Source organism: Xanthomonas sp. WHRI 6106 (genome assembly GCF_040202405.1).
Classification (GTDB): Bacteria; Pseudomonadota; Gammaproteobacteria; order Xanthomonadales; family Xanthomonadaceae; genus Xanthomonas; species Xanthomonas cannabis.
This window is the reverse complement of record NZ_JBEGFC010000008.1, coordinates 119587-223431: the sequence shown is the minus strand read 5'-3', so window position 1 is coordinate 223431 and position 103845 is coordinate 119587. Positions and strand designations below refer to the sequence as shown.

Annotated in this window: 63 protein-coding genes, 4 tRNA genes and 3 pseudogenes; 33 read left to right on the top strand and 37 right to left on the bottom strand. The window is 64.5% G+C overall.

Features of this window, described 5'->3' with window-relative positions; all coding sequences use genetic code 11:
* Window positions 1-77 precede the first annotated feature (77 nt).
* The 3 genes and pseudogenes from ABQZ09_RS13585 to ABQZ09_RS13575 form a co-directional block, all read right to left on the bottom strand.
* Window positions 78-1295: pseudogene (locus tag ABQZ09_RS13585) on the bottom strand (hemagglutinin repeat-containing protein); the annotation flags it as partial.
* Window positions 1296-1524: 229 nt separating this feature from the next.
* On the bottom strand, window positions 1525-1761 hold the full coding sequence (locus ABQZ09_RS13580) for a hypothetical protein (protein ID WP_184387172.1): 237 nt from the start codon (window positions 1759-1761) through the stop codon (window positions 1525-1527).
* A gap of 34 nt (window positions 1762-1795) precedes the next feature.
* A pseudogene (locus ABQZ09_RS13575) lies at window positions 1796-6625 on the bottom strand (hemagglutinin repeat-containing protein); the annotation flags it as partial.
* A gap of 270 nt (window positions 6626-6895) precedes the next feature.
* Here ABQZ09_RS13575 and ABQZ09_RS13570 point away from each other — a divergent pair.
* The gene (locus tag ABQZ09_RS13570; protein ID WP_349777118.1) at window positions 6896-7246 is read left to right on the top strand and encodes a SymE family type I addiction module toxin; all 351 of its coding nucleotides are present in this window, start codon (window positions 6896-6898) and stop codon (window positions 7244-7246) included.
* A 348-nt stretch (window positions 7247-7594) separates the two neighbouring features.
* Here the strand turns inward: ABQZ09_RS13570 and ABQZ09_RS13565 are convergent, their stop codons facing one another.
* The 3 genes from ABQZ09_RS13565 to ABQZ09_RS13555 form a co-directional block, all read right to left on the bottom strand.
* Window positions 7595-8095 carry a hypothetical protein gene (locus tag ABQZ09_RS13565; RefSeq protein WP_184557364.1) on the bottom strand — a complete coding sequence of 167 codons (501 nt, stop codon included), beginning with the start codon at window positions 8093-8095 and terminating at the stop codon, window positions 7595-7597.
* Window positions 8096-8106: 11 nt separating this feature from the next.
* The gene (locus ABQZ09_RS13560; protein ID WP_349777123.1) at window positions 8107-23496 is read right to left on the bottom strand and encodes a two-partner secretion domain-containing protein; all 15390 of its coding nucleotides are present in this window, start codon (window positions 23494-23496) and stop codon (window positions 8107-8109) included.
* 70 nt (window positions 23497-23566) lie between these two features.
* Complete coding sequence (locus ABQZ09_RS13555) at window positions 23567-25267, bottom strand: ShlB/FhaC/HecB family hemolysin secretion/activation protein (RefSeq protein WP_349777117.1); 1701 nt, start codon at window positions 25265-25267, stop codon at window positions 23567-23569.
* Window positions 25268-26007: 740 nt separating this feature from the next.
* On the opposite strand from ABQZ09_RS13555, the gene pgaA reads away from it, so the two are divergent.
* Genes pgaA through pgaD form a run of 4 tightly spaced genes read left to right on the top strand, consistent with a single transcriptional unit; the run spans window position 26008 to window position 31546 of the window.
* Window positions 26008-27966, top strand: coding sequence for a poly-beta-1,6 N-acetyl-D-glucosamine export porin PgaA (gene pgaA, locus ABQZ09_RS13550; RefSeq protein WP_349777122.1), 1959 nt, complete (start codon window positions 26008-26010; stop codon window positions 27964-27966).
* Entirely contained in the window at window positions 27948-29846 is a 1899-nt protein-coding gene (gene pgaB / locus ABQZ09_RS13545; protein ID WP_349777116.1) for a poly-beta-1,6-N-acetyl-D-glucosamine N-deacetylase PgaB, read from the top strand. The genes pgaA and pgaB overlap by 19 nt, the downstream gene beginning before the upstream one ends.
* Window positions 29847-29849: 3 nt before the next feature.
* Window positions 29850-31103, top strand: a complete 1254-nt coding sequence (pgaC, locus tag ABQZ09_RS13540; RefSeq protein WP_349777115.1) for a poly-beta-1,6-N-acetyl-D-glucosamine synthase — start codon at window positions 29850-29852, stop codon at window positions 31101-31103.
* On the top strand, window positions 31100-31546 hold the full coding sequence (gene pgaD, locus ABQZ09_RS13535) for a poly-beta-1,6-N-acetyl-D-glucosamine biosynthesis protein PgaD (protein ID WP_184557353.1): 447 nt from the start codon (window positions 31100-31102) through the stop codon (window positions 31544-31546). The genes pgaC and pgaD overlap by 4 nt, the downstream gene beginning before the upstream one ends.
* A 210-nt stretch (window positions 31547-31756) precedes the next feature.
* Here the strand turns inward: pgaD and ABQZ09_RS13530 are convergent.
* Window positions 31757-32623, bottom strand: a pseudogene (locus tag ABQZ09_RS13530) (LysR family transcriptional regulator); the annotation flags it as partial.
* A 230-nt stretch (window positions 32624-32853) separates the two neighbouring features.
* Here ABQZ09_RS13530 and ABQZ09_RS13525 point away from each other — a divergent pair.
* The gene (locus ABQZ09_RS13525) at window positions 32854-33747 is read left to right on the top strand and encodes an oxidoreductase (protein WP_349777114.1); all 894 of its coding nucleotides are present in this window, start codon (window positions 32854-32856) and stop codon (window positions 33745-33747) included.
* Between the two features lie 16 nt (window positions 33748-33763).
* Here the strand turns inward: ABQZ09_RS13525 and ABQZ09_RS13520 are convergent.
* Window positions 33764-33840, bottom strand: a tRNA-Arg gene (locus tag ABQZ09_RS13520).
* A gap of 135 nt (window positions 33841-33975) precedes the next feature.
* Here ABQZ09_RS13520 and amaB point away from each other — a divergent pair.
* From amaB to ABQZ09_RS13485, 7 genes are all read left to right on the top strand, one after another.
* Window positions 33976-35508 (top strand): L-piperidine-6-carboxylate dehydrogenase, encoded by a 1533-nt coding sequence (amaB, locus tag ABQZ09_RS13515; RefSeq protein ID WP_349777113.1) that lies wholly within the window; start codon window positions 33976-33978, stop codon window positions 35506-35508.
* Window positions 35509-35837: 329 nt separating this feature from the next.
* Window positions 35838-36122 carry a DUF4190 domain-containing protein gene (locus ABQZ09_RS13510; RefSeq protein ID WP_039404416.1) on the top strand — a complete coding sequence of 95 codons (285 nt, stop codon included), beginning with the start codon at window positions 35838-35840 and terminating at the stop codon, window positions 36120-36122.
* A gap of 2 nt (window positions 36123-36124) precedes the next feature.
* Complete coding sequence (locus ABQZ09_RS13505; RefSeq protein ID WP_349777112.1) at window positions 36125-36892, top strand: class I SAM-dependent methyltransferase; 768 nt, start codon at window positions 36125-36127, stop codon at window positions 36890-36892.
* Window positions 36893-36897: 5 nt separating this feature from the next.
* A complete protein-coding gene (locus ABQZ09_RS13500) occupies window positions 36898-37953 on the top strand; it encodes a quinone-dependent dihydroorotate dehydrogenase (RefSeq protein WP_349777111.1) in 1056 nt (351 codons plus the stop codon).
* On the top strand, window positions 37950-39002 hold the full coding sequence (gene murB / locus ABQZ09_RS13495; protein ID WP_349777110.1) for a UDP-N-acetylmuramate dehydrogenase: 1053 nt from the start codon (window positions 37950-37952) through the stop codon (window positions 39000-39002). The genes ABQZ09_RS13500 and murB overlap by 4 nt, the downstream gene beginning before the upstream one ends.
* Window positions 38996-39907 (top strand): DMT family transporter, encoded by a 912-nt coding sequence (locus tag ABQZ09_RS13490; protein ID WP_349777109.1) that lies wholly within the window; start codon window positions 38996-38998, stop codon window positions 39905-39907. Before murB ends, ABQZ09_RS13490 begins: the two co-directional genes overlap by 7 nt.
* Before the next feature lie 175 nt (window positions 39908-40082).
* Entirely contained in the window at window positions 40083-41381 is a 1299-nt protein-coding gene (locus tag ABQZ09_RS13485) for an MFS transporter (RefSeq protein ID WP_349777108.1), read from the top strand.
* Here the strand turns inward: ABQZ09_RS13485 and ABQZ09_RS13480 are convergent.
* Together ABQZ09_RS13480 and ispG are read right to left on the bottom strand one after the other, a co-directional pair.
* Window positions 41378-42109 carry a phosphatase PAP2 family protein gene (locus tag ABQZ09_RS13480; protein WP_349777107.1) on the bottom strand — a complete coding sequence of 244 codons (732 nt, stop codon included), beginning with the start codon at window positions 42107-42109 and terminating at the stop codon, window positions 41378-41380. The genes ABQZ09_RS13485 and ABQZ09_RS13480 overlap by 4 nt on opposite strands.
* Window positions 42090-43355 carry a flavodoxin-dependent (E)-4-hydroxy-3-methylbut-2-enyl-diphosphate synthase gene (gene ispG / locus ABQZ09_RS13475; RefSeq protein ID WP_166745220.1) on the bottom strand — a complete coding sequence of 422 codons (1266 nt, stop codon included), beginning with the start codon at window positions 43353-43355 and terminating at the stop codon, window positions 42090-42092. Before ispG ends, ABQZ09_RS13480 begins: the two co-directional genes overlap by 20 nt.
* A gap of 120 nt (window positions 43356-43475) precedes the next feature.
* Here ispG and ABQZ09_RS13470 point away from each other — a divergent pair, with 120 nt between their 5' ends.
* A complete protein-coding gene (locus ABQZ09_RS13470; RefSeq protein ID WP_039415018.1) occupies window positions 43476-44702 on the top strand; it encodes an ATP-binding protein in 1227 nt (408 codons plus the stop codon).
* The gene (locus tag ABQZ09_RS13465) at window positions 44699-45277 is read left to right on the top strand and encodes a response regulator transcription factor (protein WP_039415020.1); all 579 of its coding nucleotides are present in this window, start codon (window positions 44699-44701) and stop codon (window positions 45275-45277) included. Before ABQZ09_RS13470 ends, ABQZ09_RS13465 begins: the two co-directional genes overlap by 4 nt.
* A gap of 44 nt (window positions 45278-45321) precedes the next feature.
* Here ABQZ09_RS13465 and ABQZ09_RS13460 read toward each other — a convergent pair whose 3' ends face one another.
* Window positions 45322-46314 (bottom strand): glycoside hydrolase family 5 protein, encoded by a 993-nt coding sequence (locus ABQZ09_RS13460; RefSeq protein ID WP_349777106.1) that lies wholly within the window; start codon window positions 46312-46314, stop codon window positions 45322-45324.
* Window positions 46315-46738: 424 nt separating this feature from the next.
* Between ABQZ09_RS13460 and ABQZ09_RS13455 the strand changes: the two genes are divergently transcribed.
* Window positions 46739-48592: a putative bifunctional diguanylate cyclase/phosphodiesterase gene (locus tag ABQZ09_RS13455; protein ID WP_349777105.1), complete on the top strand. Its 1854-nt coding sequence runs from the start codon at window positions 46739-46741 to the stop codon at window positions 48590-48592.
* Window positions 48593-48776: 184 nt separating this feature from the next.
* On the opposite strand, the gene ABQZ09_RS13450 is transcribed toward ABQZ09_RS13455, so the two are convergent.
* Both ABQZ09_RS13450 and ABQZ09_RS13445 read right to left on the bottom strand, forming a co-directional pair.
* Entirely contained in the window at window positions 48777-50339 is a 1563-nt protein-coding gene (locus ABQZ09_RS13450; RefSeq protein ID WP_039566338.1) for a sodium/sugar symporter, read from the bottom strand.
* Between the two features lie 258 nt (window positions 50340-50597).
* Entirely contained in the window at window positions 50598-53210 is a 2613-nt protein-coding gene (locus ABQZ09_RS13445; protein ID WP_349777104.1) for a glycoside hydrolase family 3 protein, read from the bottom strand.
* A gap of 434 nt (window positions 53211-53644) precedes the next feature.
* Here ABQZ09_RS13445 and ABQZ09_RS13440 point away from each other — a divergent pair, with 434 nt between their 5' ends.
* Window positions 53645-55600, top strand: a complete 1956-nt coding sequence (locus tag ABQZ09_RS13440) for a PhoX family protein (RefSeq protein ID WP_349777103.1) — start codon at window positions 53645-53647, stop codon at window positions 55598-55600.
* Between the two features lie 236 nt (window positions 55601-55836).
* On the opposite strand, the gene ABQZ09_RS13435 is transcribed toward ABQZ09_RS13440, so the two are convergent.
* The 8 genes from ABQZ09_RS13435 to pcnB form a co-directional block, all read right to left on the bottom strand.
* Entirely contained in the window at window positions 55837-56460 is a 624-nt protein-coding gene (locus ABQZ09_RS13435) for an ATPase (RefSeq protein ID WP_349777102.1), read from the bottom strand.
* 3 nt (window positions 56461-56463) lie between these two features.
* Entirely contained in the window at window positions 56464-56808 is a 345-nt protein-coding gene (locus ABQZ09_RS13430; protein ID WP_349777101.1) for a type II toxin-antitoxin system prevent-host-death family antitoxin, read from the bottom strand.
* Between the two features lie 157 nt (window positions 56809-56965).
* Window positions 56966-58480, bottom strand: a complete 1515-nt coding sequence (pgi, locus tag ABQZ09_RS13425) for a glucose-6-phosphate isomerase (protein WP_349777100.1) — start codon at window positions 58478-58480, stop codon at window positions 56966-56968.
* Window positions 58477-58857, bottom strand: coding sequence for an aspartate 1-decarboxylase (panD, locus tag ABQZ09_RS13420; RefSeq protein ID WP_003481969.1), 381 nt, complete (start codon window positions 58855-58857; stop codon window positions 58477-58479). Before panD ends, pgi begins: the two co-directional genes overlap by 4 nt.
* Before the next feature lie 176 nt (window positions 58858-59033).
* Entirely contained in the window at window positions 59034-59876 is an 843-nt protein-coding gene (gene panC / locus ABQZ09_RS13415) for a pantoate--beta-alanine ligase (RefSeq protein ID WP_039413134.1), read from the bottom strand.
* Window positions 59873-60688, bottom strand: a complete 816-nt coding sequence (gene panB, locus ABQZ09_RS13410; protein ID WP_047696111.1) for a 3-methyl-2-oxobutanoate hydroxymethyltransferase — start codon at window positions 60686-60688, stop codon at window positions 59873-59875. The genes panC and panB overlap by 4 nt, the downstream gene beginning before the upstream one ends.
* A 35-nt stretch (window positions 60689-60723) precedes the next feature.
* Window positions 60724-61209: a 2-amino-4-hydroxy-6-hydroxymethyldihydropteridine diphosphokinase gene (gene folK / locus ABQZ09_RS13405; RefSeq protein WP_228313856.1), complete on the bottom strand. Its 486-nt coding sequence runs from the start codon at window positions 61207-61209 to the stop codon at window positions 60724-60726.
* A gap of 3 nt (window positions 61210-61212) precedes the next feature.
* Window positions 61213-62580, bottom strand: coding sequence for a polynucleotide adenylyltransferase PcnB (gene pcnB, locus ABQZ09_RS13400; RefSeq protein WP_039413126.1), 1368 nt, complete (start codon window positions 62578-62580; stop codon window positions 61213-61215).
* 48 nt (window positions 62581-62628) lie between these two features.
* Here pcnB and ABQZ09_RS13395 point away from each other — a divergent pair.
* Window positions 62629-62703, top strand: a tRNA-Glu gene (locus ABQZ09_RS13395).
* Between the two features lie 501 nt (window positions 62704-63204).
* On the opposite strand, the gene folE2 is transcribed toward ABQZ09_RS13395, so the two are convergent.
* Entirely contained in the window at window positions 63205-64122 is a 918-nt protein-coding gene (folE2, locus tag ABQZ09_RS13390) for a GTP cyclohydrolase FolE2 (protein WP_228313854.1), read from the bottom strand.
* Window positions 64123-64159: 37 nt separating this feature from the next.
* A complete protein-coding gene (locus ABQZ09_RS13385) occupies window positions 64160-65317 on the bottom strand; it encodes an N-acetylmuramoyl-L-alanine amidase (protein ID WP_228313853.1) in 1158 nt (385 codons plus the stop codon).
* 824 nt (window positions 65318-66141) lie between these two features.
* Here ABQZ09_RS13385 and ABQZ09_RS13380 point away from each other — a divergent pair.
* Window positions 66142-66612 carry a hypothetical protein gene (locus tag ABQZ09_RS13380; protein ID WP_081422549.1) on the top strand — a complete coding sequence of 157 codons (471 nt, stop codon included), beginning with the start codon at window positions 66142-66144 and terminating at the stop codon, window positions 66610-66612.
* Here ABQZ09_RS13380 and ABQZ09_RS13375 read toward each other — a convergent pair.
* The 12 genes from ABQZ09_RS13375 to ABQZ09_RS13320 all read right to left on the bottom strand — a co-directional run bounded on the left by ABQZ09_RS13375 (window position 66551) and on the right by ABQZ09_RS13320 (window position 91806).
* Window positions 66551-68101 carry an MASE1 domain-containing protein gene (locus ABQZ09_RS13375; RefSeq protein ID WP_081422550.1) on the bottom strand — a complete coding sequence of 517 codons (1551 nt, stop codon included), beginning with the start codon at window positions 68099-68101 and terminating at the stop codon, window positions 66551-66553. The genes ABQZ09_RS13380 and ABQZ09_RS13375 overlap by 62 nt on opposite strands.
* 388 nt (window positions 68102-68489) lie before the next feature.
* Window positions 68490-69917 (bottom strand): sugar porter family MFS transporter, encoded by a 1428-nt coding sequence (locus tag ABQZ09_RS13370; RefSeq protein WP_039413115.1) that lies wholly within the window; start codon window positions 69915-69917, stop codon window positions 68490-68492.
* An 87-nt stretch (window positions 69918-70004) separates the two neighbouring features.
* Entirely contained in the window at window positions 70005-71342 is a 1338-nt protein-coding gene (xylA, locus tag ABQZ09_RS13365) for a xylose isomerase (protein WP_184370423.1), read from the bottom strand.
* Window positions 71343-71392: 50 nt separating this feature from the next.
* Window positions 71393-72886: a xylulokinase gene (xylB, locus tag ABQZ09_RS13360; RefSeq protein ID WP_349777099.1), complete on the bottom strand. Its 1494-nt coding sequence runs from the start codon at window positions 72884-72886 to the stop codon at window positions 71393-71395.
* Window positions 72883-75255 carry a glycoside hydrolase family 95 protein gene (locus ABQZ09_RS13355; protein WP_349777098.1) on the bottom strand — a complete coding sequence of 791 codons (2373 nt, stop codon included), beginning with the start codon at window positions 75253-75255 and terminating at the stop codon, window positions 72883-72885. The genes xylB and ABQZ09_RS13355 overlap by 4 nt, the downstream gene beginning before the upstream one ends.
* Window positions 75256-75346: 91 nt before the next feature.
* The gene (locus ABQZ09_RS13350) at window positions 75347-78250 is read right to left on the bottom strand and encodes a TIM-barrel domain-containing protein (protein WP_349777097.1); all 2904 of its coding nucleotides are present in this window, start codon (window positions 78248-78250) and stop codon (window positions 75347-75349) included.
* Window positions 78251-78440: 190 nt separating this feature from the next.
* The gene (galD, locus tag ABQZ09_RS13345) at window positions 78441-80183 is read right to left on the bottom strand and encodes a GH35 family beta-galactosidase GalD (protein ID WP_349777096.1); all 1743 of its coding nucleotides are present in this window, start codon (window positions 80181-80183) and stop codon (window positions 78441-78443) included.
* A gap of 11 nt (window positions 80184-80194) precedes the next feature.
* Complete coding sequence (locus ABQZ09_RS13340; protein ID WP_349777095.1) at window positions 80195-82111, bottom strand: sialate O-acetylesterase; 1917 nt, start codon at window positions 82109-82111, stop codon at window positions 80195-80197.
* A 106-nt stretch (window positions 82112-82217) separates the two neighbouring features.
* Window positions 82218-84476: a beta propeller repeat protein gene (locus ABQZ09_RS13335; protein ID WP_349777094.1), complete on the bottom strand. Its 2259-nt coding sequence runs from the start codon at window positions 84474-84476 to the stop codon at window positions 82218-82220.
* Window positions 84477-84587: 111 nt separating this feature from the next.
* A complete protein-coding gene (locus ABQZ09_RS13330; RefSeq protein ID WP_104580149.1) occupies window positions 84588-87311 on the bottom strand; it encodes a TonB-dependent receptor in 2724 nt (907 codons plus the stop codon).
* Between the two features lie 333 nt (window positions 87312-87644).
* Window positions 87645-90578, bottom strand: a complete 2934-nt coding sequence (locus tag ABQZ09_RS13325) for a TonB-dependent receptor (protein ID WP_349777093.1) — start codon at window positions 90576-90578, stop codon at window positions 87645-87647.
* Window positions 90579-90834: 256 nt separating this feature from the next.
* A complete protein-coding gene (locus ABQZ09_RS13320) occupies window positions 90835-91806 on the bottom strand; it encodes a LysR family transcriptional regulator (protein WP_169705816.1) in 972 nt (323 codons plus the stop codon).
* A 415-nt stretch (window positions 91807-92221) separates the two neighbouring features.
* On the opposite strand from ABQZ09_RS13320, the gene ABQZ09_RS13315 reads away from it, so the two are divergent.
* From ABQZ09_RS13315 to fdxA, 5 genes are all read left to right on the top strand, one after another.
* Window positions 92222-92854, top strand: a complete 633-nt coding sequence (locus ABQZ09_RS13315) for a 2-dehydro-3-deoxy-6-phosphogalactonate aldolase (protein ID WP_179455185.1) — start codon at window positions 92222-92224, stop codon at window positions 92852-92854.
* Window positions 92851-93999 carry a galactonate dehydratase gene (gene dgoD / locus ABQZ09_RS13310; RefSeq protein WP_039404273.1) on the top strand — a complete coding sequence of 383 codons (1149 nt, stop codon included), beginning with the start codon at window positions 92851-92853 and terminating at the stop codon, window positions 93997-93999. The genes ABQZ09_RS13315 and dgoD overlap by 4 nt, the downstream gene beginning before the upstream one ends.
* Window positions 93993-94904, top strand: a complete 912-nt coding sequence (locus ABQZ09_RS13305; RefSeq protein WP_349777092.1) for an SMP-30/gluconolactonase/LRE family protein — start codon at window positions 93993-93995, stop codon at window positions 94902-94904. The genes dgoD and ABQZ09_RS13305 overlap by 7 nt, the downstream gene beginning before the upstream one ends.
* Window positions 94901-95779, top strand: coding sequence for a 2-dehydro-3-deoxygalactonokinase (locus ABQZ09_RS13300; RefSeq protein ID WP_349777091.1), 879 nt, complete (start codon window positions 94901-94903; stop codon window positions 95777-95779). Before ABQZ09_RS13305 ends, ABQZ09_RS13300 begins: the two co-directional genes overlap by 4 nt.
* A 543-nt stretch (window positions 95780-96322) precedes the next feature.
* On the top strand, window positions 96323-96646 hold the full coding sequence (gene fdxA, locus ABQZ09_RS13295) for a ferredoxin FdxA (protein WP_349777090.1): 324 nt from the start codon (window positions 96323-96325) through the stop codon (window positions 96644-96646).
* A 111-nt stretch (window positions 96647-96757) separates the two neighbouring features.
* Here the strand turns inward: fdxA and ABQZ09_RS13290 are convergent, their stop codons facing one another.
* Together ABQZ09_RS13290 and dapA are read right to left on the bottom strand one after the other, a co-directional pair.
* Window positions 96758-97276: a hypothetical protein gene (locus ABQZ09_RS13290; RefSeq protein WP_039563823.1), complete on the bottom strand. Its 519-nt coding sequence runs from the start codon at window positions 97274-97276 to the stop codon at window positions 96758-96760.
* A 16-nt stretch (window positions 97277-97292) separates the two neighbouring features.
* Complete coding sequence (dapA, locus tag ABQZ09_RS13285) at window positions 97293-98201, bottom strand: 4-hydroxy-tetrahydrodipicolinate synthase (protein WP_039563824.1); 909 nt, start codon at window positions 98199-98201, stop codon at window positions 97293-97295.
* A gap of 92 nt (window positions 98202-98293) precedes the next feature.
* Between dapA and ABQZ09_RS13280 the strand changes: the two genes are divergently transcribed.
* From ABQZ09_RS13280 to ABQZ09_RS13240, 9 genes are all read left to right on the top strand, one after another.
* Entirely contained in the window at window positions 98294-98920 is a 627-nt protein-coding gene (locus ABQZ09_RS13280) for a glycine cleavage system transcriptional repressor (protein WP_081419256.1), read from the top strand.
* A gap of 12 nt (window positions 98921-98932) precedes the next feature.
* Window positions 98933-99283: a ribonuclease E inhibitor RraB gene (locus tag ABQZ09_RS13275; protein ID WP_039404257.1), complete on the top strand. Its 351-nt coding sequence runs from the start codon at window positions 98933-98935 to the stop codon at window positions 99281-99283.
* A 36-nt stretch (window positions 99284-99319) separates the two neighbouring features.
* Window positions 99320-99802 carry a peroxiredoxin gene (locus tag ABQZ09_RS13270; protein WP_184385383.1) on the top strand — a complete coding sequence of 161 codons (483 nt, stop codon included), beginning with the start codon at window positions 99320-99322 and terminating at the stop codon, window positions 99800-99802.
* A gap of 82 nt (window positions 99803-99884) precedes the next feature.
* Complete coding sequence (locus tag ABQZ09_RS13265; protein ID WP_104580138.1) at window positions 99885-101282, top strand: PhoH family protein; 1398 nt, start codon at window positions 99885-99887, stop codon at window positions 101280-101282.
* Complete coding sequence (locus tag ABQZ09_RS13260) at window positions 101282-101767, top strand: hypothetical protein (RefSeq protein ID WP_349777089.1); 486 nt, start codon at window positions 101282-101284, stop codon at window positions 101765-101767. Before ABQZ09_RS13265 ends, ABQZ09_RS13260 begins: the two co-directional genes overlap by 1 nt.
* Before the next feature lie 83 nt (window positions 101768-101850).
* Window positions 101851-102660: a bifunctional hydroxymethylpyrimidine kinase/phosphomethylpyrimidine kinase gene (gene thiD, locus ABQZ09_RS13255; protein WP_184557249.1), complete on the top strand. Its 810-nt coding sequence runs from the start codon at window positions 101851-101853 to the stop codon at window positions 102658-102660.
* Window positions 102657-103556, top strand: coding sequence for an alpha/beta hydrolase family protein (locus ABQZ09_RS13250; RefSeq protein WP_184557246.1), 900 nt, complete (start codon window positions 102657-102659; stop codon window positions 103554-103556). The genes thiD and ABQZ09_RS13250 overlap by 4 nt, the downstream gene beginning before the upstream one ends.
* Before the next feature lie 40 nt (window positions 103557-103596).
* A tRNA-Arg gene (locus ABQZ09_RS13245) sits at window positions 103597-103673 on the top strand.
* Window positions 103674-103768: 95 nt separating this feature from the next.
* A tRNA-Arg gene (locus tag ABQZ09_RS13240) sits at window positions 103769-103845 on the top strand.

Here is a 103845-nt window from a genome sequence, read left to right as displayed (position 1 = left end):
GCCCAACAGCTGGCCAACATCGATATCATCAACCCCGGACTCTAAACCTGGCCGCTACTCAGGGCGGGGGGACGTCGGCCCATGCCTGCATCGAGCTTGGCCGCGATCAGGTTGACGTCGTTGCCGGCACTGAGGATCAGGTTGCCGCCGGCAGTGAGCGCCTGCTGATCGATGGTCTGCGTGGTCGTGGTGGTGGTGACGCGCGTCTTGCCGTTGCGGGTCTTGTAGCTTTTGGTCTCGCTGTCGTTGAGCACGGACTCGACATTGAGGTTGTTGCCGGCTGCAGCGATCAGATTGCCGCCTGCCTTCACTTCGGCCTGGCGAATGGTCAGGTCGTTGCCGGCAGTCAATTGCAGGCTGTCGCCGGTGCTGATGTTGGTACGCGTGGCGACCTTGCCGTCCAGACCGGTGGTCGGGGTCAGCGAGAGATTATTGCCTGCCTGCAAGGCGGCGCTGCCGCCCGCGTTGATGCTGACGCCATGCAGTTGCAGGTCGTTGCCTGCGGACACGATCAGGTCTTTACCCGTGACGAGCGAGACAGCATCGCCGCCACGCAGCAGGCCGTAGTCGTTGCGCAAGGCGCTGGGTGTGAGGCTGAGGTTGTTGCCTGCAATCAACGCCGCACTGCCGCCCGCCTGCACGCGGGTGCCAGTCAGGGTCATATCGTTGCCGGCCATCATTTGCACGGTGTTGCTGGCGGTGATGCCGGACAGGATGCCCACGCCATTGACGGCCTTGGCCGCTTCGCTGACCAAGTTGTTGCCTGCCAGCAGTGCCACGTCGCGGCCCTGGATCTGCCCTTGGTTGAGTAGGTCGTTACGTGCTTCCAGCGCCACGCTACCGGTGCCGCTGATGCGGCCCTGGTTGAGCAGATTGCCGGCGGTGATGCTGACGTCGGCGCCGGCGATGACGCCCTGGTTGCTCATGGAATTGCTGGCGTTGAGCTCGACGTTGCCGCCGGCAATCAAGGCACCATTGCCACGCAGCTGCAGCGAGTTGGAGGCCAGGTAGACCACCGGCACCAGCGCCTTCTGGCCCTGGTAGTCCTGCTCCACCATCCACACGATGTCTTGCGTGAGTGCAGCGGCCTGGGCGGCGGTGAGGCCCACGCCCATGCTCAGCTGCAGCTGGCCTGCAGCAGCCACACCGGACTCGAGCAAGGCGCGGTACTGCGCCACGCCGTCGGCGTAGTTGCCCAAATAACGACGACCCGTGAGCTGGGTTATCTGGTCCAGCACCAGGCGCTGCTCATAGAAGCCATCGCCCAGGCGGGTCTGGGTCCACTCCGGGTCCACACCCAGCTTGTCCAGCAAGAAATCGCTGCTGATGAAGTTGTCGTAATTGACGAAGCGCGGGTCGGTCTCGATCAGGTAACGACGGCCTGGGCCGTTGCTGCGCCAGGCGTTGATGCCGCCCAGGCCGATTACTGCGCGGCCTGTACCCTTTAAGCTGATGCCTACTATCAGCGGAAGATTTAGAAAATTCTTATTCCAATTAATTTACCCTCCAGCAGTTCTTTAAAAATTATTTGTTATAAATCTCATAAATCCATTTCGCCAGGACTTCAGGAGAATTTGTCTCCTTTCTTAGACATTCATTACCACGATCCTTTGCAACAATGGCTAAAACTCCAGATTCATTAATCTCTATGTATGGGGCGCCAAATTCCTCAACATCAGTCCCTAAAGGAAGAAACTTGTAAGGCCTCCCCTGCGCCTCAGCATACCTGAAGAAAAAATGGGCTATTTCATCAATTTTCACTTAAATCACCATTAATTTATTCAATTTCCCTAATAAATCCATTTGACTTCAATTCATCGATACTCATGGGCAACTTGTGCTGGACGCCTCCACCAGGCTTCCCGAACCACGGAGATGCGTTACCCGATTCTACTTCAGGAATAGGCTTTAAAACCACATACTTCTTTCGCGGCGACTCCATGCTTGAGCTTGGCAATGCACGCTGATCAAACGGCACATCCGGCGGCGCAACAAAGTTTCCACGATCGGTAAAATTTCCATACTCGTCAAATCGCCCCCCAAACCTATCAAAAGTTTCCCCCGGCCCAAGTTCAATAACTTTTGGCACTGCGTCAAAACCATCAGCGAAACCATTATTCTCTTTTGTAGGCCAGTCCGGACTGCCGTCAGGTTTAACCCACCTAGGGTCCACTCTCAATTTCTCAGCAGTCGCTGCCTGTGCGGCTGTCGGGTTGGTTACAGCCCCACGCGCTCCAGCTGACGAATTATTTTGGGGCCGAAGTGAATTTATATAATCAATCACATCATCAGCCTTAAACGCGTCGCTCACGCCTGAGGCTGCCTTTGCACTGGCACCTGCCTTCCCCACATAGAGTTCTGGAGCAACGAGTGAGAATACGTCAACGCTGACCTTGCCACCAATTGCACCCGCCTTGGCTATGTCATAGATATCCCAAGAGCCGTGCGTGTTCGTGTAGGCAGCAAATGCAAGGTCCTCTGCATAGCCGCTGATACCGGTTTTTATTGCATTTAACGCGCCCTTTGCGTCGTTGAAGTTCTTCTCGGCAGTAGCTGCGTAACCATTCCCCCACAGGTAGGCTAGTTGATCAATCGTTTGTCCGACCTGGCCTGCAGGACTCATACCGTTGGCCAGCTCTGCCACACCGGCAACCATTTCCCAGACCCGGCCGGTAGCACCGACCGTACCTGCTCCCATGCCCAGCGCCGCGCGCAGCGCAGAATCAGCGGTTGCAACTGATAGCGGGATGCTACCGTTCCATGCTGCCGAAGCCAGCGCTTGGTTGCTGCAATCACCTGCCATCGCACACGCAAGCTTGTGGCCAAGATCTGCAGTCGTCACATGGGTGACGAAATCCTTGGTCAGCGTTCCATCCTTGTCGGAATTGAACAGGCCAGCCAATTCGGGGACGTGCCCCGCAAGCCAAGCGGTATATTCCCCAGCGTGATCGAGCTGATCTTGCATGGCTGCAGCGGCCAGCTGTTTTTGCTCCGCGCATCCGCCGCTGGCTGGATCGCTACACGCACCGCGCAGCGCCAGATTGCGTTCTTCCGACAGCGCCTTCAGTTGCTCGGCGCGCTCACACTGGGTGCCAGACTTGGAACAAGCGATCAGGGCCGTGGCATATTCTATCCGCTCTTGGTGGCCGAGATAATTGTTCGACACCTCATTCAAGGCTGCGGCACCGCCTGCAGCACCACCGGCCGCAGCGCCTAGCGCGCTCGCTGACAACCCTGTCAACGTGGCAGCCACCGCTTTATTGATTCCGGCTTTCTCCAACGCTTCTGCCAGGTACGGTGCCGCCACCGTGCCTGCGGCTGCGCCTAGCGCTCCGTCCGTGCCACCTGTCAGACCACCTACAACCGCATGTGACAGCACACGCAACGTGCCGCCATTGCCCCAATCCTTCATCAACTGATCAGCTTCGATCCGCTTGCTGTCATCACCAGTTGCCTCGGCTTCGGCATAGAGCTCGGCTGCTTTATCAACTTTTCCTTGTGCGTAATCGCCGACAAACTTGGTCGCTTGCTGCCCTGCCGTCGCGGTGATCTGCGCTTGCGCGGCAACCTGATCACGCAACGCCTGTCCATCCCATTGTTTAGTCAAGCTACCCGCATCGTCGCCACTGATCACATCGCGTTTCAGACCAGCCAAAGCATCAGCAGCGGTCTTGCCGGTCTTAGCGAGTTGCCCAGCCTCATCGGTGATGACCACGCTGCCACCACTGATCCCGCTGGTGGTGGTCGATGTCGCATCGCCACTCTTGCTTCCAATGCCAGCCGCTGTACCGGTGCTTCCAGTCTGGAAGTTCTGCCACGACCAGTTTTCGCCGTTGTTGACTGTCGGCTGGACTTGATCGGTTCCCCCCTGTTTTTTATTGTCGCCTGTGCCCTTGCTGTAGCCGCCCGAGAGGCTGAATCCCTTGGCATCGTAGCTGCTGGTATTTTCGATATCGCTATACGTGAGCGTGCCGGTCTGGAGGCGATTCACGCCTGCGTCCACGGCGGTTTGCGTACTAGCAATCACCGCTCCTTTCAGGTCGGTATTGCCGCCCACACGCATATTGAAACCACCATCGCCGGCCTGGATGCCACTCTGTTCGGTCACGCTGGCGAAGTCGCCACTGACTTTGTTGCTGCTATAACTTCCGCTGGCACTAAAACCTACGCCGAAGGTCACACTCGCAGCGACACTCTTGTCCTTGCTGTCGTACGTGCTGGTGTCCTGCAGGCTCTCGATGCTCAGATTGCCACCAACATCGGCGATCACCTTGTCCGCCGACAGCTGAGCCCCCTTCAGGGTGGTGTCGTTGCCACTGATGACCGTGGCCGTGTTGCCTGCAGCCAGATGACTATTGCTGTAGGTCACATCCTCGCCGTTAGCTTTGCCGCGCGATCCAGCTGCGCTGATCATCACGCCAAATGCGGCACCATCCGGACCGTAAGTGATACCGACACCCAGCGAAGCGCTGCTGCTCTTGCTGGTACTTTTTTGCTCGGCGGTGCTCTTGGCTGCTTCGATGAGTACGTCGTGGTCGGCCGCCAGCAGCAGATCATTGCCCGCCTTGATGTCACTCCCGCGAATCAACAAATTGCTCTGGTCGCCACCGCCGGTGGCAATCAGGTTGACGTCGCCACCGGCCTGTAGCTTGGAGCCTTGCGCGAGACTGGCCGTCTGCGTGCTCTTGCTCTCGCTCTTGCTGCCACCAATACTGATGGCAATGCTTAGATTGGCGCCCTGGGCTGCGCCGGCAGCGCTGCCGCTACTTAACGCGCTGCCGGCTTGGCCCAGCGCTTGTCCCGCGCCATGTGCACTGTAGGCCGCCGATCCGAGCGCAAGTGCTTCCATGCGACTGTCGCCTTTGACCTCCTTGCTGGCCTTGTAGCTGTCGTTCGCCGCCTGCGCCAGGCTGATCGCAGCCGAGCTCAAGGTCAGCGACAAACCGCCTTGGCTGAACTTGCTGCGCTGTTCCGCATCACTGTCGTTGTAGACCTCGGTGATCGCGATGTCCTTGCCGGTCGCGGTCAGGTCGCCCCGCAGCGCCATGACATCGCTGCCGGTGATCGCCAACTTGTTGCCGACCACCATGGTGACGTCGCCCTCCAGACTGCCAACCGTCGTTCCGGTATGCGTGATCTGGTCGATGTCGGCGCCAGTGGTGACCTTTTGCTTGCCAAGCGTCACCCCGATACCGCCACTTCCAAACAGACCAGACTTGGTGGTGACTTTTTCATGCTCTTCGCTATGCGTGTTCTGAGCAGTTTCCAAGGTCAGGTTATTGCCTGCTGCAAGCGTGACGTCGCCGGTGCCGACGATTTGGGTGCCCTTCGACAGCAGGTCGTTACCTGCAACAATCTGTACCGAATCGCCACTCAGTGACGTCCCGATAGCAAGCGTGTCGTGCCACTCATCATGCGTGGTGGTGGTCTTGCTCGAGAACGTGCCCTTCTTCTTCTTGGTCATGTCCTGCACGGCATCGTGCTGCTCGCTGGCGGCGAGCAGGCTGACGTCGTTGCCGGCGGCCAGGGTGATGCCGCCGTCCTTGGTGGCGGCCGATGCGGCGGTCAGGCTGATGTCGTTGCCGGCCTGCATGGCGAGGTTGCCGCCGGCGGTGAACTCGGTGCCGTGGACGGTTTCGTCGCGGGTGCTGGTGGTTTGCTTGAAGCGCTTGCGCGTTTCCAGGACATCACTGGTGTCCACCGAGGTCAGCGTGCTGGCGTTGATGTCGTTGCCGGCGCTGATCCCTAAGCCCTTGCCTGCATTGAGCTTGGCCGCGACCAGGTTGACGTCGTTGCCGGCGCTGAGGATCAGGTTGCCGCCGGCAGTGAGCGCCTGTTGGTCGATGGTTTGCGTAGTGGTCGTGGTAGTGACGCGCGTCTTGCCGTTGCGCGAGTTGTAACTGTTGGTCTCGCTGTCGTTGAGCACTGACTCGACATTGAGGTTGTTGCCGGCTGCAGCGATCAGATCGCCGCCTGCCTTCACTTCGGCCTGGCGAATGGTCAGGTCGTTGCCTGCAGTGAGCTGCAGGCTGTCGCCGGCGCTGATGTTGGTGCGGGTGGCGACCTTGCCGTCCAGGCCGGTGGTCGGAGTCAGCGAGAGATTGTTGCCTGCCTGCAAGGCGGCGCTGCCGCCCGCGTTGATGCTGACGCCATGCAGTTGCAGGTCGTTGCCTGCGGACACGATCAGGTCTTTACCCGTGACGAGCGAGACAGCATCGCCGCCACGCAGCAGGCCGTACTCGTTGCGCAAGGCGCTGGGTGTGAGGCTGAGGTTGTTGCCTGCAATCAACGCCGCACTTCCGCCGGCCTGCACGCGGGTGCCGGTCAACGTCATGTCGTTGCCGGCCATCAGTTGCAGAGTGTTGCTGGCGGTTATACCCGACAGGATGCCGACGCCATTGATGGCCTTGGCCGCTTCGCTGACCAAGTTGTTGCCTGCCAGCAGTGCCACGTCGCGGCCCTGGATCTGCCCTTGGTTGAGCAGGTCGTTACGTGCTTCCAGCGCCACGCTACCGGTGCCGCTGATGCGGCCCTGGTTGAGCAGGTTGCCGGCGGTGATGCTGACGTCGGCGCCGGCAATGACGCCTTGGTTGCTCATGGAATTGCTGGCGTTGAGCTCGACGTTACGAAGCCATTGACATGGCTCCTGCGCGGTAGCAATCTCTTGCTCCAAGGAGCGTAGAAACTCCTCTCATAGCGGTACCCACCTCCGTCAAACCGGTGGGTTTTTTGTGCCTGCACTTAGCAGGTGCAACCGATGCGATGCCTGCGTCGGGAGGGCGGCTAATACAACACCCTTCGGGGAAATACGCCCGCCGGCTATGAGCGGTTTCTAACCTCCCGACATCCCGTCGCTGATTGGCGACGGCGCCTGTTCGCAACGGAGGGCTTTGCCATGCGTCAACCGCCATCTCGCACCACCACGCGCAAACGCGTAAAGCGTCAACCACCCCGCGACGCGGTCTGGCGCATCAAAGATTCACCGCTTATCCCGATGCTCTCGCCCGAACAGATTGAAGCCGCTAATGCCGCAGACCTTGTCAAACAACAGCGCGCAGAGCGTCGCCCGCGCCCGCCCCAGCAATTGACCGTTGGTTATGGCTACTATCCCGCCAGCGATCGACGCGTCCTCACCCTACGCCTACGCGGTCGCTGGCTGGAAGAACTGGGGTTTGCCATCGGGAGCAAGCTGAATGTGCGAATGCGCAATGGCGAACTGGTCGTGAGTGTAGTTGATCTCGACTGACTTAGCAGTTTTTCTCTGTCAACTTGATTCGAAGGCTCGACAAGCACCACGTCGCGATTTAATTGGACCAATCGATCAAGCCTTGGTCAACAGATTAAGGAAAAAGCCAGCACTGCGCGCAAAAATAATTGAATAGCGACAAAAGCAGAAAACGTTACTTTGCCGCTATTTTCATGGGCCCAGCCATTCCGAATTATTATTTAAATAGTAGTCGACCAGTATTATGGATTTAAATAATCACATCACAACCAGCTTTGCCCTGGATTGGAATCGCCCAAAACACCCACCAAGACCGATAGACGCTGCTGTACAAACTAAAAATCACTCCCCATTAACAATGGCCTTCAATCAATCCGACATTTTACCGAGAAAAGCATAAGGCAACTCATCATCACAGCATTCCATCGACCTGAAGTAAAATATCCAATTCTCTGTCTCAATCATTTTATGAATGAAAGCACCATCGGTTGCAATTCGATATGCAGCGGTCTCCTGCACCACTTTGCATCCATTTTCTTGAGCGAAATTTATAATATCCGCATAAGTAGAGCCCTCGCCAAGCCCTATGCCAAGCTCCCCTACATTAAGAAAAGTCCCATCATCCAATTCGACCTGCCGATTAAAAGCCCTACGAGCAGCGCCTTCCCCCCCACAAATCCCGACCGAAGCCACGAGATCTCCAGAGCTAGTAATACCCAGATCAACTCCGGCGCGCTTCGATACAAAAAAATAAACGAAATCACTTGCCTTATACAACACACTCCCAATTCTACACTTAGCATTATACTTTACAAAATCCGAAAGTGGCGACCACTTCTTAGCAGAAACAAGCTGGCGGCAATCAAGCATAATATATATTCCTATCGAGGCCACTTAAATATTCTACCATCCACCCTCCCCTCATTGATCGCATCAAGCGCCAAATCCTTTGTCGGCCCTTCCGGAAGTTTTTCCACAGCAGCACGGACTTCAGGCATCCATGACTGGATCTGCGACAACTCCATGGATTTCGGGTAACGTCCCCCAGGCGAACGATATTTAGCATCCCAGACAACTACCGATCCAGTTGATCTGTCGAAAGTTATATAATCTGGCCCTGGAGCAGTTACTTTGCCAGGGGCCTGTATCCCAACATGCCCAAGTTCATCCACCGCAGACTGATAGCCGCGCAATTCACCAATTGATCCATTCAGATGTTTCAAGTTTGCACCCGAAAGAAGCTCAACGTCAATTGCATCGTTAATCTCTTCAATCTTATTGTTATTTATCAAGCCAGGAGATTCAATTATATCAAGCCCACCCCCTAGATCAGCATTGTCTGCAATTCGTGCAATTTCACTTGCGGTATCAACATCTTTCGCAACATCCTCAACCGTTGACGCAATCTCAGCGGCGACCTTTCCTGCACGAGTCGTCATCTTTGCAGCAGTGACTGCACTGATAGCTCCTGCCGTCGCAATCTCAGCCAATGCTTCAAATGCAAGCGCTCCAGTCGCGTATGCCTTTGCGTCTCGAAATGCCTGCAGATCTTTCTGCGTATAGTCGACCAAGACATTGGCAATCAGCTTTCCGCCTTCGCCCGCGAGTCCATTGGCGATCTTCTTGCTGGTCCCATCTGGATCATGAAGCATCGACCACTGCAGCATTTGCATGGATAACCATGTCTTGGGGTTCACTAGGTCGACCAAGCCGCCGGCTCCGTCCTTGAACCCTAGCAAAGCCTGCCTGGCTTCTTCAGTTGGGTTTTGCGTGTAAGCCCGCATCAACTCACTGAAGCTTGCGTCTTCTACGAGGCGGACATTAGCGGCATTGAAGTACAGATTCCTGCCGGTGCTGTCGGCGAACGCTTGAACTGCATACAGCTCTTGATTCTTGAAATCCTCGGTGGTGCTCTTGAATGCATTCATGGTGACGCCACGCTCGTCCACGTACGTTAGGTGGGCGCCATTAGCATTTGCTTCTGTCAACAGCCAGCTTTGTGCAACCTTGTAGCTTTGCACCTGCTCGGGTGTGTAAAGCGTCAGCAGACTCTGCCAATCCTGATCGTTTGCGTACAGCGCACCACGCATCAGCAGACGCTCTGCCTCCTGCTTACTACAGCCACATATGCTGGTGTACTCATCAGACTTGCTGCGAACGAAAGACAATTCGACAGGATGCAATTGGCGATTGAACTGCTCGCCTGCCAGCGCCGTAGCCGCGCCACTTCCACCGCCACTAATGGCTCCTACAACGGCACTAATGAATTGCTGCGCACCAGGTCCCAGGCCCGCAGTGGCTGGCCGTGCCGCCTCAGCAGCACCCGCGCCCAAGGCGCCTCCAAGAACGTCACCATTACCCAGCGCAGCAGACAGCGCGCCCACCAAGGTATGCAGCGTTACCTTTGCCGCACCGCCATCTAGCCATTGGCCAAGACTGCTTCTGGCAGCATCGGCCCGCTGAGTTGCCTCACTGATTGCCGCCTGGTCACCACTCTTTTCTGCTTGCGCTAGCGCGTCTTCTGCTTCCTGCCACTCCTTTCCCTTCGCGTTGGCAATCGCGTCGGCAATCGATCCAGCGGTACGAAAACCTACTTCGCTTGCGATTTGGCCCGCGATCAAGTCCTTCTGTACTTCCTCAACGTCGAACCTGTTTTTAAGCCCTTCCAGTTGGATACTTGTTGCGGTGCGATCCAAGCCAGCTAACGCAGAGGCATCACCATTGCGCACGATGACAGAGCCCGCAGCAATATCGCTGCGCGTTGTGCTACTGGTTGACTCAGATTGCGGAATGCCTAAACCAGGACGTCCGGTGCCCCCTCCCCACGTGGTCTCACTTGCTCCAGTACTACCTGGCTGCCCCCCGCTTTGATCGCCTATCGAGCCACCTGCGCTCGCTGAATAGTTAAAAGTATTGGCACTGTAGCCCGCTCGATTTTTTAGCTCCGTAACACCAAGACTCTCTGTCGAGAGCAGATTCTTTTCAGGGATTGCCGTACTTGCAAGAACAGCACCATCAAGTTGCGTGTGGTTACCCACATTGATGGAGTAGCCGCCGTTGCCGGCAGCAAGACCGGTTTGACCATTGACTGCGTTGTAATTGCTATCGATCTTGGTCTGACCGACGCTGGCGCTGCCATAGCTTGATCCATAGCAAATTGGGGGGATACAAAGGCTAAGGTTTAAGCCGCCGCTACGGTCATTCTGATCATAAGTTTGCTGATCTTGTGTACTGGTGAGCGTGAGGTTGCGGCCAACATCTGCAACCACGGCGTTACCGATAGCCTGAGCGCCTTTTAATGTCGCGTCGCGCCCACTATTGATCAGCAGTACGTTGCCTGCTTGAACCTCTGTCAATTGATTGGTTGCCGAAAGCCCCTGACTCTCGCCAAGTGCACGCGAGGCCGCGAGTTCAATGGTGAATCCATTCTGCGACCCACCTAGACCAAAGCCGACCCCGATACTGGCATTGTGAGCGTCGTACTTGCTGGATTGGTCGCTGCCACTAATAGCCGAAAGGAGATTGATATCACGGACAGCGTCTAGCGCCACCGCATTTCCCGCTCTGATTTGGGTACCCTTCGAAGTGATATCGCCGTTGGCAGCGTAGCCGTCGGCGTCTTTCGTACCGTCACCGTTCGCAAGTATCGTGACATTACGGCCAGCATTGACCGTACTGCCCTGCGCCTTAGTATCGAGGTAGCTGGACTCGCTCTTCTGAACGCCTCCGCCAACGCTGACGGTCACCTTTGCTGCGGCGCCGCTCTGTACAGCATCGTTTGCAGCATAGCCCGCCTGCGCCGCGTACAGCGCCGCCATCCGCTCATCGCCTTCATCCTGCGCCTTGCCTGCAGCCTCCGCCGCACGCGCAGCTTCGACGGCATATCCCGATAGTGCAGCGGTTACACCGTACTGGGTCACACGATGTGATTCAACCTGTTTTGCGGTATTCGTTGCAGCATCCAGAAGGACATTTCGACCGGAAAGCGTCACATCGTTGCCGGCGAAAATGTCGGCGCCCTTGGCCACTAGATCTTGCTTGGCAAGAACATTCACATCTCCCTTTAGGCTGCTCAATTGAGTGCGCAGACTGTTCTGATCGGTGCTACTTCCATCAACAACGTGGAGCTCTTTGCGGATACCAACGGTGCCGGAGTAACCATCGCCACCCAGGTCCCTGAACTGCATCTGTCGCTGGGTCTCTTGCCAGCTTTGAGTCGCCATGCCTGGCAGCAGCTCTATCCCGCCTTTCTGGGCGATCAAATTGACTGCAGCTTCTGCGGCAACATTTGCACCCTGTAGCGCAATATCACCTTCCCTGCTGATTAGCGTGATTTGTTGACCACTGATGCTGCTACCAGTCTGGCCAACAACTTGCCTATCTGCATCATTGGTTCCACGCCCCTCGCTGTAGGGCATGGTGGTGATGCCGCCACTGTTTGGACCACCGTTGACTTGACGGCTCGCCGCACCGATGTCCTGAATGGCGAAAACTGTGCTACTGCTCTTGGTCCTGCTTTCACTCGTTTGCGTTTGTGTGTCCGCGCTTGTCAGCAGCATTAGATCCCGCTGCGCATCAAGCATCACTTCGCCGCCAGCCAGAAGTTTGCTACCCGCCAGGACGATGTCGCCTTCTGTCGAGCGCACGCTGATGCCACCTGCTGCCGTGACCGAAGCTCCGCGCTGGGTGGTACGTTCAATGTCTACATTTGCGGATGCGCTTTTGCTACCAAAGCCCATCGCGATCTGCGGCATGCTTCCTGCGGAAGCAGCCACTTCATTGAGATAACTCTTGGTTTTTTCTCTTCCATTAGCATCGCTATCGTCAATCTGCTGCATATTGCGAACAGTGTCGATCGGAGTGCCAACCAACGCCATCGATAGGCCGCTACTGCTAGCCTTAGCTTGCGACTGAATGCGCTCAGTCTGCTCGACCGGCGTGATTTCCACGCTACGGCCCTGGATCGCAATATTGCCGCCGATTCCTTCGACGTCATCGGTGGAGCGACCGGCAAACAGATCGCTACCACGGATCGCAACATCGCCTCCTGCCACTACACTCACATTCCCTTCGACGCTACCAATCAAACTTCCTGTCGTGGCGGTTTTGCTGGACTGACTTGCATTCGACGCTTTCTGGCTACCGGCTGTGAAGGCAATGCCCCCCAAGCCGCTCGCACCACCTCCGCCAAAGAGACCGGACTTCTTGGTCTTGGATTCATGAGACTCGGCGTAGCTGTTCTCCGCAACATCGATGGCAATATTGTTACCAGCAGCAAGGGTCACATCGCCAGTGCCAGCAATCTGCGCACCTTGCGACAGCAAGTCGTTACCCGCTGCGATCTGCACCGTATCGCCACTGAGCGTGGTGGTGACCGCCACGTTGTCTTGCCACTTGTCATGCGTCGTCGTGGTCTTGCTGCTGAACGTGCCCTTCTTCTTCTTGGTCATGTCCTGCACGGCATCGTGCTGCTCGCTGGCGGCGAGCAGGTTGACGTCGTTGCCGGCGGCCAGGGTGATGCCTCCGTCCTTGGTGGCGGCCGATGCGGCGGTCAGAGTGATGTCGTTGCCCGCCTGCATGGCGAGGTTGCCGCCGGCGGTGAACTCGGTGCCGTGGACGGTTTCGTCGCTGGTGCTGGTGGTTTGCTTGAAGCGCTTGCGCGTCTCCAGGACATCACTGGTGTCCACCGTGGTCAGCGTGCTGGCGTTGATGTCGTTGCCGGCGCTGATGCCTAGGCCCTTGCCTGCATCGAGTTTTGCGGCGACCAAGTTGACGTCGTTGCCGGCGCTGAGGATCAGGTTGCCGCCGGCAGTGAGCGCCTGTTGGTCGATGCTCTGGGTGGTCGTGGTGGTGGTGACGCGGGTCTTGCCGTTGCGCGAGTTGTAGCTGTTTGTCTCGCTGTCGTTGAGCACGGACTCGACATTGAGGTTGTTGCCGGCTGCGGCAATCAGATCGCCGCCTGCCTTCACCTCGGCCTGGCGGATGGTCAGGTCGTTGCCTGCGGTGAGTTGCAGGCTGTCGCCGGTGCTGATGTTGGTGCGCGTGGCGACCTTGCCGTCCAGACCGGTGGTGGGAGTCAGCGAGAGGTTGTTACCTGCCTGCAGTGCAGCGCTGCCACCTGCTGCAATGGTCACGCCATGCAGTTGCAGGTCATTGCCCGCGGAGACGATCAGATCCTTGCCGGTGGTGATCGAGACAGCATCGCCACCACGCAGCAGGCCATTGTCGTCGCGCAAGGCACTAGGTGTGAGGCTCAGGTTATTGCCTGCAATCAGCGCCGCACTGCCGCCCGCCTGCACGCGGGTGCCGGTCAACGTCATGTCGTTGCCGGCCATCAGTTGCAGAGTGTTGCTGGCGGTTATACCCGACAGGATGCCGACGCCATTGATGGCCTTGGCCGCTTCGCTGACCAGATTGTTGCCTGCGACCAATGCGACATCTCGGCCCTGGATCTGGCCCTGATTGAGCAGGTCGTTACGTGCTTCCAGCGCCACGCTACCGGTGCCGCTGATGCCGCCCTGGTTGAGCAGGTTGCCGGCGGTGACGCTGACATCGGCACCAGCGATAACGCCCTGGTTGCTCATGGCGTTGGTGGCGTTGAGCTCGACGTTGCCGCCGACAATCAAGGCGCCATTGCCACGCAACTGCAGCGAGTTGGAGGCCAGGTAGACCACCGGCACCAGCACCTTCTGCCCCTGATAGTCCTGCTCCACCATCCACACGATGTCTTGCGTGAGCGCAGCCGCCTGCGCGGCGGTGAGGCCCACGCCCATGCTCAGCTGCAGCTGGCCTGCAGCAGCCACGCCAGACTCGAGCAAGGCGCGGTACTGCGCCACGCCGTCGGCGTAGTTGCCCAGGTAACGACGACCAGTGAGCTGGGTGATCTGGTCCAGCACCAGGCGCTGCTCATAGAAGCCATCGCCCAGGCGGGTCTGGGTCCACTCCGGATCTACGCCTAATTTGTCGAGCAGAAAGTCGCTGCTGATGAAGTTGTCGTAGTTGACGAAGCGCGGATCGGTCTCGATCAGGTAACGACGGCCCGGGCCATTGCTGCGCCAGGCGTTGATGCCGCCCAAGCCGGTGGCTGCGCGGCCCATCGCCGTGCGATCGGTTGCGGTGCCGTTGGACAGGCGATACAGCCCACCGATGGGCAGATCGATCTGCGTCAACGAGGTCTGCCCGCCACCAACGATGTTGGTCACGGGAATGGTGGCGGGATCGATGCTCGTGCGGGTTTCGTTTCCACCCACTGCGACACCGGTACCGGCGGCGGTGGTCTGCACATTCGTCTGATCGACGGTGCTACGCACCAGGCCGCTGTCGTTGGACATGACCGGTGCGACCGACATCTTGACGATGCCGCTCGATGTGGCCAGCGTGGCGTCCTGCGTGCTGGCGCCGACTTGTGTGCCTGTGCTGCCGCTAGTGCTGGTCGCGACACGGATGCTGCTCGCGCCGCTATTTGCCCGACCGGCGACCGTCTGTCCGCCGATGTTTTGAACGGTCTGCATGCCACGACCGCTTAGGCCGCTCTGGCTACCAACTGCAGCGAGGGATGCAGCGCTGACCGCCCGCCCATCTATGCCGACAGCGCCGTTGCTGATAGTGGCGCCATTGATGCTGACGCCTTGGCCGCCAGTCATGCTGGCGCCCAGTGCAACGTAGCTTGTATTACTAGTAGAAGAAGAAAGCGTTTTTGATTCGGTATCGTACGTGCAAATAGGGCGGCGATTCCCTTGATTTAGGGCGCAATCATCGATGACCGCGGTTACCGTGTACTCGTAATCCCTCTGAAGAACCTGCCGATTCAGAGCAAGCGCCTCATTCAGAATTGAATCTCCAACGACCAAGAGTCCGTCACTCAAACCACTGACACCGCGCTGATTCACCTGCAGCGCACCTGCTGCCGCAATCGTTGAGGCGTTATTGGTCACGCTGCCCGAAATTCCAATATTCCCGCCAGCGGCAATTCGCCCCTCGGAGCTCGCCGCTATCAGGCGCTCTTGCTGCTCGACCGAATAGGAACGATAGACCCCTGGATTTTTCCCGGTGTAGGGAGATCGAATAAAATAAGATTGCCTTGGGTAGACGATCCCACGGGACTCAATCAGTTCCTCAGGCATTGATGCATTAGCGGCAGCCTTTTCTTGATCGCTCAATGCACCAAGGGCTGCAGTCAGTACTCGGCGCCTGTTATTCAGCTGACTCGCCGCAATCAAAATACTCCCATCAGCTTCAATACTGCCCGACAGGTTATTCACCACCCCAGTCCGCGCCACCAGCGTGCCACCACCATCCTGCGCGCCACCAATGGCGATATTGCCCAGACTGAAAATGCGCGCATCGCGGTTGAGCAGCTGATCGCGCACGATCAGGCTCATGTTGCCGGTGGAACCGAGCAAGGCCGAACCATAGGCGGCGTTGTCGGTCGCGCCGCCGAAATCGGCGCCGTTGACCAGCGTGCCGGTATTTACCGAGACATTGCCGCCGACGATGCTGCCGGTGTTGTAAACGCTGTTGGCGACGAGCGACAACGCGCTGTTGCCGGAAATGCTGCCGGCGTTGTCGATGACGTTGCCGCCGTTGAGACGGGTGTCGCTGGACAGGATGTTGGCACCGGCGCGATTGGTGATGCTGCCGGCGGTGATATCCAGCGTGCGTGCGGCCTTGAGCGTGGACTCATTGACCAGATTGCCGCCCACGCGCAGGTTGAAGTTTCCGTTGCTGACCAGGTCCGCGCCAGCGCGATGCGTGTAGTCGCTGCGCAGGGTCAGGTCGAGCAGGTTCTGCGCCAGGATGCTGCCGCCATCGAAGCCCACGGTATCGATCACCACATCGCCAGCACCGCCCGTCGTGCTGCCGGCGCCGATCTGGCCGCCGGCATTGCTGAGGCTTTGCAGATTCAGGCGGACCGCCTGTTCGGCCTTGATAATGCCGTTGCGGTTATCCAGCGAGGCACCCGCACGCTGCAGCAGGAAGTTGGCACCGGCATAGACCCTGCCGCCCTGATTGTTCAGTGCATTGGTGCCAGCAATCAGGTCGCCGCCGGCAACCAGTTGGCCGCCGTTGTTGGCGATGCTGGCCGCATCGATCACCACGCTGCCACGGCCGCCCAGATTGCCGCCGGTATTGGTCAACGCACCACCAGTAGTGATACGGGTCAGGCCACCGCCATTGCTGACGATACTGCCTTGGGTGTTGTCGATCAGCCCGCCGGAGGCGGTCAGCGTGTTGCCGGCATCGAGCTGGCCGCCGCTGTTGAGCAGCGCGCCGGTGACGGCCACGTTGAGGTCGCGGCCCGCACTGAGCTTGCCGCCTTGATGATTGTCCAGTTGGCCGCGCGCGGTAATGCCGAGATCGCGCCCTGCCTGCAGGCTACCGGTACTGCTGATGTTTTCTGCAGTGATCACCGCGTCGGTGCTGGCACCGATGATGCCGCTGCCGTTGTCCAGGCCACGATTGAGCTCGACGCGCACGCTGCCGCCCGTGCCGCCGCTGGTCACTGCCTGCGCCGTGCCACCGCTGTTGCTGAGGCTGTCGGCACGCACTGTCAACGCGCCGCCGCTGGCCTGTAGCAGGCCGCTACGGTTGTCGACAGTCCCCCCGCTCTGCACGCTCAATCCGCGTGCGGCGACCGAGCCACCGATGTTATTGAGGCTGGCTGCGGTCAGCGTCGCATCGCCAGCAGCGGCAACCGTGCCGTTCTGATTGTTCAAGCCACCGCTGGCGCCGATGTTGAGCACGCCCTGGGTGACGATGCGCCCGCCGACATTTCCCAACGCGCCGCGGCTGGTCACCGCCGCGGTGCCGGTGCCGGCGTGCTCGATCCGCCCCTGCGCATTCTCCAGGCTGGCGGCCGTGACCGTGAGATCCTGACCGTTGCTGGCCAGGGTTCCGCCAGTGTTGTCGAACGCGCCGCCGATGCTGACGCGGGTCGCACCGCTGCCGCTCTGCACCATGCGGCCGCCCGCATTGTTCAAGCTGCCGCCATCGACACCGAGTTGCGTGGCCTGCAATTGGCCGCCGACACCATTGAGGCGGCCGTTATCGATGGTCCCCCCGGCCTGCACGGTCAAGGTACCGCCTGCAAGCAGATCGCCGCCGCGATGATCAAGGCTTCCGGCAGTGGTGAGGGCCACGTTGCCGGTTGCGCGCGTGCTCGCACCTGCCAACTGCACCCCAGCGCCCTGCGCAACCAGATTGCCACCTGCCAGCAGCCGGCCGGAGGCGCTCAGCTGGCGATCGGCGATCAGGCTCAAGGTGCTCCCGGCACCCAGATTGCCATCGCTGGCGATGCCCGCACCCACGGTGCCGGCGATGCTGATCTCGCCTGCGCGCAGGCTCAAGTTGCCTGCTGCCGTGGTCTGGCCCGCGTTTTCGATACGTGCACCCTGCAGGCCCACTGTGGCGCCGGTGACGACGCCTTGCTGACGCAGCACCGTCTCGCTTGCCAGCGTGATCTGTTGACCCGATAGCTGGCCTGCAACGGTGAGGTCGTTCTTCGCGCGCAGATCCAGGACGCTGCCCGCACTGAGTGTGCCGCTTTGCGCCAACGTCCCATCGGTCTGTGCGGAGAATGCGCCAGCGGCGGCAAGACTGCCGTCGAGCTGCAGGTTACCGCGGCTGATCAAGGCAACATCGCCACGCTCGCTCCCCAGCTGGCCGCTACTGCTCAGCTGGCCGGCTTCCACCCGCAGGCCGTTGCCGCCGATCAGATCGCCGCGGTTGTCCACCGCACCCGATGCAGTCAACCCCAGACGCTGCAGGCCGTAGGCCTGGCCGGTCTGGCGCAGCGCGCCGACGCCGAGCGTCAGTTGATTGCCTGCACGTAGTGCGCCGGCATTGTCGAGCAACCCTGCAATGGTCAGCGTGGTATCGCCTTGCGCGAGCAACACGCCGGTAGCTGTATTGCTTGCACTGGCAGCGGTGACGCTCAGGCTTTGGCCGGCGACCACCTGTGCTGCATTGGTCAGTGCGCCTGCCGCGCTCAGCAGCACCGCACGATCGGCCTGGGCCACTCCGGCAACTGCCAGGTTGCCGGTACTGCGCAGAGCGATATTGGTGGCCGCATCCAGTGCGCCGCGGCTGTCGATCGCCGCGCCGTCCAGGCTGATCGCGCCACCGCTCTGCAGCACGGCGCCCTGTCCGGTAGTGACGGTGGCGCCGCGCAGCGTTGCGTCGCCGCCGGTGGTGGCCTGTGCGTTGAATGCCAGCGTGCGCTGCGCCTGCAGATCGAGCTGCGCGGCCGACTGCAGCGTTCCCGCTGCGACGAGGTCGCGGCCGGCGTGCAACGTGACCGATTGCGCCTTGAGCGAACCGCCCTGCTGCAGATCGCCTGCTGCGGTTGCCTGCAGCGTGGTTGCCGCGGCCACCACACCTTGCAAGCCGATGTCGCCGCGGCTGGTCAGGGTGACGGTGGAAGTTTCGCTGCCAAGCTGGCCACTGCTTCGCAGACCACCCGAGTCGATCAGCAAGGCGTTCTTGGCGACCAGGCTGCCGCGGTTGTCGACAAGCCCGTTGACGGTTGCGTTCAACGCCTTGCCCGCCACTGCAGAACCGCTCTGATCGATGCTGGCGGCAGTGAGGCGAAGGTCGTCACCGCTCTGCACGCTCCCCGCATTCTGCAGTGCGCCAGTGACCAGTGTGACGCTGCCCGTGCCAGCCAGCGCACCCGTCGCCGCGTTGGTAATCGCGCCAGTCTGTACCGAAAGATCGCGGCCTGCAACGACCTGGCTGGCGTTACTCAACACGCCATCGGCGCTGAACACAACATCGCGATTGGCTTGCGCCACACCCGCCAGGGCAAGCCCGCCGGTGCTGCGCATGCGCAGGTCACTGCCCGCATCGAGCGTGCCGCGGCTATCGATGGCAGCACCGTCCAGGGTGATTAGCCCAGCGCTTTTCACGATGGCGGCGTTGCCGGTGGCGATGCTGGCGCCGCGCAACGCGGCATCGCTGCCCGCCTGCGCCTGGCCGTTCAACACCAGGGCACGCTGCGCTTGCAGATCCAGCGTGGATGTCGCCTGCAGGGTGCCGCCAGCGGTAAGGTCGCGACCAGCCTGCAGGCCGATGGTTTGCGCGCTAAGCGAACCGGATTGCACCAGGTCACCGCCCGCCGTGGCCTGCAGCGCGGTCGCTGCCGACACCACGCCTTGCAGATCGATGCCGTTCTGGCTGGTGAGCGTCAGTGCGCCATTCACCGATCCTAGCTGGCCAGTACTGGTGATGCTGCCAGCGGCGATGGTCAGATCCTGGCCCGAAACCAGCTGGCCGCGATTGTCGAAGGCGCCGGTCGATGCAATGGACACTGCGTCACCGCTGTACAGGCGACCGCGCTGCAAGAGCGAGCCTGCCGACAGCGCAAGCCCGCGTTCCCCATGTAGGCTGCCGGCGTTGTCCAGCACGCCGGCGACATCAACGCGCAAATCGCGCAGCGCGCCAAGCGTGGCATCGGCCATGTTTTCAGCGCTGGCGGCCTGCACGCTGAGGTCGCGGGCTGCCACCACTTGCGCGCCATTGCGCAACGCGCCGTTGGCGGTCAGCTTTATATCGCGCCCGGCCTGGGCAACGCCGGCCAGGGTCAGATCGCCCGCACTGCGCACGCTCAGATCGGTGGCGGCATCTAGCGCGCCACGGCTGTCGATCGCACCGCCATCCAGGGTGATGCCGGCCCCGCTCTTGAGGATGGAGGCGTTTCCAGTCGTCACGGCAGTACCGGCCAGCGCGGCAGGTCCCGCAGCCGAGGCCTGCCCATGCAATGCGAGTGCACGCTGTGCCTGAAGATCCAGCACGGAGGCCGACGTCAAGGTGCCATCGACAGTGAGATCGCGACCAGCCTGCACCGACACGGACTGCCCATTGAGCGAGCCGGCCTGCTGGAAATCGCTACCGGCAGCAGCACGCAATGCCGTTGCTGCCGAAACGACGCCATCGAGCTGCATGAGGCCCTGGCTGGTCAACGCAACACCGGCACGCTCGCTGCCCAGCTGACCGCTGCTGCGCAAGATGGCTGCGTCGACCTGCATCGCGTCCTTGGCGATCAACGTCCCGCGATTGTCCAGCGTGCCAGCGACGCCGACATGCATGCGCTTGCCGGCAGACACGCTGCCGCCCTGGTCCAGCGCCGCAGCAGTGAGCTGCACATCGCCACCCGCCTGTATGCGCCCGGCGATGCTGAGCTGGCCAGCTGTGGTCACGGCTACATCGCCCTCGCCCGCCAGCACGCCAGCGGACAGGTTGTCCAGGCGCTGCGCCTGCAGCGCCAGGTTGCGACCGGCAACGATGCGTGCGGCATTGCTGACCGTAGCGCCAGCGGCCAGGCCGACATCGCGGCCGCCCTGCACCACGCCGGCCAACTGCAGATCGCCATCGCTACGCATCTGCAGATCGCCGCCGGCGTCCAGCGTGCCGCGGCTGTCGATTGCCGCCGCTTGTACCGTGATGGCACCACCGCCCTGCAGCACTGCGTCCTGGCTCGTGCTCAAGGTACCGGCGCGCAAGGACGCGTCGCTCCCTGCACGGCCTTGTCCGGCAAACGCCAATGCACCCTGGGCCTGCACGTCCAGCGTGGACGCCGATTGCAGCGAGCCGGTGGCGCTGAGGTCACGCCCGGCCGTCAGGACGACCGCCTGTGCCGTCGTCGATCCGGCCTGCTGCAGGTCTCCACCAGCAGTGGCCTGCAACGTGGTTCCCGCAGCCGTCACCCCTTGCAAGGCCATGTCACCTTGGCTCGCCAGACGCACCTGGGCCGCCTGGCTGCCAAGCTGCCCAGTGCTGCGCAGGCTGCCCGCATCGATCTGCAAGGCGTTGGCGGCCACGACATTCCCGGTGTTGACGAGCGCCCCGGCAACCGACGCCGAGAGCGTATTGCCGGCACCGAGACGGCCGCTCTGGGTCACTGTGTCGGCAGTGATCTGCAGGGCGTTGCCCGCGTACAGGCTGCCCGCGTTGTCCAACGCGCCGGCGGTGGCAACACGCATATCGGCGTCGGACGAGAACACCGCACCCTGGGCATTGCGCAAGACGCCCGCGTCTACCTGCAGTCCGCCAGTGGCGACCACGTTGGCACGGTTGTCCAGCGAAGCGCCGGCCCGCAGCGCTGCGTTACCTACGCTCTGTACGGTGCCACCCAGCGACAGGTCGCCGTTGCTTGCAATGCGCAGATCGCTGCCCGCGTCGATCACTCCGTCGTGATCGATCGCCGCGCCACGCATCTGCAGCGCGCCGGCACTGCGCAATTGGCCGCGCTGGCGCAGTGCGCCGCCTGCCGCGAGATCCAAGGCGCCCGTCGACTGCATGATGGCATCGCTGGCCAGCCCCCCGCCGGAGGTCACGCTCAGCGCGCCACGCGTGGCCTGCAGGGTGCCGGACACACTGACATCGCCGCCGCTGCGCAGGCTTACGCTTGCGGCATTGAGGGTCCCTGACACCTGCGCATCGGCACCGGCGTCCACTACCAATGCCCCTGCTGCCACGGTATTGCCGGCCAGCCGCATGGCGCCGCGGCTGCGTAACGTGGCATCACCGCGTTGGCTGCCCAGGTCCCCGCGGCTCTCCAGCTGCGCCGCATCCACGGTCAGCGCATTGCCCGCGACCAGCGTGCCGCTGTTGAGCAGGCTGCCTGTCACGGTCGCCTGCACATCGCGCGCGGCGGACAGACTGCCGGCCGCGGTCACCGTGCTGGCCTGAAGACGCAGATCGCGTCCTGCATGGCCGCTACCGTTGGTATTCAACGCGCCGGCCCGCAGATCCAGGTCGCCGCCCGCAGAGACCGCGCCACGTTGCACGATGTCGATCACGCCAGCGTTCAGTGCAACCGTCTCCACAGCGATCAACTGCCCCTGCACCTCCAGGCGACCACCGGCCTGCACGTCCGCGCCCTGCCCGGCTTGTGCCAGCCCGCCCAGGCGCACGGCGTCGCTGCCGACAACGCGCAATGCGGTTGCCGCATCCAGCGTACCGAGTGCATCGACCGCGCCGGCATTCAACGCAATCGCGCCACCACTCTGCAGGATGCCCGACAGTCCGATCCGGTTGGCACGTGCGGTGACGCCCGCGCCGCCGTAAGCCACGCCGGCGCTGCGCAACACGCCGTCGGCGCCCAGCTCCAGCGTGCCGGTGGCATGCAGGCTGCCAGCGGCGGCCAGTTCAGAACCGAACAGACGGATTGCTCCTGCGCTGCTACGGCCAACATGATTCAGGGCACCGCTGGCCTGCGCATCCAGTGCGCCAGCGGCCACCAGGTCTCCCGCAAGATTCATGCGCCCAGCCCGCAGGGTCACATCGCCCTGCTGTGAGCCGAGCACACCGCGTTGATCCAGATCGCCGGACGCACGCACGTTCACGCCATCGCGCGCCACGCTGGTGCCGCTCAGGCTCACCTGGCCGGCACTATCGATCTGTAGATCGCCGCTCTGTGCTGCCAGGGTGCCGCGACTGACCACGCCAACGCCAGCGTCGGTGGCGATCAGGCGGATGCGGTCGGCATACATGCCGCCCAGCTGCGCCACGTCGATGCCGATCGACGGTGCTGCGCCATCGGTGCCAGGCAACACATCCAGCAGCATGCCGTCGACATTGATACGCCCGGCACCTGCGCTGCCCACCAGTTCCTTGGTCCAGATCGAGCCGTCGACACCGAGTTGCCGCGAGAGCAGATCCAGACGATCCACATTGAATGCGTCCAGGCCGTTGCTACCGATGCTGAGCGCGCCACCGGTGATGGTGAAACCATTCAAGCCGCCATCGCTTCCAAGGTTCGGCTTACCGGTGGTGAGCGTGACGCGCGAGGTATTGAGGAACCCGCAGCCATCGCAGGAAATGCCGTTAGGGTTGGCGATCACCAACTGCGCCTTGGCGCCGGCGATTTCGGTGTACCCCTGCAGCCGGCTGCTCGCCGATGTGACCTCGTTGAGGATCAGCGAAGCAGCACCGCTACGCTGCAGATTGTTGTTGCCGGCAACGTAACCGCCCAGCTCGGTCTTTGAGATCTGCGCGCTGTTGTTGAGGATCAGCCCGTTCGGGCCGACATTGAAATTGCTGTAGCGATTGTGCGAAATGCCGCGCGCATTGGGTGCGACGATGTCCACCACCGGCACGCCGTTGGCTGCCACCTGCTGGCCAGGCGTCTGCCCGCCGGGATTGGGAGTGGGTGCGACCTGCGCCCACGCCGGAAACGATGTCCAGGTCACGGTGACGCACAGCATCAGCGCCAGAGCGCGCTTGCTGTATTCGGCCATGTAACCACGCACGCTCATCGCTTCGCTGTCCATCATTTCTCTCTCGCCGCCTGTCGACGGCATCAATCAACTCGCGCACTGCCGGCTGGCAGCACGATCCATGTCAGAACTGGTAGATCACCCGCGCGCCGTAGGCCGGCTGCGCGCTTCCAAAGCCGTCGGGGCGATGGATCGCCCAGCCGGCAAATGCATCGATACTGGCGCCGAACCAGCCGCCACGCAGACCCAATGCCCCGCCCACCAGACTGCGACCGCGCAGCCCGCTGGCACTGGTGCCATCAATGCGGCCCGCATCCAGCCCCAGGTAAGGTGTGAGGCCGATCCGTTGCACCGGAAAACTCAGGGTATTGCGCCAGTACGCGCCTTTTTCGGCGCCCAGCGTCGCTTCACCATCGAATCCGCGCACGCTGTAACGGCCACCGATGGTGACGAACTCGGAGCCAAGCAACAGTTCGCCGGCGGTCTGCGCGCGCAGGCTGCTTTCCCATGCCATCGGCACCGGGCCCAGCTTGAACGGGAATGCGGTGCTGACATCCAGCGTGGTGACGCCATAACGAAACGTGGGGAAGCCGATCTGCGGGTCGTACCCGGTCCACTGGCTGTTGAACCACGGCGTGCCGCGCCGATGCGCGAGGCGGACGTCCAGCTGCATCGCGCCCAGGTAGCGCCGATGCGTGACATAGAACTCCGCGCTGCTGGTATCGCGCCGCTGGATGCCGATTTCCACGCCATCCAGATAGCTGCGCGCGCGCCGGCGGCCGATGGTGACCCCGACCGAGGTCTTGCTGGTGCCATCGCGGTGCAGCACGCGCTGGATATCCAGTTGCGCGTTACTCGATTCGCCGCTGGACTGGAAGGTCTGCAAGAAGCCATCGACGCGCTGGTGATAGCGATAGGACGATGCCGACAACGCCAGCGTCCACCATCCCCACGGCAGGCTGTAGCTCAGGCTGTTGCCACGCGTGCCGCGCTCTTCGTCGCGGGTGGCCAGATCGTGGCTGTAGCCGATGCTCAGCAGGTCGTTGAGACCCAGCGGATTGTCCAGCGACACATCCAGCCCGCCCTGCACGCGCCCGGTGGCGTCCACGCCCGAATCCTCGGCGTTGACCACACCGCGCCAGCGTCGCCCATGTTGCAAGGTGATCACCAGATCCGATTCGCCCGGTGCGTCGCCCGGGGCGATGTCGATCTTGGCGTCCTGTGATGGCAGGCGCTTGAACTGTTCTACCGCCTGTTCGATCGCGCGCAGGTCCAGCAGGTCACCGCTGCGCAACGGCAAGGCCGTTTTCCAGTGCGCGTCACTGGTGTCGGAGACGACGCGTACCGCACGCAAACGCCCGGGCATCAGCTCCAGGCGCAATTCGCCGCGCGACAGGTCCTGCTCGGGGATGCCGATACGGGTGGTGACAAGGCCGCGCGCGACCAGTTGGTCCAGTGCGCGGCGGCGAATGATGTCGACCCCGGCGCGGCCGATGCAACGTCCCTCATAACGGCGCAGCGATTTCCACAGCCACGCGAAGCGCGCAGCGTCATCGCCCGCACCCGACAAACGCACGCGGTTGATCGAAAAGCACAGTTCTTCCGCCGGCAGCAGCGTGCTGCGCGCATCGACAGGCTCGGCGTCGTCGCGCGGCCCGGCGAAGGGCGCCTGGCGCTCCTGCTCCTGCCGACGCTGGATCTCTTCGGCCTGGCGCAGCTGCTCCTGCCGGTCCAGGCTGGTCGGTGCCGATTGCTGTGCAGTCGCCTGGCCGGCGATCGCCCATAGGCAAGCCGCCAGCGCCAACGCCGCCGATCGCGTCCACATCTGTAATGCCCCTGTGCAACGGCCACGCCTCGACACGCCGTTGCTCGCACCACCGTCCTGGCCGCCAAAACGGCGGCACGACCCGTCGGACCAGTGAGTGCGGCGCAACTGTGATGCAGTGTTAAGAACAGGTCAACGCGCCGTGTAGGGGCCACCCTGTAAGGAAATCCCGACAAGTCTCGTTATGTGATGCAAGTCACTTAAAAAGTGCGGTTCAATGGCGCAACGCAGGTAGGCCGGCGCGTCAACGAAACACTTTCTTGAGGTTAACTTCCGTCAACGCGCCGTTATAAAGGGAATTCGAGAAATGCCTTTCAGCGCATAGGGCAAGAAAGCCGCTCTCAGTGCGCGGCTCCGACGCTGTATCCGCAGCGACGACGACACTCAACAGGACCTCCACCACATCATCGTCGCGGCATCCAAATTTCCTGACGCGCCGTAAGTGTGCTGACTTGCGCACTTAGTCCAAGCGAGCCCATGCGATGAACATCGCGTAAACACCGTGATGACATCCGCTTTACATGGGCATACGCAGTATCGCCGCTCTTCATAGCCTGGACTGCTTGTGAATCTCGCCCTTTCCCTGTTTGCACCGACACGTGCAGCGCGGTCGTCCTGACCGCACAGGCGCACTCACTCCCCTGCTTAGCCTCGCTCTGTTTGCCGCATGTGTGCCTCTGGCGCGCAGCGGAGAAGTGCGGCCTGCAGCCGTGACTGACGCCTCCACCGCCCTTACACCCATGCAGCAGGCCGAGCAACTGCGCGGTGAGCAGCGCTATGCGGACGCGTTGGCCATCTACGAACGCGTGCTGCGCAACGACCCGCGCGACCGGGGGGCGTACACGATGCGTGCGCTCACCCTCAGCGATCTGGGCAGCGCGCAGCTGGCTGCCGAAGCGGTATGGCGTCATCCGGACTGGTTTTCGCCGCAGGAGCGCGAGCGCCTCGACAATGATCGCGTGGCGCGCATGATTGGTTGGGCCAGTGCCGAGCCGGTCGATGCCGCGCACCGCTACGCGGAGACCGACCAGGCGCTGGCCAACGTGGCGCGTCTCCAACGCGATGCGCCGCCGCAGGTCGCCTGGGAAGCCACGCGCCTGCGCGTGGACAGCCTGGTCGCCCTCAACCAGCGTCAGCGCCATCGCGATGTGGTTGCGAACTACCAGGCGCTGCGCGCAGATGGCGTCGATGTCCCGAGCTACGCGCTGCCTACCGTGGGCGACTCGCTGATGGGCTTGCGCCGCCCCGCCGAGGCAGAAGGCGTACTGCGCGAAGCACTTAAGCACACGCCCGACGACGTTGGCACGCAGGTATTGCTGGGATATGCATTGCTGGAGCAGGAACGCTTCGATCAGGCGATGCCGCTGTTCGAGCGATTGGCGGCCAGCCAGGCGCCGTGGCCACGGCGTGCCGGTGCGTCCAGCGGCTATGAAAACTGGGACCGCTTCAGCGCCGACGTTGCGCTGGCGACCGCGCGCTCGGCAGCCAACGACAATCGCGGCGCGGAGCAGCTGCTGCGCGATCGCGTGGCCATCGGGCCGGACAACGCTGAACTGCAGGCCGCGCTGGCATCCATCGAATCACGCCGCGGCCATACCACGCAGGCGCTGCAACGCAATCAGATGGCGTTGACGCTGGACCCGCATCAAAAGCAGGCACGCGGTGGCGTGGTCGAAAACCAGCGCGACCTCGATCGCCTGGACCTGGCCGATGCCCAGTTCACCGCCTTGCGCGCCGAGTATCCCGACGATGTCGGCCTGCAGCGGCTGGGGGCATCGCTGGAACGTCAGCGCGGGTGGCAGGTTCATCTGAGCCATGCCTGGGGACGCAGCGACACCGACAACAGCGCCACGGCAATCTCGCCGCTCGGCAACCATTTCGGCAGTTCGCTGCTGGAAGCCGAATCGCCCCTGCTCGGCGAGCGCTGGCGAGTGGGCCTGCGCGCGCGCGACGACTGGGCCGACTTTCAGGACACCCGTGTGCGCTACCGCAGTTTCTGGCTCGGCACGCATTACCGCTACGACCGCCTGGACCTCAACGCGTACGGCGGCCGGGCGCTGGACGATTTCGATCGTGATGGCACCGCCTGGGCGCTGGACGCGGGTTGGCGCTTTTCCGATGCGTGGTACGGCAGCGTGGCCTGGCGCACACGCGATCCGGACGCCTCGTTGCAGGCCCGTCGCCTGGGCATCACCGGCGACAGCATCGGCGCCACGTTGCGCTGGACGCCCAGCGATGAAACACGCTGGGAGCTGCAGGCGCGCCAGCTGCGCTACAGCGACGGCAACCGGCGCGATCAGCTCGACCTTTCGGGCAGTCAACGCCTGTGGGCCAGCCCGCATGTGCTGGTCGATGGGCTGTTTGCCGCCTCGGCCGGGCGTGCGCACGACGACCGCGTGGTCGACTACTTCAACCCGCGTCACAGCACGGGCGTGGCCGCAGGGGTGCGCGTCGAACAGATCGGCTGGCGCCGCTACGACGCCGCCTTCCGGCAACGCCTGGACGTGACCGCCGGCCCGACCTACCAGTCCGGCTTCGGCAGCCAATGGGTTCCTGCCGTGGCGTACCGGCATCTGTGGTCGCTGGGCGATGGCAGCGCACTGACCTATGGCGTGAGCTGGTCGCGCCCGGTCTACGACGGCCGGCGCGAACACCAACTTGGATTGGACCTGGATTTCCGATGGGGAGGTACGCCTTGATCCGCCTGCCGCTATTGCTGCTCGCGTTGCTGCTGATGACGTTTACGTCGTCGGCACACGCGGGTCTGCTGGTGCTCAGCTACCACGATATTCGCGACGACGTCGCGGCCAAGGGCGACCCGGATCGTTACGCGGTGTCCACCAGCAACTTTGCCGCGCATCTGGACTGGCTGCGCTCGCACGCTTACCACCCGGTGAGCGTGCAACAGGTGCTGGACGCACGTGCCGGCCGGCGCGCATTGCCGTCGCGGCCGGTGTTGCTCACCTTCGACGATGGCTTGCGCAGCGTCTACACCCGCGTGTTTCCCTTGTTGCAGGCCTACGGCTACCCCGCGCTCGTTGCGCCGGTGACCAGCTGGGTCGAGCTGCCTGCAGGCAAGGTCGTGCCCTACGGCCCGCGCGATTTCACCGGCGACGATTTTGTGACCTGGGCGCAACTGCGCGAAATGCAGGACAGCGGCCTGGTCGAAATCGGCTCGCACAGCGATGACCTGCACAAGGGCATCGCCGGCAACCCGTTCGGCAATCAGACGCCTGCTGCGGTGACGCGCGAGTGGCATGCAGACGGCGGCTATGAAAACGAAGCCGACTATCGCCTGCGTATCGAGACCGACCTGCGCCATAGCCGCGATGCCATCGTGGCGCATCTGGGCAAGCCGCCGCGGGCGTTGGTGTGGCCGTATGCCGCCTACAACCGTGCCAGCAACGCCATTGCCGCGCAGTTGGGCATGACGCTCAGTTTCGACCTGGAAGGCCGCTTGCACGAAGCCGATATCGGCCAGCAGGGGCGCGACCGCGTGGATGGCCAGTCGCTGGCCAGCCTCGGGCGCTTGTTGCTGTTCAACAACCCCGATGTGCGCGACCTGGCCGGCGAGTTGCGCCGCGACCTGTCGCGCGATGGCCTGCGCGCCATGCAGATCGATCTGGACTACGTCTACGACCCGGATCCCGCACAGCTGGCGCGCAACCTCGACATCCTGGTCCAGCGCGTCAAGGACATCGGGCCGAGTCATGTGTTCCTGCAGGCCTTCGCCGACCCGGATGGCGATGGCGCCGCCGATGCGCTGTATTTCCCCAACCGGCATCTGCCGATGCGCGCGGACCTGTTCGGGCGCGTCGCCTGGCAGCTGCGCACCCGCGCCGGTGTTCGTGTGTTCGCCTGGTTGCCGGTGCTTGGCTTTCACCTGCCCGATGCGCAGCAACAGGCCGCATTGCAGGTCCGCGGCAACGACCCCAAGGACGTGCCGCGGCTGGACCCGAGCAACCCGCGCACGCGTGCACTGGTGGCCGACATCTACGAAGACCTCGCCGCCAATGCCTACTTCGAAGGTCTGCTGTTCCACGACGATGCCTACCTGCGCGATGACGAGCTGCCGGCCTATGGCGGCGGCGATCCGGCACGACGCACCCAGGCGCTGATCGGCTTCACCCAGCAGCTGAAGACGGCCGCAGAACGTTGGCGCCCGAAGCTGGTGACAGTGCGCAACCTGTTTGCGCAGCCGGTGCTGGAGCCGCACAGCGAGGCCTGGTTTGCGCAGCGCCTGGATGCCTTTGCAGCCGCCTACGACTACACCGCGCTCATGGCGATGCCATACATGGAAAATGCCGACGACCCGCAGCAGTGGCTGAGCGAGCTGGCCAGGCGCGTCGGGCAACAGCCACGCGGCTTCGACAAGACCATGTTCGAACTGCAGACCGTCGATTGGCGCAGCGGCAAACCGTTGCCCGAGGGCGTGCTGCTGGCGCAGACCAAACTGCTGCTGGCGGCCGGCGTGCGTCACCTGGCCTATTACCCGGACGATTTCATTGGCGGCCATCCGTCTCTGCCCGAAGCGCGCGAAGCCATGTCGGCCCGCCAATTCCCCTATCTCGAGCGATGACCGATGACGACCAGCCTCTTACTGGCCGCCCTGTTCAACTTTGCGTTTTTCTACCCGATCATCATGGCGTTCTTCTGGATGATCGGCGGGATCTACTACTACCTGCGCCGCGAACGCGGCACATCGGGCCCGTCCAAGCCGCCGCCGATGGCCAGCGAGCCGTTCGTGTCGCTGCTGATGCCTTGCTACAACGAGGCCAAGCACGTGGCAGAGACCATCGCGGCGATGAGCGCGCAGCAGTATGCGGACTTCGAGATCATCGCGATCAACGACGGCAGCACCGATCGCACCGCCGAAGTGCTCGACGACCTCACTCACCAGTTTCCGCGCCTGCGGGTGGTGCACCTGGAACAGAACCACGGCAAGGCCAACGCACTGCGCGTGGGCACGCTGGCAGCGCGCTCGGACTATCTGGTGTGCGTGGATGCCGATGCGATCCTGGACCCGAATGCCACGCGCTGGATGGTGGGCCACCTGGTGTCCGGCCCACGCGTAGGCGGGGTCACCGGCAACCCGCGCGTGCGTAACCGCACCACCTTGATGGGCCGCATGCAGGTGGGCGAGTTCTCCGCGATCGTTGGGCTGATCAAGCGCGCGCAACGCGTGTACGGCCGCCTGTTCACCGTCTCCGGCGTGATCTGCGCGTTTCGTCGCTCGGCCCTGCACCACGTTGGCTTCTGGTCCGACAACATGGTCACCGAAGATATCGACATCTCCTGGCGCCTGCAGCTGGACGGCTGGGATATCCGCTACGAACCCAACGCACTGTGCTGGATCCTGATGCCAGAAACCTTCCGCGGCCTGTGGATGCAGCGCCTGCGCTGGGCACGCGGCGGCGTCGAAGTGCTGCTCAGCCATGGCCGTCGCGCGCTGGCCTGGCGCAGCCGTCGCATGTGGGCGGTCCTGCTGGAGTACGCGCTGAGCCTGATCTGGGCCTACGTGATGCTCTTCATCATCGTGTTGTGGGTCTTGGGCAAATTCATCGCGATGCCGCCTGCGCTGTATGTCGACACCATCCTGCCGCGCTGGCATGGCCTGGTGCTGGCGGTGGTCTGCCTGCTGCAGTTCGGCACCAGCCTGATGATCGAACGCCGTTACGAAAAGGGACTGGCGCGCCAGTTCTTCTGGGTGATCTGGTACCCGGCTGCGTTCTGGATGATCGGCATGATGACTGCGGTCATCGCCTTCCCCCGCGCCCTCATCGCACGCCGCAACACGCGTGCCCGCTGGAAAAGCCCCGACCGAGGAATTCAATGACACCGCCCATCATCAACCTGCCGCAACGTCTGGGCCGCTCGCGCCGTCTCGCCTACGGCGCCGCTACCGCCGGCGCGTGGATGGTCTATTTCTACCTGTGGGCACCGCTGGCAACGCTGCTTGCCTGGTTCTTTGGCCTGCGCAGTGCCTATGACGAGCTGTATCTGCGCCACAATGCTATCGACCCGTTCGCGCTGGGCGCGCTGCCGGTGATCGCGCTGATGGCCGCCGTCACCACGGTCGGCTGGGCGGAGTACAACCGCCTGCGCTTTGCCAACGCCGACAAGCGCAAGCGCCCGCGCACCGTGGCCGAACCGGAAGTCGACCAGCGCCTGGGCGCCACCGAACAGTTGGGCAGCCTGCTTCGGCACAGCCGCATCTCCAGCGTCTCGATGGACAAGTTCGCCAAGCCGGTCGGTGTCCGCGTGCTACGGCATCGCTGACGCCAGCTACGCTGCATGCTGGCCATTGCAGCCTTTGCGACGTGCCCGATGGCCACCGCCGCCGATGCGAACGATGCGACGCCGCCTTGTTCAGGACGGCAGCTTGTCGCGCGCCCTGCGCTGCGCAGCTTGCGCGCTCCGTTTCGCTGCACTGGCTGTAGGTAGCGGAGCAGCATGCATTGCCCCACCCGCCGGGTCGTTTTCGAACGTCCTGACAAAATCGATGAATGCCCTGAGTGCCGGCGGCGACAGGTTGCGATTCGGGTAATACAGGTAAGGGCCCTGGAACGGCTGCCACCAGGGCTGCAATACCGGTTCCAGGGCGCCGGCATCGAAGTGGGGCTGCAGCCATTCCTCGAACAAATGGACGATTCCCTGCCCCGCCACCGCTGATTGCACGGCCAGATCGCTGCCGCCACCGATCTCCACCAGCAACTGCCCCTGCGGGATGATGGTGACCACCTCGCCGTCCCGCTCGAATTCCCAGTCCGCCATGGCGCCGCTGGGGAAGCGGCCACGGATGCAATCGTGGTCGAGCAACTCACGCGGATGGTGTGGCCGTCCGTGGCGCACCAAATACTGCGGCGACGCCCCGGTTGCGATGCGTTGCACGCGCGGGCCGATGGGCAGGGCCACCATGTCCTGCTACAGACGCTCGCCATAGCGGATGCCCGCATCGCAACCTGCGGCGATGACGTCGACGAAATTTTCTTCGGTCAAAATTTCCACGCTGATATCCGGATAGGCCGCCATGAAAGCCGGCAGGATCCGCGGCAGGACCAGGCGCGCAGCACTGACCGGCACGTTGAGCCGCAAGGTGCCGGCCGGTGTGTCCCGGAAAGCGCTGATGACCTCCGTGGCGCTATCGAGTTCGGTCAGCGCAGGCTCGATGCGCGCCAACAGTGCCTTCCCCGCATCGGTCAAGACCACGCTGCGCGTGGTTCGGTTGAACAGCCGTACGCCCAGCCACGCCTCCATCCGCTTCACCGCATCGCTCAGGTTGGATGCGCTCACGTCGGCGCTTTTCGCCGCCTCGCGGAACCCGCCTGCCCGCGCAACCCGGACAAAGCTCTCCATATCGCTCAGCCGAACGCTCATTGTTCGAATTTCCGTACGAGCCGTTCGCTTTGTACCGGATTGTCGCACAGGACCGGCCACCCTAGATTGCACACACGGTCAGACGGCAGTCCCCAGCGCACCGCTTCCGGGCTGTCAGATCAAGTCATCTGCACTACCGCCGCGCGCAGGCCGCGCCATCTTCACGTTTCACCGCAGCGACCCGTCACTCATCCCCTCTAGGAACAGCAATGAACAACGACACACGTCTTGGCGGCACCTTTACCCTGCCCGGCACCGGCATCTCCATCAAGCGGATGGGCTACGGCACGATGCAGCTGCCCGGAGCGCATGTGTGGGGGCCACCCCGCGACAAGGCCGCAGCGCTGGCCGTGTTGAAGGAAGCGGTTGCGCTGGGCGTCGACCACATCGACACCGCCGAATTTTACGGCCCGCATGTGTCCAACCAGCTGATACGCGAAGCACTTCACCCATACGCCGACGGGTTGCGGATCGTTACCAAGATCGGCATCGGCCGCGGCAGCGACGCCTCCTGGAATGCCGATCGGTCTCCTGCAAGCCTTAGACGCCAGGTGCAGGACAACCTGGTCAGTCTTGGCCTGGAAACGCTGGACGTGGTGAACTTGCGCCTGGGCGCGATGATGGACACCGATACCAGCGCGATCGCCGAACCGGTGGCCTGTCTGGCCGAGCTGCAACGCGAAGGACTGGTGCGCCACATCGGCTTGAGCAATATCACGCCCGCCCAGTATCACGAGGCCGAAAAGCTTGCCAAGATCGTCTGCGTCCAGAATCACTACAACCTGGTCAAACGCGACGACGACGCCTTTATCGACGCACTCAACGACCAGGGCGTGGCCTATGTCCCGTTCTTCCCGCTGGGGGGTTTCTCACCGGTGCAATCGGACGCACTGTCGCAGGTTGCCAAGGACGCAGGCGCCACACCCAAGCAGGTTGCCCTCGCCTGGCTGCTGCAGCGCTCCCCCAATATTCTCGTCATCGCAGGCACTTCGTCGGTGCCCCACCTGCGCGAAAACCTTGCCGCCTCCGGGCTACACCTGTCCGCACAACAGCTTGCGGTGCTCAACAGCATTGCGGACGAGGCGAGCGTCACCGGGCACTAGAACCGCAATGCCGTCCTGGTGACCCCGGCCCGATTCGAACGGGCGACCTTCCCCTTAGGAGGGGGACGCTCTATCCAGCTGAGCTACGGGGCCAAGGGCGGCATTGTCGCATGTTCAGCCGGCTTGCCAAGCCGGCGGGCGGCGGGTGGAGCCTGCTAAAATCGGCGGCTACCCGTGTCGCTGGCTGGCCTTGGCCGCCGGGCGACCGTCCCGACTCCAGGAGATTCCATGTCCGCTGACCTGCTCAAGGCGCTCGACCTCGCCGCGTCCAATTCCGGCACTTACCTCGGCGAGGCGACCTGGTCGTCGGCCACCGGTGCGGGCGTGCTGCAACCGCTCAATCCGACGACCAACGCCGTCATCGCCGATGTACAGGCGACCACGCCGGAAGAGTACGAGCTGATCATCCAGCGCGCCCAGGCGGCCTTCAAGCTGTGGCGGACCACGCCGGCCCCGCGTCGGGGCGAGGCGGTGCGCCTGTGTGGCGAGGCGCTGCGTGCGCACAAGGACGCACTGGGCTCGCTGGTGGCGTTGGAGATGGGCAAGAGCAAGCCGGAAGGCGATGGCGAAGTGCAGGAGATGATCGACATCGCCGACTTCGCCGTGGGCCAGAGCCGCATGCTCTACGGCTACACCATGCATTCGGAGCGTCCCGGCCACCGCATGTATGAGCAGTACCAGCCGCTGGGGCTGGTGGGCATCATCAGCGCGTTCAACTTCCCGGTGGCGGTGTGGGCGTGGAATGCGTTTCTTGCGGCCATCTGCGGCGATATCTGCATCTGGAAGCCGTCCAACAAGACGCCGCTGACCGCGATCGCGACGATGAAGATCTGCAATGCGGCGTTGAAGGACGCCGGCTTCCCTGACATCTTCTTCCTGATCAACGATGCCGGCACGGCGCTGTCGCAGACGCTGGTCGAAGACCGGCGCGTGCCGCTGATCAGCTTCACCGGTTCGACCCAGATCGGCCGCGTGGTCGCCGAAAAGGTCGCCCATCGCCTGGGCCGCTGCCTGCTGGAGCTGGGCGGCAATAACGCGATCATCCTGGATGAAACCGCCGACCTGAAGCTGGCCATCCCGGGCATCGTGTTCGGCGCAGTCGGCACGGCCGGGCAGCGCTGCACCACCACGCGCCGGCTGATCGTGCACGAATCCATCTACGACAACGTGCTGGCCACTTTGGTCAAGGCGTACAAGCAGCTCGACAGCAAGATCGGCGACCCCACCGACCCGGCGAACCTGATGGGCCCGCTGAACAGCCAGGGCGCCGTTGCGCAGTTCCTCGACTCGATCGCCAAGGCCAAGGCCGCTGGCGGCACGGTGGAAGTGGGTGGTACGGCGATCGATCGCCCGGGCAACTTCGTGCTGCCGGCGATCGTCACCGGGCTGCAGAACAGCGACGCGGTGGTGCAGCACGAGACCTTCGCCCCGATCCTGTACGTGATGAAGTACAGCACGCTGGACGAGGCGATCGATCTGCAGAACGGTGTGCCACAGGGACTGTCGTCATCGATCTTCACCCAGAACCTCAAAGCGGCCGAGAAGTTCCTGTCCGCTGCGGGCAGCGATTGCGGCATCGCCAACGTCAACATCGGCACCTCCGGTGCGGAGATCGGTGGCGCCTTCGGCGGCGAGAAGGACACCGGCGGTGGCCGCGAATCCGGCTCGGACGCATGGAAGGTCTACATGCGTCGCCAGACCAACACCATCAACTACTCCGATTCGCTGCCGCTGGCGCAAGGCATCAAGTTCGATCTCTGATCGATGCGGCAACGTGCGCCGGCGGTGGTCCGGCGCGCTTGCGACGCAGCGATGTGAGCGCAGCCGCAGGCTGCTCGGCATCTGCGGCGACGCCGTACACGCCACTGACAACAGCGTCGCGGCAATGCAGGCGGCTGGCTGCCCTGCTCCGACACGCCCTGGCCTGGCAAGGCACCGCGGCGGCCCGGCCTGCTCTTCGGCACGCCAGAGCAGGCCAATGACCGGCCGCGCAGGGGTTCCCACCGCACACGGCACGCCTTTTCGGCGGCCGCTCTGGGATAATCGCGTCACCAGAGACCGGCTGCCGGCTCACTCTCACGGAGTTCATGATGAACGTTGTCGTTCGACAGACCAGCGCCATGGCCATCGTCAGCCTGGTCGCAGGCATTCTCGGCTGGACGCTGATCCCCTTCCTCGGCAGCATCTGCGCCATCATCACCGGCCATCTGGCGCGCGCCGAAATCCGGCGCAATCCGCAAGGCCTGGAAGGCGACGGGCTGGCCATCGGCGGGCTGATTCTTGGCTGGCTGGCGGTGGCGATGTGGCTGGTCGGCATCGTCATCTTCATCCTGTTCTTCGGTGGCATGGCGTGGCTGGCGGCCTCCAGCAGTTGAGCATGGCTGCGCCCTCCTCTGCCCAGCGCTTCAACGACCGTGTGGCCGCTTACGTGCGCTACCGGCCTAGCTACCCGCCGCAGGTGTTGCGTTGGCTGCATGACGACCTGGGCGTCACCCCCGCCACGCAGGTGGCCGACATCGGCGCCGGCACCGGCATTTCCAGCCGCCTGTTTCTTGAAGCCGGCTACGCGGTCACTGCGGTAGAGCCCAACCCGGCCATGCGCGCGGCCGCCCAGCAATGGCTGGCGGAGTTTCCGGCCTTCCGGGCCACCGACGGCACTGCCGAAGCCACCGGCCTGGCCGATGCCAGCGTGGGTCTGGTGTCGGCGGCGCAGGCCTTTCACTGGTTCGACACGCAGGCAGTGCGCCGCGAATGGGCACGCATCCTGCAGCCGGGCGGCCTGGCGGCGGTGTACTGGAATTCGCGCGAACTGGACAGCACCGCGTTCCTGCGCGGCTACGAGCAGCTGCTGCTGGAGTACGGCACCGATTATTCGGCCGTGGCCGAGCGCTACCAGGACGATGCCACCATGCAGGCCTGGTTCGGCGACGGGTTTCGCGCGATGGCGCGCTTTCCCAATGTGCAGCGGCTGGACTTCGATGCGCTGCGCGGCCGGTTGCTGTCGTCTTCGTATGCGCCGCTGGCACACGACCCGCGCCACGCGCCGATGCTGGCCGCGTTGCGCACCCTGTTCGATGCGCATGCCCGCGACGGACTGATCGACTTTCATTACCAGACCCGCATTTTTGCCGGGAGTTTGAACTGACCCGCATGTATTCGCTTGCCCGCCCCTTCCTGTTTTCCCTCGATGCCGAGCGCGCCCACGCGCTGGCGCTGCGCTCCATCGATACCGCCTACCGCACCGGCACCACGTCGCTGCTGGCCAAGCGCCCGGTGCCGCTGCCGACCCCTGCGTTCGGCCTGATGTTTCCCAACCCGGTCGGACTGGGCGCCGGGCTGGACAAGAATGGCGAGCACATCGACGCCCTGCTGGCGTTGGGGTTTGGTTTTGTCGAGATCGGCACGGTGACCCCGCGGCCGCAGGAGGGCAACCCGAAGCCGCGCATGTTCCGGTTGCCCGAGTATCAGGCGGTGATCAACCGCATGGGCTTCAACAACCTGGGCGTGGATGCGCTGGTGGCCAATGTGCAGCGCGCGCGGCGGCGCGGTGGCCTGCTGGGCATCAACATCGGCAAGAACAAGGACACGCCCAACGAGGAGGCCACCAGCGACTACCGCTACTGCATGGAGCGCGTGTATCCGCTGGCCGACTACATCACTGTCAACATCTCTTCACCCAATACCGCCGGCCTGCGCGAGCTGCAGGAAGAACAATCGCTGCGCCGCTTGATCGCCGACCTGCGCGAGACCCAGGAAGCGCTCGCCGCGCAGCACGGCAAGCGGGTGCCGATGCTGGTGAAGGTGGCGCCGGACCTCAACGATCGCGACATCGACGCCGCCGCACGCGTGTTGGCCGATCTGGCCGTGGATGGCGTGATTGCCACCAACACCACGGTGACCCGCACCTTGATCGCCAATCACCCTTTGGCTGCCGAAGCCGGCGGTTTGTCGGGCGCGCCATTGCTGGGGCAATCCACCCTGGTGCTGCGCCGCCTGCGCGCGCGGCTGCCCGAGTCGATCCCGTTGATCGGCGTGGGTGGCATCAGCTCCGGCGCCGACGCGGTGGCCAAGATGGCGGCCGGTGCGAGCCTGGTGCAGTGCTACAGCGGTCTGGTGTATCGCGGGCCGCCGTTGATCGGCGAATGCGTGGACGCCATCCGTCGCCGCCGCGAAGCGCCGAGCGGCGGTGCGGTGTCGCCGTTATGAACGAGGCTGTGCAACCGGGCTGGCAGTTGAGCGAACACGCGCCATTGCGTGCACTCAACACCTTTCACGTCGATGCCTCCGCGCGCTGGCTGCTGCGCATCCACACGCCCGAAGCCTTGCCGCAGGCGCTGGCAGCGCCGCAGATCGCGGGCGAACCGCTGCTGGTGCTGGGCAGCGGCAGCAATGTGCTGCTGGCCGGCGACCCGCCCGGCTGCGTGCTGTGTTTCGAGAACCGCGACATTGCGATCATTGCGCACCACGCCGACCACGCCATCGTCCGCGCCGGTGCCGGCGTGAACTGGCATGCGCTGGTGCTGTATTCGCTGCAGCAGGGGCTGTCGGGGCTGGAGAATCTGGCGCTGATTCCCGGCACCGTCGGCGCCTGCCCGATCCAGAACATCGGCGCCTATGGCGCGCAGGTGGGCGACTTCATCCAGGTGGTGGAAGCCTTCGACCAGCACAGCCAGCAGTTCGTGCGGCTGGAGGCAGCGGACTGCGCGTTCGGCTACCGCGACAGCGTGTTCAAGCAGCAGCCCGAGCGTTACCTGATCGTGGCGGTGGAATTCAATCTGCCGCTGCTGCACGAGCTGCGGCTGGACTACGCCGGCATCCGCGAGGAGCTGGCCAGCATGGGCGCCGAGCTGGCGGGCGCGGCCGATGTGGCGCAGGCGGTGATCAACATCCGCCGCCGCAAATTGCCGGACCCGGACGTGCTCGGCAATGCCGGCAGCTTCTTCAAGAATCCGCTGCTGCCGAGCGAACAGATTGCCGCGTTGCAGGCCACCTTCGCCGACATGCCGGTGTATCCGGGTGAGCAGCCTGGCCAGGGCAAGTTGTCGGCCGCCTGGTTGATCGAACAGTGCGGCTGGAAGGGCCAGCGCGAAGGCGACGCCGGCGTGTCGCCAGCGCATGCCTTGGTGCTGGTCAATTACGGCAGCGCAACCGGCGCACAGCTGCTGGACGTTGCACGACGCATCGCCGAATCGGTGCGCGAGCGCTACTCGGTGATCCTGGAGCCGGAACCCCGCATCATCGGAGCGCATTGGTGACTGCACCCTCGGCGTCCATGCGCGCAGCTGCCTGGATGCTGATCAGCACGCTCGCCTTCGGTCTGATGGCCATCACCATCCGGCTAGCATCCAAGACCGTCGCCACCACCGAGATCGCGTTCTTCCGCAACGCATTCGGCCTGCTGGCGCTGCTGCCGCTGCTCGTCGGCCCCGGCAAGACGCTGCCGCGCACCCGTCAGTTGCCGCACTATTTTGCACGCACGCTGATTGGCCTGGCCTCGATGCTGTGCGGGTTCTGGGCGATCGGCCATCTGCCGTTGTCGCAGGCAATTTCGCTCTCCTATTCCACGCCGTTGTTCGTCACCGTGCTGGCCGTGATCTGGCTGCACGAACAGGTGCGCATGCGCCGCTGGCTGGCAGTGGCAGCCGGGTTTATCGGGGTGCTGGTGATCCTGCGTCCGGGCTCGTCCACCTTCAGCCCGGGACTGCTGATTGCGCTGCTCGCAGCAGTGATCAGTGCCATCGTGGCAATCCAGATCAAGCAGCTTTCGCGCAACGACGATTCGGACACGGTGGTGTTCTACACCTACGTGTTCTGGGTGCCGATGTCGCTGATCCCGGCGCTGTTCCAGTGGACCTGGCCGCAGGGCATCGACTGGCTGTGGCTGGTGGCCACCGGCATCTTCGGTACCGCCGGGCAGTTGTTCTGGACGCGCGCGCTCAAGCTCGGCGAAGTCTCGGCGCTGCAGCCGATCAGCTTCATGCAGCTGCCGCTGGTGGCGCTGCTGGGCTGGTGGCTGTTCGGCGAGGCGATCGAGCGGCATACCGTGATCGGGGCGGCCATCATCATCGGCGCCAACGTCTACATCGCGCATCGCGAAGCGGTACTGGCACGTCGCGCCGCCACGCATGCGCCGGTGGAAGGCGCAAAACCCGGCGAATGAGTCCACCCGGCGCAGACGCGCAGGCATGTCCGGACCACCGAAGCATCCAACCGGCGATCACCGCCACACAGAATCGGCATACCGGTCCAGGCTGCAGGTCGCGCTAGCATGGGATGGCACGCCGCAACCGCTGTGACTAGCAGGCGCGCCACCACCCGCAACAGGACGCAGCTGCATGAACAGGCATGACGCTCTTGGCACCGCCGCCGCACACCACCTGACGCGCCGCGACTACAGGACGCTGACCCTGGCCGCGCTGGGCGGCGCGCTGGAGTTCTATGACTTCATCATCTTCATCTTTTTCGCGAAGGTGCTGGGCGAACTGTTCTTCCCCCCGGGCATTCCGGAGTGGACGCGGCAGCTGCAGACCTTCGGCATTTTCGCGGCCGGCTACCTGATCCGTCCGCTGGGCGGCATCGTGATGGCGCACTTCGGCGACCTGCTCGGCCGCAAGCGCATGTTCGCGCTCAGCATCGGCCTGATGGCATTGCCCACGCTGGCCATCGGTGTGCTGCCGACCTACGCGCAGATCGGCCTGGCCGCGCCATTGTTGCTGTTGACGATGCGCCTGCTGCAGGGCGCGGCGATCGGTGGCGAGGTGCCCAGTGCCTGGGTGTTCGTCGCAGAACACGTGCCTGCGCAGCGCAGGGGCCTGGCCTGCGGCACATTGACTGCCGGCCTGGCTGCCGGCGTGCTGCTCGGCTCGCTCAGCGCCGGAGCGATCAATCGCGTCTACACGCCGCAGGAGATCGCCGACTACGCCTGGCGTCTGCCGTTCCTGGCGGGCGGGGTCTTCGGCCTGTTGTCGGTATATCTGCGGCGCTGGCTGCACGAGACGCCGGTGTTTGCCGAGATGGTGGCGATGCGTGCATTGGCGCGCGAAACGCCACTGAAGGTGGTGGTGCGCGACCATCCGCGCAGCCTGGCGCTGTCGTTATGGCTGACCTGGGTGGTGGCAGCGGCGGTGCTGGTGGTGTCGCTGATGACCCCCACCCTGCTGCAGAGCGCCTATGGCTATCCTGCCGCGGTCGCCTTGCAGGCCAACCTGCTGGCGGTGCTGCTGCAGGCCATCGGCTCGGTGGTGGCCGGCGCGCTGTCGGACCGCTGGGGCAACGGCCGCGTGCTGCTGGGTGGGAGCGTACTCCTGGGCGTGAGCGCATGGCTGTTCTATCGCTTCGCCGGCGACCCACAGTTGCTGTTCCCGCTGTATGCGCTGCTGGGCGCGGCGCTTGGCGTGCTGGGCGCAATCCCGCGCGTCATGGTCGAAGCGTTTCCGCCGGTGATCCGCCTGTCTGGCGTGTCGTTCGCCCACAACCTGGGCTACGCCGTGTTTGGCGGACTGACTCCGCTGGTGGTGGTGATGCTGCTCAAGCAGCACCCGATGGGACCGGCGTATTACGTGATTTTGCTGGCCTCCATCGGAACCATCGTTGGCGCCCGGCTATGGCGACGGGAGCTTCCCCACCGCTCTTAATTTGCGAACGGGAAGCGGCCGGGCTGCTCCGCGACCTCCCGGCTCGGCTTGCGCCAATGCGGCCGCCGTGCGCCGCGGAACATCACCAGATACAGGCCGACCACCCACACCAGCGCGGCCGACCAGCCACCGAGGATGTCGGAGGGGTAATGCACGCCCAGGTAGATGCGCGAGACCCCGACCAGCAGCGCGAATACGCTGGCCGCAATCGTCACCGGCCAGCGCCAACGGGTGCGCCAGGCAAGCGCAATGACCACCGCCGCGAGCGTCATCGAGCCCATCGCATGACCACTGGGAAAACTGAAGGTGCTCTCCGGGGCGATCGATTCCCACAGGCTCGGCCGGTTGCGCTGAAAGAACTGCTTGGCACCCATGTTCAACAGCGCCGAGCCGCCGAAGCCGAGCGCGGCAAAGGTGCCCTCACGCCAGCGCCGCAATACCAGCAGCACCAGCACGATCGCGATATCTGCCGGAATCACGCCGTACTGGTAGCCCACCTTCGATATCACGCCGAACAGCGCATCCAGCGTCGGGGTGGCGATGCTGCGCATGCTCCACAGCAACGGCTCGTCGAAATAGAAATTTTCCAGCTCGTGCACTTCATCGGCCAGGTCCACGAACAGGCCCAGCGGCAGCAGCACCCCGACGAACAACAGTCCCATGCGCCACGCATTGCTGCGTAACCACGCCTTGAACCCGGCCGGCGACTCAGCCGGCGCGGCGGACATAGGTGCGTTCGACGTACTGATCGATCAGGTCGATGAATTCGTAAGCGATGTTTTCACCGCGCAAGGTGACGCTTTTTTCGCCATCGATGAACACCGGCGCCGACGGCGCCTCGCCTGTGCCCGGCAGCGAGATGCCGATATTGGCGTGGCGCGATTCGCCCGGGCCGTTGACCACGCAGCCCATCACCGCCAGGGTCATGTTCTCGGCACCGGGGTTGGAGATCTTCCACTCCGGCATCTTGGCGCGCACATGGTTCTGCACCACGCCGGCCAGTTCCTGGAAGAACTCGGAGGTGGTGCGCCCGCAGCCGGGGCATGCGGTGACCATCGGGGTGAACGCGCGTTGCCCTGTGGTCTGCAGCAGCTCCTGCGCGACCACCACTTCCTGCGTGCGCGACTGGCCGGGCTCCGGCGTCAGCGAGATGCGGATGGTGTCGCCGATGCCCTCCTGCAGCAGCACGCTCAGCGCCGCAGCCGAGGCGACGATGCCCTTGCTGCCGATGCCGGCTTCGGTCAGGCCCAGATGCAGCGCAAAGTCGCATCGGCTGGCCATGTCGCGATACACCGCGATCAGTTCCTGCACACCGGACACCTTGGCCGACAGGATGATGCGCTCGCGCGGCAAGCCCAGCTCCACCGCACGCTCGGCCGAATCCACGGCAGAGCGGATCAAGGCCTCGCGCAGCACCCGGCCGGCATCCCAGGGTGTTTCGCGCTGCGAGTTTTCATCCATCAGCTGCGCCGCCAGCGACTGGTCCAGCGAGCCCCAATTCGCGCCGATGCGCACCGGCTTGTCGTACTTGATGGCGAACTCGATCAGCTGACCGAACTGCAGATCCTTCTTCTTGCCGAAGCCGACATTGCCCGGATTGATACGGTATTTGGCCAGCGCCTCGGCACAGGCCGGCTCGGCGGCAAGCAACTGGTGCCCGTTGTAGTGGAAGTCGCCGATCAACGGGACTTCAATCCCCATCATGCGCAGCTTGTCCACGATGCGTGGAATGGCGGCAGCGGACTCGGCATTGTTGACGGTCAGCCGTACCATCTCCGAGCCGGCGCGCCACAGTTCGGACACCTGTTTGACGCTGCCGGCGATGTCGGCGGTGTCGGTGTTGGTCATCGACTGGACGACCACCGGGTGGCCTCCGCCCACGATCACGCTGCCGATCTTGACGGCCTGGGTGATGCGGCGCGGCCAGGCGGTGGCGTCGGCGGGAGGGGTTGGGCGGGTCACGGCGTCATGCATCGCGCTATTTTAGCCTGTCCGCCGTCGGCTCACAGCTGAAGCGACGCGCGGGCCGCCGCCGGCACCGATGCGACGGTTTGTCGCAGGCCACCATTCCCCTGAGCGCATAGCATTGCCGTGATGAACAGCTCCGACGCCTCCTTCCTGCGGACCCTGTGCAGCCTGCGCTGGCTCGCCACCGCCGGCCAGGCCGCCACCATCCTGGTCGCCACCGGCCTGATGGGCTTGAACCTGCCGCAACAGCCGCTGTGGGCCGGCGTCGCCGCACTGGCGGTGTTCAACCTGTACGCCCAGCTGCGTGTAGCCCACCGTGGCGCGGTGAGCCCGGCCACCGAATTCGGCCACATCCTGGTCGATGTGACAGTGCTGACCTGGATGGTGGGCTGGAGCGGCGGCATTGCCAACCCGTTCGGCTCGCTGTTCCTGGTGCTGATCGCGCTGGCCGCGCTGGCGCTGCCGCTGGGCTGGGCGATGGCGGTGGCGGCGTCGTGCGTGGCCGGCTACGTGATCAGCGCGGCGTTCGGGCTGCCGCTGCCCTACGGCAGCTTCGACCCGCTCAGCCTGCACATGTGGGGCATGGCGGCCAACTTCCTGCTCTCCACGGTGGTGGTGCTGGCCTTCGCCACCCGGCTGGCGTTGTCCATGCGCGAACGCGAGCGCGAGATCTCCACCCTGCGCGAGCGCTTCGCCCGTAATGAAGGCATCGTCGCGCTGGCCACGCATGCGGCCTCGGTGGCGCATGAATTGAATACGCCATTGGCGACGATGACCCTGCTGGTGGACGACATTGCCGACCAGTGCGACCAGGCCGAACTGCGCGAAGACCTGGACACCTTGCGCGAGCTGCTGGTGCAGTGCCACGAGCGCGTGCTGGCCCTGGCCGCGCCGGCCGACAACGGCCACCTGAGCCGCGAAGTGGCAGTCAAGGACGTGCTGGAGCAATGGCGGCTGGTGCGCCCCACCATCGAGCTGCGCCGCAACGACGACGCACCGATGCGGCTGATGCTGCAGCCGGGCGTCAGCCACCTGCTGATGGTGCTGCTCAATAACGCCGCCGATGCCGGCGAACGGGCCGGGCGCCCGCAGATCGACCTCACCTTGCGCGTGGAGCACGACCATCTCAGCGGCGAAGTGCGCGATTACGGCCCCGGCTTCGACACCGCGCAGGCCATGTTGCCGGGCACCTTGTTCAACAGCGGCAAACACGACGGCATGGGTGTAGGCCTGGCGCTGTCGCATGCCACCGTCGAACGCCTGCAAGGCGAATTGTGGATGCTGCCCGCCGAAGGCAGCGGCGCCCGCGTCGGTTTCCGTCTGCCGCTCTCCGAACACGAGGCACTCGCATGACAAGCACTCCCATCCGCACCGGCCTGCTGGTCGACGACGACACCTTGTACCTGCGCACGCTGCAGCGCAGCCTGGCACGGCGCGGGGTGGAAACGCTGACCGCCACCGACGCGGCCAGCGCGCTGTCCACCGCGCGTAGCGCCCTGCCGGATTTCGCCTTGATCGATCTCAAGCTCGGTCACGATTCCGGCCTGAGCCTGATCCAGCCGCTGCGCGAGATCCGCGCCGACATGCGCATCCTGCTGGTCACCGGCTATGCCAGCATCGCCACCGCGGTGGAAGCGATCAAACTCGGCGCCGACGACTACCTGCCCAAGCCGGCCAATATCCCCACCATCATGCGGGCGCTGGGCGAAGAAGATGACGAGCTTCCCGAGCCGGACGAAGAGGAAACCGCGCAGGAAATGATGACCCCGCTGAGCCGCCTGCAGTGGGAGCACATCCAGCAGGCCCTGCACGAGACCGGTGGCAACGTCTCGGCGGCCGCACGCCTGCTCGGCATGCATCGGCGCTCGCTGCAGCGCAAGCTGACCAAGCGCCCCAGCCCGGGTCCATTGCGCGAACCCGGGCGCTGATCGCACCCGGGTCGCACGCACGTCTGGTCAGCCTCCCCGTTACCTCAACGCTGTCGGGCAGCAAACACGCTGGCCGGGCGCGAGGTGGCACGGATGCCGTCGGAGCCTTCAATCAATGTGCGGCCCCAGCTGCTCAGACGCGTCGGGTCCCAGCCAAGCACGATATCCAGCGACTGGGTGCTGCTGTCGTTGCCCGACCACGACCAGCCCATATAGCCCACGTTGTACTGGCGCGCGCGCCGCATGATGGCGGCCTCGTCCACCTGCGCGCCGCGATGGTCGGCACCGAATTCGCCCACCACCAGCGCCAGGCGGTTGCTCTGGAATGCACGCAGGTACGCATCCACCGTGGCATCGTTGCCGAACACTTCGTACATGTGCACGCTGAAGACCAGGTTGCGACGGCTGTCGAGCGCCAGTAACGCAGCCGCGTTGTCGCGCATGTAGAACTGCCAGTCCTGGCCCCAGTTGGGCGCGTCCACCATCAGCGCGTGGGTCAAACCGGCGTTGCGCAAGGTGGCGATCGCACGGGCATGGCCGTTGACCCACTCGCTGGCACTGAGGCGGTTGCCGTACGGCTCGTTGCCGACATTGATGATGACGTAGTTCTCCTGTCCCACCAGTGCGCCACGGATGCTGGTCCAGTAGTTGGCCGCGTCAGCCAGGGTCCCGGCGGCGCCGTCCTCGCCGTAACCGGTGGTGTCGTGCACTTCCAGCACGGCGATCAGGCCCAGGCTCTTGCAGCGCGCGATGATGCGCGCCACCTCTGCTTCGGGCGTGCGGTTCCAGCGATACCCGCTGCTCAGCACCACGCGCACGCTGTTGGCGCCGGTGGCGGCAATCTGCGCCAGCGCCGCATCGGTACGGTCGGCAAACCAGGCATGTGGCAGGTTGATGCCGCGCAGGACCAGCGCATTGCCGTTGCTCTCCCGCAACTGCGTCCCGGACACGGACAAACCAGCATGTGCGGCGGACGCCAGCGCAAGGCCGGCCACCAGCAGCAGGGCGCGCTGCGCCAGACGAGTGATGATCTTCATGGTCGCTCCAAGGTGGGTGCCGTGGACGCCTCGGCACGCTGTCGCATGCCCGGCCCACGTGCGGCCACCCTGCCCACCGCGGGCATGCGCAATCGGCGTCCAGGTCACAGAACCGACAAAAACCGCAGATGCGGACCGAGCGCGCAGACCACGACGCCGGCCGCTGGTAACGTTAACTTCCGTGCGTTTCCGGCAGTTACCGGTGTCTTCTGCAAGGCGCATCCAGCCTTTCACGATCCCGCGCACGTGGCCTGCCGCGCTGCGCACTACGGTGCTGCAACGCGAAACCAGCGTCAGCGTGCGGGCTTGTGCCGGGGCCACACACGCGCCACGCCTTGCGCTGCAGCACGCCACAGCGCTGCTACCAGCTGAATAAGCCGGTGCGCACACGTCAAGAGGTGGCGGCCTGGGCCGATAGAGGCACATGCAACCCTCGCCCGCCCCCAACTTTTTGCCGTCCTCCATGACCGACGAAACCACCCGTCTGGCCGTCTTGCGCGGTCTCTGCCTGCTGGATTCGCCGCCGGACCCGGTATTCGAGACCATTGCCGCGATGGCCTCGCGCAGCCTGGGTGCGGAAATCGCGCTGGTGTCGCTGGTGGACGAACATCGCCAGTGGTTCAAGGCACGCGTCGGCCTGGATGCGTCGGAGACCCCGCGCGACCAGGCGTTCTGCGCCCACGCGATCCGCTCCGACGAGGTGATGGTGGTACCGGATGCGCAGCTGGACCCGCGCTTTTGCGACAACCCGCTGGTACTGGGCCCGCCGCATATCCGTTTCTACGCCGGTGCACCGCTGAAATTGCGCGAGGGCCACAGCATCGGCACGCTGTGCGTGATCGGCACCAGCCCGCGCGATGGCCTGGATGCGGAGGCATTGACCCGTCTGGAAGGTCTGCGCGACCTGGCCGTACTGCGGGTGGAAAACCTGCGCAGCACCACCTACCGCGATGGCGCCACCGGCCTGCCGAACCGTTCGCGTTTCAGCGAAGACCTGGACGCCTGGCTGTCGCAGCGCGACACCGCACCGGCCACCACCGCGGTGGCCATCGATGTGTGTGGCAGCGATTATTTTCGCGACATGGTCAAGGCGCTGGGCTGGGACTACGCCGATGGCTATGTCGCGCTGGCACAGCGTCGCCTGGCCGCCTACCTGCCCAGCGGCACCCTGCTGTACCGGCTGGACCCGACCACCTTCGGGTTCATGACACCCACCGAGAACCAGCGGCTGTCCAGCCTGTGCAACAAGGTCTCCAAGGCCTTTGCCGAACCGCTGGATCATCAGGGCATCCCGCATACCGCGGTGGCCTCAATCGGCGCGGTATCGCTGCAGACCAGCTACGGCGCCGCCGATACCATCCGCTCGCTCACCACCGCTGTGGACGTCTCGCGCGAGCGCGGGTTGGCGTGGAGCATGTACGAGCGCAAGCATGACGTGGCGCAACGCAATACCTTCCGCCTGCTTGCCGCCCTGCCCGCCGCACTGGACAGCGCCAGCCAGCTGCGCCTGCACTACCAGCCACGCGTGGACCTGCACGACCACCGCTGCGTGGCGGTGGAGGCCCTGCTGCGCTGGCAGCACCCGATGATCGGCCCGGTGTTGCCGTCGGACTTCGTGCCGATGGCCGAGAAGACCGCCCTGATCAACCGCATCACTGCCTGGGTCATCGACAACGGCATCGCTCAGGCCGCGCGCTGGCAGCAGCAGGGGCTGGATTTCAATCTCGCCCTGAACGTGTCGGCGGCCGACCTGGACCGCCGCGGGTTCGCCGGCCTGTTGCGGCGCGGCCTGGAACGCCACAAGCTGGACCCGCGCCGGCTGGAGATCGAATTCACCGAAAGCGCGATGATCCGCCACCCCGACCACCTGGCCGAGGAGCTGGCGGCGGTGGCCGCGTTGGGCGTGCACATCGCCATCGACGACTTCGGCACCGGCTACAGCAATTTCAGCTATCTCAAGCAGTTGCCGGCAAGCTCGTTGAAGATCGATCAGTCGTTCATCCGCTCGCTGCCCGACAACCGTACCGACCGCACGCTGGTGCCGGCAATGATCCAGCTCGGCCACAGCCTGGGCCAGCGCGTGGTGGCAGAAGGCATTGAGTCGGCCGAGGCCTACGCGCAGCTGCGCGCCTGGGGCTGCGACGAAGGCCAGGGCTACTGGATCGCCAAGCCGATGCCGGCCGCCGCGCTGGAAACCTGGCTGCAGACCCCGTGGCACGAACCGCTCGCGGCACCGGTGGATCTGCTCGCAGCCAGCCTGGCTGCAGCGCGGGTCTGAGGCACGGCCATCGACAATGACGATGTCGTTGGCGGGAATCGGGAATCGGTGGGAGCTGAGGCGACCGCCCGCTTCACTGCAACGCTGAAACGCAGTGCGGCGCGACACCGAGATGCCGCGCCGCACTGCGTAGACGGAGTGAGTGGCTGACGCACGCGGCGTCAGCCATTCCTGCAACTGCTGCTTACCAGAACACCGCGTACAGCACGACCAGGATCGCGATCACGCCGGCGGCGCCGACCTTGAAGCCCAGCGTGGTGCCATAGGCCACATCGTCGGTGCGGATCAGATCGCGTGCCTGGGTGGCCGGCGTCATCAACGACACCAGGACCGCCAGCACCAGCGCGGCCAGGAACACCACGCCGATGCGGTCCATGAACGGCAGCTCCGGCCAGGCGAACTTGAGCGCGAACGACAGCACCACCGAGCCGATCGCCGCGGTCAGCGCGCCGGCTTCGTTGGCGCGCTTCCAGAACAGGCCGAGCATGAAGATCACCACCACGCCGGGCGTAAAGAAGCCGGTGAATTCCTGGATGAACTGAAAGCCCTGGTCGAAGTTGCCCAGCAACGGCCGCGCGGTGAGGATGCCGATCAACACCGACACCGCCGCCACGATGCGGCCCACGCGCACCAGCTGCTTCTGCTCGGTGTGGGGGCGGAACTTGGCGTAGAAATCCAGGGTGAAGATCGTCGCCACCGAATTGATCTTGGAGGCCAGCGAGGCCACGATCGCCGCCACCAGCGCCGCGAACACCAACCCCAAAATACCGGTCGGCAACAACTGCATCATGGTCGGATAGGCCTGGTCGGGCTTGGCCAGGTCCGGCGCCAGCACCACCGCGGCAATGCCCGGCACCACGATCACCAACGGCATCAGCAGTTTCAGGAACGCCGCAAACACCATGCCCTTCTGCGCCTCGCCGATGTTCTTGGCCGCCAGCGCGCGCTGGATAATGTACTGGTTGAAACCCCAGTAGCTGATGTTCATGATCCACAGCCCGCCCAGCAGCACGCTCAGGCCGGGCAGATCCTTGTAGAACGGGTTGTCCTTGGTCAGGATCATGTGGAAGTGCTCCGGGTGCGCGCTCCACAGGTGCTTGAAGCCGGCCAGCACGCCGGCGCCATCGCCGATCCGCGCCAGGGTCAACCCGGCCACCAGCAGGCCGCCCAGCACCAGCAGCGTGACCTGCACGATGTCGGTCAGCGCAACAGCTTTGAGACCGCCGTACAGCTGATAGACCAGCGCGAACACGCCGATCAGCGCCAGCGCCAGGGTCTGGTCCATGCCGGTGACCTGGCTCACTGCAATCGACCCGAGCCACAGGATCGAGGTGAGATTGACGAACACGTACAACAGCAGCCAGAACACCGCCATCAACGTACGGATCCACTTGCCGTAACGCTGCTCCAGGAACTGCGGCATGGTGTAGATGCCATTGCGCAGGAAGATCGGCAGGAAGAACTTGCCTACGATCAGCAGCGTCAGCGCCGCCATCCATTCGTAGGAGGCAATCGCAAGACCAATGGCATAGCCCGAACCGGCCATGCCGATGATCTGCTCGGCCGAAATGTTCGCGGCAATCAGCGATGCGCCGATCGCCCACCACGGCAACGACTTGCTGGCCAGGAAGTAATCCTCGGCGCTCTTGCTGTGGCCTGCCTTCTCGCGCGAGACCCACTGCGCAAGTACGAAGATGCCGGTCAGGTAGACCAGCACGATCACGATATCCAACGTCGCCAAACCCACTGCACTCTCCTGTCTGGCTCTGGGGTATGCGCCGACGGTCGGGCAGGACTGCAGAAAGCCACCGCCGCGCACCAGGTGCACGATGGCAGCGCGGCGAACCGCGGCTGCAGGCCATCCCGGCCGATCGACAACACCGCCCCCGCGGCGGCTGATGACACCACCGCGATCGGTGGCCGCTGTAATGCGTTGCCGATGGCGGCAACGCGCTTGTTTGCTTGCGTTACGTCATGCCCGGCGGCCTGCCGCCAGGCATGCGCATTACTTGACCGGGCAGTCCACCGTGGCTTCGGCTTCGTTGAGCGCGCCCAACGCCACCCTGGACACCGACAGGTTCAGTGCCGCAGCGCTTTCGATGCTGGCCACCTGGGTCAGCTTGGTCACGTCGGCACCGGCCACTGCGAAGCACTTGAGCGGAACCCCCACTACCTTCCACTGGCCCTGCGGCAGTGCGGCCAGGGTCTTCTGTGCATCGACCCGGCCACCGCACTTGTCGCCGCAGCCCACACCCAGCCACACCGGCGCGGTCACGGCGCTGTCGCGGCGCACAGTCAGCTGCAGCTGCACGTCGCCGTTGCTCTCACGCGACACATCCACCGGCTTGCCGGACACCAGCAGCACGCTGGCGGTCTTGTCGCCGGACCACACCAGGCGGCGTGCATCTTCCTGCGCCTTGTGATCGACCGCGCTCATCTTCAGGCTGCCATCGGACAAACCCACCGGCAGCGTGGTCGCCGGCATGTTGGCCTGGCCGGCATTGGAGAGCTGCATCGCAATCCCCAGCGCCGGCTTGCCGCGCACGAAGTACACCCCGCCCACCGACTGCTCGCCGGACACGCCCGATTCTTCCGGCAGCGCCGCCAGGTCGCCCTTGTCGGCGTAGGTCAGGCCGAAGCCGAACTTGAACTGCGGGTCGTAATCCTTCTGGCCGACGTTGTTGGCGAACTGCATCGCGTTCTTGGGCCAGGAGAAGCTGAGCTTGCCCTTGAAGTCGTTCTGCACGCTGCCATCTGCCTTGCGCAGCAACACATCGGCAATGCCTTCGCCTTCCGAACCCGGCAACCACGCAGCCACGAACGCGTCGGAGGCGTTGATGTACTGGTTCATCCACAGCGGACGGCCGCTCAGGAACACCGCCACCACCGGGATGCCTTCGGCCTTGAGCTTTTTGATCAGCGCCAGCTCGCTCTCGTCGCCCGGCTTGTACAGCAGGGTGGCGATATCGCCCTGGAACTCGGCGTACGGGTTTTCACCGAACACCACCACCGCCACGTCGGGCTTGGTCTTGTAGGCGCCGTCCACGGCCAGCTCGGCACTGCCGCCGGCCGCCTTGATCTGCTTGTCCAGGCCTTCCCAGATGGTGTTGCCGTTGGGGTAGTCGCTGCGCTTGGTGCCGGTGCCCTGCCAGTTCAGCGTCCAGCCGCCGGACTGCTTGCCCATGTCGTTGGCGCCATCGCCCAGCACCAGCACGCGCTTCTTGGGATCCAGCGGCAGGATGCCGGCCTGGTTCTTCAGCAGCACCAGCGACTCGCGCACCGCCTGGCGGGCGATGGCGCGGTGTTCCGGTGCGCCCAGCAATTCGTACTTGCCACCGAGCGGACGCTTGGACGGCTTGCCGGCCTCGAACAGGCCCAGACGCAGCTTGACGCGCAGGATGCGGCGCACCGCATCGTCCAGGCGCTCGGCCGAGATCTGGCCGGACTTCACTGCTGCCAGTTCGGTTTCGTAGATACCCTTCCAGCTGTCGGCGGCCATCGCCATGTCGACGCCGGCAATGAACGAGGCCGGGCAGTTGTCGTTGGTGCAGCCCTTGACCTGGCCCTGGCCGTTCCAGTCGCCGACCACGAAGCCGCCGAAGTTCATGCGGCCCTTCAGCACGTCGGTCAGCATGACCTTGTTGCCGTGCATCTTCTCGCCGTTGAAGCTGTTGAACGAGGCCATCACCGTCTGCGCACCGGCCGCAATCGCCGGCGGATACCCGGCGGCGTGGATGTCGCGCATGGTGGCTTCGGACACCTTGGTGTCGCCCTGGTCCTTGCCGTCGGTGGTGCCGCCGTCGCCGACAAAGTGCTTCACCGAGGAAATCACGTGGCTGCCGTCCAGGAACTGCGGCGTGCCCGGGGTGCCCTGCACGCCTTCAACCATCTTGCCGGCGAAGCTGGCCACCACATCCGGCGACTCGGAATAGCCTTCGTAGCTACGGCCCCAACGGTCGTCCTGCGGCACTGCCACGGTAGGCGCGAAGGTCCACTCCATGCCGGTGACGCGGGTTTCGGCAGCGGTGACTTCGCCGATCTTCTTGATCAGGTCAGGGTTGCGCGTGGCACCCAGGCCGATGTTGTGCGGAAACAGCGTGGCGCCGACGATGTTGCTCTGGCCGTGCACCGCATCGATGCCGAAGATGATCGGAATCGCGTTGCCGCCCTTGGAGGTGTCCATCGACGCTTCATAGAACGCGTCGGCCAGCTTCAGCCATTCGGCCGGGCTGGCGTTGTACTTGCCGCCGGGATCGGAATTGCCGCCGGCCAGCACCGAGCCGATGCGGTACTTGCGCACATCGTCCGGGGTCAGGCTGGCGATGTCGCCCTGGACGGTCTGGGCGACCTTTTCTTCCACGCTCATCTTGGCCATCACGTCGGTGATGCGCTGCTCCAGCGCCGCGTCCTGCGCGAACGGCCACTTCGGCGAGGGCCACTGGTCCGGATGGATGGCAGTGGACGCCTCGGCCGGTGCTGCGACCGGCGCGGCCTTGCTCGCCTCGGCGGTGGTGTCCTTGCCTTGGCAGGCGGCCAGCATCAGCACCGCCGCAGCGGTTGCCAGAGAGAGGGCACGCCGCGCGACGGGCGCGGCGGTACGGCGAAGCAGCATGTCCAAGATTCGAGTCTCCAGGGTGGTTCTCCCACGGCGATGCGTTGCGCCGCAGGCCATTAGGCGGCGTACGCTTGCGTGATTCCCCTACCCTGTCAACAACGCGCGACCGTATGCCAAATGACGGCCAACTTATTGACCGGGGCTATAGCGTTGGAATACCGGCAGCACCTGTGAAACCACGGAAAACTGCCATATCCGCTGCCGCGCCTGGCATTGCGCGCAGGCGCACTTTGCTGCAATGCACCACCCGCAGGCCCGGGCAGTGCGCAGCCCCTGCCTGTGCGTACCCTGCTGCAGCGTTCGCTTGTGCATGCACGTCCGAACACAGGGCAACGGGTGAGCTCGCCGTCAAACAACTGTCATACCACCGGCCTAGCGTGACCGGCTTGCCGATGTGCCATCGCCATCGTTGATCGTTGCCTTTGCCTGGAGTTTCGATGTCCGCCTCCCCCGATCCCTCCCGCCGTCGCCTCATGCAATTGCTGGCGGCCGTTCCCCTGTTGCCGCTCGGCAATGTCAGCGCCGCCGCGTTCCAGCAACTTGGCAGCGCCGCACTGGCCGCGCGCCCGTTGCGGCCATCGGACACCCCGACCCGCCTGGTCTCGGCCACCTTCCACGGCATGCCCGCGCCCAACCTGGCCAACCCGGCGGCGATGGCCACCACCACGGTCGGCTCGGCACTCACCGTGGCGCGCAGCGACGGCAGCACGCAGCGCTACGCATTGGCGTATCACCCGTTCTTCGTCACCGGCGATCAGGTGCCCGACGGCAAGGGCGGCACCGTGCTGGCCGGCGGTTACTACGACATCCAGCATCGCCCGATCATCGACCGTTCGAAACCCGGTGCCGAGCGGCCGTTCTTTTCCGACTGCCCGGACGGCTCTTCGCTGCTGACCCTGCCCGATGCCAAGGTGCCCGGCGTCAAGGGCAACCACGTCTTCGCGGTGGTGCAGTTCGAATACACGACCCGCGACCAGGCCGGCAACGACACCAACCGCCACCTGCCCGCGCCAATCGCCGTACTGACGCTGGACCAGGACCCGGCCACCGGCAAGCTGTCGTTGGTGAAGTACCACAATGTCGACACCGCGCCGGTGCACGGGCTGTGGACCACCTGCGGGGCCAGCCTGTCGCCGTGGAATACCCATCTGTCCAGCGAAGAGTACGAACCCGACGCCACCGCGCTGGCCGGCAATACCCAGTTCCGCAGCTACAGCACGCATCTGTATGGCGACCCGGAAAAGGCCAACCCGTATCACTACGGCCATCTGCCCGAGATCACCGTGCACCCGGACGGAACCGGGAGCGTGCGCAAGCACTATTGCCTGGGCCGCATCTCGCACGAACTGGTGCAGGTGATGCCCGACCAGCGCACCGTGCTGATGGGCGACGACGCCACCAATGGCGGTCTTTTCATGTTCATTGCCGATCGCAAGGCCGACCTGTCGGCCGGCACCTTGTACGTCGGCAAGTGGCAGCAGACCTCGGGCATCGGCCCGGGCGCGGCCACGCTGCGCTGGATCAAGCTTGGCCATGCCACCAGTGCAGAAATCCAGGCCATGGCCGACCGCCTCACCGCTGCCGACATCCTGGACGTGCACCTGAGCGATCCGGGCGATGCCTCGTTCACCAAGATCCCGTTCAACGGCACCTTCAACTGGATCCGCATCAAGCCGGGCATGGAAAAGGCCGCCGCCTATCTGGAAACCCACCGCTACGCAGCGCTGGCCGGCGGCAGCCTGGGCTTCACCAAGCTCGAAGGCACCACGGTCAATGCCAAGGACAAGGTCGCCTACATGGCCATGTCCTACATCGTCACCAGCATGCTCAACGGCTCGGGAGATGTAAAAGTACAGGGTCCGGAAGCCGGGGCGGTGTATGCCCTGAACCTGCGCGGAGGCCAACGCGACAGCCACGGCGCACCGATCCACAGCGAGTGGGTGCCAATCGACATGGCCGCCCCGGCCGCCCTCACCGGCCACAATCTGGACAGGCCCGATGCGCTAGGCAACCTGGCCGATCCGGAACGCCTGGCCAACCCGGACAACCTCAAGTTCTCCGAGTCGCTGCGTACCCTGTTCATCGGCGAAGACAGCAGCCTGCACGTCAACAACTTCCTGTGGGCCTACAACGTGGACAGCGGCGCGCTGACGCGTGTGCTGTCGGTGCCGGCGGGTGCGGAATCGACCGGTCTGCACGCGGTCGACGAGATCCACGGTTGGACCTACGTGATGAGCAATTTCCAGCACCCCGGCGATTGGGAAAGCCCGCTGCACGACACCGTCAAGCCGGTGCTGGACCCGCTGATCCGCGCCAACTACAAAAATCGCTTCGGCGCCGCGGTGGGCTATCTCACCGGCGACCCGGTGGCGGTGAAGCTGGGCAAGGCCTAAGCGCCGCCATTCCAATTTGCAGCGTTGCATGACGCTACAGCCGACACGGCCAGCGTGGCTTTCTCGCTGCTGTCGCAATGCCAGTAGGGTCGCAATGCCGGTAGGAGCGCACCTGGGCGCGAGGAGCTTTGCCGGTATGCCTGTCGCGCCCGGGTGCGCTCCTACGGGTGAGGTCGATGGATGTCTGGCCGCGTCGGTGAGCAGCGGATCAGGCCGCAAGTACATGAGCGCGCAGCTCAAGACTGCCGCAACTCCAATGCCGCCATCACGATGGGCTTGGCCCAATCGGGCACTTGCGCCAATTCTTCGGGCGTTTGCGGGTATTGCAGGCCATTGCGGTCCAGTTCCAGCACCAGCAGCGGCGCGACCTGCCCGGTCGCGTCGGCAGGCGCGCTGTTGTCGTAGACATGCAGTACCGCCAGATGCGGCAGCAGCGCGATCAGGTTGGCGCGCGAGGCATCGTAACGTTCGCGGATCTTGTGCGCAGGGATGGCATGCCCGCCGGCGGCCACGCGCGCCGCCACACGCGCGATATGCAGCTCGACACTCGCCAAACCGCAGAACCAGATCGCCACCGTGTGCGTCGCGCAGGCCTGCCGCAGCAGGCGCGGGATGGTTGTCGCGCCCAGGGTGGTTTCGAATGCATAGTCATGACCGGCATCCATCGCCTGACGCAGGCGCCGCACGCCCTCCTGCCAGGCTTGCGCATTGGCGTCTTCGGGTGACCAGCCCTGCTCCACCAGGTCCCGGGTGAACGCATCCGGGTTGAACCAGGTGGCACCGTCTTCCCGCAGCAGGCTGCCCAGCAGCGAACTCTTGCCGGCACCGTTGACGCCGGCCAGCACCAGAATGTTTCCCACGATCTAGAGCGACGCCCCCAGGGTGATCTTGCTGCCCCGGCGTGCGGGCTTGGCGATCACCTGGGCCAGGCCTGCGCACTCGGTCACCACCGCCAGATGCGCATCGAATCTGGTCTGCAATGCCTGCAGCGACTGCGCCCGCGCCGAGGCAACCGTCGCTGCGCCTGCCTGGCTGACCAGCCGGCGATATTCCTCCGCGTCCACCACCACCGCCTCGGGATGATTATGGTTGGTGATGACCACCGCGCCATGCGAGCGCACCTTGCGCATCAGGCTGGGCCAACCCTTCACCTTGATGTCGGCGGCGGGCGATTTTTCGAGTTCGGGCAGATCCTGGAAGCGAGACATGGGACGGTCCTGCGCGCTGTGTTGGCCTCAGCCTACTCCCAACTCCCCATTTTGGGAAATTTGCCCATTTTGTCCAAACTTACCACCCGGCAGGACCTCCTGAAACGAAACGGGGCCCACAGGCCCCGTTGTCCGACGCTACCCATGTGTGACCGGCTCAGCCGCGCAGCTTGCCCAGCAGCTCGCGCGTCACCGGGTCGGCCACCTCGGCCGCTTCGCCCTTCAGCGCCGGCAGCAACTGGCTCGCCAGCTGCTTGCCCAACTCCACGCCGAACTGGTCGAACGCGTTGATGCCCCACATTACCGACTGCACGTACACGCTGTGCTCGTACATCGAGATCAGCGCGCCCAGCGCCTGCGGGGTGAGCGCGTCGAGCAGGATCACCGTGCTCGGGCGGCCGCCCGGGTAGCTGCGGTGCGAGTCGCTGCTGTCCTGGCCATTGGCCAGCGCCTCGGTCTGCGCCAGCACGTTGGCCATCAGCGCGACATGGTTTTCCGCATACGGGTCGTCGTTGTGCACGGTGCCGATGAAATCGGCCGGCACCGCGCTGGTGCCCTGGTGCAGCGCCTGGAAGAAGCTGTGCTGCACATCGGTGCCCGCACCGCCCCACCACACCGCCACGGTGTCGCTCTCCACCGCCGAGCCGTCGAGCTTGACCCGCTTGCCCAGGCTCTCCATCACCAGCTGCTGCAGATACGCCGGCAGCAGTGCCAGGCGCTGGTCGTAGGTCATGACTGCGTGCGTGGCGCTACCGAGCAGGTTGCGGTTCCACACCGCGGTCAGCCCGTGCAGTACCGCGACGTTTTCTTCCAGCGGCGTGTTGAGCACGTGCGCATCGAACTGCGCGGCGCCTCCCAGCAGCTGCTCGAAACGCTCAAAGCCGATTGCCAGTGCAATCGGGAAACCAACCGCCGACCACAGCGAATAACGCCCACCCACCCAGTCCCACATCGGCAGCACGCGGCCGGGTGCGATATCGAAGGCCTTGGCGGCGCGTTCGGGGTTGGCGCTCACCGCATACAGGCGCTCGCTGCCACCCAGCCAGGCATGCAGGATGCCGCCATTGAGCAGCGTTTCCTGGGTGCCGAAGGTCTTGGAAATCAGGATGCCGGCGGTGCGTGCCGGGTCCAGCGTCGCCAAGGTGCGCTGCATCGCCGCGCCATCGACGTTGGACACGAAATGCACGCGGAAGCGCGCACCGGTGACCGGGCGCAGCGCATCGGCCACCAGGCGCGGACCCAGGTCCGATCCGCCGATGCCGACACTGACGATGTCGGTGACCTCGGTGGCTTCCAGCTGCCGGATCAAATCGCCCATGCGTTGGCGCACTTGCGCAGCCGTTGCATACGCTTCGGAGGCAACCGGCGCATCGGTCAGATCGCCGCGCAACGCGGTATGCAAGGCCGCGCGTTGTTCGGTGACATTGACCTGCTCGCCACGGAACAGGCGCTGGAACGCACCGGCCAGATCGCGCTCGCGCGCGATGGCAAACAATGAATCGAGCGCGGCGCGGTCGTACTTCTGGCGCGCGAAATTGAAATACAACGGACCGACGTGCCTGGCGTACTGCGTCGGCCGTTCCGGCTCGGCGGCAAGCAATGCGGGGATGGCAGCGCCGCGCAGGCGCTGGGCGTGGGCGTGGAGCGCGTCGAATCCGTTGGTCTGTGTCATGCGGCCTGGGTGGGGATGCTGTGGTTGGTGTGGGAGATCGCGTTGTGCGCGTTCACGTATACCAGATTGGGCTTGAAGGTCTTGGCTTCGTCTTCGCTCATGCTGGCGAACGCCGCCACGATGATCAGATCGCCCACCTGCACGTGACGCGCAGCGCCACCGTTGAGCGACATGATGCCGCTGCCGTCTTCGGCGCGGATGGCATAGGTGCTGAAACGCGCACCGTTGGTGACGTCCCAGATATGCACCTGTTCGAATTCGCGGATGCCGGTCGCTTCCAGCAGCAGGCCGTCGATGGCGATCGAGCCTTCGTAGTTGAGCTCGGAGTGGGTGACGGTGGCGCGGTGGATCTTGGCTTTGAGCAGGGACAGGTGCATGGACGCAGGCAACAACGAAAGGAAAGCCGGCATTTTAGCGGAAAGCGCCAGCGCCCACCGGTTTGCCGCACGCCCGGTCGTGAGGGCTTCAGGCCGGCCGCGACGCCAGCGCCCGCATGCGGGTCGCGCATGCCCGGCGCCGGCGTCGATCCGGCCGTTTGGCGCGATGCGGCGGCTCAGAATTCCAGATTGTCGATCAGACGCGTCGTGCCCAGCCGCGCGGCGATCAGCGCCACGCGGGCGCCGGCATGGCTCTCGCCCGGCTCGTTCAGGTCGGGCAACCGCACCACCGCGTAGTCGACACGGAACCCGGCCTGCTCCAGCGCCTGATGCGCGGCCTGCTCGACCTGCGCACGCGGCGTGCCAGCCGCGTAGCTGTCGCGCATCTGCAGCAGCACCTTGCGGATCTGCGCTGCGATCGGGCGGTCGTCTGCCGACAGATACTGGTTGCGCGAACTCATCGCCAGGCCGTCGGCCTCGCGCACGATGCTGCCGCCGAGGATCTCGATCGGAAACGCCAGGTCGGCCGCCATCTGCCGGATCACCGCCAGCTGCTGATAATCCTTCTTGCCGAAGGCGGCCACGTCCGGCTGCACCTGATTGAACAGCCGCGCCACCACCGTGCAGACCCCATCGAAATGCCCCGGCCGGCACACGCCTTCCAGCACGTCGCTGACGCCGGGCGCATGGACCGGCGTGGCCAGCGCGGTGCCGAGTGGATACATGGTCTCCACGTCTGGCAGCCACAACGCGTCGCACCCGGCATCTTCCAGGCCGCGCAGGTCGGCCTCGGGTGTGCGCGGGTAGCGCGCGAAGTCTTCGTTGGGGCCAAACTGGGTGGGGTTGACGAACACGCTGGACACCACGCGGTCGGCGTACTGGCGCGCCAGCATCACCAGCGAGTAATGCCCGGCATGCAGGTTGCCCATGGTGGGCACCAACGCCACGCGCAGGCCTTCGCGCTTCCAGCCGGTGACCAGGGCGCGCAATGCGGAAAGATCGGTCAGGGTCTGGATCATGCGGCGTACGCGTGCTCTGCATCGGGGAAGCTGCCATCGCGCACGGCCTGCGCGTAGGCGCGCACTGCGCCGGCGACCGAGCCGCCTTCGGCCAGAAAATCCTTGACGAACTTCGGCCGGCGGTGGCCGCTGTCCAGGCCCAGCATGTCGTGCATCACCAGCACCTGGCCGTCGCAGCCGGGGCCCGCGCCAATGCCGATGGTGGGCACGCTGAGTTCGGCACTGATCTGTGCGGCGATAGGTGTGGGCACGCACTCCAGCACCACCAGGCTGGCGCCGGCCTCGACCACCGCCTGTGCATCGCGGCGCAGCTGCTCGCCGGCTTCGCCGCGGCCCTGCACCTTGTAGCCGCCGAACCGCAGCACCGACTGCGGGGTCAGCCCCAGGTGCGAACACACCGGGATCTCGCGCTCGACCAGGTAACGGATGACCTCGAGCTTGTGCCCGGCGCCTTCGATCTTGACCATTTCCGCACCGGCCTGCAGCAGCTGCGTGGCGGCATCGAGCGCGCGTGCCGGCGTGGCATCGGCCTGGAACGACAGGTCGGCCACCAGCAAGGCCTGCTGCAGCGCCCGCGCCACCGAGGCGGTGTGGTAGACCATGTCGGCGGTGGTCACCGGCAAGGTGGAGTCATGCCCCTGTACCACCATGCCCAGCGAGTCGCCGACCAGGATCAGGTCCACGCCGTTGGCATCGAAGGTGCGCGCAAAGCCGGCGTCGTAGGCGGTCAACATGACCAGTTTTCGACCCGCCCGCTTGGCCTCGGCCAGGGCGGGCACGGTCCAGGGCTTGCTGTCGCTATGGCTGCTCATGAACTCATTACGTGGGGTGATAAGCCGGCCATTATCTACCCAATCGGCTCCAGCCCGCAGCGATCGATGGCTTGCAGGGCGTGCCGCACTGTTCCATGGCCTGGAATGATGGCGTCCGGCGCCAGCTCGGCCAGCGGCAGCAGCGCAAAGCCACGCACGTGCAGATGCGGGTGCGGCACCTGCAGGCGTGGCAGGTCGATCACCTGATCGGCATACAGCAGCAGGTCCAGATCCAGCGTGCGCGGTCCCCAGCGCTCGCCGGCCCGACGCTCACGGCCGAAGGCCTGTTCGATGCCGAGCAAGGCATCCAGCAGCGGCAGTGGCGCCAGCTCGGTGCGCAGCTGCGCGACGGCGTTGATGAAGTCCGGCTGGTCTTCGCGGCCCCAGGCGGGCGTGCGGTACAGACGCGAGGCGTCCACCAGGGTGGTCTGCGGCAGCGCGTCCAGCGCGGCGATGGCCGCGCGCACGCTGGCCTCGGCCGGGCCCAGGTTGGCACCCAGGCCGACAAAGGCGATCTGCATGGTTTATTCGCCTGCCGGGGCGCCGGGGCGGCGGCGACGGCGACGACGCTTGCGTGGCGCGCCCTCCTCGCCCTCGTGATCGGACTGCGCCGACTCGATCGCATCCACCAGCTCCTGGCCGGAGGACTTCTGCGCCTCGCGCCAGAACTCGACGTCGGCAGCATGATCGGGCGATGCAAATTGACGCAGCACCAGGAAATCGAACGCCGCACGGAAGCGCGGATGCGACAGGGTGCGGAACACGCGCTTGCGCTGACGCGAGGAGAAGCGCGTCTGCAACAACCAGATTTCCTGCATCGGCAGCGAGAACCGGCGCGGCAATGCGACGCGCTCCAGCTGATGCAAGGTAACGCGGTCGGCGGCACGGCGCTGCGCATCTTCCGGTTGCACGCCCTGCGCCTGCAGCCCCATCAAGGTGCGGCAGAACGCCGGCCACAGCAACAGCGCGAACAGGAACGCCGGCGACACCGGCTCGTCGTTGGCAACGCGCGCATCGGTATTGCGCAGGCCTTCCAGCACCATCGCGCGCAACGCGCCGCTGCGGTTGGACTTCAGCGCAGCCGCGCTCTCGGGGAACAAGGCGCCGAGCAGGCCGTAACGCTCCAGGCCCTGGAAACTGGCCACGCCATGCCCGGACAGGAACAGCTTGAGGATCTCTTCGAACAGGCGCGCGGGCGCTGCCTCGGACAACAGACCGGCCAGGCGCGGGATCGGCTCGGCAGTGCTGGCTTCGATGTCGAAATTCAATTTGGCCGCCAGCCGCACCGCGCGCAGCATGCGCACCGGGTCTTCCTGGTAGCGCAGCTCCGGGTCGCCGATCAACTTCATCAGCCGTGCCTGCACATCCTCGAAACCGCCGCAGTAATCACGCACCGAAAAATCCTCGATCGCGTAGTACAGGGCGTTGCAGGTGAAGTCGCGGCGGATCGCGTCGTCTTCGATGGTGCCGTAAACGTTGTCGCGCACCAGGCGGCCGTTATCCAGCTCGCGGTCGCCGCTGCCGTCGTCGACGTTGGCGCGGAAGGTGGCAACCTCGATGATCTCGCGGCCGAACACCACATGCGCCAGCCGAAAACGGCGGCCGATCAGGCGACAGTTGCGAAACAGCGCCTTGACCTCTTCGGGCGTGGCGCTGGTGGCGACGTCGAAATCCTTCGGGTGGCCGCCGACCAGCAGGTCGCGGACCGCGCCGCCGACCAGATAGGCGCCAAAGCCCGATTCGCGCAGGCGGTACAACACGCGCAGCGCGTTGGGGCTGATGTCCTTGCGCGAAATGGTGTGCTGATCGCGTGGGATGACGCGCAGCGTGAACGGGGATGTAACTGAGGGTTCGATGATGGCGCTTCCGTCTTGTGTTGCAGGATTGCCCAACGGCTATTACCTCACTATACTAGCGCGCTGCACAAGACGCGACAAAACGCTCCCTTCGTCTAATGGTTAGGACGTGGCCCTCTCAAGGCTAAAACAGGGGTTCGAGTCCCCTAGGGAGCACCACGTCGGTCCTGCTGCAGATCACGCCAAGACCCCGCATTGCGGGGTTTTTGCGTTGTGGTGCAGGCAGTCTGCGTGGGGTGTGGATGGCGCCGCTGTGCGGCAAGCAGCGGCGGCCTAGCGCGCATGCCTGGATCCGGACGACGTGGCCCCGGGGCACCATGTGGTCGAGGTTGGTTGCCGGCCTGCGCTGCCGGATTGCTCGCGTTGAAGGTGAGCCCCATGCGGCCGAGCTGGTCGATATGAGATGCGGCCACAACCACCATCGCAATGTGGTTCAAGCGCATGCGCGCTTCACAGGCCTCGCACTGCAGATGCCAGACGCCACATCGGTCACCGTCGCGTCGCTCACATCAGCCAAAACAACACAAGACACATAGACGGGTTGAACAGCAATGCGTCACGCATGTAGCGTTCGTCGCGCCTTGCCGGGGCGGTCGCGCCAGGTGATTTGCGCACCGTTAGTGGCCGGCGCCTCGGCAATTTGCAGTGCATGGCCGTAGCTCACATGGCAGCTAGAGAAGGTGAGTCGTCGTCGCTTCCGGTTTCGGCGACGGCGTCGTGGGCATGCAGGCTTTCCAGATGGCGCACTGCCACATCAAAGGTCGCGTAGTGATCTGCCAGCGCCTTGCGCAGGCGTCGCGCTGCGTCTTCGACATACATCAGGTTGGCGCCATTCAAACGGGCGAAGGCCTGCTCGTCGATGCGCCGCACCGCTGCCTGCACCGGCGTGGCCAACGCCCGCTCGCAGAGATCGAGCAGCTCACGGATCGCAAAGCGCTGCGTCTCCGCGCCCAGCTCAACGCGCACTTGCGCCACGCTGCGTTGGCTATGCGGTGTGGCGTAGGAACCGTGCTCCTGCAGCCATTGCACAACCTCCTGCAGCGGCAGCGCGTCGCGCCCGGCGTGCTGCTGCACGAACGCATCGCTCAACAGCTGCCGCGACAACGCCGCCGAACATGGGCAGGTGGACGCGTACAGCACATCGACCTGTAGCTGGATTGTGGTGTGCCCTGCCCTGCAGTGCGCGACGATGTACACCGGATAGGCACGCCAGCCACTCAGTCCTTCGCTGCGCAACGCCGGCATGCGCAGCAGCAGTTCAAAGCGCAGCGTCAGCCGCGCCGCGCGGCTCCCGCAATCGGCATGACTGGCGACCAGCGCCTGCAGCAGCTGCGACAGCATGGCCGGCGACACCGGATGCTGCAGATGCAGGTCCAGCAGGCGATACAGCCGCGACATATGGATGCCCTTGAGTTCGGGCCGTGGCAGATCGACCTGCACGCTGGCGCGCGCGGCAAGGCCGGCGCCGCCAGCTTGCAGATGCACAGGGATGGCGATGTCCTGCATGCCTACCCAGCGCAATGGCGCACTCAGGGCGGAGAGTTCGGTGACGGCAACATCGGGAAGCGTGGCGGACATCGGATGCTCGTCGAAGGGTAAAGGTGGCGGTCGCGGCTCAGGCGCGACCGGGAAACGCAGCGAAGTAGTCGTCGATGCCCGCATGCAGCGTCTGCGCCAGTTCGTCCTGATGCGTATCGCCACACAGGCGCCGGCAATCGTCGCGATTGCTCATGAAGCCGGTTTCCACCAGCAACGATGGAATATCCGGCGATTTCAGCACCGCAAAGCCGGCCTGCCCGACCTGGTGTTGGTGCAGGTGCGTCACCTGCTGCAGGCGCGCCAGCATCAACGTGCCAAACGCAAGGCTGCTGGCGATGGTGCCGCTCAGCGACAGGTCGGCCAGTACCTGCGACAGCACCGGGTTGCTCGGCACCCGCAGCCGGCGCGCGGTGTCGCCCATGTCGTCGGCAGCGTTCTCACTATCGGCGATCCAGCGCGCCAGTGCCGAACTGGCACCGGTCTGCGAGAGCGCAAACACCGAAGCGCCGCGCGCTTCGCGTGTTGGCGCGGCATCGGCATGGATGGAGACGAACAGATCCGCGCTGTGCCGATGCGCAATCAAGACGCGCTCATGCAACGGCACGAAGCGATCGTCGCTGCGGATCATGGTGGGCTGATAACGTGCATCGGCAGACAGGCGCTGGTGCAGCCGTCCGGCCACCGCCATGGCGACATGTTTTTCGTAACGCGCATCGGCACTGACCGCGCCCGGATCCTTGCCGCCGTGGCCGGCATCGATGGCGATGATGTAGGGATGCAGGCGCGAGCGGGCCGGGCCTACGGGCGCTGTCGCTGCAACATCGCCGCTGACTGTCAGGGCCGCGCCACCGGGCATGGCGGCAAGCTCCAGCACCAACGCACTGCCATCCCGGCGCACGTTGACCGTACAGGGCTGCCGCAGATCCAGCACGACGCGCAGACCATCGAGATGCGGCGCGCTGCGTATGCGGGTCACCGCAACATCGGCGGGCATCGGATCGATACGAGGCGACTGCGGCGACACGCCAGAAAGATCGATGACCGCACGCTCAGGATCGGACAACCTGAAACTGCGGTAGGCCACCTGCGCACCCAGCTCCAGCCGCAGGCGAAGCAACTCGCCCTGCTGTTGCACGCGGCACCCCCGCAAGGCCGGGAGCCCCTGCGCAGCCCCGAACGTCGGCGCAAGCATCAAGGCAGCAGCTCCACCCCGTAATAGGTGCCGACGCGGCATCACGCCCTGCCCTCACAACTCAGGCAATCAATCCGCCACAGCAAGCGGCAGCGCAGAGCGCAGTGCGATTCCGGACGGCAGCTAAAACATAGAAGCAGGCAGGACACGGGAGGCAAGACTGCGCGGCAAAAATGAAGTGTTATAAAGTAACATTTGTTCAGCAAAAGCAAGCCTGTCACTGTCGTCCTGCGGCCTCGCGTTCATCTCCTCGTCCAGAAGCCGCCCATGTCCCACCATATCCCCGAGACCTACGACGCCTGACGTCGCTGCATTGAGATCGACTGCGCCCAGCCCCTGACCGCAGCCTTCATTGCCCAACGCCTCACAGCGCTCCAAGACCCTGCCGATCAGCACACCCAGCAATTCCTGCGTCGTTGGGGCCTGTGCGCCACTAGCAGGTGATTGAGTGGTTTGGGCGTGCGCTGCAGAATTTTGGAGCGAAGCGCTAGGTCGCTGGGGTTATAGCGTTCAAAAACCTCGTCAAGATTCGCACTCCTAGCGAACTGGGCAGGAAGGCAGGTTTAGCATCCGTCGGCTCTCAATTTCCGACGCGAAGACGAACGCGACTTTTAGCTGAGACCAGTGCCAACAGCTGGCCAACTGTCAAATAACTGACTCTGCATATCCTCTAGGGCACTGCAGTCGATATGAGATTGGCAAGAGATAAAGACTGAGTTAGTCCTGCCTAAATATCGAAAGTGCGCGAGACAGAGTCACTGTCAGCAATTTTTGTGTAATCGCCCACACCCGTCCGCTTTATGGACGTAACGTAGGCGGGCCTGAATCGCAGGCAGAATCGCCCCTAGCAGGGGAAGGCGACAATCATGGATATGAAAGCGAATGCACTGAAAGCCGTATGCGTGCTGGCGGGGTTTTTGATCTTGGGTGAAGTGTCAGCGCAAGGCGTATGCTGTCCTAGCGGTGGCGTAGGGGTGCGGGCAACAGGTCTAGGCGACAGTCATCCGAATGCAACGAACCTGACGCTGGATCCCGCTTGGTCAATTTATGAGTTTCAACGCGATGGCGTAACTTATCTGCAGATCAACGATAACGCAGGTACCGTAAGAGCCGTAGTGGCTCGCGTCGACAATGCGCTGTGGGTATTGCCCATGGGGAAGGATGTAGATCGCGTTTCAATACCAACATCCAATTCCATTGGAATCAGCATCACTACTGCTACTGCGAGCAAGGCTACAAGTAACAGGGCACGCATGGTTTATCGAACTGGAAATTTCACTGTGCACGTCGAGCAGCAAGCCAACGAGGAATACTGGAACGTCTCTCCTTCGAAATAACAGCAGACTGCTCCGCGACAAGGAAGGTCAGCACCAACGCATGGCGGCGACGGAACCTGCCGCCATGCGACTTCAATCGGGCACGAAATTCGGCATCCGCTTCAGGCGAATCGCGCCTCACGGACTCTACCAAAGATGTATCAGCGCACACACGTATCGCAACACCTTGCCAGCCACGGCCCCGCCATGCACGGGCTTGGATAAAATGCTTATTTGCATTGGGCAGTAACTCTATTGCACTGAGCGTGCAACGATAGGCAGCCAACTGAAGACCGAGCGAGAGCTGACGGCAATCTCCCTGTAAAAAGTATTCGAACTCTGTAGATTTGAATCGCGCCAATGCTGGCGACCGGAGCGACCGGAACAAACCATGAGTTTCGATCTCCAGTGGATATAGGTTTGCGACATACTCCTGAAGAAGCTGAGACTCAATCACTGCGACCCGGGTAATTTCCATTGCAGCTGCATGATGCCCACGCGCTCGCAAGTCTGCCACAATATCTTTACGCATCCGATTAATTTGGACATTGACATCGGAATACTCTACAACTTGATTACGCAACATACGCTCTGCAGATAAATAACTATCCCTAACAGTTCGTTGCGCTTCTTCCCTGATATTACGAATTGTATCAAAACGCTTAAAAGGCTTAGTGATGCGTAGACCAAAAACAAAGAGCACTGTGCTGACGACCACATGTGCCACCTGAACTACAAACAAATTCTCATCATAGAATCCCACTTGATATACTGAAGGGATACTAATAGCAAGCGCAACACTTGCGAGCAAAGTTCCTAGCGCCGCTCCTACCCCACCGTGACGACGGGTCAAAAATACTGCAGGCACTATCAATGCAACCATGAGGGCATTGCGAGAAGGGACAGTATGAACGTAATAACGCATATAGAACAATGCAACTATGGCGACCACAGAAAGACCAAGGTCACGCGGCAAGTCTAGTCGAATCGACTGACTGCGCTTTGGTGACCATAGCATCACAGGAAGCAAGAACATTAAAATACCACAATAACCACCCACCCCATAACGCAGCAGGAAATCCCCCAAATGCGCGGTACTTGGACCGTCCAACACAGCATTGATAATAACGCTCCATAACGAATTACAGAACGCGAGAAAAATGGCAAATGGAATCAATAGCCGAGACTGGCAAATCAATTCACGCGAATATTGCCGGGCGAGCCAAATGATATAAGCAAGCATCGGCGCGTGTAGAAATGGACTCACATAAGCCCATATCAAGTCGTAACCCTGGCGTTGGGAGAGCGGAACGCGAAGCCAGAGCATTGCTGCCGCATCACCGGCCAACAAGAATGGCCACTCACGATACGGCCGGAATAGCAACGTGACGACGCGCAAGCCGACCGGCAGATACCACTGATCAATAGAAAAGAACCAAAGCATCACAAACGTCAGTCCGTAGCACACGCTGATCAGCGTGCCCCTGAGGACTTCCTTTGCTACCGCCATACCACCACTCCTTGGTTCCACGATGCGTCCTAGTCTGGAGGGAACTGCTCAACGGAGTATAGCGATGGCGCACACATTGCGACAAAGGCGTGCACGTTCCGGCGTTTAGCGTGTGTGTTTAACGACGCGCATTGCACTTTGCTGGTGCATTAGCCCCATACATGGATGAACGCTGAGTTCGGTAGCAAGCGATAGCAACGCTATCCGACGATTCATTGGAAAGCGCGCAATGCTGATGACGAACCAGGCCTGTTGCGTGGTTCGGCTTGCTGATGGGGCTTATGTAAGCGCACATAGCGTTTGGCTGTAAGAAATCATCCCAACAAAAAAGGCCGCGCATTGCGCGGCCTTCTTCGTTTTCCATGCCGATATCGGCATACAGAGGCGATCAGCCCTCCATTTGTTCCAGTTCCTTGCCCTTGGTCTCGTAGACGTACTTGAGGACGAAGAACACCGAGATGAAGGCGGCGACGGTGTAGATGCCGTAGGCGCCGGCCAAACCAATACTGCCGAGCAGGATCGGGAAGCTGACGGTGATGGCGAAGTTGGAGGTCCACTGCGCGGCGCCGGCGATGGCCAGGCCCGAGCCGCGGATCTGGTTGGGGAACATCTCGCCCAGCATGACCCACATCACCGGGCCCCAGGAGGCGTTGAAGAACACCACGTAGACGTTGGCGGCCACTAGCGCGAGCATGCCCATGGCATCGGACATGGCGAGCTTGCCATTGGCGTCCAGCGAAGCGGTGGCGAACGCGTAGGTCACCAGCGCCAGCGACACGGCCATGCCGGCCGAGCCGATCCACAACAGCGGCTTGCGGCCGATCTTGTCGACCAGCATCACCGTGACCAGGCAGGCGCCGATGCTGAGGCCGCCGGAGAGCACATTTATCAGCAGCGCGTCCTGCTCGGAGAAGCCCACCGCCTGCCACAGCACCGCGCCGTAGTAGAACACCACGTTGATGCCGACTAACTGCTGGAACACCGCCAGGCCAATACCGATCCAGACGATCGGGCGGATCTTGCCGGTGGTCTTGTTGATCAGGTCGGAGAACTTGGGCTTGTGCTGGTCGGCCGACATCGAGGCGGAAATCTCGCTCAGCTTGGTCTGGGCGGCGGCATTGCCGTACAGGCGCTTGAGCACTACCAGCGCCTGCTCGCGGCGGCCCTTGACCACCAGGAAGCGGGGGCTTTCGGGGATGACCAGCAGCAGCAACAGGAACAGGATCGAGGGGACCGCCTGCATCCAGAACATCCAGCGCCAGGCGGCCTGCCCGGCCCACAACGGCTCGGTGGAGGCACCGGCGGCGTTGGCCAGCAGGTAATTGCTCAGGAACGCGCAGAACAGCCCGCTGATGATGGCGATCTGCTGCATCGTGGCCAGCCGGCCGCGATAACGGGCCGAGGCAACCTCGGCGATATATGCCGGCGAAATGACACTCGCCGCGCCGACGGCAAAGCCGCCCATCACGCGCGCAAAGATGAAGAAGCCGGAGCTGTGCGAGGCACCGGCACCGATGGCCGAGAGCAGGAACAACGCCGCAGAAATGATCAGGACCGCGCGGCGGCCCCAGCGGTCGGCCAGGCGGCCGGCAAAGAAGGCGCCGATGGCGCAACCCAGCAGCATTGAGGCGACTTCGAACCCGGTCTCGGCGGCACTGGAATTGAAGGTCTGCTTCAGGCCATCGACAGTGCCGTTGATCACGCCGCTATCGAAACCGAACAAGAATCCGCCGATCGTGGCTACGCAACTGATCAGGACGATAAAACGGGTGTTCTCACCGGCATCGGGGGCGCCGTTTACGGAGACACTGGACATGGGTTCACCTGGAAGCATGCAAAGGAGCGGCCACGGGGGTGGCCGACATCGGCCGGCGACGCGCAGTGCGCCGCCGGCCACGGGACATCAACGCGTCAGATACTGATTGATCAGGTTTTCATAGGCTTCCTGACGGCCGCTGATCTGCTTGGGCGCATTGCCGGCGGCGTACTTGGCCAGATCCGCCAGCGTGCTGGTGCCGTTGGCAAAGTCGGCACCGGCGCCGCTGTCGAAGCTGGCGTAACGCTCGGCGCGCCACTGCTCCAACGGCGAAGACGTCAGCAATGCGTTGGCAACCTCAAGACCACGTGCAAACGCGTCCATGCCACCGATATGCGCCAGGAACAGATCCTGCGGGTCGGACGATTCGCGACGCACCTTGGCATCGAAATTCAACCCGCCCGGTGCCAGCCCGCCCTGGCGCAGCACCACCAGCATCGCGCCGACGGTGTCGTACAGGTCGGTCGGGAACTGGTCGGTGTCCCAGCCGTTCTGCGGATTGCCGCGGTTGGCATCGATGCTGCCGAGCAGGCCGGCATCGGAAGCGACCTGCAGGTCGTGCTCGAAGCTATGGCCCGAGAGCGTGGCGTGGTTGGCTTCGATATTGAGCTTGAAATCCTGGTCCAGGCCGTGCTGACGCAGGAAGCCGATCACAGTGGCGCTGTCGAAGTCGTACTGGTGCTTCATCGGCTCCATGGGCTTGGGCTCGATCAGGAAGTTGCCGGTGAAGCCGATCGCGCGGCCGTAGTCGCGTGCCAGGGTGAGGAAGCGCGCCATGTTGTCCTGCTCGCGCTTCATCTGCGTGTTGTGCAGGCAGGCATAGCCTTCGCGGCCGCCCCAGAACACGTAGTTTTCGCCGCCCAGTTCCACCGTGGCATCGATCGCGGCCTTGACCTGCACGGCGGCGCGCGCCACCACGTTGAAGTCGGGGTTGGTGGATGCACCATTCATGTAGCGCGGGTGCGAGAACAGGTTGGCGGTGCCCCACAGCAGCTTGATGCCGGTGTCGGCCTGGCGCTGCTTGGCGATGCCCACCATGTGCTTGAGGTTGCTTTCGTACTCACCGATATCGTCGGCATCCGGCGACAGGTCGATGTCGTGGAAGCAGTAATACGGCACGCCGAGCTTGGTGAAGAATTCGAACGCGGCATCGGCCTTGGCTTCGGCACGGTCGAGCGCGCTGTTGCCGATATCCCACGGATACGCACGCGTGCCTGGGCCGAACGGATCGGCGCCGTTGCCGCAGAAGCTGTGCCAGTAGGCCACGGCAAAGCGCAGATGCTCGGCCATGGTCTTGTCGCCGATTTTCTTGTTGGCGTCATAGACCTTGAACGCGAGCGGGTTGTCGGAGTCGCGGCCTTCGAAGCCGATCTTGCCGATGCCGGGGAAATATTCCTTCGCGCCGATGAAAACGGTGTTGCTCATGGGGTGTGATGTCCTTGCTGCTGGGGGAGTTGTAGAAAAAGGCGTGTCGCTCAGCCGGCGTAGAGCGGTCTGACGACCTGCAGGTGCTTGAGAAAGGTCTGGTAGTGCTGCTGGTACTGGGCCACGCGCTGCGGGTCGGGCTGCGCGGCAAGCGCATCGTCCACCTGCAGGTGCTCCAGCACCACGTCCGACAGCGCGGCGTCGCCACCATCGTCGCGGTCGCAGGCCCACAGGGCCTGCAGCGCCGCACCGAAGGCCGCGCCTTCGGGCTGGGTTGGCACCACGACCTGCAGGTTGAACACGTCGGCCACCATCTGCCGCCATTGCGCGCTCTTGCTGCCGCCGCCGGTGAGCAGGATGGTGTCGAACTGCAGGCCGGCTGCTACGAAGGCGTCGAAGCCGTTGCGCAGGCTGTAGGTCGCCCCTTCCATCGCGGCGCGATAGAAATGCGCGGCGGTGGTGTTGTGCAGGTCCATGCCGAACAAGCAACCGCGTGCATCGGGCAAGTTGGGCGTGCGCTCGCCGTTGAAGAACGGCAGCAACACCAGGCCGTCGGCGCCCGGCGCAGTGTCGGCGATCATCGCTTCGGTCTGGTCGCGGGTGATGGAGAACATGCGCATCACCGCTTCGGTGGCGACGGTGCAATTCATCGTGCAGATCAGCGGCAGCCAACCGCCGCTGGACGAGCAGAACGCGGCCCAGCGTGCCTCGTCGTCCACCACCGGGTGATCGGCGTAGGCGAACAAGGTGCCACTGGTGCCCAAGCTCATGGTCAGGCGGCCCGGCACCACGTTGCCGGTGCCGATGGCAGCCATCATGTTGTCGCCACCGCCGGTGGTGACGCGTACGCCGGCCGGCAGGTTCAACGCCTCGGCCGCGGCATCGGACAATGGGTAAACCGCGCCGGTTTCCACCAGCGGCGGCAACGCGTCACGCAGGTCGCGCTGCGCATCCACCGCGCCGAGCATGCGCTCGGACCACTGGCGCGTGCGTACGTCCAGCCAGCCGGTGCCGGAGGCATCGCCGACTTCGGCAAAGCGCTCGCCGGTGAGCCAGAAATTGATGTAGTCGTGCGGCAGCATCACCGTGGTCATTGCGGCGTACGCCTCGGGACGGTGCTTGCGCGTCCACGGCAACTTGGAGGCGGTGTAGCCGGCCATGATCGGGTTGCCGGCGGTTGCGACACTGCCTGCCGCGCCACCGACCGCATCCATGATCTCGTCGCATTCCAGCGCGGTGCTGGTGTCGCACCACAGCTTGACCGGTGCGGTGACGCTGCCATCGGCGGCCACCGGCACAAAGCCGTGCTGCTGGCCGGAGACGGAAATGCCGCGCACGCGCGCACGCTGCTCGCCGTCGAGCTGGGCAAAGCAATGCACGATGCCGTCGATCCACCACTGCGCCTGTTGCTCGCGGGTGCCGTCGTCGCGGCTGATCAGCTCCATCGGCGCTGCGATGGTGGCGACCACGGCGCGGTCCTGCGCGTCGTAAGCCACCAGCTTGACGCTCTGCGTGCCCACGTCCAGTCCTACGTACAAGCTCATTGCTTCACCAATCGGTTGTTGTTGAGTCCCACCTGCTGGGTGCGGCCTGCGCCCAGTTCCAGGTCCAGGGTCTGCCCGGCGTAGGACAGTTGATAACGCCCGCCACGATCGCTGTGCACCCGTGCCTGCTGCAAGCGACCGGCGTCCCATTCCAGATCGACGCTGGCACCGCCGCGCACACGCAGGCCGCGCACGCTGCCGCGCGGCCAGGCGCTGGGCAATGCGGGCAGCAGAAACACGCTGCCGCCCCAGCTTTGCAACAGCATTTCGGTGATGCCGGCAGTGCCGCCGAAATTGCCGTCAATCTGGAACGGCGGATGCGCGTCGAACAGATTCGGATACGTGCGCTCGGGCGAGATCAGCAATTGCAGGATGCGATACGCATGCTCGCCATCGGCCAGCCGCGCCCACAGGTTCAAGCGCCAGCCGATGCCCCAGCCGGTGGTGTTGTCGCCACGGATTTCCAGCGTGCGCCTGGCTGCGGCGGCCAGCTCGGGCGTATCGCGCAGGTTGATCTGGCTGGACGGATGCAGGGCATACAGATGCGAAACATGCCGGTGCCGCATCTCCGGCGCCTGCATGTCCCAATCCTGTTGCCACTCCTGCAATTGGCCGGCCTTGCCGATGCGGTTGGGCGGCAACTGCTCGCGCAGCGTGGTCAGCTGCCGGGCGAAATCCGCATCCACGTCGAGCAGCTTGCTCATGGCGATGCACTGCGCGAACAGGTCGCGCAACAACTGCGCATCCATGGTCGGCCCGGCGCACACCGCCGCACCGAACGGGTGCTGGTTTTCCGGCGAGATCGAGGGGTTGGTGACCATCGCCCCGGTCTGCGGGTCGCGTACCAGGGTGGCAACGAAGAACTCCGCCGCGCCCTTGAACAGCGGATAGATCTTGCCCAGGTACGCGCGGTCGCGGCCGTAATCCCAGCGGTCCCACAGCTGCTGCAGCAACCACACCCCGCCCATCGGCCACAGGCTCCACTTGGCGCCATCGATCGGGCCGGCCTGGCGCCACAGATCGGTGTTGTTGTGCACCACCCAACCGGGCGCGTCGTAGAGCACCTTGGCGGTGTGCGCGCCGGTCTTGGCCAGATCGAACAGCATGGATTCCAGCGGTTCAACGCACTCGTGCAACGCGTTGGCCTCGCTGGGCCAGTAGTTCATCTCGGTGTTGATGTTGATGGTGTACTTGCTTTCCCACGGCGGCTGCATCAGGTCGTTCCAGATGCCCTGCAGGTTGGCCGGCTGGGTGCCGGGCCGCGAGCTGCAGATCAACAGGTAACGGCCGTACTGGTGATACAGCGCGGCCAGTGCCGGGTCGTCGCCGCGTGCAAAGCGTTGCACGCGTTCGCCGGTGGGCAGGCGTGCCGCGTCGCTGCTGCCCAGGTCGATCGCCACGCGCCGGAACAGGCGTTGATGATCGGCCAGATGCGCACGCAACAACGCGGGGAAATCCAGTTTGGCGGCCTTGCGCAGGCTCGTTGCGGTGAGCGCAAGCGGATCGCCATCGACCGCATCGAAGCGTTGGTAGCTGGTGGCGGCGGTGAGCAGCAGCACCACTTCATCGGCCGCTTCGATGCGCAGACGGTCGCGCAACGCGGTGACCGTGCCGCCCTTCACCTGCGGCAACACCCGCAATGCAAACCGCAGCTTGCCTTCAATGCCGGCGAAGCTACCGTTGCGGCCACTGAACAGCAAACCGCCCTGCTCCGCGGTGACCTCGCCGCTTTGCGGGCTGTCGATGCCCACGCGCAGGGAAATGGCGCGTGGCCGGTCGCACGACAAGCGCACCACGATGCAGTGCGATTGCGCCGAAACGAACACCTCGCGCGTGTGCACCGCGCCGCCGGAGCGGAACGTGGTGGTGGCCACGGCGGTGTCCAGATCGAGCTGACGCCGGTACGCGCTGATGCCGTCGGCACGATCGAAATCCAGCAACAGGTCGCCCAGCGGTTGATACGGCATCTGCTTGAGCGGGCGCGAGAGCAGCTTGGCATCTGCCAGTTGTTCGGCCTGGGCATAGCGCCCGGCGAAGATCAGCGCGCGCACCTGCGGCAACGCCGCCAATGCGTCCGGGCTGGTGGAATCGTAGGGGCCGCCCGCATACAAGGTGTCTTCGTTGAGTTGCAGACGCTCGTGGGCGATACCGCCCCACACCATCGCACCGAGCCGGCCATTGCCTACCGGCAAGGCCTCCACCCATTCATTGGCCGGTTCGCGATACCACAGCTGCAAGGCACCGGCGGGCGCCACCGCTGGCAAACCACCGGCCGTTGCAGCACGCGCCGCCTGTGCAGCCACCGGCGCGGCGCCCAGGACCGCAAGTGCGGCCCCGGTTGCCTTGCACAGTTCGCGACGGGTCAGCACGGCCACCGCCGTGCTGCATCACCGGAACCGCCCGCGACTGCCTTGCGGCGTTCCGGCATCTGCTTGCTCATCGACTGAAGACAGCCTGCGATCATCGACGACGCGCTTTGCCGGACGCAATCTTGCGCTGCAACACGCTGACCGGCTTGCCGTCGTACTGGATGGTGGTGTCGGTCTTGGGCGCGAGTGCGCCGGCGTCGTCGCGCGGGCCATCGACGAAGCGCACGTTGATGGTGCGTTTGGCCTGCATGCCGGTCCAGCTGCCTTCGCGCTTGCCGATGCTCAGCTCGCCCTTGGCCTGGTTCCAGACCAGCGGAATGCGGCTGAACTCGCCCTTTTCGTAGCCATAGCCCTTGCCATCGTCCTCATACAGCGAGAACTGGCCATCGGCGCCGGTGTAGACCACCACGGTGAGCGGCGCATCCGGGATCTGGTCCACGTATTCCTGCACCGGGCCGGTCGGCACGATGGAGCCGGCACGCACGAACAGCGGCATGCGTTCGATCGGCGCGGCGGCTTCAATGCTCTGGCCGCCCTCATAGCGCTTGCCGGTGGCGAAATCCAGCCAGCTGGTGCCGGCCGGCAGATACACCTGCCGCGAGGTGGCACCGAAGCTGGTGACCGGTGCGACCAGGAATGCCGGGCCGAACAGGTACTGGTCGTTGATGTCGCGCGCCTTCGCGTCGTTGGGGAAGTCCATCATCATGCCGCGCATGATCACGCCATCGCGCTGGTAGGTATCACCGGCCAGGCTGTAGATGTACGGCAGCAATGCGTAACGCAGGCGGTTGTAGTACGCCATGCTCTCGTAGAACGGCGTGCCTTCCGGTGCGATGTTCCAGATTTCGCGGTACGGGAACTGGCCGTGCGATCGGAAGATCGGCACGAACGCACCGAACTGGAACCAGCGCGTGTTGAGCTCGCGCCATTCCGGCAAATGCGCCGGGTCCTGGTTCTCGTAGCGCTTTTCCACCGCAAAGCCGCCGATGTCGAAGGTCCAGTTGGGCAGGCCCGACAGCGCCATGTTCACGCCACCGGAAATCTGCTCGCGGAGGTCATCCCAGCGCGAGACGATGTCGCCGCTCCACACCGCCACCGCGTTGCGCTGCGTGCCGGCATAGCCCTTGCGCGAGAGGATGAACACGCGCTTGTCGTCGGCCGCGCGATCACCCACGTAGACGCCGTGGGTGTGCGGCAGCGGATAGGAGTTGAAGTACTCGGTGGACGAGCCCAGCGCATTGGGCGTGGTGCGTGCCTTGCGCTCGGCGATGTCCAGGTTGGAATGCACGTCCGGTTCATCGGCGTCCATCCACCAGGCATCGAAGCCCTTGCTGTTGAGCTTTTCGTTGACCTGACGCCAGAAGATGGCCTGGGCCTTTTCCGAATACGGGTCGTAGAACGAGTTCTTGTAGCCCTTGCCGATCCAGTCCAGCTCACCCACTTCCACGTTGCGCTTGAACATGAAACCGGCAGCGTCCAGTTCCTTGTAGTTGGCGGTGGTGGGATAGAACTTGGGCCAGATCGAAATCATGATCTGCGCGTGCATGTCGTGCACGGCCTTGACCATGCCGTCCGGATCCGGGAAGTGCTTGGGGTCGAAATCATGCGAGCCCCAGGCGTCTTCCGGCCAGTACGACCAGTCGAGCACGATGTTGTCCAGCGACAGCTTGCGCTTGCGGTATTCGGCCACGGCGCCGACCAGCTCGTCCTGGCTCTTGTAGCGCTCACGGCTCTGCCAGAAGCCATAGGCCCACTTGGGCAGCATCACCGACTTGCCGGTGAGTTCGCGGTAGCCGGCCACGGCCTGGTCGTACGAGTCGGCCGAGACAAAGTAGTAGTCGATCATCTGCCCCGCTTCGGACCACAGCGACAGGTCCTTCGCTTCGGCAGCCGGCAGCGGGTCGCGATGCAGCAACGCGATGTAGCTGGGGTCGATCAGGTCCCACTCGATCTTGACGGTGTGGCGTTGGCCCGGCTCCAGATCCAGGGTGAACTCGTGATTCCACGGGTTCCAGTTCTGGCGCCAGCGGTCGATCACCAGCTTGCCGTCCACGTACAACTTGGCGTACTCGCTCGAATACAGCGAGAAACTGTGCTCGCCACCGGTGAGCGCTTCGATCTCGCCCTCCCAGCTGACCTGCATGCGGCTGTCCTTGTCCTTGGTGATCGCCTTCTTGGGAAACTTGGTCAGGTCGCTGAGGTATTGATAGTTCACCTCGCTCTCGCGGCGCTCCAGTACCTGCTTGCCGTTGATGGCATAGCGTGCGGTCAGCGCACCGGCCTTGCCCTTGGCGTCGTACAGCTTCAGCGTTTTCGGCAACGGCTGCAGGCCGCGTGGGTCGCCCAGGCGGCTGATCGAGTTGTTGTCCCACAGCAGGCCGTAGTTGCGGCTGGACACCAGGTACGGCACCGCCATGTCGATGTTGTTCTGCTGCAGCTCGACGTTGCGGCCCTTCTGGTTCATCCAGCCCTGCTGGTGCTGGCCGAAGCCGTACAGCGCTTCGTCATCGGGCGACTGGAAGCGCTGACGCACGCTCAGGTACTGCTTGCCTTCCACCTTCAGCGGCGTAAAGCTGCGCCCGCCGGCCACTTCGGCCAGCACCGGCTTGCCGTTGGCATCGGCAAAGCTGACGTGGCCATCGACGGTGGAGACGGTGGCGGTGACCTTGCCGGTCTTCAGCTGCACGTTGTCGCCCTGCTCGGCCACCTGGAAGGCGGTGTCGCCCTGCACCGGTACGCGCATCAGGCTGGGGCTGCGGACGAAGTCGCCGTCCGGGTCCGCGCTGACGCGGATGATGCCGCTATCGACCACCTGCAGACGCACCGGCGCAGCGCCCTTGGCGCTCGGCACCACGGTGACGCCATCGGCGGCCTTGCGGACTTCCTGCGCATGCGCGGCATTGGCCAGCAGGGCCAGCGACAACGCCAGGCAATGGGCCAGCGGTGTACGCCGATTGGCGGGCACGGTGCCGGCGGAACAGATGGTGGTTTGCATGGTCACTCCCTTTGAATTGCGAAACAGGCTGCGGGGGCAGCGCTGCGTGGTCTTGGTGATGGTGTGGTCAACCGCGTTGCAGGCAGTCGTCCGGTGGGCGTGGTAGCGGCCAGGTGCATCGGTGCACCATGCCGCGTCGGTCGCATCTGCTGCGCCGGCATGACGCCGGCGCAGCGGGTGTCACCCACGTTTACTTGAAGGTGGCGAGCTTGATCTTGAGCAGCTGCGGCGCGCTGGAGAAATTGACGCCGTAATCGGTCTGGTCGCCATTCCAGTTGCGCTCGAACTTCCAGTCCGTGCCTTCGTAGACGCCCTCTTCGACGCGGTCGTAAATCATGTTGGCGGTCGCTTCGCTGGCCGGGTGCAGGGTCACGCGCGCGTGGTAGCCGGTGACCAGGAACTCGTCCGGGCCCAGCTCGGCGATCAGCGCAGCACCGATCGGCTCCGGGTTGCCCGGCGGCTCGCCCTTGAACCAGAACTGCGGCACACCGTAAGTGATGGTGGCGCTCCAACGGTCGTTGAGCTTGAGCTCCTGCACGGCCTGGCCGGGTTCTTCGGCGGTGCCGTGCAGCTTGCCTTCCGACGCGGCCTTGGCGAACGGGCGCATGCCGCGCTTGACCAGGTCAAAGCCCAGCGCGAACGGCGCCAGGGTTTCTTCGTTGACGTGCTTGGCACCCAACGGGTAGTTGGAATAGCGCGTGTAATCCATGCCGAACGCCGACCAGCCGATGCCATCGTGGCCCAGCGTCGGGAACAGGTAGCGCGCGTACTCGGGGCGGTTGCCGGTTTCGGCAACGAACAAGGCATTGTCCGGCCGCGCGTAGCGCTCCAGCACCGTGGTGTACATGCGGTATTCGGGCATGTAGATGTCCGGGGCCAGCAGGTCGATATGCGGGCCGGCGGCCTTCCACACATCCAGCACGTTGTCGGTGGGGCCACCGCTGGCGTACTGGCCGGGCTGGCCGGGATTGAACGGGCCACGCAGCGCGGCGTTGACGTACATCGGCAACGGATATTCGGCCTTGCCGGCTTCGGTCACCTGGTCGATGTAGCGGCCGATCGACCAGGCATGGAAGAACTCATCGGCATCGGCACCGAACACCTGCGCCCAGCTGCCGGGCTGCTTGTTCAGGCGCTTGAGCAGTTCCTCCGGCACCGGGCCGTCGAACAGCTTCTGCGCCATCGGCGAGAAGTCGCGCACGCTGCCATAGGTGCCCGCCTCGTTCTCCGGCTGGATCATGATCACGGTGTGTTGCGGGTCAACTTTCTTCAGATGCTGCATGAAGGCGACGAACGCCTTGCGGTCGGCATCCAGGGTGGCCTGCGCATGCGGCGACAACGAGCCGATCGACTTGCCTTCGCGCGTCACCACGCGCGGGAAACGCTGGTTGTCGGTCTTGACCCAATGCGGCGCGTATTGCGGGCCGTTGTTCTTCCAGGTTGCAAACCACAGCAGCACCAGGCGCACCTTGTGTTCGCGCGCCTGGGTGAGCAGCGTATCGACGAAGGAGAAATCGAACTTGCCTTCTTCCGGCTCCACCTGTTCCCAGGCGATCGGCACCTGCACGGTGTTGGGGCCCAGCACCTGGATCGCCGGCCACACCTTGTCCATCACGCCGGGATAGTTGCTGGAGTTGTTGACCTGCGCGCCGAGGATCAAAAACGGCGCACCGTCGACCATCAACGCATGCTTGCCGTCCTTGCTGACGAACTGCGGCATCGGCGTCTGCGCGGCCGGCGCTGCTGCGCCGCCTGCCGGCGTGGAGGCGGTGTTGGCGGCCGGTGTGGCTGCGCCGGATCTTGCACTGGTGTCCTGCTCACCGGACTGACAGGCCGCCAGCGCCAGCGTCAACGCAGACAGCAGGAGCGGACGTAGACAACGGCGCGCAGTGGACGAAGAGATCACGCGCGTAACGGGGGAATGCATGGACATAAGACTCCGTGTCACCAGGTATCGGTGCGGAAGGGGGAAACAGGAAGGGCGTCGCGATTGACCAGGTTGGCGTCGTCGGGGTTCTCGCTCCAGCCGTAGCGCACCGCCACCGGTGCAGGCACCGCGTCGCTGCGCACGGTCACGCGGTCGCCTTCGATCTGCGCAGTGGCCGGATGGAAGCGCTGATCCGCACCGGCGATGCGAAAGCCCTGCACTGCACCGCCGCCGCGCACCTGCAACGCACTGCCCTGCAGATCGAAACTCAGCACCGCCTTGCCGCCGTCAAAGCTCGCCCGCTTGAACACCGGCGCGCTGTACACCAGCGTCTGGCCATAGGCCACATGCCGCGCGGCCAGCGCCAGGCGATGCCCCACATCGCGCTTGTTGGTGGGATGGATGTCGGTGGGGTTGCCGATATCGATGATCACCGCCTGCCCGGTCGCCGGCAGTGCCAGCGTCTTGGACTGCGACTCGCGCAGCAGCGCCCACGGGCTCAGCTCGCCCTTGTCGCCGCCGGCCTTGAAGTTGGCCAGCTGTACCCACAGGAACGGCAGCGTCTTGTCGCCACGCTCGGCGCGCCACTGCTGGATCATCGCGGCGAACTGCTCGCGGTATTTCACCGCGCCGGCCTCGCTGGCATTGGTCTCGCCCTGGTACCAGATCACGCCCTTGACCGGGAACGGCTGCAGCGGATGGATCATCTGGTTGTACAGCAGCGTGGGCAGCTGGTTCTTGTTGTCGGTCAACGACACCCGCACCGCGGCGGGTCGGAATTTCCAGCCGCTCAACGCGCGCTTGGCGCCGGCATTGGTCTGCACGAAGCGCTGTTCATCCGGGCCATGCATGCCGCCACCGCCGCTGAGGTCTTCCACGCGCACCGCGATGTGGTTGACGCCGGCATGCAATGCGGACGCCGGTACGCGGTAGACGCGCGGCAGGTTCCACTGCTTCTCCGTGGTGCCGACCTGCTGGCCGTTGACGTAGGTGATGTCCGAGTCGTCGATCTGGCCCACGCCCAGCGCTATGCCGGCCTTGGCCTCGGCAGCGCTCAGGGTCACCGTGGTGCGATACCAGGCGATGCCGTCCATGCCGTCATAGCCGCTGGCTTCCCATTGCTGGGTGGTCGGGATGCTGTCCCAGTCGCTGTCGTCGAAATCAGATTCGCGCCACTGCGGCATGTCGCCGTCGACCTTGGGCCAGCGCGCGATGCGCTTGCCGGTGGCGGCCTGCGCGGCGGCGTCGCGTTGCTTGATCGCCTCGATCGCGCCCTGGTTCTGGTCGGCATTCAGGCCCAGCGATGCGGCATCCATCCATGCCTCGATGGCACTGCCGCCCCAGGTGCTGTTGACGATGCCGATCGGCACGCCGGTGCTGGCACGCAGCTCCTTGGCGAAAAAGTAACCAACCGCAGTGAACTCACCGGCATTGGCCGGCGTGGCCGCCTTCCAGTCGCCGCCGGTCAGGCGTGCTTCCGGCTGCACCGACCACGACTTGGGCACCTTGAAATGGCGTAGCTGCGGGTCATTGGCCGCGGCCACTGCCTGTGCGCCATCGCTGGCCTGGGCAAGCGGCCATTCCATGTTCGATTGCCCGCTGGCCAGCCACACGTCGCCCACCAGCACATCGCGCACCTGCACGTCGCCACCGTCGCCCTGCACACGCAGCACGTAGGGGCCACCGGCGGTGTGCGCGGGCAGCCAGACCTTCCACTGCCCGGCCGCATCGGCCTTGGCGGTGGCGCGCTTGCCGTCGAAGCTGACGGTGATGGTCGCCTTCGGCGTCGCCCATCCCCACACCGGCATCGGCTGGTCGCGCTGCAACACCGCGCCATCGGCAAACAGCAAGGGCAGCGTCGGCTGGGCCAGCGCGAGTGGGCTGGCCAGGGCCAGACCCAGCAGGCATGCGCGGCGGACGAAAGGAACGGTCATGCGGTGATCTCCAGGGTCGGCGCGGCCGGTTGGCGCGCAACGGTTCGGCGGGGGATGAAGGCGGTCACGGTACGACAGCGCGATGACGCGCGCAGGCATGCAGCGCTCATCGTGGGTCGCCGTAGAAGATGCCACGCCCACCGGTGGCGAAATACACCCGACCGGGACGCCGTGGGTCGCCGGTGACGCTGTAGGGCTTGCCGAAGCGGTGCGCGTCGTCGTTGATGCGCAGCCAGTGCGCGCCTTCGTCGTCGGAACGGAACACGCCATCCACGCCGTCCGCGCGGCCGGCCAGGTAGAGCGCCGGCGGCGCACCGTCACGCAGCGGCTTGCCGATGCCCAGCGAGCGCGCTTCGTTGGGCCTGGACAGGGTCTGCAGGCGTCCGTCCTGCCACCGCATCACGCCCAGCGAGGGGCTGGCCAGATACACCACGCCGGCACGCCATGGATCGGGCCGCAGTTGCGGGCGGGCGCGCTCATCGCGTGCCGGATTGCCGACCTGCTGCCCGGTGTTGCGGAAGCTGGCCCCGCCATCGGTACTTGCATACAGGCCACCGCTGACGGTGTCGACGGCATACCAGCGCTGCGCATCGACGCGGTCGGCCGCCACGACCGCGGTGTCCGGCAGCCCCTGCACGCGCTGCCACTGCTTGCCCATCGTGGCCGTGCGCCAGTTGCCGCCGCCCTGCGGCGCCCAGATCACCTGCGAGGCGTCTGCCGCAATCGCGATGGTGCCGGCGCCCTGCCCGGCCGGCGGTTCACTGGCAAACGCCTCCCAGTGCGCGCCACCGTCGCGCGAGACCAGCGCGCGGATCTCGTTGTTGCGACGGTCGCGCACCGTGCCGCTGCGCACCACCGTCATCGAAACCTGTCCGGCGGCGTCGATGCTTTCGCCATTGGTCAGACGCGGGCCTGCGTATTGCAGCTGTGCGGTATCCAGGTCGTCGTGGCGAAATCCATCGATATCGCCGAGCGCGCTGAGCAGATGGGCACCGGCCATCGGGCTGAGCAGATCCAGCGGCACGGTTTCTTCCAGTCCGCGGTCCTGGAACCACCACTGCAGTGGCTGCTGCGTGCTGGCGAAGTCCTGCAGGTTGCGCGAGGCCCAGATGCCGTAACCGGTGACGAACAGGGCGTGGTTGCTGTCGAACGGATCGATGGCCAGCGCGCCCATCCAGTGCGGACTCGCATGCGAGGTCCACGGCGCGGCGCTGTGATCGAACACCGCGTCGGCCAACAGCGGCGTCCAGTGCTTGCCGCCATCGACACTGCGAAACAGCTCATCGCGCGGCGTGCGGCGACGGAAGGTGCTGGCCAGTAGCACCTGCGGCTGTTGCGGATCCACCGCCACCGCGCCCCAGCCGAAGCCGTCGCCATTGGCCGGTTGCGCGATCGGGCTGATCTCGCTCCAGCGCGCCTGCGCGGGGGTGTATTTCCATAGCGCACCACCGGCCATCAAATCCGGGCCGGGCTGATCGCCGTAGCTCAGATACCAGTGCCCGTCGCGGCCGCCGTCCATATGGCTTGGACGCAGCCCCTGCGGTTGCCCGGGCACTGCCGACCAGCTGCGGCCGGCATCCTCGGAAACATACAGACTGGTCTGCGCGGTGGACACGCCGACGTAGATTCGCGGCGTCGGAGCACCGGCGCGGCCACTGGCGGCGTCGAACACCACAAAGGCGATCCCCACCGCCTGTTCGCGCCCGACATGGTTGCGCGCCGTGGCGCCGGCCAATGCCTCGGCCGGAAATCCTTCCACCCGTGCCCAGTGCGCGCCGCGATCGGTGCTGCGCCACAGGCCGGCATCACGCGAGCCCAGCAACAGCACACGGCCATCGTGCGGGTCCACCGCCAGCCGCTCGCCGTTGGCGCGCCCCAGTTGATTGCCACCGAGCTTGAACGGCAGATTGGCGCGCGCGAAACTGCGGCCACGGTCGAACGAGCGCAGCACGGCTGCATTGCCGGCACGCTCGTGCATGTAGGTCCCGGCAGCCAGGTAGATGGCCTCGGGGTTGGCAGGATCGATGGCGAAGGCATCGATCCCCATCAGGTTCCAGTCGTCGGCGCCCAACCAGTCGGTCAGGGCCACCCACTGCTGCGTTCGCGCGTCCCAGCGGTATGCGCCGCCGACATCGGTACGGGCATAGGCAAGATCGCGCTCGGCGGGATGAAACAACACGCCGGTGACAAAACCGCCACCGCCGATGGCGACGCTACGCCATTGATAGGGTCCTGGCGTGGCGGGCTCGGCCGCAGCCACGGTGGACGTCATGAAGAGCAACACCAGCGTCAGGCAAACAGCAGTCAGCCACGCGTGTGCTGCGAAAAAGCAGCGCTTAGTAGGCGGATCGATCACGGCGATCATTCCTCCGGCTCCCCTCGCGATCGACGGCGTGGCCATCGATAGGAAAAACACCGGCCCAACGAGCTGCCTGCACAGCTCGCCGGACCGGAGACGCACTTCCTACGGCGCGTTCTACAGGCTGGCCCGCAACGTCAGGCCATACCGACGATCGTTGATCACGAAGTCGCGGTAGCGCGACTCGTTACCCAGGTAGCTTTCGCGACGGGTATCGAGCAGATTCACGCCGTCCAGCGAAATCGACCACACATCATTGATGTTGAAACGCAGCGAGGCATCCAGCTGGCCGAAGCCCTTGTTGTAGACCGGCAGGTTGCCGGTACCGTTGCCCGCAGTGGTCACCAGCCAGTCGCTGCGCCAGTTGTAGGCCACACGGCCCTGGAAGCGCGAGGTTTCGTAGCTGAGGATCGCGTTGTAGCTGTTCTTGGACAGGCCTTCCAGCGGCACGGTCAGCGCCTGGCCGTTGGTGTCGGTGGCAGTGGGGCTTGGCGCCTCGCTGTCGACGTAGGTGTAGTTGGTCTGCAGGCCGAAGCCGCTCAGCCAGCCCGGCAGGAAGTCGAAGAACTGCGTATAGCCCAGCTCAGCACCACGGATCTTGCCGGCATCGCCGTTGACCGGACGGGTGATCTGCCACACCTGTCCGTCGTACACCTCGTTGAAGACGGCGTTGGCGATGAAGCCTTCCACCTTCTTGTAGAACAGGGTGCCGTACATCATCGAGCCCTGGCCGAAGTACCACTCCAGCGCGGTGTCGAACTGGTCGGCCTTGACCGCTTCCAGGCTCGGGTTACCCGCGGTGCCGGTGAAGGTCGAGGCGCCGCTGGACGAGGTGCCGGTGCTCAGGCTCAGGTTCGGGTTCAGGCGGTCGAAGGTCGGGCGCGAGATACCGCGCGAAGCCGCAAACCGCCACTGCAGCTGATCGCTCAGCATCCAGCGCAGGTTCAAGCTCGGCAGCACGTCGGTGTAGGTCTGCTGCGCATCCACCGGAATCAGACCGCCGCCTTCGGCATCGGTACCGGTGCGCACGCCGCGCGAGCCCACTTCGGTCCGCACCACGCGCACGCCGATGTTGCCGTCGAACGGGATGTCGCCATCCACGCCGAAGCGCAACACGCCGTACGCCGCGTAGGTCTTCTCGTTCTGGGTGTTGATGTTGTTCGGCGCAAATTCCAGCGGGCTGGCACCAAAGGTGGCCAGGCTCTGCTCGTAATTGGCTACCGCTGCATCCGACGCGGTCAGCGTGCGACCGAAGGTGCTGCTCTCACCGCGGAAGAAGTCAGTGATGGGGTTGGCCACCAAGCCAATGCTGGGGAACTGCGAGAACGGCGTGCCCGAGCAATCGTTGATGCACATGAAGCGCCACACGTTGCCCTTGGTCTCGGCATCGCGGTCGGTATAGCGCACACCGGCCTTGAAGCTGCGCACGAAATCGCTGTCGAAGGCCAGATCCATGTCCGAACGCCAGGCAAACTCTGTGCCGGTGTTGTCGTCCTTGTTGTCCAGGTGCCAGCGCCAGCCGTCGTAGTTGTTGACGTCGGCCAGGTAGCCTTCCGCGCCGCTGGCATCGGTCACCGACAGGCGCGGCAGATCGCCACGGAAGTCGACGTTGAACTGCGGGCTGGTGTCCTGCCCGGTGGCGATGATGTAGCGCGTGCCCTTGGTAGTGGCATCGACGTACTGGAAGTCGGTGCTCAGGGTCAGCTTTTCATTGACCGTCCACTTGGCGCCCAGCGAGTAATCGGTGGTCACCGAGTGACGCTCGGTCAAGCTGGTATTGGATTCGGTCGGCACATTCTGGAACGAGCCATTGACGAACTCGTTGCGGCTGTTGACCTGGATGCCGGGCAAGCCCTGCATGTTGTTGGCGCCGGTCAACGCGAAGAACGAATAATCGTGCCAGCTGAAGTCGTAGTCCGAACGCAGCACCTGCGTATAGACCTCGACCGAATCGTTGGGACGCCACTGCATCGCAAACGCGCCGGTCTTGCGCTCGCGCTCACCCACGGTGGTGTTGATGCCGGCGCCGTGCGGCACCGACACGCCCTGCCCTTCGTAGCCCGGCAGATCGGTCTGGGTGTACCACGGCTCGATCGAGATGGTGTCCTGACGGAACGGGCTCTTCTGCTGCGAGTAGTTCACCAGGATGCCGATCTCGCCGATGCCGGTCTGCCAGCGGTCGCTGAACAGGCCCGAGAACGCCGGCTTGCCGTCGTCGGCCAGGTCGTAATAGTTGTACTGGACGCTGCCGGCGATCTTGCGGCCTTCATAGTCGAACGGCAGGCGCGTGCGCAGGTCGACGGTGCCGCCCAGGCCACCTTCGATCATGTCGGCCGACGGGTTCTTGTACACGTTGACGCCGCCGAGCAACTCGGCCGACACGTCTTCGAAGCTCAGGCCACGGCCGTCGTTGGCGGTGAAGATGTCACGGCCATTGAGCTCGGTGCGCACCTGGGTCAGGCCGCGGATGGCGATCGAGCTGCCTTCGCCGTAGTTGCGCGAAATCTGGATGCCGGAAATGCGCTGCAGCGCTTCGGCGACGTTGTTGTCGGGCAGCTTGCCGATGTCTTCGGCAACGATGGAATCGACGATCTGCTCGGCGTTCTGCTTGACCAGCTGCGCCTTGGTGACGCTGCTGCGGGTACCGGTGACCTGCACCGTGTCCAGCTGCTGGGTGGTCGCATCCGAGGCCGGTGCGGCAGTGGTGGTCGCATCCTGCGCATAGGCCTGCGCGCTCAACAAGGTAGCCACACTGATGGCCATCACGGAGCGGCGGAAATCACGGATCGAACGCTGACCCACAGCCCGGCCTGCCGGAATGTGGCGATGTTGCACTGACATGGTGCTCCCTCCCAGGACGCATGTACTGCTTGTTTTTAGCGGGCCGGTGCGCGAACGCCCTGCCCGTCGTTGTTGCTGGCCCGTATCTGCGCCCGGGACACCGGGTCGGCGGATGCGCGGTTTGCCCTGGCGGGCGGACCTGCGGCTGCGGCGGGAGCATAGGGCGCGGCCGTCATGCCACACCAATGAAATATTCCTGGAAAGCTATTCGTTAAAACTATAGCAACACCGGAAAACCCGGCAGGTCCGGCATCACGGCCCGAACCTGCGGACTCATACCTGACGGACCCGACTGTGCAGATCGCTGCACAGTCGGGCCGTGACCGTGCGCACTTACCAATTCATGCGCAGCACCAGCGAGTAGCGCCGGTCGTTGACGAACTGGCTGCGGGTGTACAGCCGCGTATCCACCTCGCCCCCCTCGTAGGAGGTGGGCCCCATCAGCACCTTGGTCTCGGTATTGGTCAGGTTGTTGGCCTGGATCCCCAATTGCAGGTGTTCGTTGAAGCGGTAGAAGAACGAGCCATCCAGCTGGCCGTAGTCGTCGGCCCAGGTCGGCAACCGGGTGGCCGCGTCGCTGGTGGTCAGCAGGTAGCGCGAGCGCCAGTTGTAGGCCAGCCGCAGCGACAGCGGGCCCTTCTCGTAGATGCCGGCCAGGTTGTAGCTGCGCCGCGACAGGCCTTCCAGCGGCAGCTCCACGCCTTCCACCGTGGTGCGGGTGTACGGGTCGATGGCGGTGTTGGCGCCGCCCTTGCTGTCGACGAAGGTGAAGTTGGCATTGATGCCGAACCCGCTCATCCAGCCCGGCAATTCGTCGAAGAACTGCGTATAGCCCACTTCGGCGCCGCGAATGGTGCCTTCGTCGGTATTGTAGGGCCGGGTCACCAGCCACTGCCGGTTATCGTAGGTCTCGCTGCGGGTCTGGGTGGAGAAGTAGTCCTTGACCTTCTTGTAGAACAGCGTGGTGTACAGCATGTCGCTGTTGTCGAAGTACCACTCCAGTGCGGTGTCGAACTGGTTGGCGGTCATCGGCTTGAGGGTCGGATTGCCCGCGGTACCGACAAAGTTCGTCGCATTGCCGGCGTCGTCGGTCTCCACGTTGAGCAGCACGTACGGCTGCAGCTGGGTGTAGTCCGGGCGCGCCATCGCCTTGGAGGCGGCGATACGCCACTGCAGGCTGTCGGTGAAACGGAAGCGCATGTTCAGGCTCGGCAGCACGTTGGTGTAGCTGCCCTGCGAGTTGTTGTCGAAGTACTGCCCGGTGTAGCGGGCCTGCAGCTCGGGCGAGACGTTCAGGCCCGACAGGTCCTGGAACTGGCCGAAGCCTTCGGCCTGGGTCTTGGTCTGCACGATGCGCACACCGATATTGCCGTCCACCGGCACGCCCCAGGCCTCGTCGTTACCGAAGTACAGCGCCGCGTAGGCGGCCTGGGTGCGCTCGAACTGGCGGTTGGTGTCCTGCGGCTGGTAGGTGTCCGGTGCCCAGCCAAAGCCGCGCAGGGCCACGATCTGCTGCTGCAGCAGTTCCGAGGCGCGACGGTAGTTCTTGACCAGCCCGCCATTGGGCACCACCAGCGTGGTCGGCACGTTCACCCCGCCGCGGAAGAAATCGGAGAAGGTGAACAGCGACGACTCGTTGGGCAGGTACTGCGACATGTTGGCCAGGCCATTGGCGCTGCCGGGGATGGCTGCCCAGTTGTCCGACAGCACGCCCCAGTTGTAGCCGGAGTTCTTGTTGGTCTGATTGCGGTCGGTGGCACGCATGCCGAAGCGCGCGAAGCGCAGCCAGCTGCTGTCCTGGAAGGTGTATTCCAGGTCCACGCGGGTGGACAGCTGGCGCCCGCGGTTATGCCCCAGGTGATCCATCGCCGCCGCCCAGAAATAATTGGACGGGTCCTGGGTGAAACTCTGGTTGGCGATCTGCACGGTCGGATACTTGCCCGACACGTCATAGGTCAGCCCCGGCAGATAAGTCGCGCTGAACACGGTGAAGTCGAGCTGGTCGTTTTCCGACTGCACCAGCTGCACGTCGCCCTTGATCTGCAGGTTGTCATTGAAGTAATGGCTGAAGCCCACCGACAGGTCCGAGGTGGTGGTGCGCTGCTCGGAATAGCGGTTGTCGGTATTGAAGCGCACACCATCGCCGGTCAGCAGGCCGCGCCAGGAGTTGGACACCGGCGAGCCGCGCTGGAATACGCCGTCCTGGTCGTACTGGAAGGTGGTGCCCGGCGCCGGGCTAATGCTGTTGTTGCTGTCGTTGAAGAATGCGGCGCGCTCCTGCCAGTTCATGTCGTAGCGCGAACGCAGGTACTGCGCGTAGATCTCGGTCTGGTCGCTGGGCTTCCACTGGAAGGCTGCGGCGATACCATCGCGCTTGCGCTCGAAATCCAGCTGGCGCCAGTTCACTCCGCCCGGCACGAACACCTCGCTGCGCCCGCTGCCGGCCAGCACCGCATCGTCGGTCCGACGCACGTACGGCTCGACCTGGATGCCGTCCGAGCGGGTCGCCAGTTCCGAATGGGCGATATCGATCATGAAGCCCATTTCGCCGACGCCGGTGTCCCAGCGATCGCTGAACAGGAACGAGGCCGACGGCTTGTACTTCTTGCTCATGTCGCCCCAGTTGACGTCGACGTTGCCGCCGACGATCCGGCCCGGGTTGTCGAACGGCATGCGCGTGCGCAGGTTGACCGTGCCGCCCAGGCCGCCCTCGATGATTTCGGCCGACGGATTCTTGTAGACATCCACGCCGGCCATCAGCTCGGCCGGCACGTCTTCGAAACTCAGGCCACGGCCGCTGGCGGCGCTGAAGATGTCGCGTCCATTGAGCTCGCCGCGCACCTGGGTCAGGCCGCGGATCATCACGCCACTGCCTTCGGCGGAGAAGTGATCCGGGTCGCTGCGCGCGGCGAAGTGGTCGATGGTCACGCCGCTGACGCGCTGCAGGGTTTCGGTGACGCTGCGGTCGGGCAGCGCGCCGATGTCTTCGGCGCTGACCGAATCCACGATCTGGGTGGAATCGCGCTTGATCACCTGCGACTTGATCAGGCTGGCGCGTACGCCGCGCACTTCCACCGTGTCCAGGTCCACCGCGCTGGCACCGGCGGTGCCTGAAGGCGCCCCCCTGGCCGCCGGCGCCTGCTGTGCGTATACCGGCGCAACGAGCAGCAGCCCGATGCTGACGGCCATGGCCGAATGACGCAAACGTGGGGCACGGCACGCACGCACGCCCGTGCCTGCCGAGGCATGGCTTGAAAACTTGGACATCTGAATCCCTCCCAGGACGCAAGACGACTGAAGACTGGTTGTCGCGACGCAAGACGCCCCGCGTGATCGTATCGGGACCGGCGCCGAGGCCAGTCCCGCTTTCGCTGCATGGCGGCTTTGCCGCCGATCACCTGCCCGACTTCACGTGCGCTTCAGCGTGCGATCTGACGCACAGATATAGGCGCGCGGTCTAGCGCCAGCCAATGAAAAATTCACAGGCTGGTATTACCCCATGGAATACAAATGGAAGAGCTTGTTAGGCAAGGGATTCCGGCCCGCGCAACGCGGGATACAGCCGTCGCGCCGTGGTGCGCAATGCCTGCAGGATGCGTTCGGCACCCGGCGGAAGGATGTAATCGCGCCGACGGATGATGCCGAACGATTCCATCCGCACGCCCAGTTCGATCGGCAGCACGGTCAGCAATTTGGCCTGGATCAGCGGCGCCACCGATTCCACCGGCAAGGCCGTCAGCATGTCGGTGCCACGCAGCAGGGTCGAGGTGACCGGGAGTGACGAAGTCTCGATGGCGTTGGTCGGCGTCTGCACGCCGTGCTCCATGAACATCGAATCCAGGCGTGCGCGCAGCACGCTGTCGGCCGGCGGCAGGATCCAGCCATGCCGCACCAGATCCGCATGCTGCAGGCCGGCCCGGCTGGCCAGCGGGTGGCCGGCCCGCGCGATCACCGAATGCGGCTCGTCGGCCAGCGGCTCGAACTCCAGTTCGCCCACGCCCTCCGGGCCGAGGATGCGCCCGATCACGATGTCCAGCTGCCCATCCAGCAACTTCGCCACCAGCGGGCGGCTGTAGTCCATCTCCACCCGCACCAGGATGTCCGGGAACTCGCGCTTCACCTCGGCAATGGCCTGCGGCACCAGATTGGTGCCCGGATTGACCACGGTCCCGATCGAGGCCTGGCCCATGCGGCCGGCGCGCAACGCGGCGATCTCTTCCTGCGCGCGGCCGATCTCGGACATCGCCGCGCGGGCGCGCCGGATCAGCACGTGGCCGTACCAGGTCGGCTCGACACCGCGGGCATGCCGCTCGAACAATTTCACCCCCAGCATGTCCTCCATTTCCGCCAGCAGCTTGGAGGCCGCCGGCTGGGTCATGCTGGCGGCCTCGGCCGCACGTAGCACCGAGCGTTGTTCGTGCAAATGCAGCAGCAGCAGGAGTTGGCGCGTCTTGAGCCGGGCTGCGTTGAACCAGGGGGTACCGGAATTTGCCATGAGGTGCGGTTGCGGCCGTGTATTCGTCGGAGGAATAGAATATGCCGAAAATTTCATTTGCAGCACATATCTCCCCGCGCGAGGCTAGCGCTCGCCGCAGCAGGAGCCCCTACCTCCCGGGCGCGGCCAGAACAGACGTGACCCATCTTCGACGAGGTGGCAACACGCACGCCATGACCGCGGAGGTGGACGACGATGACGGTATCTTGCCGGCCACTTGCGGGCCGTTGCTCCAGGCGTGCTGCGCGCGCCACGCCGCCTCCGGCGCGTTGCGGCGCCTCTTCCCCGCCCTGCGTTTTTCTGCTGCATTGCGCAGCGGCGACGGCTTGTTGCCGCGCGCAGTGCGCAAGTTCCCCCGACGTTGCCGGCCACCGGGTCGCCAATGGCCGCTTTCCGCTCTCTCGCGAGTAACCGCATGACCTCAGATACCACCGCCAGCCTGTTCGCCCTGCCCCTGGTCGCCATCCTGCGCGGCATCACGCCGGAAGAAACGCTAGCCCACGTCGGCGCGCTGATCGACGCCGGCTTCGACGCGATCGAGATCCCGCTCAATTCGCCGCGCTGGGAGCAGAGCATCGCGCTGGCCCAGCAGACCTATGGCGAGCGCGCCTGGATCGGTGCCGGCACCGTGCTGCGCAATGAAGACGTCGACACCCTGGCAGAGATCGGCGCGCGCTTCATCGTCACTCCCAACACGCGCCCGTCGCTGATCCGTCATGCGGTGTCGCGCGGGCTGACCGTGGTGGCCGGCTTCGCCACCGCCAGCGAGGCATTTGACGCCATCGATGCGGGCGCCACCATTCTCAAGCTGTTCCCGGCAGCCACCTATGGCGCCGCGCATGTGCGCGCATTGCGGTCGGTGCTGCCCAAGCACATCCCGGTCTACGTGGTCGGCGGTGTCAGCCCGCAGACCCTGGCCGGCTTCATCGCCCAGGGCGCGGCCGGCGCCGGCATCGGCGGCGAACTGTACAAACCCGCGCAATCGCTCGAAACAACCCAGACGCATGCACGCGCCTTCGTGCAGGCCTACCAGGAACTGCAAGGATGAAGATCACCCGCCTCACCACCTACCACGCCGCACCACGCTGGCTGTTCCTCAAGGTCGAAACCGACGAGGGCATCACCGGTTGGGGCGAGCCGGTCATCGAAGGCCGCGCGCGTTCGGTGGAAGCTGCCGTGCACGAACTGGCCGGCTATGTCGTCGGCAAGGACCCGGCGCGCATCAACGACCTATGGCAGACGATGTACCGCGCCGGCTTCTATCGCGGCGGCGCCATCCTGATGAGCGCCATCGCCGGTATCGACCAGGCGTTGTGGGACATCAAGGGCAAGGCGCTGGGCGTACCGGTGTACGAGCTGCTGGGCGGGCTGGTGCGCGACCGTATGAAGACCTACCGCTGGGTCGGCGGCGACCGCCCGGGCGCCATCATCCAGCAGATCACCGACTACCGCGCGCTGGGTTTTGACACCTTCAAGTTCAACGGCACCGAAGAAATGAAGCTGATCGACAGCGCGCGTGCGGTCGACGCAGCCGTGGTCAAGGTGGCCGAAATCCGCGAAGCCTTCGGCAACACCATCGACTTCGGTATCGACTTCCACGGCCGCGTCGGCGCGCCGATGGCCAAGGCGCTGCTGCGCGAGCTGGAACCGTTCAAGCCGCTGTTCGTCGAAGAGCCGGTACTGGCCGAACAGGCCGAGTACTACCCGCGCCTGGCCGCGAGCACCTCGATTCCGCTGGCGGCCGGCGAGCGCATGTTCTCGCGCTTCGAATTCAAGAACGTGCTGTGTGCCGGCGGCATCGGCATGGTGCAGCCTGATCTCTCGCATGCCGGCGGCATCACCGAATGCGTCAAGATCGCCGCGATGGCCGAAGCCTACGACGTCGGCTTCGCCCCGCACTGCCCGCTCGGCCCGATCGCGCTCGCCGCGTGCCTGCACGTGGACTTCGTCTCGCACAACGCGGTGCTACAGGAACAGAGCATCGGTATCCATTACAACGAAGGCGCCGACCTGCTCGATTACGTCATCAATAAAGACGACTTTCAGTGTGTCGATGGCAGTATCGCCGCCCTGCCCAAGCCCGGGCTCGGTGTGGAGATCGACGAAGACATGCTCAAGCGCGCAAACGAAAACCCGCCGGACTGGCGCAACCCGGTGTGGCGCCACGCCGATGGCAGCATCGCCGAATGGTGAGCACGCCCGAGCACACCGCCGTACTGGCGGTCGATAGCCGCTGTACGCATGGCGAAGGCGTGCTGTGGTGCGAGCAGCGCCAGGCGCTGTACTGGGTCGACATCGTTGAAAAGCGCCTGTGGCGGCATCATCCGGCCACGGCGCAATCGCGCTACTGGACGCTGCCCGATCGCCCGGGCTGCCTGGGCCTGATGGACGACGGCCGCGTGCTGGTTGCCTTGGCCAAGGCGATTGGCGTGGTCGATCCTGACAACACCGACGCCGACGCGCTGCCATTTGAAAAACTGGCCGATATCGAAGCCGACAACCCGCTCACGCGCAGTAACGATGGCCGCGTCGACCGGCATGGCAATCTGGTGTTCGGCACCATGGACGAACACGACAGCAAGGCCGCGCGCGGCGCGTTCTACCAGTTTTCGCTGCGGCACGGCTTGCGTGCGCTGCCGTTGCCGGGCGTGTCGATTCCCAACTCGATCTGCTTCAGCCTGGACGGCCGCACGCTGTACTACTGCGACTCCGTGCGCCCGCAGATCCTGTGCTGCGACTACGACCCGGAGACCGCGCAGACCAGCAACACGCGCGTGTTCACCACCCTGGATCGCGACGACGCAGAGCCGGATGGCTCCATCATCGACAGCGAAGGCCACCTGTGGAACGCGCAATGGCGCGCCTGCCGCGTGGTGCGCTACCGCCCCGACGGCAGCGTGGAGCGCATCGTGCAATTGCCGATCAAGCACCCCACCTGCAGCGCGTTCGGCGGCGCGGCACTGGATCGCCTGCACGTGATCTCCTCGCGCCTGGACCATAGCGCCGAAGAACTCGCGCGCATGCCAGAAGCCGGCAGCCTGTTCGTGTGCGACCTCGCCATCGCCGGCCTGCCCGAAAGCCGGGTGGCCAGCGCATGATCGCCGTCGATTGGGGCACCAGCAGCCTGCGCGCCTATCTGCTCGACGCCACCGGCGCCGTACTGGAGCAACGCCGCGGCAGCGACGGCATCCTCGCCTGCCAGGGCCGCTTCGCCGAGGTACTCACCAGGCTGATCGCCGACTGGAACGGCCCGCTGCTGCTGTCGGGCATGATCGGCAGCCGCAACGGCTGGGTCGAACAACCCTATCTGCCCTGCCCGGCCGACACCGCCGCGCTCGCCCGGGCGATGCGCAGCGAAGACGACCTGCTGCCCGGCCGCACGTTGTGGTTCGTGCCGGGCGTGAGCACCGGCGAACACGACGGCGTGCCGGACGTGATGCGTGGCGAAGAAACCCAGCTGCTCGGCCTGATCGCCGCGCTTGGCGGCGGTGAGCATGTCGCCTGCCTGCCCGGCACGCACAGCAAGTGGGCGCGGATCGCCAACGGCCAGCTGACCGACTTCGCCACCGTCATGACCGGCGAGCTGTATGCCGTGCTGCGTCAACACAGCATCCTCGGCAAGCTGATGGACGACGACCACGCCGAACTGGACGCCGCTGCATTCCTGCAAGGTGTCGACCGCAGCGCCGACTCCGGCGGCCTCAGCCACCACCTGTTCGGCACCCGTACGCTCGGCCTGTTCGAACGGCTGTCCTCTGCGGCACTGCCGTCCTACCTCTCGGGCCTGTTGATCGGCCACGAACTGCGCGAGCACCGCGGCGATCATGCCATCGTGCATCTGGTCGGCAGCCCGGCGCTGGCCCAGCGGTATGCCCTGGCGCTGCAGCATCTGGGCGTCGAAAGCCAGCTGCATCCGGAAGACCTGGCAGCGGCAGGGTTGTTCGCGCTGGCCAGGCAGCGCGGACTGGTCTGACCGAAAAAACCAGGAACAAAAAGCCCCTCTCCTACGGGAGAGGGGTTGGGGTGAGGGTACGGGAGCGAAGCCTCTAAGAATGGTGGATAACCCGGAGGCTTCGCCCGTACCCTCATCCGGCGCTAGCGCGCCACCTTCTCCCGAAGGGAGAAGGAACTAAAGCCCCTCTCCCTACGGGAGAGGGGTTGGGGTGAGGGTACGGAGGTAGCCACCGTGTTTTCCAGCTGCACGAGGCTTCGCCCGTACCCTCATCCGGCGCTGCGCGCCACCTTCTCCCGACGGGAGAAGGAACTGAGCCCCTCTCCCTGCGGGAGAGGGGTTGGGGTGAGGGTACGGCGGCAGACAGCCAACTCGACGAACTCACCTAACACTGCTCAAAGCGAGCACCGCCGTCAGCCAACCTGACTAACCGACAGGCACTACTTGCGCAGGACGGTACGCAGCTGCCGCAGCAAAAATCGCAACGCCACCCCTAAAGATCATCCACTCCACACCCGTCCCCCGACTGCTTTAGAATTGACAGGCTAAACGCCGGATTCCGCCATGCCTTTTGTTGTCACCGAAAACTGCATCAAGTGCAAATACACCGACTGCGTCGAGGTCTGCCCGGTGGATTGCTTCCACGTCGGCCCGAACTTTCTGGTGATCGATCCGGACGAGTGCATCGACTGCACCCTGTGCGAGCCCGAGTGTCCGGCCAATGCGATCTACCCGGAAGACGACGTGCCAGCAGGTCAGGAAGCCTTCGTCGCGCTCAACGCCGAGCTGGCCAAGGTCTGGCCGGTGCTGACCGTGCGTCAGGAACCGCTGCCCGATGCGGCCGAATGGGATGGCAAGCCGAACAAGTTGCCGCTGCTGCAGCGCTGATCGCCGCGATCAGATGCGGCGCGGCGCCCACAGCAGCCGCAACCCGACACCGCATAACGCAAAACGGGCGCCAGGGGCGCCCGTTTTGCTATCCAACCAACTGAACCTGCCTCAGCCGCCAAGCTTGCTCTTGAGCGAGCTGATCACCGCCACCGGCGCCGCTGCCGTGGCCGGCATGCCGCGCGGGTCCACTGCCGACACGTAGCTGCCCGCATCGACCTTGACCACGCGCACCAGGAAGCTGGAGCCCTCGTAGCTCACATCGTAGGAACCCAGCATCTGCGCCTTGCTGGCGATGGTCAGGCCCGGAATCTCGGCCAGCGCCGTGCCGACCTTGGCGAACACCTCATCGCGCTCGCCGGCCACGGTAAAACCGCTGTTGGCGCTCGCCGACGGCGGCGTGTTGGCGTTCTGTTGCGTGGTGGAGGCCAGGGTTGGCACCTTCATCGCACCGGAGGTGTCGGGCAGGTTCAGGTCCGGCGGCACTTCCAGCGGCCGGGCTTCGGGGGCAAGCGCATAGTCGCCGCGCGCGCCCTTGTGAAACCAGCTGCAACCGCTCGTGGCAGCGACGGTGGCGGTCGCCAGCAACGCGAGCGACAGCACGCGGACGGGGGAAACGGAATGACGCATCGATAGATCTCCTGGGTCAGGCCGCGAGCATTTCGCGGCTGGAAAGCGCTTCCAACGCAATGGCGTCGGCGGCAAGGCGGTCGGCGGCAGGCTGGTGCGCCGCGGAGAGTGGCAGCAGCGGCAAGCGCAGGCCGTGCCCGATCCCGGCGCGCTGCAGCAACGCCTTGACCGGGATGGGATTGGATTCGATCCCGCAGAAGCTGTGATATTCGCTCAGGCGCGCATCCCAGGCGGTGGCGGCCTCGCGCTGGCCATCGCGGGCCAGATCGCACAGGCGACGGTAGGCTGCCGGCAAGGCATTGGATGCCACCGACACCAGCCCCGCAGCGCCGGACAGCATCGCGTGCGCTGCGCTGCCGTCATCGCCGCTGAGCACCACGAAGCTATCGCTGCGCAGCGCCACCAGTGCGGCAACGCGCTCGGGCTCGCTACGGGCCTCCTTGATGCCGACGATGTTGGGGTGCCCGACCAGCTCGGCCACCGTCTCCGGCAGCAGGTCGCAGCCGGTGCGGCCAGGCACGTTGTACAGCACCACCGGCAAACCGCCGTTGTCGGCCACTGCCAGGAAGTGTGCTTTCAGCCCGGCCTGGGTCGGACGCACGTACGGCGGCGTGACCACCAACGCGTACTGCGCACCCAGCGCGGCGGCGCGGCGTGTCTGCGCAATGGTTTTTGCCGTACCGGACAGCCCGGTGCCGGCCAGCACCGGCACCCGGCCAGCCACCTGCGCCACCGCGGCGCGCAGCAGCGTGTCGTATTCGTCGTCGCTCAGCGCGGCGGCTTCGCCGGTGGAGCCGGCGACCACGATTCCCTGCACACCACCGTGCAGCTGCTGCTCCAGCAGCCGCCGCCAGGCATCCAGGTCGAGTGCGCCATCCGGACCGAAAGGGGTCGCCAGCGCGGTGATGATGCCGGAAAGGGACAAGATTCTGCTGCTCTTACGTGACAGGGGAGGCCCGCGCGGGCGCGGGTTGAGACCACCCGCATGTTACTTGCGGCGCGAAACCACGGGCAAGTATGCTGGTCACCGCCAGGGCGCCTGCCCGGGCGGCCATTCAGCCTGATGCAATGCCGGAAGCCCCTTTGACCGACTCGACACCCCGGCCTTTGCCGACCGAAAACCACCTCCTGATCAACGCCTACACGACGCATCCGGAGTCCCCCCTGTTGCCCGTCACCCGCCGCATCGCCGACAGCGGCTGCAATCTCGTGGACGCCCGTCTGGCCACGGTGGGGCGCGATGTCTCGGTTACCGCACTGGCCACCGGCTCCTGGGATTCGGTCGCCAAGCTCGAAGCGATGCTGACCCGGCTCGAACGCGAGGAAGGCCTCAAGCTGGTGTGGTACCGCACCGGCCCCAAGCAGACCCAGTCCAACCTGCTGCCCTACATCGTCGAAGTGATCGCCGCCGACAAGCCCGGCATCCTGTTCCAGCTGGCCGACTTCTTCGACCGCCAGGGCATCACCATCGAAAACCTGCAGAGCACGCGCTATCGCGCCATGCAGACCGGCGCGGAGATGTTCTCTGCGCAGGTGACGATCGGGGTGCCGGCCAACATGCACATCGCCGCATTGCGCGATGATTTCCTGGAATTCTGTGATCACCTCAATCTCGACGCGATCATGGACCCGATGAAGTTCTAAGGCAGACGCACCATGGCCATCGCCCAATCCGCGCTGAAACAGATGTTCGACCACATCCGCTCCGAGACCGACTGGAACCTCGATGGCCCGCTGCGCTGGGAATATTTTTTTGCCGATCCGGCGCAGGAACCGCTGCAGAAACTCGCCGAGCAATTGACCCAGGATGGCTACCGCGTCATCGATATCTTTCTCGGCGAACGCGACGAAGACGATGGCGACGACGAGGAGTCGTATTTCCTGCATGTGGACAAGAAAGAGCACCACACCATCGAGTCGCTGAATCAGCGCAATGCGCAGTTCGACGCACTCGCCAAACGTTTCCATGTGGCTGCTTATGATGGGATGGATGTCGGCCCGGCCTGACCGCGCCGCACGCCCTCCCCCTGAGGCTGAGCAACGATGACCGACGCCGTACTGCAACTGCCCGCCGCAACCTTCGACCTGCCGCTGTCGCTCTCCGGCAGCGCCCAGGCCAGCCTGCGCGACTATGCCGGCAAGTGGCTGGTGCTGTACTTCTACCCGAAGGACAGCACCCCCGGCTGCACCACCGAAGGCCTGGACTTCAACGCGCTGCTGCCGCAGTTCAAAAAAGCCGGCGCCGTGGTGTTGGGCGTCTCGCGCGATTCGGTGAAGTCGCATGACAACTTCTGCGCCAAGCAAGGCTTCACCTTCCCGTTGATCAGCGACAGCGATGAAGCGCTGTGCCGCGCCTTCGACGTGATCAAGGAAAAGAACATGTACGGCAAACAGGTGCTCGGCATCGAGCGCAGCACCTTCCTGCTATCGCCCGAGGGGCATGTCGTGCAGGCCTGGCGCAAGGTCAAGGTCGCCGGCCATGCCGAGGCCGTGCTGACTGCAGTGAAGGCGCACGCCAAACAGTGACACCCCTCGCCTCCCGCGTCCTCCATCACCCTGCACCTGCAGGCGTGATGGCTCGCCCCTGCTCCATCACTTGGAAGACCCAATGACCCGAGGCAAGCGCATCTACGTGCTGGACACCAACGTGCTGATGCACGATCCCACCGCGCTGTTCAAGTTTGAAGAACACGATGTGTTCCTGCCGATGCAGGTGATCGAGGAGCTCGACAACGCCAAGAAAGGCACCTCCGAAGTCAGCCGCAATGCGCGGCAGGTCAGCCGGTTCCTGGACGAATTGCTGGAAAACACCAACGCCGAGCAGATCCAGGCCGGCATCCTGCTCAGCCACCCGCAGGGCATCCAGCTCAAGGGCCAGGCCGCGATCGGCCGTCTGTTTTTCCAGATCAAACCGATCGACCCGGGCCGCACCTTCGGCGCCATGCTGCCGGACAACAAGATCCTGGCCTCGGTGCTGGCGCTGCGCGAAGAACATCCGGACGTGCCGGTCATTCTGGTGTCCAAGGACATCAACCTGCGCATCAAGGCCTACATCAGCGGCCTGGTGGCGGAGGACTATCAGAACGACCGCGCGCTGGACGATTTCAGCCTGCTGTTCACTGGCGCCATCGAGCTGCCGGAAGACTTCTGGCAGAAGCACAACGAAGACCTGCGCAGCTGGAACGAGCGTGGCCGCACGCACTACGAGATCGTGCTGGCCGAGGACGAAGACTGGTACCCCAACCAGTACCTGTACCTGCCTGGCGAAGATGAAGTGGAACTGCGTGTGGCCAAGGTCGGCGGCGGCAAAGCCACGCTGTGCCTGGTGGACGACTTCCGTAGCGGCCAGCATGCGGTGTGGGGCATCGTGGCGCGCAACCGCGAGCAGAATTTCGCGCTCAATGCCTTGATGGACCCGGAGATCGATTTCGTCACCCTGCTCGGCACCGCCGGCACCGGCAAGACCCTTCTCGCGCTCGCCGCCGGCCTGGCGCAGACCATGGACCAGCAGCGTTACCGCGAAATCATCATGACCCGCGCCACCGTCAGCGTGGGCGAAGACATCGGCTTTTTGCCCGGTACCGAAGAAGAAAAGATGACGCCGTGGATGGGCGCGCTGACCGACAACCTGGAAGTGCTCACGCACAACCAGGAAGGCGGCGCATGGGGGCGCGCCGCCACCAACGACCTGCTCGCAAGCCGCATCAAGATCCGTTCGATGAACTTCATGCGCGGCCGTACCTTCCTGTCGCGGTACCTGATCCTGGACGAGGCGCAGAACCTCACGCCGAAGCAGATGAAGACGCTGATCACCCGTGCCGGCCCCGGTACCAAGATCGTGTGCCTGGGCAACGTCGAACAGATCGACACGCCCTACCTCACCGAAACGACCTCGGGTCTGACCTACGCGGTGGATCGCTTCAAGGCCTGGCCGCACAGCGCGCACATCACGCTACGGCGTGGCGAGCGCTCGCGCCTGGCCGACTTCGCCTCGGAGGTGTTGTGATGCGCGCATTTCGCGGCGCGGTGGCGCTGGCCGTGCTCGCGCTGGCCGGCTGCGCCACCACGCAGGGACCATCCAGCGTGCCGACCAATCTCAAGAACGGGCAGTCGTGGATCATCACGCGCCAAGGCGTGGCCGAGCAGATGCTGCAGACCTGCTCGCGCGACAGCCCGGCGCGCCATCCGGGCCAGATCACCGGCTACTGGGCACCGAACCATCAGCAGATCGAACAGCTCGAATCCCGGCAGGACGCGTTGACGCCCACCATCGCCGAGCCGCGCGAGTTCGACCGCCAGTACGTGGGTGTGGTGATCGGGGGCCAGCAGCTGATCTACATCAACGCCTTCAAACTGCCGAACACGCCGCAGATGAAACCGGCCACCGAGGCGATCCAGGCCTGCGATGGCGGCAACATGTTCTGGGGCGCGTTGTACGACCCGCAGACCGGCGCGTTCTCGCAGATCGCGGTGAACGGGGCACCGCCGTGATCCTGCGGTAAGCGCTGGCAGGCGCAGGCAGCGTTCAGACACCGGTTCTGCACAGCTGCAATCGGACCGTGCAGAATCGGCGCATGACCACGCCCAGCACGCTGTCCGCATTGACCATCGCCGGCTCCGATTCCGGCGGTGGAGCCGGCATCCAGGCCGACCTCAAGACCTTCGCCGCGCATCGCGTGCACGGGTTATCGGCGATCGCCGCATTGACTGCGCAACATACCCGCGCCGTCACCGCCGTGCACATCCCGCCGCTGCCGTTTCTGCAGGCGCAGGTGGATGCCTGCTTTGCCGATTTCCAGATCCAGGCCGTCAAGCTCGGCATGCTGGCCAATGCCGACGTCATCCATTGCGTGGCCGACCTGCTCGAACGGCATCGCCCACCATTCGTGGTGCTCGATCCGGTGATGGTGTCCACCAGCGGCGCACGCCTGCTCGAAGACGCCGCACTGGACGCCTTGCGCACCCGTCTGCTGCCGCTGGCCACGCTGGTCACCCCCAACACGCCCGAAGCGGAGCTATTGACCGGCCGCCGCATCGACGACGCCGATGCCGCCGAACACGCCACCGCCGCACTGCTCGACCTGGGCGCCAACGCGGTGCTGCTCAAGGGCGGCCATCTGCACGAAGGCGCACGTGTGTTCGATCGGTTCGATGACGGCGTTACCCAGGATGCCTTCATGCATCCACGTGTGCAGGTCGACGCACATGGCACCGGCTGCAGTCTGTCGGCCGCGATCGCCGCGCAACTGTGCCAGGGCCTGTCGCTCCTCAATGCCTGCGAAGCGGCCATCGACTACGTGGCACGCGCAATCCACCTCGGCCAACGCCCCGGGCACAGCGATGTGCTCGTGCTCGACCACTTCGGCGCTGCGCACGGCGCATGAGCGTACACAGCACCACCATGAGCGCGAGCGCCGCCGACGGGCACCGCTGGCAGGTGATGCGCTACGCGCCGGCACAACCACTGGCCGCGCTGCTATGGCTGCCGGCCTTGGGCGTAGCGGCGCGGCATTATCAACCGTTCGCGCAGGTGCTCGCATCGGCCGGCATCGCGGTGTATCTGCACGAATGGCGTGGCAATGGCAGCAGCAGCCTGCGCCCGTCGCGCGAGCACGATTGGGGCTACCGCACGCTGCTGGCCGAGGATCTTCCGGCCAGCCACGCCTTGCTGGATCGGCACGACCCGCAACTTCCACGCATCCTGGGCGGCCATAGCCTGGGCGGCCAACTGGCCTGCTGCCACGCCGCGCTGCGGCTCACGCCGGCGACGCACTCCTCTCCGCTTGCACAGCTGTGGCTGGTGGCCAGCGGCTCGCCCTACTGGCGCCATTTTCCGCGCCCCATGCGCTATGGCCTGCCATTGGCATTTCGCGCCCTGCCGTGGCTGGCAAAGCTGCAAGGCGTGCTGCATGGGCGCAGGCTCGGCTTCGGCGGGACCGAAGCGCGCGGCCTGATCGCCGACTGGGCACAGGTGGGCCGCAGCAACCGCTATCGCGCCGCCGGCGCGACCTGGGATCTGGAACATGCACTGGGCGCATTGACCACTCCGATCACTGCGCTGACCTTCGCACGCGACAACTTCGGCCCGCCGGCGGCGTTGCACGCCCTGCTGGGCAAGATGCCGCAGGCGCATGCCCGGCTGCAGCACCTGCAGGATGTGCAGCTGGGCGTGCGCAGCGATCACTTCGCCTGGATGAAGGCGCCCGCTGCAGTGGCTGCTGCGCTCGTTGGCAGCCTTGGTGTCGAGGTCAACGGCAATCGAAGTTCACAAAGGGATTGACGAGTACGTCAGGCATCCGCATAATTCCGCTCCTGACGAGGCGCCCGTAGCTCAGTTGGATAGAGTACCTGGCTACGAACCAGGCGGTCGGGAGTTCGAATCTCTCCGGGCGCACCATCTTCAGGAACCACAAAAAGACAGCATTGAACCGCTGTCTTTTCAGTTAAACGTCCAGCTGTGTTGCAGCGGATGGCAAGTCAAACACAAGATATGCGCCCGTAGCTCAGTTGGATAGAGTACCTGGCTACGAACCAGGCGGTCGGGAGTTCGAATCTCTCCGGGCGCACCA

Coding starts and splice junctions, on each gene's coding strand:
- ABQZ09_RS13570 (WP_349777118.1), top strand. CDS start 6,896: ATGCGTCAACCGCCATCTCGCACCACCACGCGCAAACGCGTAAAGCGT.
- ABQZ09_RS13565 (WP_184557364.1), bottom strand. CDS start 8,095: ATGCTTGATTGCCGCCAGCTTGTTTCTGCTAAGAAGTGGTCGCCACTT.
- ABQZ09_RS13560 (WP_349777123.1), bottom strand. CDS start 23,496: ATGGACAGCGAAGCGATGAGCGTGCGTGGTTACATGGCCGAATACAGC.
- ABQZ09_RS13555 (WP_349777117.1), bottom strand. CDS start 25,267: ATGTGGACGCGATCGGCGGCGTTGGCGCTGGCGGCTTGCCTATGGGCG.
- pgaA (WP_349777122.1), top strand. CDS start 26,008: ATGCAGCAGGCCGAGCAACTGCGCGGTGAGCAGCGCTATGCGGACGCG.
- pgaB (WP_349777116.1), top strand. CDS start 27,948: ATGGGGAGGTACGCCTTGATCCGCCTGCCGCTATTGCTGCTCGCGTTG.
- pgaC (WP_349777115.1), top strand. CDS start 29,850: ATGACGACCAGCCTCTTACTGGCCGCCCTGTTCAACTTTGCGTTTTTC.
- pgaD (WP_184557353.1), top strand. CDS start 31,100: ATGACACCGCCCATCATCAACCTGCCGCAACGTCTGGGCCGCTCGCGC.
- ABQZ09_RS13525 (WP_349777114.1), top strand. CDS start 32,854: ATGAACAACGACACACGTCTTGGCGGCACCTTTACCCTGCCCGGCACC.
- amaB (WP_349777113.1), top strand. CDS start 33,976: ATGTCCGCTGACCTGCTCAAGGCGCTCGACCTCGCCGCGTCCAATTCC.
- ABQZ09_RS13510 (WP_039404416.1), top strand. CDS start 35,838: ATGAACGTTGTCGTTCGACAGACCAGCGCCATGGCCATCGTCAGCCTG.
- ABQZ09_RS13505 (WP_349777112.1), top strand. CDS start 36,125: ATGGCTGCGCCCTCCTCTGCCCAGCGCTTCAACGACCGTGTGGCCGCT.
- ABQZ09_RS13500 (WP_349777111.1), top strand. CDS start 36,898: ATGTATTCGCTTGCCCGCCCCTTCCTGTTTTCCCTCGATGCCGAGCGC.
- murB (WP_349777110.1), top strand. CDS start 37,950: ATGAACGAGGCTGTGCAACCGGGCTGGCAGTTGAGCGAACACGCGCCA.
- ABQZ09_RS13485 (WP_349777108.1), top strand. CDS start 40,083: ATGAACAGGCATGACGCTCTTGGCACCGCCGCCGCACACCACCTGACG.
- ABQZ09_RS13480 (WP_349777107.1), bottom strand. CDS start 42,109: ATGTCCGCCGCGCCGGCTGAGTCGCCGGCCGGGTTCAAGGCGTGGTTA.
- ispG (WP_166745220.1), bottom strand. CDS start 43,355: ATGCATGACGCCGTGACCCGCCCAACCCCTCCCGCCGACGCCACCGCC.
- ABQZ09_RS13470 (WP_039415018.1), top strand. CDS start 43,476: ATGAACAGCTCCGACGCCTCCTTCCTGCGGACCCTGTGCAGCCTGCGC.
- ABQZ09_RS13465 (WP_039415020.1), top strand. CDS start 44,699: ATGACAAGCACTCCCATCCGCACCGGCCTGCTGGTCGACGACGACACC.
- ABQZ09_RS13460 (WP_349777106.1), bottom strand. CDS start 46,314: ATGAAGATCATCACTCGTCTGGCGCAGCGCGCCCTGCTGCTGGTGGCC.
- ABQZ09_RS13455 (WP_349777105.1), top strand. CDS start 46,739: ATGCAACCCTCGCCCGCCCCCAACTTTTTGCCGTCCTCCATGACCGAC.
- ABQZ09_RS13440 (WP_349777103.1), top strand. CDS start 53,645: ATGTCCGCCTCCCCCGATCCCTCCCGCCGTCGCCTCATGCAATTGCTG.
- ABQZ09_RS13430 (WP_349777101.1), bottom strand. CDS start 56,808: ATGTCTCGCTTCCAGGATCTGCCCGAACTCGAAAAATCGCCCGCCGCC.
- pgi (WP_349777100.1), bottom strand. CDS start 58,480: ATGACACAGACCAACGGATTCGACGCGCTCCACGCCCACGCCCAGCGC.
- panD (WP_003481969.1), bottom strand. CDS start 58,857: ATGCACCTGTCCCTGCTCAAAGCCAAGATCCACCGCGCCACCGTCACC.
- panC (WP_039413134.1), bottom strand. CDS start 59,876: ATGATCCAGACCCTGACCGATCTTTCCGCATTGCGCGCCCTGGTCACC.
- panB (WP_047696111.1), bottom strand. CDS start 60,688: ATGAGCAGCCATAGCGACAGCAAGCCCTGGACCGTGCCCGCCCTGGCC.
- folK (WP_228313856.1), bottom strand. CDS start 61,209: ATGCAGATCGCCTTTGTCGGCCTGGGTGCCAACCTGGGCCCGGCCGAG.
- folE2 (WP_228313854.1), bottom strand. CDS start 64,122: ATGTCCGCCACGCTTCCCGATGTTGCCGTCACCGAACTCTCCGCCCTG.
- ABQZ09_RS13385 (WP_228313853.1), bottom strand. CDS start 65,317: ATGCCGCGTCGGCACCTATTACGGGGTGGAGCTGCTGCCTTGATGCTT.
- ABQZ09_RS13380 (WP_081422549.1), top strand. CDS start 66,142: ATGGATATGAAAGCGAATGCACTGAAAGCCGTATGCGTGCTGGCGGGG.
- ABQZ09_RS13375 (WP_081422550.1), bottom strand. CDS start 68,101: ATGGCGGTAGCAAAGGAAGTCCTCAGGGGCACGCTGATCAGCGTGTGC.
- ABQZ09_RS13370 (WP_039413115.1), bottom strand. CDS start 69,917: ATGTCCAGTGTCTCCGTAAACGGCGCCCCCGATGCCGGTGAGAACACC.
- xylA (WP_184370423.1), bottom strand. CDS start 71,342: ATGAGCAACACCGTTTTCATCGGCGCGAAGGAATATTTCCCCGGCATC.
- xylB (WP_349777099.1), bottom strand. CDS start 72,886: ATGAGCTTGTACGTAGGACTGGACGTGGGCACGCAGAGCGTCAAGCTG.
- ABQZ09_RS13350 (WP_349777097.1), bottom strand. CDS start 78,250: ATGCAAACCACCATCTGTTCCGCCGGCACCGTGCCCGCCAATCGGCGT.
- galD (WP_349777096.1), bottom strand. CDS start 80,183: ATGTCCATGCATTCCCCCGTTACGCGCGTGATCTCTTCGTCCACTGCG.
- ABQZ09_RS13340 (WP_349777095.1), bottom strand. CDS start 82,111: ATGACCGTTCCTTTCGTCCGCCGCGCATGCCTGCTGGGTCTGGCCCTG.
- ABQZ09_RS13335 (WP_349777094.1), bottom strand. CDS start 84,476: ATGATCGCCGTGATCGATCCGCCTACTAAGCGCTGCTTTTTCGCAGCA.
- ABQZ09_RS13330 (WP_104580149.1), bottom strand. CDS start 87,311: ATGTCAGTGCAACATCGCCACATTCCGGCAGGCCGGGCTGTGGGTCAG.
- ABQZ09_RS13325 (WP_349777093.1), bottom strand. CDS start 90,578: ATGTCCAAGTTTTCAAGCCATGCCTCGGCAGGCACGGGCGTGCGTGCG.
- ABQZ09_RS13320 (WP_169705816.1), bottom strand. CDS start 91,806: ATGGCAAATTCCGGTACCCCCTGGTTCAACGCAGCCCGGCTCAAGACG.
- ABQZ09_RS13315 (WP_179455185.1), top strand. CDS start 92,222: ATGACCTCAGATACCACCGCCAGCCTGTTCGCCCTGCCCCTGGTCGCC.
- dgoD (WP_039404273.1), top strand. CDS start 92,851: ATGAAGATCACCCGCCTCACCACCTACCACGCCGCACCACGCTGGCTG.
- ABQZ09_RS13305 (WP_349777092.1), top strand. CDS start 93,993: ATGGTGAGCACGCCCGAGCACACCGCCGTACTGGCGGTCGATAGCCGC.
- ABQZ09_RS13300 (WP_349777091.1), top strand. CDS start 94,901: ATGATCGCCGTCGATTGGGGCACCAGCAGCCTGCGCGCCTATCTGCTC.
- fdxA (WP_349777090.1), top strand. CDS start 96,323: ATGCCTTTTGTTGTCACCGAAAACTGCATCAAGTGCAAATACACCGAC.
- ABQZ09_RS13290 (WP_039563823.1), bottom strand. CDS start 97,276: ATGCGTCATTCCGTTTCCCCCGTCCGCGTGCTGTCGCTCGCGTTGCTG.
- ABQZ09_RS13280 (WP_081419256.1), top strand. CDS start 98,294: ATGCTGGTCACCGCCAGGGCGCCTGCCCGGGCGGCCATTCAGCCTGAT.
- ABQZ09_RS13275 (WP_039404257.1), top strand. CDS start 98,933: ATGGCCATCGCCCAATCCGCGCTGAAACAGATGTTCGACCACATCCGC.
- ABQZ09_RS13270 (WP_184385383.1), top strand. CDS start 99,320: ATGACCGACGCCGTACTGCAACTGCCCGCCGCAACCTTCGACCTGCCG.
- ABQZ09_RS13265 (WP_104580138.1), top strand. CDS start 99,885: ATGACCCGAGGCAAGCGCATCTACGTGCTGGACACCAACGTGCTGATG.
- ABQZ09_RS13260 (WP_349777089.1), top strand. CDS start 101,282: ATGCGCGCATTTCGCGGCGCGGTGGCGCTGGCCGTGCTCGCGCTGGCC.
- thiD (WP_184557249.1), top strand. CDS start 101,851: ATGACCACGCCCAGCACGCTGTCCGCATTGACCATCGCCGGCTCCGAT.
- ABQZ09_RS13250 (WP_184557246.1), top strand. CDS start 102,657: ATGAGCGTACACAGCACCACCATGAGCGCGAGCGCCGCCGACGGGCAC.